Below are 115,343 nucleotides of genomic sequence, written 5' to 3'. Positions count from 1 at the left end.
GCGCGATCCCGTCATTGTGTTGATGTGGACGCCGCCAGTTGTAGTAATCCATCAGGGAATAACTGATATCCCGCTTTGCCTCCCGCACGCTCATGTATCCCATAGTCGGCACCCGCTCCGTTTTAAGACTTCTGAACAACCGCTCCATCGGGGAATTATCCCAAAAGCTACCACGCCTACTCATGCTCTGGATCATACGATTGCGCCACAGTCTACATTTGGTCGTGATTGTTCTAATAGGGAGATAATATGAATAATATGCTCCCATACTCTAGTTTGTGAGGAGAGAAAAACTTCTTATCATCGACTCATTCTGTGAGCCAATGATATTGTCCAATCGGCTCATTTCGTGAGCCGATCGAGAGCATTCATCGGCTCATCTGGTGAGGTGGTCTCAACGCTCACTACCACCTAGATTTAGGTTTTGGCTACATAGTTTCATAGCAGATTGGAGCTAGGCAACTAAGCAGATCCAAACGCGATTTCGCTCAAGTCTTTTTGAATAATGCTATTTCAATAATCGTCTTGGTGCCAAAAACAGTGGAGCTGATGCTGGGATTGAGAGATAATTTTCCTGATATAAAAATGTGATACATGAGGCTATCAATGAACGAATTTCTGAAAATCCTGCTGAATATCCGTAGCCTTCGTGCTGCATTGCGTGAGCTGTCATTTGAGCAGTTGGTCGAAGTCAGAGAAAAATTCGAAGAGATTTTTGCTGAGCGTGAGCAGCAAGAAAACAAAATCAAAGCCGAATCTGCCGAGCGCCTGCAAAAGCTGGCTGAGTTTACCGAGATGCTGAGAGACGCTGGCATCGATCCGAGTGAGCTTGTTGGCACAGCGGCTCCGGCGAAGGCTGACGGTTCAGCTAAAGTGAAACGTGCTCCTCGTCCTGCAAAATACAAGTACATTGAGGATGGTCAGGAGAAGACCTGGACTGGTCAAGGTCGCATGCCCAAGGCCATCGCAGAAGCGGTGGCTAATGGTCGAGCATTGGAAGAGTTTTTGATCTAGTGCTGAGAGCCTATGCCAGCTCGGCGTGGGCCTTTAATTCTGTTTTTAGTAGGAGCACCATATGGGAAGGACATTAGAGGATATCATCGCATCTGAATCACCTGAAGTAGTCCAGAGAGCAAAGGCGCTGGCCGAAGAGCAACTGGTACGTCTCAGTGTGACCAAATTACTTTCAAATCTCGGTTCAGGTGATGTTCCTGAAATTGATCCCGATGTTATCGATAGTTTGTTGTCGCTCAAAAGGTCTATTGAGAATCAGCACTGTCGGCTGAGTTTATTCGTCCATATGCCAGATGGTACGCATCATGGCGTAAAAATTTAATTTGTACGCTTTATTAGTTCGTCAATCCAAGCTTTAATCCACCAAATGAAATCAACTCTCCCAGGGAGAGTGCAGACAAGTTAACAGATATAGTCTTTTCAGACTCCCATCGTGAAGCCAATATCTCCCCAGCGGATCTGATAGCGTGTATTGCGTCCGCCACCAGGTAATTTCTCAATACATCCCTTTTCCACCAATTCAGCCAGATGGCGTATAGAAGTAGCCTTGCTGACTCCAGCAACTTTTTGATATTGACTCGCGTTAATGCCCTTTTCAAAACCCTGTTCTCCGCCATCCAATAAACGGTTAACCACCTTGGTTTGCTCTGGACCCAGACCGTCATTACAGTGCCGCTGCCAGAAGCATACCTTGGCAAGACTACGGGTAATAACCTGTAATGCCAGCTCTATGGAGTAATCCAGTGTGTCGAGGAACCAACAGATCCAGGAGGTAATATCTAGCGGCCCCCTCTGCGCTGACTCAAGCGCCCGATAGTAGTGATCCCGCCGTTCGAGAATAGCAACTGACATGGCATACAGCCGGATACAGTGGCTGTCAGCCTGTGACAGCGCGAGATCGGTCAATGCCCGCGTGAGCCGCCCATTACCATCATCAACGGGATGCAGGGTCACGAACCAGAAATGGATGATTGCCGCACGAAGAAGGGGATCCATCGTGGGGTCATGTCGAGTCTGGTTAAACCAGAGGATGAACTCGGCCAGTTGATCGTCCAGAGCAGCTCTGGGTGGAGCCTCAAAATGCACGGTGGGGCGATCAACACGCCCAGAGACAACCTGCATCGGCTCATCTCCTCGCAACTGTCCTACATTCACTGGCTGCACCGACCATTCGTTGGCAGGGAACAGCCAACGATGCCATTGGTAAAGCCTCTCAATCGTCAACTGTTGTTCATGGTTGTCGATGGCGTCCAGCATCATGGCCGCGAGTCCCTCTGAGCGCTCTGATACTGGATATGACTGAGTTTGTGAGCTCCCTAACCGCCTAGCCAGGGAAGAACGCACGGATTGGGCATTGAGACGCTCACCCTCAATAGCGGATGAGGAGATGATGTTAGCCAGTAACATATCCAACGTTTGGTCGGAGTTCCCCAACCTGGAATGACTACCTATTAGAATTCCCAGCCTGTGTTGAACATGGCGTAATCTGGGCAATATCTCGCTATCCTGCCAACGAAAATGGGGCCAGTCGGCTTGTTGCCAAATCCAAAATGGTTCCATTATTTCCTCATTCAACGTGCCAGGGTTTCAAAAATGAGCCCAACCCGCCCATCATTCAGCTCAATATTTGAGCCGAATATAGCACATGCTGCACACTATCAGAGCAAGTAATGAGGATGCAGCTCTAGCCCGCAGAGCTTCAACATAACTACATATCTGGAATGACGTGCAATACGCATTTCATAAGCTTTTCTAGCCTCATTCATCGCCGATATATGTTGGCCTGTGCCCGCTCATACTGCACGGTGAGTGGTTCTACCAAGGCAGGTGACCCGTGGAGAAAAGACCAAAGAGTAACAGTAACTTGGAGCAGGGTTAGCTGTTATCAGAACAGTTCATTTTGGCAACAGCGCCGTAGAGTAGCCGTTGCAGTGTTCTTTTTACGCTCCCCATTGAAGTGAGCACAGAATCCCCGCATATTATGTACGGTTCTAATGGAGGCTCCATGAACGACTCTAACAAGCAATTCAAAATCCTGTCTTTGAACGGTGGAGGGGTGCGTGGTCTCTTCTCAATTACCATTTTAGCGGAACTAGAACGGGTTCTGGCTGAGCGCAACAACAATCCTGATTTGGCCATCGGTAATTACTTCGACATGATCACCGGGGCTTCCATCGGCGGAATAATTGCCATTGCTTTGGCTGATGGCCAGAAAGCTAGAGACTTGCAGGGCAAGTTTCACAAAGCAGCTCCAGATATTTTCCCTCGCCAGAGTTGGGTGCCCAATTGTGTTCGAAACATATACCAGCTAGGTAAGCTGTTGCTGAGCCCCCTCTATAAGGCTAACAACCTGGAAAAAGCAGTGACTGAGATCGTGGGAACCGGCAAGACGGTCAGATCGCTAAAACGACGCCTGCTCATCCCAACGGTCAACCTGAGCACAGGTCGCCCTTTGTTCATCAAAACCTGTCATAACTCCCTGTTCACCCGAGATGATCAATTCACCTTGGTTGATGTAGCCATGGCTACATCTGCTGCCCCCACCTACTTCCTACCTCACTATATCGAGTGGCAGAGTGCGTATTTTGCCGATGGAGGCTTACTAGCAAACAATCCATCATTCGTCGCCTATCATGAAGCGCTGAATTATCTGGATGATGAGGAGTTTAAGGGTATAACAGCAAACGATATCAAAATTCTTAATATTGGAACCCTCTCCAACGATTTTTGTATCAATCCCAATAACATCTCTAGGTGGTTCCCTGGGTACTTTGGCCTTTGGGGCGGTGGAAAGGCACTCATTGAGACAGTCATGTCCTCCTCGCAGAAAATGCACGGGTTCATGGCCGGTAAGGCACTAAATCGAGAAGGCATGCCCCCTTGCTATTTCTCGCTTGATGAAACCGTGCCTGATCAACAGGCTCGAGTCATCTCGTTAGACAATGCGAGCGAAGAGTCACTGAAAGCACTTGTCGCGTGGGGCAAATCTGTAGCAACCACAGCTACTGGCAAAAAAGCACTTATCGAGACTTTCTTTAGCACGGAGGCTCCAGCCTTCATTCACCCCACCGACCGTAAGGAAGCGTCAGAATGAAATGGTCAGCACATCTATATCTTACCAATACCAATGACGGTCTCATGAAAAGACTGGAGCCTACCAGCACCGACAAGGCTTCTCTCGAGAAACTTAAGGACACGATCAGAATTCGGACAAAGGGTGTATTCACAGAAGCAAAAGATGTCGTCAAAATGCTGGCCAGCCGTTCTCGGAGCTCAACGAATATCCAACTCGTAGAAAGTGCAATTAGGAAAACCAACCTGCGCTATCTTGACAATGCAGATGTCCAGCGAGTTGTGAAACTGCTCTTGGATATGAGTGATGACGCACGCGGAGCCTTCTTGAATACAGAGCCAAGATTTTGGGTTCAAGGAAGTTACAAGTACAAAACACTGAACAAGCCATATCATAAACCTCCGCAGCAGATGGACATTGATGATGGTACATACATGCCTATGGATATGTTCAAAGAGCAACCGTTAGTCGGCCATGAGCTTCTTCTCCTACTTGTAGATGCATCGCTAGCATCTTTGGCAGAAGAAAACTACAACTGGAAAGCATTAAAGAAGCCTACTTGTGGACGTATTGTCATCGAAGATAGAAATGTGCATGTAGATGTGCCCATGTATGCAATCCCAAGAGATCAGTTTGAAACTCGAGAAGTGGCATTGAACTCTGTCGCAGGGATGGATTCACTGAATGAAAGTGTTCTCAGTAAGTCAGCCACTCGAAAGCTTGATGAAAATTGTGTTTACTTGGCTGTCAGAGGAAAGGATAAGTGGATTAAGTCAGATCCAGAAATCGTTGCGCGTTGGTTCAGGAGCGCAGTAGCGCGACATGGTGACCCTATGCGGCAGGTCTGTCGATACCTGAAGGCTTGGCGAGATGTGCAGTGGAAATCTCCTGAATTATCCTCCATAGCTCTTATGAAATGCGTCGTTGACACCTTTGATAATACACCTATGCCTGACACAAAAGATCATGGTGAACTTTTGTTAAAAGTAACAGAACAGTTGGCCACCAAGTTAAGGGATGGAGTGGAAAGTCCAGATGCCTCAGATGAAGGTCGCTTGTTGTTTCCCAAGGAAAAGATGGATGATAATACGGTTCAGAGCATTATCTCGAAAGCAGAGACTCTGCACGAAGAACTTAATCGAGCACTTAATAGGCTCTCAACAAAGAACGAAGTACTGAAAACTCTAAATGGACTTTTTGGTGACAGTGTTGTAAACGAAGAGCTTATCAAGCCTTGGGTTGCCATACCTGCATACCAACAACAACGACAACCTCAACGACAAAGCCAAATGACCGATTCAATGACGAGTGGTTGATAGTGACTATCCATAACTTGTTATTACATAGCGGCTTTCGATATGTCGAGAGTCGCAACATCACCGGCCTACCAATTTCTCTACCGAGAGAGTGTCCAGCCTATATAAAAGCCTACCAAACACAGGCAGGTGAATTCATTATTGCTGTAGTTAGGCCAAGAGAAGATCTTAGTCGCTTGCCGGAAACTTACGTTATCAGTCGCCCTGCCAACTTAATCGGTATGGCCTTACCTCACATAAGCAGTTTCCAAAGATTATGTTTGGTGAACCAGGACACTGCCGATTGGGATCCCCAACACCCACCTGCTGTAATTACCATGTTAAACAGCCTGATCCAGCAAGCATTGGACAATGCCGTAACAGCTGGCCATCAACGGCAAGAGGAATTTCAAACCGAGTTTGTGAACTACTGGAATGGGGTCGTGGATGCTTACATTTATGGTGATGCAGGCAAGCTTTCAGGTACAAAATTCTCATACAAGTCGCTGAAAGTGGCAACCTCAGCAGATGGACAAACAGACAAAGAATATGTTGTCTTCCACAACGCTGGACAAAGGGATGACTGGTTTAGGTTACGAGGAGAAAAACCGGCTGTGGGCATTGATGGCGACGTGACCGTTGTCAGAGTTAACAACACTGCGATAGCACCAAGTAAATGGCCGCCTCAATCACTCAGGGAAGTCTTTGATTGGTTAAAATCTGCTGACCTCCCTGCTCATGACTCACTGGCCAATGGAATACTCACCAGGCTCACCAAGGGCAGGCAAATGGTGTTGTTCGATATTTCGAACGAAGGCATCATTGGCTTTGAAGTCTGCTTCAGTAAAGCCACCCAGACGATCCTGAAACACCGTACAACGGAACGAGCTAAATCTAGGGGAGGTAAACACAAACTAAAGCTCGGCTCTACTCTTCCTATGCTCAGATCAAAATCCGCAACGACCGCATTCTCTCGCTTAAATGTGAGCTCGATAAGCGACCAAGAGCTTCAGCGGCGCAACAGACCTGTTTTCCTTGATCTTGAGAACAAGCAAATCTTGATAATTGGCTGCGGCACCATTGGTGGCTTTGCTGCTCAGCTGCTTGCCAAGGTAGGAGCAGGGCGTGGCAATACCGGTCGGCTAGTTCTCTGTGACAGTGACATTCTGTCTCCAGGCAATCTGAGTCGGCATGCTCTCCCAGCCACTTATATCGGTTGGAATAAAGCTGAGGCCCTAAGTAAGCTAATAAAGCGTGACTCTTTGGGCAATCCAAGAATAGATGTCAAACCTTATCGTTTTGAAATGAATGAAGATAATATTCGTGGCTATGATATTGTGATCGATGCTACTGGTCACGCCCCAACAGGTAAAATGCTCAGTTACTTGGCTCGAGCTTCTACCCAACGTCCTCCCTTCATCATCCACGGCTACAATGATGCTTATGGTCAAGCGTCTGTTGTTATGATCGACGATGGAAAAGCCTGTTATGAATGTGCCAAGCGTCTCGAGATCCTCAAGGAGGTCGATAGACCTGTAGCTCCTCATCGAGTTTCCTGCGGCAGCATTTTTACACCCTATGATGCTAGCGTCAGCACAATTACTGCCGCACTAATTCAAGAGGCCGTGCTGAATACTCTTCAGGATAAGCTTCCCTGGACCTATGCTCAACACTCGACAGGTAATGTAATTCATCATAAGCGTAGAAAGCTGAAAAAATTTGGAGAATGTAGTGTTTGTTCCTGACGTCAAGGCTGAGCTGACCTTGAGTAATAGAGCTGGTGGACTAATAATCGTTGAGACTGCGGTACTTCATATTTTAAATCGATATCGGCAGTTACATCACAGTCAACCTGAGCAAGGAGGTGTATTTATTGGAGAAATTCGGCCACCTCATATAATAATAACTCACGTTACAGAACCTAGTCCCTACGACCAAGCATCGCGTTTTGGTTTTGTACGTAAAAAACAACACCATCAAGTTATGGTTGATCAACTTTGGCACACATCAGGAGGCTATCTTACTTACATAGGTGAGTGGCATACCCATCCTGAATCGAATCCTTTGCCCTCTGCCACTGACGTATCTAGTTGGCGTAAAGGCTTACCTAAAAACAGCACATCCATAGTAGCGATCATTGGTCAAAAGACTGACTGGTGGGGCTACTGTGAGAATGGTCGCTGTGAAGCATTGAAGAATATACTAATTTGAAAGATACAGTGGTATCTGAAATTTTAATTTCCTAACTATTAAGATGCACTAGGGTAAGGTAATTTTAACCATTTCCCATATTTACCTTGCCATGCACAGCTCAAAAAATGTTGGAAGCAGCTATAGGGTAAATTCATATGGTAGTCATCGAGCAAGCTACAAGACACTCATAGTCTAAGATGCTATTTTTAAAGAAAAAATACAACGTTTTCTAGAGAGAATTGAAACACCTAGAGTTCGTTCCCGCAAGTATGCCTGCTGGAAAGGAACTGCGAGGTTAAAATAACAGGCCGGAGCTAATGAAAAACTGGATTTATTGCTGCTGGGTGGCGCTACAGCAAGCATTAGAAAATACTAGGTTGGGTATCAAAAAATATGTAGAGAAATTGGTGGTTTAGTTGAATCTCATTTCCATTTTGGTGGATTCTTTCAGTCTTGCAGCTTGCGCTGCATGGGGCCACCACAAAATTTCATTTTTTTTGCTCATTCATATGCATGACGCTACACATCATGCCGTGAATATACAGCATTATTTATTTTAGCAGAATAATTTAGTGATTTTACATATCAACCATTAGCAATGGCAAAAATCCTTATCACTAACCGGCATATTAATTACTGGATTTTAGGAACCCAAGTTTCAAATTTTTCAATAGCAGTACGCATTTCCTCACTCATAGGCTTCTCCTTTAAAACCTTTACCCTTTGATTGAGATATAGTTCATCAGAAATTATAAAATCAGTGCCATTCACCAAGTCTAACATTCTAATTAACTTTCCATCTTTATCGATACACTCGAAGTTGTTGACAAATTTATTGTAAGCCAGGAATGCTTCCTCGTTCTCCTGCTGATGGTGCATATCAAAACCGAAGTCGGAGATATACTTATTGTCAATAACAATACCATCGGTACTCATTCCACCAAACAACTCAACCTGAATATAGAAACAGCCAGTAACAGAATGCACCTTTATTGATTTTACTGTCTTATATATTATATCCCTTACCTCGTTCCTTATATCAGCCTGATTGTAGTCAATGTAGTTTGGTGGTATCAGCATATATATATCTGGGTTAATAGAAGCCTCCGCATGACTAATCTCAATGGTCAATTCTTCATTTAACTGTTTACGTTCCCTAGATAATTTATCTAGTCGTTCAGTCAACAGAATATGTATATCTCCCTCTGTGGTTGCTCCCACAGATTGAATCATGATTTCTATTTTTGAACTTATCGATTCTATTTTATTTTTAATCGAAGCAACTTTATTCTCATTTGTATTTTTTTTAGGCTGAAGTATCACGCTGCCAATCAGCAACATTAGTGCATACTCAAAATATCTATTATCAAATGTTGCAGCTGTGCAGCTTTTCACCGAAGTGTCTGACCTTCCGCTGCATTTATAACGGAGCTTTTCATCTTTTTTTCCGGCTTTACTACGGTAGACCTGTAGTGAACTGCCACAGTCCCCACAAGTGGCTATACGCATTCCAGTAACAATGCCCGCAGCGTTTTTCATCTTACTAGTAAACTGTTTTTTTTCACTACGCACTCGCTTAGCTTGTGCAAATTCAGCCTCAGTGCAAACAGCGGGATAATAATTTACCAACAGATGCTCGCGACCATCAATATGAATTATTTTTTCGCCTAAAACTGCACGATCACTTATAATCTTTTTAATAAGATTTATTCCCCACCCCTCTTTATTAGAATTTTGAGCTATTGTAGGGGGGGTATAGCTTTCATCTAAATGCTTTTTAATTGCTATATGCCCCCTCCCTTCTCGAATCATCATAATCATTTCTTTAACTATAGAGAAATAATATGAATGAGGGCGTACAAACCCAGTTGTCGTATCAACCCAAAATTTATTTTTACCGAAGCCATTAATTGCAGCTGGATAACCATCTGCATCGCACTCACCATTTTGATGACGCTTTAATGCAACACGAGCTGCACCAGTAACCCGAGCAGAAAGTTTATTTGTATAATCATTGCTGCTTTCAAGTTTAACTAGTGACAAAATCGCGGATGCAAGATTATCTTTTTGATATACTGCCCCATCAATCCATGTATAAACAACAATATTGGCTGCGAGAATACAGGTTAAGAACTCACTGGCTCTTGTTAACGCTAAGCGAGAGAAACGATCGATGTTTTCCATGGCCAATACAGAGCCGGGTGCAATATGACCTGAACGACTTAGTTCAATAAACCTCCCCAGACATCCATGTTCAATGTTTTCCCCCTTACTGGCTGACATTCCGTTATCTGACATATAGATAACGGGCATGTTACTATATTTTAACTTTGTTGCGTCAACCAAAGCCCCCTCAGTCTGACGTTGTACGCCAGTTTTATTACCGGCGGCCTGCTTATCCGTACTTACACGACTATACAGATATAGTGTTGGTGCAGACGACCTTAAATCCATAACATCTCCAAAAATTGATTCTATGACGAGGCTATATATGCTAGATACACAACTATACTTGTACGCTACCGGTACAGTTGAATTAAAGCAGACATGCCTAGACCAGATGCCCAGCTACGACACAATCACTTAGCGCCGTTCATTTTCTGAACACAAACACTATTGCCGACACACGGTATATAACCACTAGCAAACATTTAAATGGAAGGTTATATCCAAAAACACTAGATATCAACCCCCATCAAAAAATAATCACCTCATCAGAAATAAACTATCCATACTCTCTATTATTAATTTCCACTTATATATTTCAGGCTAGGAAGTAGCAAGGAGAAACGAGGGTTCGCAGTCATACTGCCGTAATAATACCACCACCATGGCGATGTCTTGTTCTTTCTCAAGATACGCTTGCTCAAGCGCGAAATGAAGGTTGCGCATATTCGGTGTAGATGACGATAGACTCCAATGATAAAAAGATACTTGACCAAAGTCCGTGATGGTGTGGCACCGAGAACATGATGGTCAGCCGATGAGTTTGGTCAAAATAAGCAGGAAGAACGTGACCACGTAAACATATTAATTATATTGAATGTCACTTCTTTGACCAACTGGCAAGTAAGGAAGATCGGCACATTTCTGCTTGCTGCTTGCTGCTTTCTGCTTGCTGCTTTCTGCTTTCTGCTTTCTGCTTTCTGCTTTCTGCTTTCTGCTTATCAGTGATAAGCGTACTTATTGCATGCCCCATGCATAATAAACTTTAATATACAAGAGAGACTTTCATATTTTCTCTTCAATAAAAAGCCTGCGAGGGGTAGTAAAACTGGTTTCTCTTCGCTGCGTAGCAGCGGAATGTTGAAACGCTAAAATTTTATTACCTCTCTTATTATTAGTAAATGGACAATTTTTAGAATTTTTCAAGTGGGGGGATGTGAAAAAAAGTTAAAAATCACCTCCCTTGACTAAATTACAACCAACAATGCTGGTTTTTACCTATCCCCCCCGTCGACTTATTACTTATTGACAAACCCCATGCTCAATACAGACTATCAGATCGACAATTACCTGTGCCCCTATCGGTGTAGTCAAGAGTTACTCTGCTTACGAGCAACTCCTGGTACTGGCAGCGAAGTTCGCGGCAACCAGCAGGATGATCAGCACCAGACTGCGATCCATGACGCAGGTTGCAATCAAATCGGCACTGCCTAACTGTTTAGTGTAGATCTCCCCCTCATGCTGTAGGCTGTAGACACTGGCATGAGGAATTCGAGTCAGAACTCGTGACCGAGGACACTGTTGTTGATGATCGCATCGTCATCACCTCTCAAGAAAAGACACAAAATATCGCGCATTGAAATCTAATATCACAGGTTAAAAAATGCACACATCACTTCTTCCTCTTTCCTGCTCATCAGGTATAATCCGCAATCTTTTTTTGCATTAGTGACCAGCGATCCTCTATGACCGTCAACCGTTTTGACCCTAGCTCAGACAGCCTGACACCTGCAACTACGCGGGTTCAGCCATCGGACGACCAACCTGTCCAACAAGCGACTTCCAGCATTATTAGGTCTCACCATCCAAGGATTGGTTTTGTGAGCTTGGGTTGCCCCAAAAACCTGGTCGATTCAGAACGCATCCTGACCCAGCTGCGTACCGAAGGGTACGATGTGGTGCCCAGCTATGACGATGCCGAGCTGGTCGTCGTCAACACCTGCGGCTTTATCGACAGCGCGGTGCAAGAGTCGCTGGAAGCGATCGGCGAAGCGCTGGCCGAGAACGGCAAGGTGATCGTCACCGGCTGCCTCGGCGCCAAAGAGAACCAGATCCGCGAGATCCACCCCAAGGTGCTCGAGATCACCGGCCCCCACGCCTATGAAGAGGTGCTGGGTCACGTCCACAAATATGTGGAGAAGCCGCAGCACAACCCCTTCACCAGTCTGGTTCCGGCCCACGGCGTCAAGCTGACCCCGCGCCACTACGCCTATCTGAAGATTTCCGAAGGCTGCAATCACCGCTGCACCTTCTGCATCATCCCCTCCATGCGCGGGGATTTGGTGAGCCGCCCCATCGGCGACGTGCTGGCCGAAGCCAAGCGTCTGAAAGAGGCCGGCGTGAAGGAGCTGCTGGTGATCTCCCAGGACACCTCCGCCTACGGCGTCGATGTGAAGCACCGCACCGGTTTCTACGACGGCATGCCGGTCAAGACCAGCATGGTCGCCCTGTGCGAAGAGCTGGCCAAGCTCGATATCTGGGTGCGACTGCACTACGTCTACCCCTACCCGCACGTGGATGACGTCATCCCGCTGATGCGTGATGGCAAGATCCTGCCCTACCTCGACATCCCGCTGCAGCACGCCAGCCCGCGCATCCTCAAACTGATGAAGCGCCCGGGTTCGGTCGAGCGCACCCTGGAGCGGATCCAGAAGTGGCGCGAGATCTGCCCGCAGATCACCCTGCGCTCCACCTTTATCGTCGGCTTCCCGGGCGAGACCGAGGAAGATTTCCAGATGCTGCTGGACTTTATCGACAAGGCGGAGCTGGATCGGGTCGGTTGCTTCAAATACAGCCCGGTCGAAGGGGCGCTGGCCAACAAGCTGCCGGATCCGGTACCGGAAGCGATTCAGGAAGAGCGCTTCCAGCGCTTTATGGAGCTGCAACAGCAGGTCTCCATCCGCAAGCTGGCCCGCAAAGTGGGTCAGGAGATGACCGTAATCATCGACGAAGTGGACGAAGAGGGTGCCACTGGCCGCTCCTTCGCCGATGCGCCGGAGATCGATGGTCTGGTCTACCTCAACGGCGAAACCGGCCTCAAGCCGGGCGATATGGTCAAGGTGCGGATCGACGAATCCGACGAATATGACCTGTGGGCCAGCCTGATTGGCTAACCCTTGCTGACCACCGCTCAATGAAAAAGCGCCTTCGGGCGCTTTTTCATGCTTCCAGATTGTACTTCTACACCAGTAAGCCCCACTTTGCGGTACAAAACTGGCATATCCGTATGCAAGGGTGTGTAATAGTCGTTTCTGTTTGGCGACGACTCGAAACCCCATGCAACTCAAACCCCTTCTCAAGGGGCGCTTTCAGCCCCACTGGCAGGCCAGCCATGATCTCATCGAACAGGTGGTCATCTCCTGCATCACGGAGCGGCATCTGATCCCCGAGGGGGAGCCCCTGATGCGTCAGGGGGAGCTATTGCGGGATCTGGTGCTGGTACCGGGCGGCCGCATCGCCATGGGCCACACCGCCATGAATGGCCGCCGCTTTCAGCTCGGCACCCTGGAGTGCGACAACCAGCTGTTTGGCGAGATGGAGTTCTTCACCGGCTACCGCTGCCAGCTCGACATCATCGCCGAGGAGCCGCTGGAAGTGGCCCGCATCGACGGCGAGCAGCTGGAGCAGGCGCTGGTCGCCCACCCCAAGGTGGCGCTCTTCTTTGCCACCGCCATTGCCATCGACTATCAGGACACGGTGGATATTTTCACCTGCCGCATGCTCTACCCCATCAGCTACAACATCGCCCTCGACCTCTATCACAGCCACTGCCACCACAACCCGGTGAGCGGCTTTCGCAAGGGGTATCAGGAGGCGGAACGCTTCGGCACGACCGACCGGGTCTACCGGCGGGCGGTGAAAGAGCTGATGGAGAAGGGACTGGTGGAGCGCGGCGAAGAGGGATTGCAGATCCGCGATCTGGCGGGGCTCAAGGCCTTTCTGGAGCAGCCATAAGTCGCAGGCCTCAGTTGCCGACTGAGCAGCAACAAGCGGAACAGCAACAAAAAAGAGGGGCGGTTTATACCGCCCCTCTTGCTGTTTACTCCCCCGCTCAGGCGAGACAGGGCTGAGGCCGGGCCATGCGCAGCGAGGCTACCAGCATGGCGAGGATCACGGCGTAGATAAGCGGGATGGCGTACATCACCGCCTGCAAGCCGATCACCTGCTCGAACATGGCGCTGATGGCCGGGCTGAACATGGCCCCCGCGCTGCCGCTGATGAGGATGTAGGAGACGTTCTTGCTCGACGCCTGGCGCACAAACGACACCCCGTAGGCGATAAAGGCGTTGTAGAGCGCCGCGCAGACAAAGCCGTAACCATAGGTGAGGTATGGCAACTGGCTCAGGTTATCGGTGGTGACGATGAGCGCCGTCATCCCCATCGCCAGGGTGATGATCACCAGCAGGAAGGTTCGGATCGCAATGCGGGTCACGATGGCGGTGGAGACCAGTGCGCCGAGCAGGGCAGCCGTCCAGTATTGGGTGATGATATTGCCCGCCTCCTCGAAGGGGATGCCGAACTTATTCTTCACGAACATGGGCGCCCAGGTGAGGAAGGTGTAGAGCGCCAGCATGCCGAGAAAGAGCCCCAACCCGCCGCTGATGATGCCGAGGTTCCACTCCGAGTGCTCGTTGCCTGCGCTTTCGCCACCCGCCTCGCAGCTGCGGAAGTTGGTCAGCACCGCCACCAGCATGGTCGCCAGCGCCACCACGCCCACCGCCAGATAGCTCCAGCTCCACGCCATGGCGTGAGTCAGGGTGTAGGTGGTGATAAGCGGGAAGACCACCCCGGCCACGTTGAAGGTGGCATCCTGCACCACCAGCATGGTGCTCTGCATCCGCGCCTGCCAGACGCTCACCACCAGCGTCCCTGCAATGCAGAGTCCCACCCCGCCACACAGGCCGATCACCGTCATGGCAGCCATCACCACATAGAGCGAGCCGGTCAGATGGAGCGAAGCCGCCGCCAGCGCGATCAGGCCGTAGCAGAGCAGGGTCATCCGCTTGAGCCCCACCTTCTCGATAAGGAAGAAGGCGGCAATGGTGCCCGCCAGCGCCCCGCCGTTGAGCAGGGAGAAGATGGAGGCCACATGATTGACGTCGGCGCCGAACTTGGCGGCGATGGGGTCGATCAGCATGCCGAACTGGGTCGCAAAACCGGCCATCACAAAGTTGGCCAGGAAGCTGATGGCAGTGAGGGAGAGCTTATTGTTCATATTGGATCTCTCTTGGGGTCAGGGGGCGTGCAGGGGTGGGCGGACTGCGGCGCTTACAGCGCGGTGTGCAGCGCCAGCTCGATCATCTGGTTGAAGGAGAGTTGCCGCTCTTCGGCAGTGGTCTCTTCACCGGTCAGGCAGTGGTCGGAGACAGTCAGGATGGCGAGCGCCTCTATCCCCTGCTGATGGGCCAGCCCGTAGAGACCGGCCACCTCCATGTCGATGCCAAGCACTCCAAACTTCTCCAGCGCCGGAATGAGGTTTTCGTCCGGATCGTAATAGAGGTCGCCGGTGAAGATATTGCCCACCTTGACCGGAATCGCCTTCTCCTGCGCCTTGGTAAACGCCTTGTGCAGCAGGGCGAAGTCGGCCGAGGTGGCCATCTGGTAACCGGCGCTGCGCTTGGCATTAGTCGGGGAGTCGGTGCCCGCCGCCTGCGCCAGAATGACGTCACGCATCTGCACGTGGCGCTGGGTCGCCCCCAGGCTGCCGATGCGGATGATCCGCTTGACCCCGAAGTCGTTCACCAGCTCGTGGGCGTAGAGCACCATGGAGGGGATCCCCATACCGTGGCCCATCACCGAGATGCGCTGGCCGTTGTAATAGCCGGTGTAGCCCAGCATATTGCGCACATTGGTCACCTCGCGCGCATCGGTCAGAAAAGTCTCGGCGATATAGCGGGCCCGCAGCGGGTCCCCCGGCATGATGACGGTCTCGGCGAAATCGCCCGGGTTGGCATTGATATGAGCGGTCATTATTGTTGTGCTCCAGTTTGACTCGTTTTATTGTTTTGATGTGGCCATCCTAGCCGCCACCCCAACTCCCCTTGCAGGACAAAAGTCCTGTTGTCCCGATCGAGATCCCAGTTCCGGTAACTTGTTGTCTGCTACATCGCATACCGCATGCTTTTCGACGTTGCTTGCCAAGGCTTGCCCATCACAGCCACCCGCCATTCCCGACCTACCGGTGTAAAAAAGCGGGAGGGCAACGCCCCTCCCGCTCGATAGACCCTGCGAATGACGCTACAGGCCGACGGCATTGTTCACTCTGCCGGTTGACACGCAATGCCAGCCATGGGCTGGCTAGCTCAAATCATGCAGTGCCTTGCCAAGGGGCGGCGTGAGGCGCAGATCCGAAAAACGCACCGCCAGTCCCTGCCGCTCCGGTGTGCAGCACATCACCCCGATAAAGCAACGTTCGCTTGGCGGAAACGGGGCTAGACGCAGCAACGGCCACACCTTGCCATCGGTGGAGTATTGCAGGCGCAGACAGTCCGCCAGCCGGGTCAGCCGCAGCCAGAAGCGGCGCGGATTGCCGGGGAAAATGCCGGTGGCCCAGTCAGAGCGCGGATTGGTCAGTACGCTGCCGATCATCGGCTGATCGTCGTTGTACTCGATCCCCGCCTTGAGCCAGTGCGCGTCGTCTTGCAGCAGCATCAGCCCCGCCTGATCGTAGAGGGTGGTGAACTCCCCCTCGACGCAGACCTGAAAGGTAAATTCCCCTGAAACATCACAACCATAGACATGGCCGCTGTGGCGCTCGAAGCCATACCAGGTGCTGCGCCAAAAATCGGTCTGCTTGTCCGTTACCACCAGCAAGCCGTCGCTTGTTTTGTGCCATTCGGCCGGTTCATTGAGCCAGAACCATTCAAGCCCTTCCCTCATCCTCTTTTGCTCCTGTTCTCGCCATGTTTCCCGTTGTCACCGGCCCATAACACTCGGGCGCGCTCATACTATCGCTGGCCATTCGGCCACGAGCCCCAGCTGCGAGCGGCCAACCAAAGGGACTCCATTGTGTCGCCATCATGACTGGCGAGCAAGCCGTTGGGGCCAACCTTGCAACCGATAGGCGATCGGGCAAGTAAAAGGGGGCCCCTATTGCACGACGATAAGACATCTCGATATGGGCTCGAGTCGACTAACAGGTGGTCGATAGAGGGGACGCTTCAAGCCCGCCAACATCAGATGGCATATCAGGCATCACACGAAACGAAAAAGCCCAAGCAATTTAATTGCTTGGGCTTGGTATGTGGCGGAGAGACAGGGATTCGAACCCTGGGTGGCATTGCTGCCACAATTGATTTCGAGTCAATCCCGTTCGGCCACTCCGGCATCTCTCCGTGGGATGAGATTTTTACCCAAGCTGGGCCGATGATGCAATAAAAATTTCTTAGATATCAAATGGCTGAATCAGCTATCTGGGAGCAGGCTCACAATGCTTCACGCACGGCCTGCGTTGCGAGGCCACTCTTGTATGGCTCTGTATCCACCCGCTCGCACACCCGGCCATTATCCACGTCGTGATATTCCCCCATTGCCATGAGGCGCCTCTTTTTCCTGCTTGGCACTCAAATTTATGGGTGATGCCGATTTTGGCTGGTTTCCTATGTATCCCCAAATCATTGCGGGTGCGCGGCAAGCTGGTAATCATGGGCTGATTGAGGAACAATCGCGCCATCCTGGCGGCTGTGTTGATGATGTTCCGCCCCGATTGAACTGATGGATCTCCTTATGCGATTGCCGAAACTCATGCCCCTCTCCATAACGCCCGCCCTTTCCCTGCTGCTGGCAGCGATCCTGCTCTGCGCCACGCCGGCAGAGGCCAAACGCTACCCGCTGCCACCTGCCGGGAGTCGCCTAATCGGTGAGCTGGAGGATTACATCATCCAGCAGAATGAACATCTGGAGCTGGTTGGCAAAAATACACAAATTGGATTTTTGGCGCTGCTTGAAGCAAATCCGGGTGTAGACCCCTATTTACCCAAGCCGGGCACCCGCTTGACGCTGCCCACCCAGATGCTGCTGCCTGATGTGCCTCGCGAGGGGATCGTCATCAATCTGCCCGAACTGCGCCTCTACTACTTCCCCAAAGGGAAGAGCGAGGTCATCGTGCTGCCCATCGGGATTGGCGATATCGGCCGCGAAACACCCGAGATGACCACCACCGTCATCGAGAAGAATCCCAACCCGACCTGGGTACCCGGCCCCATGGTGCGCAAATCCTGGCTGGAGCAAAAAGGGATCACCCTGCCCGCCGTGGTGCCCCCCGGCCCGGAGAATCCCCTCGGCAAGTTCGCCATGCGCCTTGGCTATGGCAAGCGCGACTACCTGATCCACGGCACCAACAAGGATTTTGGCGTCGGTCTGCGGGTAAGCGCAGGCTGCATCCGGCTGCGACCTGACGATATAGAGGCCCTGTTCAAGATTGTGCCGATTGGCACGCCGGTGCGGGTCATCAATCAACCGGTTAAGGTCGCCATCGAACCGGATGGTCGCCGCTGGCTGGAGGTACACTCCCCGCTCTCCCGCACCGAAGAGGAGCTTGAAAATGGCGCCCCGCTGGTGCTATCTCCGGCCATAGAGAGCTTTATCAGCGCACCTGACGTGATGCAGGATGAGGTGACGGCAGCGCTGGAGAGCAAAAACGGCCTGCCCCGCCCCATCAGCAGCCAGCTTGTCAGTGGTTAAGTCACCAGCGCCCGAGTCGCACCGGAGTCACCTTACCTCATGAAATTCCTTCCCCTCCTACTCCTGTTGGCCTGTCATTCCTTGTGGGCCAAGGACATCCTCTGGATGAGCAATGGCGACCGTCTGACCGGCAACATCGAGGAGGTGACCGAACAGTCGGTGCGCATCGCCCTGCCCTACAGCGGCGCAGTCACCGTCCAGCGGGAGGCCATCAAACGCTGGCGCATCGATAAAGAGGACAAACCCAAGGCAACGGCAAAGGGTGGGCTCAAGCTGTTCGAGGATGACCAGGATGAACGCAACGCCTGGCTCTGGACCGGCAGCGGCGATCTCAATGTCAAACTCAAACAGAATGACAAGCAGACCAACAACGTCAACCTCAAGTGGAAAAGCGAGCTGGCCAATCTGGACTGGCGTTACAGCTTCTCCGGTGAATATACCTATGAGACCGCTGACAACGTCACCGACAGCCATGATTATCAGCTCAACCCTACGCTGGACTACTTCTTCAACCAGCAGTGGTTCTTGCGTACCTCACTCGATGCCGAATATGACATGCTGGATAAAGATCGCTATCTCTACATGGACTATGGCTCGGGGCCTGGCTATCGCTTTTGGAACGACAAGCGCCGCCGACTGGAGCTGATGGCCCAAGGGGGGCTAAGTCGGCTCTACTTCCGTGAAGATAGCAAGATCACCGGCGTTTTTCTGGGTGAACGGGTCATAGACTACCCCTTCGCTGGCCTGAACTGGGATTATCGCCAACCTTTCTCCCTCTGGCAGGAGAAAATGGAACTGTTCAGCCAGGGGCGCTATCTGAAATATCTGGCACAACCCTCCCCCTATGTCACCCGTAATCAGGACCTGAAAGGCAGCATAGGGTTGCGCTACTACTTCAATGACCATCTGCGCCTCTCCTGGTCGAGTGAGCTGAATTGGGAAGATGCTGACATCCTTGTCGACACAGGCAGCCCGGAACCCCGCGAGAGCGAATTAAGACACCTGCTCAGCCTTGGCGTCAGTTTCTAGCCCCGGATCCCCAACACGCAAAGAGGAGCCAATTCGGCTCCTCTTTGCTTTAGGCAGACAGGCTCGCTAGATCAGCCCCCAGGCGGCAATCTGGTAGATCCATACCATCGCCAGCAGGGTGCCGACCAACCCCATGATGACGCCGATGCGCACCATCTGGTGACTCTCCACCAGACCGGTGGCGTGGGCCAGCGCATTGGGCGGGGTACTGATGGGCAGCGACATCCCGAGCGAAACCGAAATGGTGACCGCCAGGATCAAGGTGTGGCTGCCGCCCCACTCGGCCAGCTCCGGCATGCTGACCGCCAGTGCCGCCACCAGTGGCAGCAACAGATTGGCGGTTGCGGTGTTGGACATGAAGTTGGCCATCACCACTGCCAGCAGACAGGCACCAATCAGCACCGCCAGCGTGGAGTATTCGTGGAACGGAATGTGGGTGATGAGCCGCTCGGCCAACCCGGAGTCCTCCAGCGCCAGCCCCAGCGCGATACCACCCGAGACCAGCCAGAGCACATCGAGGGAGATCTTGTGCAGATCGTCCTTGGTGATGATGCCGGTGGTCAGGAACACTGCCACCGGGATCATGGCGACCACGTAGGAGCTCATGCCGTGCAGATCCCCCAGCAGCCAGAGTACTATGGTGGTGATAAAGGTGAGGTAGACCACCCAGGCGCGGGGGGTCTGCATAAAGCGCCCCTCAATCTTGAGATCCATCCGCTTGAGGGAACTCGGGAAGAAGCGCCCCAGCAGGAACCAGCCAAGCAGCAACAGCAACACCACAAAGGGCACCGCAAATCCCATCCACTGACCGAACGAGATGGCATGCTCGCCGGTCAGGTATTTGAGGGCCACTGCGTTGGGCGGAGTGCCGATGGGAGTGCCGATCCCGCCGAGGTTGGCCGCCAGCGGAATAGCCAGCACAAAGCCGATTTTGGCCGGGTCCTTGTCGGGAAATGCCGCCAGCACAGGGGTAAGGATGGCCAGCATCATGGCGGTGGTGGCGGTATTGCTCATAAACATGGAGAAGGTGGCGGTGATCAACATCAGCCCCAGCATGACGATCCGGGGATCCTGACCGAACGGGCGCAGCAACACCCGCGCCAGATTGACGTCCAGATGGTATTTGGTCGCCGCAATAGCGAGGAAAAAACCGCCGAGAAACAGCATGATGACCGGCGAGGCAAAGGTCGCCATCACCTCGGTGGACTTGAGCAGCTCACCAAACCCCGGTTCAGCCTTGTCAGCGGTCATGAACCAGAGCCCCTTGTCGGAGAGCAACAGCAGCTCCAGCACGATGATCAGCACCGAGGTGGCGAAGATGGGGATGGGCTCCAGGATCCAGCAGAGGGCAGCCAGCACGAAAATAGCCACGACCCGCTGCTCGATGACGGTGATCCCCTCCAGCGGGATCCAGTGGGTCGGGATCAGCAGGATGGTGAGGCTCAGCAGCAGTGGCAGAATAATCTTGTTATTGATGGGCACTATTGTCTCCAGGATCGGGAGTAAGAAGCCAATAGTGGCATAATATGCTATCGCCTCACGCGGCCAACTCGCCAAAATGAGAGCTGGCTAACTGCACGGCGCACCGTTTTGTGAGTCATATCAAGCTGGGGTCGGCGCGCGATGGCTGACGCCTCAGACCTTGCAACAAACAGGCAAAAAAACGGGCCCGCTGTTCGTTGCACACGACAGCGGGCCCGTTTCACCATTCATACCGATGAGGGGCTCAGAAGTAGATGCGGGTCACCGACTCGATGACGCAACCCGGGCGACGGATCCCTTCGATCTCCACCTTGATCTCTTTGAGCAGCTCCAGCCCACCCTTGATGGGGGTGACCCGGGCCAGCTTGGTGCGGGCGCGGATGTTGCTGTCCACCTTGATGGGGTACGGGAAACGTACCTGATCCAGCCCGAAGTTCACCACCATGCGGGCGGTCGGGAACTCGGGGGTGGCCTCATCGACCGAGCCGGTCAACTGCGGCAGCAGCGCCAGGGTCAGGAAGCCGTGGGCGATGGTGGTCTTGAAAGGCGACTCGGCGGCCGCGCGCTCCGGATCGGTGTGGATCCACTGATGATCCCCGGTCACGGCAGCAAACTGATCGATCATCTGCTGGCTGACGTGCAGCCACTCGCCCACATGGGTCTCTTCACCAATGCGAGCCTGCAGGGCGGCATAGAGCTCGGCAGCCTCGGCTCCCAGCTCCACAGCGGGTTCCTGAGCCACGGCAGGCTGACCGTTGGCCACCCGTGCCACGGTTGCTGCATCCTGTTGCTGCTCGCTCTGGGTCTCGGTTTGCAAGTCCAGTACACGACCCAGCAAAGGGTGAAGATGTGCCTTTTGCTGAAACTCACGCCAGTAGTCGCGGATCGCCGGTGAGAGCCAATCCTTGAGCTCAAAGGGGTGCTGCGCCAAAATTTCGCGCTTGCGCTTCAGAAAATCGACAACTTTCATGTTCCGATCCCTATGTGATTCATTGCCTGTAAAGAGGTCTAACCAGTCCTATTTTATTAAAGTTTCAGCTGTAAGTGCAAAAAAATCTCGGCGTACACCTGTACCAAGGCGGAAGTAACTACTTACACCATGTAAACCAGCACGATCTGCCAATGAGGAAATCGATTGCCAAAGATGCCGCCAGCAGGGGAAATTCGCGGGGCTCATCATGAAAAAAGGCCCTCATCGGGCCTTGTGGTGGGGACTCAGCGCGCGCTCGACCAGCCGCGACGCAATCCCTCTTCATCCAGAAAGGACCAGGCGAGGATCCGGCTCACCTTGTTGCCCTGCGCCATGTCGATCACCCGTACCTGACGCGCCCCCACCCGGCTCAACGCCTTTTTCGCCCCCGGCAGGTTCTCTTTTTTCGACACCAGCGAGCTGAACCAGAGGCACTGAGTGGCAAACTCCTTGCTCTGGGCAATCATGTTGGCCAGAAACGCCGCCTCGCCCCCTTCGCACCAGAGCTCGGCCTTCTGGCCACCAAAATTAAGCACAGGAGCGCCTGTCACTTCCTTGCCCAGATTGCGCAGCTTGCGCTCCGTCCCCTTGCTCGCCTCTTCCAGCGACGCGTGGAACGGCGGATTGCACAGCGTCAGGGCAAAGCGCTCCTTTGGCCCTATGATGCCGCGAAACACATGGTTGGGGTTGCCCTGCAGGCGACACTCAATCTGGTTGCCGAGTCCGTTGCTCTTGGCCAGCAGGGTGGCCGCCTTGACCGAGACCGGATCGATATCCGATCCCACAAAACGCCAGCCATATTCGCGGGCCCCCAGCAACGGATAGATGCAGTTTGCCCCCACCCCGATATCCAGCACCCTCACCCCCTTGCCGGTAGGGAGCTGGCCTGCGCTCTCGGCCAACAGGTCGGCCGCCCAGTGCAGGTAGTCCACCCGTCCCGGGATAGGCGGGCAGAGGTAACCGGCAGGCAAGTCCCAATGGGCAATCCCGTAGTGATGGGCCAGCAGGGCACGATTGAGAGTCTTCACTGCATCGGGATCGGCAAAATCGATGGTGCGGGTGCCGTAGTCATTGATAAAGACATGAGCGGCCAACTCGGGAGTTCGCAGGCAAAGCGCCTCAAAGTCGTAACCCGCCTGATGGCGATTACGGGAGTGAAGTCCGGATTTACGGTCGCCCGACTTGGGGCCACCGGCTGATGGGATGCGGGGTTTCATGCTGAGCCTGCCGAAGAAAACGGGCCCACACTATAGTGATTTGACTCGGGAAAGTCTAAACGAGGGCAATAGAAAACCGAGCTATCGAGCCCGGTTCAAGTGAGGTTGGAAAAACAGTCCGTACTGCGAGCCGTTTGTCCAGCCTGACTCAGATATCGATCCGGCGAGCTTGCCAGAACTTGCTGCGCCAGTATTGGCTGTCCAGCTTGGAGCGGGTCACACCGGCTCGAGTCGAGGCGTGAATGAATTCGCCATTGCCGACATAGATACCAACGTGGTTGAGACGACGATTGATTTTGAAGAAGACCAGATCACCTTCGACCAGATCCTGCTTGGAAACGCGCGTCCCTTCGTGAACTTGGGAGCGGGTATCGCGGGGAAGTTCAATACCGACCGCATTGCGAAACACTTCACGGGCGAAGGCGGAACAATCGATACCACGTTCGGTTGTACCACCGTAGCGGTAAGGGGTACCGCGCCACTCTTTGTATACTGTCAGGATTTCATTCACATCGGGTGTCTGGGAAGCTTCCGGTTCGATGACAGGTTCAACCATGGAAACTTCGATCTTGCTCGCGACCTCGGGTTGGGGTGCCGAGGCACAACCCACCATTCCGAGCGCGACCAGCAGTAGCATCAGGTGGCGCAATCCTTTATCCCCGCTAAATAGTAAATCTTGTTAAAATACGGCCCCAAAGGGCAATTTATAAGGCAACAGCACCCGACTATATCCAAGAATTCTATCGAGGCAAGTGAAAATCCCTATCAAGCTCACATTTTTGCAAGGAAATGCACGATTTTTCATAATTAATGTGATCATGCCCAAACAATATACAATCGCAAAAAGGACCTTTGGCCTCATAGATAACTGGCTTTTATCCCTGCTTCAGCACCTTTTTAAAGTGAAAAATCATGATCGAAATCGATCTTTTTTTGTTAAAACCGGCCAGGGTATGCCAGGCACTGCTTGCTCAATTGCCTGAATGGTTGTCAACCGATGAGCTGCATATCTGGCAAACCATGACCCATCCTGAACGGCGTCAGGAATATCTGGTGAGCCGCGCCCTGCTGCGCCAGCTGTTGTCCGAGAGGCTGCAACGCCCTGCCGCCAGCCTGCAATTTTGCAACGGCCCCCACGGCAAGCCCCGACTGCATGATGATGCTTGGCAGTTCAATCTGAGCCACAGTGGCAGCTGGCTGGTGTTGGCGCTCTGCCCGCAGGGGCAGCTTGGGGTGGATATCGAACTGGGCAAACGGCGGCATCACCCCCTCCCCCTGGCCCGCCGGTTTTATGCACAGAGTGAATATGAGTGGCTCTGCGCGCTGCCTGCTCCAGAGCAGGAGAGTGCCTTCTACCGGCTCTGGTCACGCAAGGAGGCGGTACTGAAAGCCCACGGTGGCGGCATAGCGGCGGGGCTGGAGAAGGTGCGGTTTCTCCCGGATGAAGGGTGGCGACTCGACAACCGGTTGGATGACACCCCTTATCAGGTACAGGATTGGCCCTTTGCCAGCGGCTGGCTCAGTCTCGCGGCGGCGGCAACCCCCGTGACCTTTTACCGGCTTGATGAGCGCTTGAATTACCAGTCACTCAACCCCATGTTACTCAACACCCTTTCTGAAGAGTCCAACTCATGATCGTCGACATTACTCCCCAGAATTTTCACGCTGAACTGATCGATGCCTCCATGAAGAAGCCGGTCGTAATCTATTTCCATGCTCCGCAGATGCCGGAGTGTCAGGGGATGACACCGCTGATCGAATCACTGGTTGGGCCCGCCAATGAGCAGGTCACCCTGGCCAAGGTGGATATGAACGATCCCCAGTTGCAACCGCTCGCCAGCCAGCTCGGCCTGCGCGCCCTACCCGCATTGGTGCTGTTCCATCAGGGTCGCCCTGACGAACAGGGGATCATCGAAGGGCCGCAGGATGAAGCCACCCTGCGCCAGTATTTCGCCGCCTTCACCCCCAAAGAAGAGGAAGAGTTGCTGGCCAAGGGGCAACAGGCACTGGCTGACGAGCAGCCCAGCATCGCCTATGCCCATCTGACCAAGGCACACCAGCTGGCCCCTGAACGTCACGACATCAGCCTGTGGCTCATTCAGGCCGCACTCGACCTCAACCTGCTGGATGAAGCGCAGGAGCGCCTCGGCACCATCCCGATGGTGGCACAGGAAAGTCACTTCCATACCCTGAGCTCACGACTGGCGCTGGCCCTGCAAGCGGCAGACAGCCCGGAACTGCGCGCGCTGGAAGCCCGTCATGCAGAACAGCCTGATGATTTTGGTCTGGCACAAGAACTTGCTGTGCAATACAACCAGGCCGGCCGTCAGGAAGAGGCATTGGAACTGCTGCTGGCGATCCTCAAACGGGACTTGGCATTCGGCGAAGCCAGAAAGACCTATCTCGATATTCTCGCCACTATGGGTAACACACCACAGGCGCAGAGCTACCGTCGCAAACTCTATAGTCTGCTCTACTGATCGGAATCGAACTGGCTGGTAATGATGGGGGAGTGCCGGGAGACCGGCATGACCTCATGGGTCAAGTACGAAGAAGGTACTGTGGGAATAAGGTGCTGTGGGAATAGTGGAGATACTGTGAATTTCAGGCAAAAAAAAATGGCGCAAAACTGCGCCATTTTTTTCGCATGGATTACTTCTTGTAGGAAGTAGCCATGTTGTCGATGCGCTGGTTAGCACGCATAGCTTCTTGCTTGGCTTCGGCAACATCAGCAGCGATTTTGGACTGATCAGCACGAACTGCGCTAACATCTTGAGCCAGTTGGTCAACTTTGTTAGACAGATTCTGAACGGAAGTTTCCAGTTCGCTGGTGTTTGCACAACCGCCCAGCAGAGCGGACAGACCAACAACACCTACCAACAACAATTTTTTCATTTTTAAAGCTCCCTTGAACTCGCCAGACGTTTAGCAAGCGGCGTGATTATGGCACAAAAAAATCCTACTTTGCATAGTCCCCACCACAGATAAATGCATTAAAACCCTCATTTTTTTTTGAATGAACAGTTTTTGTCCAGATTCGTCTAAAAAATGAGTGCCGTGTGGTGGGGGCACGGACAAAGGTTAACCAAATTTTTGCCTTATTACAATTTCGTATGAGGCTCAGGCTGTACGTTCTGACAACAATTGACGATATTGCACCAGATCCTCGATGGTCAGCACCGGCATCCGGTGCTTGCGACCGAACGCAACCAGGTCTGGCAGACGCGCCATCGAGCCATCTTCTTTGGTCAATTCACACAACACACCAAACGGTTTGAGGCCAGCCAGCTGCATCAGATCGACCGTGGCTTCGGTATGACCACGGCGGGTAAGCACCCCACCGGTTCGCGCCCGCAACGGGAAAACATGACCCGGGCGGTGCAGATCACCCGGTTTGGCGCCGTCTGCGATGGCTGCACGGATGGTGGTGATGCGATCAGCCGCCGAGACACCGGTCGTGACCCCCTGCGCCGCTTCGATGGTCACGGTAAAGGCGGTCTGGTAGTGGCTGGAGTTGGCCTCCACCATCATCGGCAGTTCGAGCTGGCGAACCCGCTCGTCGGGCAGGCAGAGGCAGACGATGCCGGAGCACTCGCGGATCATCAACGCCATCTGTTCATTGGTCATGGATTCGGCGGCGAAAATGAGGTCGCCCTCGTTCTCCCGATCTTCATCGTCGGCCACCAGCACGCCGCCTCCGGCACGTAAAGCCGTTAGGGCAGCTTCGACGCGGGCAATGGGATCACCGAATTCACTGAGTAGAGACTGATTCATGGTAAAACTCCTAAACAAGACAAGGACCAGAATCAGGGCATGGAAAGGCAGACAGAGATGAGCATGCAGCGCCCAGCCCACTAGGGCCAACGCGGCAATGTCTGTCTTATCCTCTTTCATCCGGACTATGACCGTCGGCTCCGGCATCTCACCGGATCTGCTGACCCCAACCCGGCAATCAGCCAAGTCGGGCGCTCGCGGGCTCCCCGAGTCAATCGGGATACCGCCGGTGGGGAATTGCACCCCGCCCTGAGAATAAGCGCAGACAGCCTAAAGAAAAACGGTTGCAGATACCAGCCAAAATCCCCCGCAGGCTGAAAAGCGTTTCAACATTGCGCCCGGGATCGCGCTCTGCGGCCTGCTCGCCAGCGTGCGAGGCCATGACTGGCGAATTTCTTTATGGCTCGGATCGGTTTATGGCATAGTTCCCGAAACAAAAACACAGGGCCCGAAAAGAGAGCCTGAACAACGCTGCCGGCGCAGACAGCAGCGCCAACACCACAAACGGAAAATGACAGAGATGGAAAAGAAAATACTGCTCACGGATTGCCCGGATGCCAAAGGGCTCATCGCCAAGATCACCAACATCTGCTACAAGCACCAGCTCAACATCATCAAGAACGATGAGTTTGTGGATCACGAGAATGGCCGCTTCTTCATGCGTACCGAGCTGGAGGGGCGCTTCAACGACGAGACCCTGCTTGCCGACCTCGATGACGCCCTGCCCACCGGCGCCCAGCGTCGTCTGGTCAAGGCGGGCAAGAAGCGTATCGTCATTCTGGTCACCAAAGAGACCCACTGCCTCGGCGATATTCTGATGAAGAACTACGCGGGCGCGCTGGATATGGATATCGTCGCGGTGATCGGCAACTACGATACCCTGGCCGAGCTCACCGGCAAGTTCAATATTCCGTTCCACACCGTCAGCCATGGCGAGCTGAGCCGTACCGAGCATGAGGAGCAGGTTCGCGCCATCATCGACAGCTATGAGCCTGACTATGTGATCCTGGCCAAGTACATGCGGGTGCTGACCCCGAGCTTCGTCGAGGCCTACCCGCGCAAGATCCTCAACATCCACCACTCCTTCCTACCCGCCTTCATCGGTGCCCGCCCCTACCGGCAGGCGTTTGATCGCGGCGTCAAGCTGATCGGCGCCACCGCCCACTTCGTGACCGACGATCTGGATGAAGGCCCCATCGTCGAACAGGACGTGATCCACGTCGGTCATGCCTTCAGTGCGGACGACATGGCCAAGGCGGGTCGGGATGTGGAGAAATCGGTGCTGAGCCGCGCGCTGGAGCTGGTACTGAACGAGCGGGTGTTCGTCTACGGCAACAAGACGGTGGTCTTCAAGTAATTCGCCCACACGGCCCATATGCAAACGCCAGAAACAACAACGGCTCCCGCGGGAGCCGTTGTTGTTTCTGCGCCGAGTGTCAGAGCGGCAGATCGTTTACCGTCACCGCGCCCTTCTCCAGCTTCAGCTCGGAGGTCAGCGCTTGCTTGTCGGCCTTCAGATAACCCATCAGGGTCAGCTGATCGAGCATGGGGGCCAGTTGCGGCACCGCCTTGCCCAGCTTGTCGCTGAGGCTGGCATGCAGCACGCCGGAGAGGGCCTGCATTCCCGCGTCGCTGTTGAACAGCTGCTCCAGCGAAGTGGAGGCCAGCTTCACGTCCCCCTTCATGGTCACCGCCTCACCGTTGAGCTTGGCGCTGAGATCGGCCAGTTCAAGGGTCGCGCCACGTTTGAGCATCTTGTCCAGCGCCTGCTGGATAGCGGCATCTTCAACTCCCTTGCCACCGGCGGCCTGCAGCCCCTGATACCCTTCCAGATCCAGACCGTTGAGGTTGAGCGCCAACTTGCTGTCGGTCACCGCCAGGGTGTCAGTCTCGTTCTCCAGATCCAGCTTGGCAATTTTCATCTGATAGCTGCTGGAGAGGGTCTGGGCATCATCACCGGTCAGCTGAGTCTCGGTAGTCATCCCCTGCAGGGCAACCTTGACGCTGTCAGGCAGTTGTACCGTGAGGGCCGAGAGGGTCATCTCGCTCTGGGGCGAGAGGAGCACACCGCTGATCTCGGCAATGTCGGCACTCCCTTTCAGATCGGCAAGCACCAAGTCCATCTTGCTCTGCTCTTCATGGACCGTCATCCCCTGCCAGGTCATGGTGAGGTGACCATTCCCCTCCAGATTGCCGTGGAACTCGCCGCTCAGGGGCAGGAAGCTGAACTCGTCCAGCCCCTGTTTTACCTTGAATTCATTGGCCCAGAAACGGCTGCTGTTACCCTGGGTCCAGAGACTGGTGACCGACTCCAGACCGAGTTCCCACTGCTCCATGCCCAGTGCGGTGAAAACCGGCGCTAGCGTGCCATTATGGGTATCGAGCAGGAGGTGGCTCTTGATGTAGAGCGGCAGGATCTGGCTCTTGACCACCAGTTGCAACTCGATGGACTGACTGCCCTCCAGCTCGCTGTCAATGGCAGCCAGCTCCTCCGGCGTCACCACGACCTTCAGGACCCCGTCACGGGTGAAGAGGCTGCTGCTACTCGGCTGCCACTGCATATCGATACCGGTCTCTTGCTCTACCTTGGCGATCTGCTCCGCCATGATGTTGTCGAAGCTGTTGCCCGTGTACCAACACGCAGCCAGACCACCACCTACCAGTGCCGCACCCACGGCGAGGGCCACTATCTTTTTCATATATCCATGTGTCTCCAGGGAGTTGTCACTGCACTCTACGGGGCGGACTCGGGGCTAGGCAAGTCCAATCAGATGGCGAGTCCACTTTCTTGCGGCTCGCCACAACATCACAGCAAGGGGCTGAAGAGATAGAAGATGTTCTCCATCGCCTTCTTGTACCAGCGGCGGGCCTGCCATTGGGCCAGGGTCATCGGGGTGGCTTCCGCCATATAGCCCTGTACCAGCCGGGTCATCTGGGCCACGAACGAGGGGTTATCCACCAGCAGGGTCACCTCGAAGTTGAGCCAGAGGCTGCGCCGATCCAGATTGACCGTCCCCACCAGCGCGAAGTCATCATCCACCAGCACGCTCTTGGTATGGAGCAGACCGGCATCGTAGCGGTAGATCTCCACCCCGGCCGCCAGCAGCTCCTCCATAAAGGCGTTGCAGGCGTAATTGGCCATGATGGAGTCGTTGCGTGCCGGCAACACCAGCTGCACCTGCACCCCGCGCGCCGCCGCCGAACTGAGTGCGGCCGCCAGCGGATCGTCGGGCACAAAGTAAGGGGTCGTCAGCACCAGATGGCTGCGCGCCTGATAGATGGCCAGCAGCAGGCTCTGCTGGATGCAGTCGCCGCCGACGAAGGGGCCGGACGGGATCAGCTGGGCGCGGTAGTTGGTCTGGGGCCAGGCTTCCGGCTCATGCTGCAGACTGTCGAGCAGCCGCTCGCCGGTCTCCATCTCCCAGTCCCAGACAAAGATCGACCACATCAGCGGCACCATGGGCCCCTGCACCCGGATCATGATGTCGACCCACTGGCCGACCCCGGCATCCTGCTTGAAAAAACGGGGATCCACCATGTTCATGGAGCCGGTATAGCCGACCTTGTCATCGATCACCACCAACTTGCGGTGCATTCGCAAATCCTGCCGCTGGAACGGAATGCGCCAGGCGCCGACCGGCAGCACCTCCACCAGCTTGACCCCCGCCTTGCGCAGCTTTTTCGGCCACCCGGAGCGGAAGAAGTGCTTGCTGCCCACCGAATCGAGCAACAAACGACAATCCACGCCGCGCAGCGCGACTTCCATCAGTGCTTCACACACCTCGTCGGCATCACCGCCGGGGTGCCAGATATAGAACTCCAGATAGCATGAGAGCGTCGAGCGGCGAATATCCTGAGCAATCTCATGCAGGATCTGGTCGGGTTGGCTGAGCAGAGTCATCCGGTTACCGGAGAGCATGGGCATGGCCAACCGCCCCTGGATCAGATCGTGCAATGGTTGGGCCTTTTCCCCCACCTCGCAGCAATGCTGGGGGAAAAGGCGGGCCAACTGACGAATCCAGATAGCGTAAGGGCGATACATGGCCTGTGCCCGCTCGGCGCGGCGGCGCCCCAACTTGATTTCACCAAACAGCAAGTAAAAGCCGACGCCGGCAAACGGAATGGCGTAGATCAGCGCCAGCCAGGCCAGCGACACCCCGATGGGGCGGCGTTTCATCACTACCCGAAACGACACACCCGCGACGATAACGGTATGAAAAAGCAGTAGCAGCCAGCCAAGAAAGCGGGAGAACAGCAGGTGGAGATCATGTTCCAGACCGTTTAGCAACGGTAACTCCTTTTCATCAACAAACAGTGGTCGGCAGATCCTGCCAGTCAGGAATGGTATGCTGTAAGGCAAATCCATTCTATCAGGTTGCCCCCATGATTCTGCAATCCATGCTGCTCAGCCTGGCCATGCTAGGTCAAGGCTCATATGACATCAATGAGCAGCAGATCAATCAGTACCTGCAATCCCAGGTGCAAGTCGACAAACAGCTGGAGCTGCCCGGCATCATAAAGGCCCATGTGAAGCTGGAGCAGAGCGATGTCCAGATTGGCCGTCAACAGCCAGACACCGCCCGAGTCTATGGCAAGGGCAAGCTCAAGATCGCCCTGCCCGACAATACCGAATATGACGCCCGCCTGCAGATGACCTATGAGGCAAGACCCCGCTATGACAAGAGCCAGAGCGCGCTGTTTCTCGACAACATGAAACTGGTGGAGTACAAGCTGGAACCGGAGGCGGCAGAGAGAAAGTTCGGCATGATGCTCGGTATGCTGCTGCAGAGCATGGAGAAGCGTCTTGAGAGCAAACCGGTTTACCGACTGGATGACAAGGATCCGCAACAAGCCTGGCTGAAAGAAAACCTGCTGGGGCTGGAGCTGTCACCAGGCAAAATCCACCTGCTGACCAGACCCCGCTAGCCCGCTCAATTCAGGAGGGGCTGGCTGGTATCCCGTACCAGCAGCTCCACCTGATAACCCTGCTGCTGCTGTTGCTCATAAAGGGAGAAGAGTGACCCGCTCAATTGGTTGAGGGAGATATCGGCAAAACCGGCCTTGAGATAGAAGGGTTTCTCGAAAGGCAGTACCTGACAGACTACCGGTTTGTCCTCCAGACCGTGACAGGCGTGCTGCAACAGCCGTGAACCCAATCCCAGCGACTGGTAGTGAGGCAACAGACGAAAGCCGCACAGATGATAAAACTCCTCCTCGTCCCGCAACCGAACCGCCCCCACCAGCCAGTGAGCATCACGTACGACAAAGACCCGCTCTGCCAGATCCGGCACATAGTGGGAAAAAGTCGTCTCGTAATAATCCTTGATGAGAGAGAGATCGGCGTCACAGTACTCCTCGAAGATGAGTTCCATCGCCAGCATTCCTGACACAAAAAATTCCTTTATAATCAGTAGATAAGATAGATTGAAACTAACTAGCCAGACCAGCTTACACCAGCAAGATAGCATGCCTTTTATTAACAAAAAAGCGAGCATGCTGGAGCACTTCCCTAAGACGTTTATGACCATTGGCTACCGGAAAATTCCACCTTTTGGCGCCTCTCCTGGCCATACTCCGGCATCCCCCCGTCCCTCGGTCAAATCCCCCCTCCACTTCACAACTCCCTGTTTGTACGCTTGTTCTGCACTCGCCATGGTGCTTTACTCAACATGATGATCCAGGGAAGGAGTGTGACGGTTGAAAGCATGGATGCTGGCAGGCCAGATGGTGTTGATCCCCTTGAATGGATGGAGCCAGACGCCCCCTCCCGCGGAGGTGGTCTTCCTGACCGCAGCCCCCTCTCCCTTGCGCCCGGTCAATCATGCTGCGCCCGCCCCACAACCCGAAACCGCTCAAACGGCGGCAACCGCCGCTGGCGGCAAGAAGCAGATCCAGGTCTATAAATCGGTGCAGCAAAACGGGGTAGTACGTTACTCCGATATGGCGCCCGAACAGGGCCATTACGAACTGCTGCTGTTCAACGACTGCTTCGCCTGCGACCCCAAATCCAGCGTCAACTGGCAGACCACAGGACTGTTTCTCTATGACTATGCCAGCACCATCAAGGCAGCAGCAAAGACCTATCAGGTTGAGCCTGCGCTGATCCGAGCGCTCATTCACGCCGAATCGGCTTTCAATCCACTGGCGGTCTCCCGCAAGGGGGCGATGGGGCTGACCCAGCTAATGCCTGCCACGGCGCGGGAGCTGGGGGTCGGCAATGCCCTGCTGGCGGAACAGAATATTTTCGGCGGGGTGAAATACCTAGCGGGACTGCTCAAGCAGTATGACGGCAACATTGCGCTGGCGACCGCGGCCTACAACGCCGGGGCGGGTGCCGTACAAAAACATGGCGGCATCCCACCCTATGCGGAAACGCGCGCTTATGTGGAGCGCGTCCAGTTGCTCCATCAGCGCTACAAAGAGATGCTGCAGGCCAAGGGACTCTGACGTTTGGCTTGGTGAGTTCTCTTATCTCACTCCTCCAGAAACAAAAAACACGCCCTCAGGCGTGTCGATACCACACTTTGTTTCGCAAATGATTACTTCTGCTCCGTCGCCACCAGGCGATAAGCCAGCGCACCCAGAATGGCACCGACAATCGGGGCAACCCAGAACAACCACAGCTGGCTGACCGCCCAGTCACCGACAAACAGCGCAACGCCGGTACTGCGGGCCGGGTTGACCGAGGTATTGGTCACCGGAATGCTCACCAGATGGATCAGGGTCAGGCACAGGCCGATGGCAACCGGAGCAAGCACAGCTGGCGCACGGCTGTCGGTAGCGCCCATGATGACGAACAGGAAGAAGCCGGTCATCACCACTTCACACACCAGTGCGGCAGTCAGACTGTAACTACCCGGAGAGTGCTCACCGTAGCCGTTGGAAGCAAAACCGGCAGAGAGATCAAACCCGGCCTGACCGCTGGCAATCACGTAAAGCACGGCAGCGGCGGCAATGCCACCCAGCACTTGCGCCACGATATAAGGCAGTACACCGGATGCCGGAAAACGACCACCCGCCCACAGACCGACGGTGACGGCCGGATTGAGGTGGCAACCGGAGATATGACCGATGGCAAATGCCATGGTCAGCACGGTCAGACCGAAGGCCAGCGATACGCCCAAGAGGCCGATCCCCACATGGGGGAAGGCTGCAGCCAGCACGGCACTGCCACAACCTCCCAATACCAGCCAGAAGGTTCCCAAAAACTCTGCTGCAACAGGTTTCACACTATGTCTCCCGATAAGATGAGATAAAAAGGCCCGCAAAGGGGCCATGCGTTAACACGCGCAGCATTATGGGAGCAGCAATAGCCGATGCGAACCCGGTTACCAGTCGCCAGAAAATGTGACTCAAGTCACAATTGGTTGATTAATAGAGATATTTGTCAGTAGCAAGCCACACAGAGGCTGTTGCCAACAAGGAGCCTCATGCGACAACTTGTGACTCCAAAGACCTGTTCTGTCTATTTGTTGAACAACAGTTCAGGGCCACACCAGCGGATCACTTGATCGGCGAAAATCGGCTAACCACCTGACCCTGATGCTCAATCCACTCCATAAACATGGCGACTGGACGGGCATAGACGGCGCCATCCTGTTCCGACTGATAGATCACCAGCTGCTCGCCTGTCTCGGTATGGCTGGCCAGGGTCAGCACCTGATAGTAACCTCCCTTGAAGTGACGATAGCGACCGGGTGTGAGTGCATGCATGGGATACCTCTGCAGATAGAACAGGACGGGAAAGGGGAAATATGCGCTGGCCAGTGCCAGTTGTATCAGCTTTTTCTCGTCGGAAATGACGATGAAGAGGCTTTTTTACACAAGCCAATCGTGCCAGAGAGCGTGAAGATTTCAACACAGTAGAGTAGCTTTGTTAATCACTCCCCCATCTTTCACTGGTGAACCTTGCCAAGCACAAACGATCGTGCTGAATTTAACCTTTTAATAACTCTGTTTTGGGGCTAAAAATCAGGAATTTCTACTAAAAAGAAGATTGTTCTAGCATTCAATTCTGTGAAGAATAGGGGAAAAGATATTTGATACTAAAAATCGCCTTTTTCGCCAACGCGTCCCTGTGGGGAAGGAATCACACTCACCATGTTCACAATCGACAAGTCGCACAAGCTCGACGATGTCTGCTATGACATCCGCGGCCCGGTGCATAAAGAGGCTCGCCGTCTCGAAGACGAAGGCCACCGCATTCTCAAGCTCAACATCGGCAACCCGGCCCCGTTCGGCTTTGATGCGCCGGAAGAGATCATCAAGGATGTGATCCTCAACATGCCCCAGAGCCAAGGCTACTGCGACTCCAAAGGGCTCTTCTCCGCCCGCAAGGCGGTGATGCAGTACTACCAGCAAAAAGGGATGCGCAAGGTCGATATCGATGACATCTATATCGGCAACGGCGCCAGCGAGCTGATCGTGATGGCGATGCAGGCGCTGCTCAACAACGGCGACGAGATGCTGGTGCCCTCCCCCGACTACCCGCTCTGGACTGCTGCCGTCACTCTCTCCGGTGGCCATGCGGTGCACTATCGCTGCGACGAAGGGGCTGACTGGTATCCGGACCTCGACGACATCCGCGCCCGCATCACCCCGCGCACCCGCGGCCTGGTGCTGATCAACCCCAACAACCCGACCGGTGCTGTCTACGGCAGCGAGTTCCTGCTGGAGGTGATCGAGATCGCCCGCCAGCACAACCTCATCATCTTCGCCGACGAGATCTACGACAAGATTCTCTACGACGATATCTCCCACACCAGCGTCTGCACCCTGTGCGACGATGTGATGGTGGTGACCTTCAACGGCCTCTCCAAGGCCTACCGTGCCTGCGGCTTCCGTCAGGGCTGGATGGTCATCACCGGTCCCAAGGGCCGTGCCCGCGGTTATATCGAAGGGCTGGAGATGCTGGCCTCCATGCGGCTGTGTGCCAACGTGCCGATGCAGCACGCCATCCAGACTGCACTCGGCGGCTATCAGAGCATCAACGAGCTGATCCTGCCGGGCGGCCGCCTGCGCAAGCAGCGGGACAAGGCGTGGGAGCTCTTGAACGAGATCCCCGGGGTCTCCTGCGTCAAACCCAAGGGGGCGCTCTACATGTTCCCGCGCCTTGATCCCAAGGTGTATGACATCCGCGACGATCAGAAGATGGTGTTCGACCTGCTGCAACAGGAGAAGCTGCTGCTGGTACAGGGCACCGGCTTCAACTGGCCCGCGCCGGATCACTTCCGGCTGGTGTTTCTGCCCCGCGAAGAGGAGCTGGAGGATGCCATCGGCCGCCTCGCCCGCTTCCTCAAGGGCTACAAGCAGTAAGCAAAGCTCATGAAAAAGGCTCCCGCGGGAGCCTTTTTGTTATCTGTGGCTTTATCCGTGCCATCAGCCGTGCAGCAGGGCGCCGGCCACCAGCACCGCCATGGTGATGAGGGCTACGCCGATGATAAAGGGCAGCACCCAGCGCACGAAACGATCGTAGGGGATCTTGGCGAGCGCCAGCCCCGCCACCAGATGGGCGGCGGTGGGGGCAAACAGATTGATCCAGCCGGAGGCAGACTGATAGGCCGTGATCACCAGATCCCGCGAGATGCCTGAGAAGTCAGCCAGCGGCCCCATCAGCGGCATGGAGACAGTCGCCAGCCCCGAGGTGGACGGGATGAAGAAGCTCAGAATGATGTGCACCAGATAGGCCATCAGGATGAATACCGACGACGACAGTCCACTTACCAGCCCCTCGGCCCAGTGCAAAATGGTGTCGATGATGACGCCCTGCTCCATCACCACATAGATGCCGCGCGCCACCGCCACCACCAGTGCCACCCCGATGAGATCCCGAGCGCCGCTCAGGAAAGTCGCCACATAGTTGGACTCCGGCATCCGGTTGATCAGCGCAATCAGGATAGAGGCACTGAAGAACAGGGTGGAGAGCTCGTCAAACCACCAGCCAAAGGTGGGCAGCACGTCGATCCCTAAATCCGACCAGGGAACCACCGCATAGATCATCAGCAGGAAGGTGCCGAAGAAGACCAGCATGGTGAGCTTCTGCTTTCCGGTAAAGGCGAGGTTGCCGCTCTTCATCTGGGAGAACTCGTCGTCATAGACAATATCGGCCAGCACGGAGCGGGACTTGTCCTGCTGCACCTGCTTGGCGTAACGCATCACGAACCAGGAGGCGAAGATCACCAGCAGCAGCCACTGCACAACCCTAAGGCCAATCCCCTCACCGATGGGGATACCGGCAAAGCCCGAGGCGATACCGGTGGCAAACGGGTTGACGGTGGAGGCGAGCACCCCGACCCCGGAGCCAAGCAGGATGATCCCTGACGCCACCATGCGATCGAAGCCCGCCGCCATCATCACCGGCACGATGAGTGCCCAGAAGGCCACCGTCTCCTCCGCCATGCCGAAGGTGGAGCCGCCGAGGGCAAAGAGAGCAATCAGCACCGGGATCAGCAGCCGCTCGCGACCGGCAAAACCGCGCACGATGGCCCCCACCCCGGCATCAAGCGCCCCGCTCTGCATGGTCACCGCGAGAAAACCGCCGATGATGAGCACGAACAGCGCCACATCAGCGGCCTTGTGAAAGCCCTGAATGGGGGCCTTGAGCACATCGAATATCCCCTGCGGATGAGAGGGCAGCTCGGTGTAGCTACCGGGCACCGGCAACAACCGCTCGTCGCCGCTGTAATCGGCCACGGCCGCTGCCGCCACCGGCTGCTGGGTCTTGGCGGTGACATAGTCATATTTGCCCGCTGGCAGCACCCAGGTCAGGGCGGCCATCAGCGCGATGATGATAAAAAGCAGGGTATAAACTGTGGGGAGTTGGCGCTTCTTGGGCGCCTCGTTTGGAGTGGTCATAGCTTCCGTACCTCGGCAATGCCGTCTGTGATCCGATCAGCGCAAGACTAGCGGGTTTGATATGGGAAAAAGGTGATCGCTGATAATAAAATTCCGCAAATTAGCGGAATGTTTGCCAAAAAAACAGGGCCCCGCGGGGCCCCGTTTTCACTTGAGTCAGACTCAGAGCTCGACCACGTCGAATTTCACATCCGGATTTACATCCGCATCGTAATCGACCTCATCCAGACCGAAACCGAACAGGCGCAGGAACTCCTGCTTGTAGCCGGTGTAGTCAGTCAGCTCGGAAAGATTCTCGCTGGTGATAGATGGCCACAGGTCGCGGCAGGTCTGCTGCACATCTTCACGCAGTTCCCAGTCATCCATGCGGATGCGAGCCTGATCGTCCAGCGCCATGTCGGACGCGTAGAGACGGGTGCGCATCATGCGATCTACCTGCTCCATGCAACCCTCGTGAATGCCCTTCTCCTTCATGATTTTGAAGGCCATGGAGATATAGAGCGGCATCACCGGAATGGCGGAAGAAGCCTGGGTCACCACGGATTTGAGCACGGCCACGTGAGCGGTGCCGCCCTTGGCAGCCAGATCGCCACGGATGGCGGCGGCGGCGCGATCCAGATCTTCCTTGGCGCGGCCCAGGGTGCCATGCCAGTAGATTGGCCAGGTCAGATCGGTACCGATGTAGGAGTAGGCCACGGACTTGGCGCCGTCAGCCAGCACGCCGGCATCACGCAGGGCAGCCATCCACAGCTCCCAATCCTGACCGCCCATCACTGTGATGGTGTTCTGGATCTCTTCCTCGTTCGCCGGCTCGACGGTAGCGGTGATGATCTGATCCTTGTTGGTATCAATGGCGGTGGTGGTGTAGACCTCGCCGATCGGTTTGAGGGCAGAGCGCACCACTTCGCCGGTTTCCGGCATCTTGCGCACCGGAGAGGCCAGGGAGTAGACAACCAGATCGATTTGACCCAGATCCTGCTTGATAAGCTCAATCACCTTGGCGCGGCACTCGTTGGAGAAGGCATCGCCGTTGACGCTCTTGGCGTAGAGGCCCGCCTCTTTGGCTGCCTTGTCGAAGGCGGCAGAGTTGTACCAGCCGGCGGTACCGGTCTTGGACTCGGTGCCCGCTTTTTCAAAGAAGACGCCGAGGGTGGCGGCGCCGCTACCGAAGGCAGCCGCAATCCGGGAGGCCAGGCCATAACCGGTGGAAGCGCCGATCACCAGCACCTTCTTGGGACCATTCTCGATGGTGCCCTTGGCCTTGGTATAAGCGATCTGGCGACGAACATTGGCTTCACAACCGACCGGATGAGTGGTGGTGCAGATAAAGCCGCGAACCTTGGGTTTGATGATCATATGGGGTCTCGGATCCGTTTAATGGATGAAATCGGGGCATAAGATACCTCATCTTGCCGCGATAAGGTGCTCTGATGTGTTGAACTGCGGCAAAAATGGGCATCCGAAGGTGGCAATCATGGTCCATGCCATGGTGCCACCTCACGGCAATTAGCAGGCAATGCGGGTGATGTGGCCATCCTGCAGCTTATATAAGGCATCTTGCGGCAATTCCTGTGACCAGGTCGCCTCATAGTCGAGATCGGCATAGACGCCGCGCAGCATGGCACCGAGCAGACCGTGGGAGATAACAATGGCCCGCTCGGCGATGGCGGGATCCTGCAACCACAGGTGTGCCCGGCGCTGAATGCTCTCGAAGCTCTCGGCCCCCGGTGCCTGCAGATACCAGTCCCCCTTGCCGGTATCGAGCTCGGGGTGGGCAAGACGCAGCGCCGGGATCTGGCAACTCTCCCACTCCCCCATCCCCAGCTCCATCAAGCGATCGTCCCAGACGATGCGATCTGCCGTCAGTCCCAACTGCTCGCACACCAGCAGCGCAGTCTGACGGGCACGCCCGAGCGGGCTGGCATAGACGATCCAGCGGGCGGGATCCGCCAGTTCGGCGGCAAGCCGCCGCCCCATGGCGATGGCTTGCGCCTCACCCTTGTCGGTCAGATCGGAGTTGCAACGCCCCTGCAGACGCTGCTCGGCATTGAAGCGGGTCTGGCCGTGGCGCAGCAGATAGATGAGTCGAGACATGATTTCTCCAGCACGTTCAGAGAGATAGAAAAATACAAGGGGGGATGATGATAGCAGATGAGCCCGAAGGATGGTCCAAATAGAGAGGCTAAAGCGGGCGTAAAAAACGGGTCAAGGCTGACCCGTTTGCTGCCAATTTGGCCAGAGTGTATCGGCTCAGCCCTTCTTGATCTCCCGCAGATAGCGGTAGATGGAGTGGACCGAGATCCCGAGCTGGCGCGCCGCAATCTGGGCACTGTCTTTTAACTCGAAGATCCCCATGTCGTGCAGCTGGTTGACGATAACCCGAGTCTTCTGGGACGGAGGCACCGCCTCGTTGCCACGCACCTCGGCACTGACGGTGTCGATAGTGCTGTTGAGCGCTTCGTCGATGTTGCGGGCGAACACCTCCGGGGTGGCATGGCTCTCATGGGGGTGCATGCACTCCGGCATCATGGTGCGCAACACGGATTGCAACGGGGCATCCATGTCGCTGTTGATGCAGAGCAACCCGATGGCCCTGTGCTCCCCGTTGCGGATCACGGTGGTGATGGAGCGCAGGGTCTTGCCGGTGGCGCACTTGGTCATGTAGGGGCTGGAGATATCCTGCCCGCTCTTGAGCTTCATCATCGCCAGGTTGGTGATGGGGGCGCCGACACTGCGGCCGGTGATATGGCCGTTGGCAATCTTGACGATCGAGGGATTGCGCGCATCCAGACTGTGGAGCAGCACCTCGGTGTGCTGGCCATACATGGCGGCGATGCCGTCCACTATGTTCTCCATCGACTTGAGGATCTCAAAATCGCTCGGACTCAACTCTTGCAGCTTCACAATGGGACCTTCTTGCAAGGGTTGCTGCCGGACAATGGGCGCCGGGCAGCAACCGACAGGGACATCAGGCGGACATGATATCAATAATGGTGCTGTCTGTGGCAGACATGCCCTCCTTCACCATCTGACCGACGTTGCGGATGGTCTGATCCACGTCACCGGCGACGATCCCCTGCCCCGACACCGAGTGGCTGTTGAGGGCCATCAGGAAGCCGCGCACCGCCGCACCGGAGGAGGTACTCACCTTCATGGCGCAGGAGGCTTTCGCCCCGTCGCACACCATGCCGGCACTGTCGCTCAGCACGTTCTGGATGGCGAAGCAGGATTGCTCGAAGCTGCCGCCCGCCAGATAGACCATGGCCATGGACGCGGCCGCGCTGGTCACGGTATTGCCACAGAAGGCCGACAGCGGCGGATAGTGGGACTTGATATAGATGGCGCCCAGATGGCTCATGATGAGGGCGCGAGCCAGCTGCTCTTCGCTGGCCGCAAAGCGCTCGGCAATCACCATCACCGGAATGGTGGCGGCAATGCCCTGGTTGCCGCTGCCAAAGTTGCTCATGGCTGGCAGGGTCGCGCCCCCCATGCGGGCATCGGAAGCGGCCGCCGTCATCATCACGATGCGGTTCATCACATCCTCGCCGATAAGACCGGCATCGATGTTCTGCTGCATGGTGCGGCCAATCTCGAGGCCATAGGGGTTGTTCATCCCCTCGGCAGAGAGCTTGCCGTTAAGCTCGGAGGCTTTGAGGATGAATCTGATCTGCTCGAACTCCACCTGAGTGGCGAACTCGTAGATGGCGGCGATGCTGATATCGACGCCATCGCAGATGGAACCGGTGGCGCCGCCCTGGCTCTGATCGGCGGTGAAGGTCACCTCGCCATCGCGGCGCTGCTCGACGATGCGGGTATGACCGCCGCACAGGGTCACTTCGGCACTGTGCTCTTCACCCTTTTCATCAGTGCCATAAACGGTCACGCGGCAGAAGATAAACTCGGGGGCGGCGGTGCGGCTCACCTGCACCTTGCCGGCATCGATCAGCTGCTGGGCACGATCCACCTGTTCTGGCTGGATCGCGGCCAGCACCTCCAGCCCGGCATCGGCGTTGCCACCGATGGCTCCGGCCGCAGCCGCAATAGCCAGACCGATCTTGCCGGTGCCCGGCACATAGACACCCATCGAGTTTTTATAGAGATTGTCTGACACCGCAACCTCGAGGCGACCGGGCTCACAGCCCAGTTGCCGGGTGGCGACCGCCGCGGCATAGGCGGCGGCTATTGGCTCGGTACAACCCAGCGCTGGTTTGACAACCTGTTGAATAATCTGCAGATACTGCTGCCACGCTTGTTTCATCACTTGAACCTTTTTATCAGCATTAACGAGCGATATGGGCGATCGCTTCCACTTCAACCTTGACGCCCATCGGCAGATCCTTCACTGCGAAGCAGCTGCGCGCCGGACAATCTTTCTGGAAATAGGCTTTATAGACCTCGTTGAACGCGGCAAAATCGCTGATCTCGGCGAGGTAGCAGGTGGTTTTGAGCACGGTATCCAGCGAGCCGCCAGCGGCTTCCAGCACGGATTTCAGGTTTTCCAGTGACTGGCGGGTCTGGGCGGCAATCCCCCCTTCCACCACACCCCCCTGTTGCTTGCAGACCGGCAACTGACCGGAGGTAAAGATAAGGTCGCCATAGGCAGTGCCGTGGCTGTAGGGACCGATAGCGTCAGGTGCCGCTGCTGCTGTGATGATGCGTTTCATATAGCCACTCCTGTTTGTGCAATTTTTTTTGCAATCATGAATCTCATTCCGTTCAACATTATTTGCTTTTTATTTTATCCATTCAACAAAAAGATACAAAAATGGCGTTTAAAGGCACCTTTCGGCCTCAATATAAACCGTGATCACCATCCTGATTTGAACAAAAGTACTCTTATGGGCATTGTTTATGACAGTTTCATTCAACTATATTTGCGCCGCTTTCCCACATCCCTACAAAAAAGAAGGTTTTAATGGACGCGCATAGCACTACACTCGCCAGCCCCGTGATGGGCACGCTGGAATGGAAAGAAGCGGTTCGCTTCGACAGCACCGACTGGGGCTGGATCATCATGAGCATCGGCATGGCCATCGGCGCAGGGATCGTCTTCCTGCCGGTACAGGTGGGTCTGATGGGCTTGTGGGTCTTTCTGCTCTCGGCGGTGATCGGCTACCCCGCCATGTACATGTTCCAGCGCCTCTTTATCAACACCCTGGCCACTTCGCCGGAGTGCAAGGATTACCCCAGCGTCATCACCGGCTACCTTGGCAAGAACTGGGGTGTGCTGCTCGGCGCCCTCTACTTCGTGATGCTGGTAATCTGGGTCTTCGTCTACTCCACCGCCATCACCAATGACAGCGCCTCCTTCCTGCAGAGCTTCGGTGTCACCGACGGCCTGCTCTCCGAAAACCCGCTCTACGGTCTGGTGCTGATATGCGGTCTGGTGGCTCTGGCCTCGCGCGGCGAGAACCTGCTGTTCAAGATCTCCACCTTTATGGTGCTGACCAAGATCAGCGTGGTCGCAGTGCTCGGCCTGATGATGGTGGACAAGTGGGATGCGGCCAACATCACCGCCATGCCCGCCGCCGGTGACTGGATGAAGGATGCCATCATCATGCTGCCCTTTACCCTCACCTCCATCCTCTTTATCCAGAGCCTGAGCCCCATGGTGATCTCCTACCGCTCGCGGGAAAAGTCGCTGGAAGTGGCCCGCTTCAAGGCGATGCGCGCCATGAATATCGCCTTCGGCATCCTGTTCGTGGTGGTGTTCTTCTACGCGGTCTCCTTCACTCTGGCCATGGGCCACGATCAGGCGGTTAAAGCCTCCGAGGAGAACATCTCCGCGCTGGCGATGGTAGCCCAGGGGATGCCCGGCCAGACCCTCAAGCTCCTGAGCCTCACCCTCAACATCTTTGCGGTAATGACCGCCTACTTCGGCGTCTATCTGGGCTTTCGTGAAGCCTGTCAGGGTCTGGCGATGAACCTGCTGCGCCGGGTGCTGCCGGAAAACCGCATCAACAAGGGATTGGTGGGTAAGGGCATCATGGTGTTTACCGTCATGCTCTCCTGGGGGGCCATCGTGCTCAACGCACCGGTACTGAGCTTCACCTCCATCTGCAGCCCCATCTTCGGCATGGTGGGTTGCCTCATCCCGGCTTATCTGGTCTATCAGGTACCGGCGCTGCACAAGTACAAGGGCACCTCCCTCTACATCATCATCGTCACTGGCCTACTGCTCTGTGTCTCGCCCTTCCTGGCGTTCAACTGATCGATTGCAAACGCCCTCCTTATCGACTTCGGGCCACCTTCGGGTGGCCCGTTTTCTATTGGCTCGGCTGACGGCGCCCCCGCCCGGAAGTAAAAAGCCAAGGGGATCACAACTTGCAACCGGCCATCACCCAAGGGAGGCCGCTCGGAGTACTATTCAGGCAACACGACTCACGCCCGCACTCAGGTATCGAGGCTTAACATGAGATGGATTTTCAACCCCGCCATCCGGCTGGGCAATCAGCTCTCCTTCAAATACAAATTCCTGCTCTGGTCCTGTCTGATGCTGCTGCCACTGGCCTACAGCATGACCAATCTGCTGGGGCGGCTGCAGGATGACAACGCGCAGGCCAACAGCGAGCTGGCGGGAGTGGTCAATCTCGCCCCCGTGCCCGCTATCGAGCAGGCGCTGCTGACCCATCGCAATCTGGTGACCCGTCACGCCCATGAGGTGGATCCGGTCGGTGATGATCAGGTCAATGCAGCCGCACAAGCCGTTGATCAGAGCCTGCAAGCCTTTGCCGACACCCGCCAGAACAACCCCTCCTTTGAGGTGATCCAGCAGGGCTGGGCCGCCCTGCAGAGTGAAGCGGGCAAGCTGGAAGTGGAGCAGAGCAACCTGCGCCACGACAAGCTGCTGACCGAGGTGCGCCACCTCTACAAGCACATTACTGCCAGTAGCAGCCTGATCCAGGATCCGGCGCTCGGTACCTACTACATGGTGATCCTCGCCAGCGAGCGGTTGCCGCAGCTGCGCGACCTGCTGGCTCAGGTGCGGGATCGCGCCGCCACCATCGCCGATTTCGGCCTGTTTCAGGCCGAGGGCTACAGCGGCCTGCGTTTTCGTCTAGACCTTATCAGCGCCACCCTGCAAGAGCTGGAGGCAGATCTGACCCTGCTCTACCAGATTGAACCGGCCTACCGCGCCGAGCTGGGTCAGCAGACCGATGCTCTGATACAGCTGGTGCGTCAGGGGGTCGAGACCATGGAAAACAAGATGATGAAGGATCAGCTGGTGCAGCTTTCCACCAAGGAGGTGCAGGCACTAGGGGATAAGATGGACGAGGCCATCACCGCACTGGCAGGCCAGGTACGCCAGCGGCTGGAGGCCGACTTGCATCAGCGGCTGGCCGCCAACCAACGCCACTTCTGGTGGGTCACAGCGCCGCTGACCGCCAGCTTGCTGCTCTACCTCTACCTGATGATCGGCGCCTATCTCTCCCTGCGCGACACCGTAGGGCGGGTGCGTGATATCGCTGCCCGGGTCAACGCCCAGGATCTCAGCCAGCATATCGAGATCGTCGGTCAGGACGAGCTGGCCGCCATCAGCCGGGATTACAACGTGACCCTGGAGACCCTGCGCCCCCTGATGTTGCGAGTGCGGGAAAATGGCGTCACAGTAGTGGAGAGCGCTACCGAGATCGAAGCGCGCACCTGCCGCTCGCAGGAGGTCATTGCCGATCAGCAAGGGGAGACCCATCAGGTCGCTACCGCCATCAAGGAGCTGGCTGCGACTTCACAAGACATGGCGGGCAACGCCCTGCAAGCCGCCCGCATGACCCAGGAGGCGCAAAACGTGGTCGGTCAGGGCGAGGATGTGGTGGAGCGCACCATCAAGGCCATCGATCATATCAACCGCGAGGTGCTGCGCACCGCCGACACCATAGGCCAGCTGGAGCAGCAGTGCAGTCAGATTGGTGGCGTCATCAGCGTGATCCGCGGCATCGCCGAACAGACCAACCTGCTCGCCCTCAACGCTGCCATCGAAGCGGCCCGGGCCGGTGAGCAGGGTCGCGGCTTTGCGGTGGTGGCCGACGAGGTGCGATCTCTTGCCAACCGCACCCAGGGGGCCACCGTCGAGATCCAGCAGATGATTGAACAGCTGCAATCCGGTGCCCGCGCCTCGGTCACCGCCATGTCGGCGGTCAGCCATGAAGCGCAGGAGGGGGTCGGGCTGGCGCAGGAGGCAAAACAGGCTTTTGGCGCCATCACCGAGAAGGTGGATCGGATGGTCGATACCAACGCCATCATCGCCAGCGCCATCGAGCAGCAGGGCGCCGTGGTCAACGAGATCGAACGCAACGTGGTGCGCATCTCCGATGGCAGCGACGAGGCGTTGCAAGTGGCCAACGCCGCCCGCGATGCCGCCCGCCAGATCCACCAGCTCACCGAACAGCTGCGCGCCATGGTACAGAGCTTCGTGCTGTAACAGAGCGCTGACAAGCCGGGCTCAACGTGAGCCCGGCATTATCCCGGTCTCGCCCCTGCCCACAACATCTCGGTTGCTCGGATCATCCAGAAAATCTCTGCGGCCCACTTGCCGGGCAAACGCCAACAAAGTAGTCTCGAACGAAAACAAAATGCGGCATTCCCGACACGCACGGTCTGCGATGTCGAGGGAAACCAAGCCGCCTGCGAGCCACAGATTAAAACCAGCGTCACGTCATCTATCACCCGCTTCAAGCGAGGGTTTACCCATGGCCAGATACCAGTTTTTTACCATTCCGGCGTCCAATCGGCAGCAATACACCTTTATCGACATGGCGTCTCCGACTTTTCTGAGTGAAAAGGCGGCACTGCTGACCCAAGGATTCGAGGTGGAGGAGGACTTTATTGACGCGACCACTCCACGGGAGGCCGTCGAGAAGTACCAATCCAATTTTCTCTATGTAGCGGATGAGATAGGCAAGTCCGATAGCAGCTACGCCGCGGCCGTCGCCATGCTGGAGATTGGCAAGGGGTTATTGGGCAATAAAACCCGCTGAGATAAGGCACCGCGGTGAAGAGTGGTGGCCATCGTGGCAACGCGCCCGATGGCCATATGGCAAGACATCAATTCGGTAAGTCAGAAGCGCCCCAGCTGCTGGAGCATCTCGATCAGCTCCTCTTCGCTGCTCGGCTCATAGGCCAGCTGAAGGCTCGGCGCAGCGCCCCCCATCAGCATATAGACGTTGGTGCTGCAGTGGTCGTAGTGATACCACTTACCGTCGATACAGACGTCGGTATAGCATCTCGGGTCCCTTTTCAGTTCCATATGCACATCCTTTTGTTACATCCCATCAACATCACTCCTGACCGTAAAATAACCACCGAGGTTCAAGCTTGATGCAGATCAAGGGAAGCAGCTGAAAGGGACTGATATCTGCCAGATCTGTGGCCTGCGGATGCCCCGAGCCACCATCGGTTATCCGAATGAAGACGGGCCGAGTGCCCCGTCAAATCGCCGGATGGCCCCCGGTAACAAAAACGGCGCCCGCAGGCGCCGTTTTTCATTTTCCCTCAAAAGCGAGGGGCAAACAGAAGGCTTATTCGTCTTCCAGATAGGCGTAGCCTTGCAAGCCCAGCTCCAGCTCGTCGAGCAGGGCTTTGCGAGTGGCATCGTCCAGCGCCGGGTGAGCGGCGATCCGCTGGTAGTTCTCGCGGATCACGGACGGGTCGATGTTGACGTAACGCAGCAGCTGGTCGACGGTGTCGCCACGCACCACGTTGCGAATGTCCATCTTGCCCTCTTCGTCCAGCCACACTTCCGCGCAGTGGGTGTCACCGAACAGGTTGTGCAGGTCGCCCAGGATCTCCTGATAGGCACCGACCAGGAAGAAGCCAACGTGGCACTCTTCGTTCTCGCCGTAGACCGGCATTGGCAGGGTGCTCTCGACCCCCAGACCGTCGACATAGTGCTCGACCTGACCGTCGGAGTCACAGGTGATATCCATCAGGATACCGCGACGGCTAAGCGGACGATCGAGACCGGCCAGCGGCATCACCGGGAATACCTGACCGATACCCCAGGCATCCGGCAGGGACTGGAACAGTGAGAAGTTGGCAAAGCACTTGTCCGCCAGCTTTTCACTCAGCTCGTCAGCCAGCGCACGGTGGTTGCGGTTGACCGGGTTGAGCATCTCTTTGAGTGCCAGACAGGTGTTCTGGTGCAGCATCTCGGCCCAGGCACGCTGTTCAAGGTTCAAGAGGCCCATGGTGTACTGGGTATTCACGTCACCCAAATCTGCCACCGAGTCATGGAAGATCTCCAGCAGGGAGGGATCTTCGCTGCGCAGATCCAGCCAGCCTTTCCACATGTTCTGCAGAATGGTCGGTGCATCTTCGTCCGGCGCGCTGATGTCGTTCATCTCCACCCCTTCGGCACCAATGATATTGGTGACCAGCACGGCGTGGTGGGCGGTCAGGGCACGGCCAGACTCGCTGATGATGGTCGGGTGCGGCAGATCGAACTCGCGGCAGACATCGCCGATGCCCCATACCACGTTGTTGGCGTACTCGGAGAGGCTGTAGTTGGCGGAGCAGTGGCTCTGGGAACGGGTTCCCTCGTAGTCCACCCCCAGGCCGCCACCGACGTCCACAACTTCGATGTTGGCACCGAGGCGACGCAGTTCAGCGTAGAAACGGCCGCACTCGCGTATGCCGCCCTGAATGTCGCGGATATTAGCGATCTGGGAGCCCAGATGGAAGTGCAGCAGTTGCAGGCAATCCAGCTTGCCCAGCCCGCGCAGACGTTCGATCAGCGCCAGGATCTGGGAGGCGGAGAGACCAAATTTGGACATGGAGCCACCGCTCGATTCCCACATGCCGGAGCCGGTGGAGGCGAGCTTGGCACGCACCCCGATGTTGGGCTTGATGTTGAGACGAGCTGACTCGTCCAGCACCATTTCCAGCTCGGAGGGCTTCTCCACCACGATGTAGACCTTGTGGCCCATCAGGTTGCCCAAGAGGGCGTGGCGGATATATTCGCGGTCTTTGTAACCGTTGCAGACGATCACCGAGCCTTGCTCATGGTGATGGGACAGCACGGCCAGCAGTTCCGGTTTGGAACCAGCTTCCAGGCCAAGCCGGGGCTTGTCGCTGTAGGACTGGCTGATGGTCTCGATGACACGACGCTGCTGGTTTACCTTGATCGGGTAAACGCAGAGGTAGTCCCCTTCATAGCCAGACTTCTCGATGGCCTGACCAAAGGCGTTGAACAGCGCATCGACCCGACTCTTGAGGATGTCAGGGAAGCGCAGCAACACGGGGGTGGTCAGCCCGGACTGACGCAACTGTTCGATGGCGTCAGAGAGCACGATATGCGCGTCAGGGCGTGATTTGTCGGGGGCGACGGTCACATGACCGGCGTCATTGATATTGAAAAAACCCGCACCCCAGTAGGGAACGTTGTAGACCTTCAAGGAGTCCTTGCTGGACCAGTTAGTCATGGGCTATGCCTCGCAAATGAGCGACCCAAAGTCGCCTTCGTTACCCTCAATCACATCCAGACCATCTAGTGCAGAGTACGGCGAGCGCTGCTATCACGAGACGCAGCCACCCAAACCAACCCTTTGCACATCGCGGCAAGCCAGAGGCTGCCTGGTGGATCTTGGGGAAGTAACGAGTCTTGATGTGGGGCTGGTGGCTTTACATCAAGCTCAACGGTATGCGGTGCCACTATGCCGTAGCGCCGCGGTACTTTGATGACAGACGACATCAGCCACGCCGTCAGTTCATCATTCGGCAGCGATCCCGACAGAAGGAGAGGGTTCCAAGGAAGAGAAGCGAAGGCGCCAGCACGCATGCGTGTTGATAGACGACAACAACCACAGCCCACCTCACCATCAGTGACCGCCCATGACAAGGGAAGATGATGAGCCGGTGGCCCACTCGGTCAAATGAAGGATGAGAGTCTGTTGTTCTCCCTGATACCGGAGCCTAACCGGTATTAAAGAAACCATTCCCCAGCAGTGTCTGTCGTTTCTGCGTGCCTCGCCCTATAGGCGTATGATCGGTCGGGTTTCTGGCGGCTCTGCCTGCTTCAGGGTTGCCCTTGGATCGGCGCGGAGTGTACACACTTACCGCGGGCAGTGACAATAAAAAATAGTGTTCAAAATCCCCTTTTAATAAGTCGATCAAATCTTGCTGGCGGGCAGGCGGGCTCTGGGATGGCGCAGGTTATGCGACAGCCCGGTTTCCCCTTGAAAAGTGTGTGAAAACGCCATGATTGGGCTGACGCCTTGCTGTGCGGTCGCTGAGGGGAATTTGGTCGCCACCGCCAGCGCCTAAATATCGCAATAAATGCCACATTTATGCGATCTCCCTCCCGGACGTTGCCCCGCGCGCCGCACATTCGCCGCTCTTCCCTTGCGTCAAAAAATGGGAAAAACCTGCGCTGACGCAATGAGTGCCCCGCACGGATTGGCCACAATGACCGCTCACAATCGGTTAGAGGCTGACTAATGGATACCCTGCTTGAGCGTTTTCTGCGTTACGTAACTTTTCATACCCGCTCCGATGAGACCAATCCAGCCTGCCCCAGCAGCGAAGGCCAACTGATCTTTGCCCGTGCCCTGCAAGAAGAGATGAAGGCGCTGGGGCTAACCCGGGTCACCCTGGATGAGCACGGCTACCTCACCGGCTGCCTGCCGGGCAACCAGCCGGACGCCCCCGCTATCGGCCTGATTGCCCACATGGACACCGCCGACTACGAGGCGGAGCACGTAGTACCGCAAATCATCGAAAACTATCAGGGCGGCGACATCTGCCTTGGCAAGGGTGACGAGGTGCTCGCCATTCGTGACTACCGCTTCCTGAAAAACTACCTGGGTCAGGATCTCATCACCACCGACGGCACCACCCTGCTTGGTGCCGACGACAAGGCGGGCATCGCCGAGATCCTCACTACCATCGACCACCTGCAGGTCCACCCCGAGATCCCCCGCGGCGATATTTGGGTCGGCTTTACTCCGGATGAGGAGATTGGCCGTGGCGCCAACCTGTTCCCGCTGGAGAGATTCCCGGTCAAGTGGGCCTATACCGTGGATGGCGGCGAACTGGGCGAGCTGGAGTATGAAAATTTCAACGCCGCCAGCGCCACGGTTCGTTTTATCGGCAATAACGTCCACCCCGGCACCGCCAAGGGGAGCATGATCAACAGCCAAACCCTGGCCGCCCGCTTCCACGCCGCCATGCCAGCCGACGAGACCCCGGAGTGCACCGACGGGTATGAGGGCTTCTTCCATCTGGCCCAGATGAGCGGCACCGTGGAGGAGAGCACCCTGCACTACATCATCCGTGACTTCGACGACGAGCACTTCGCCGCGCGCAAAGCCGAGATGCAGAACCGGGTGGCCGCCCTGCAGGCCGAGTATCCGAAGGCCCGCATCGAGCTGACCCTGACCGACAGCTACCGTAACATGCGCAGCCAGATCGAGCCGCACATGCATATCGTCGAGCTCGCCAAGGCCGCCATGGAGGCCGCCGACGTGGTGCCGAAGATCAAGCCCATTCGCGGCGGTACCGATGGCGCCCGTCTCTCCTTTATGGGTCTGCCCTGCCCCAACCTCTTCACCGGAGGCCACAACTTCCACGGCAAGCACGAGTTCATCCCGCTGCAATCCATGGAGAAATCGGTCGCCACCCTGGTGGAGCTGGTGCGCCTCACCGCGGCTTGGCGCGGCTAATCGAGTCGCTATCCTTACCACGACCACCGAGGGGGGGGAGCCGGTTAACCGGCTCCCCCCTTGCTATCTGGCCATCACCCATCAAGAAAGGGAAACCGGGGAGGGTCGCTCAGGAGCAACTGGCCGCCGCTGCCATCAAACTGTCATCCCGCTGACATGTCGCGGGAACAGTGTCACATCATGCTGGGAGCAACGGATCGCCGGAGCCCCCCAGATGTTCACTATCGATACCCTGCTGACCCAGCACTTCCCCCGCCTGCTTGGCTACCCCCTGCTCACCCCGCTGTTAAAGCGGCTGCTGGGCTGGCTGCTCAACGAACGTGCCTTTGCCGACTTTGCCACCCGCTACCCGCACCTGCGCGGCCTCGACTTTGTCGAGCAGGCGCTGACCCAACTCGATTTCGACTATCGGGTCAGCGAGGCGCAACTCGAGCATATTCCCGCCAGCGGCCGGGTCATTCTTGTCGCCAACCACCCCATCGGCTCGCTGGACGGACTGGCGCTGCTGCAACTGCTCGGCCGCATCCGACCCGATGTGAAGATCGTCGCCAACCAGCTGCTGGCCCAGCTCGCGCCGCTGCGCCCTCTGCTATTGCCGGTAGACAATATGGAGGGCAAGACCGATCGACAGGCCATCCTCGCTATGAATGAACACCTCGCCCATGAAGGGGCGCTGGTGATCTTCCCCGCAGGTGAAGTCTCGCGGCTTGGCCTCAAGGGGGTGAAAGATGGCCCCTGGCAGGCAGGCTTTATCAAACTGGCCCAGCGCACCCGCACCCCGCTGGTGCCCATCCATCTGGGGGGGCGCAACAGCCTCTGGTTCTATCTCGCCTCCTGGCTCAACAAGCCCGCCTCCGCCCTGTTGCTGGTACGCCAGCTGTTTCGCCAGCAGGGGCAAACCCTGCCGGTGACCATAGGGGCGCGCATTCCGCTCGGCAGTTATCAGGAGCTGCCCGCCAAGACGGCGGCGCGGCTGGTGCGCAACCACCTCTACCGGATTGGCCGTGGCAAGGCAGGGCGCCTGCAGACCGAGGCCCCCATCGCCCTGCCGGAGGATCGCCGCCAGCTCAAACAGGCCATCGAAAGCTGCGAACAGCTCGGCACCACCCCGGATGGTCAGGGGATCTACCTCTATCGCCGCCATGAACTGAGTCACTCGGTGATCCTGCGCGAGCTGGGGCGGCTGCGGGAGATCGCCTTTCGCGCTGTGGGGGAAGGGTCTGGCAAGCGGCGGGATCTCGATGGCTTTGACAACGACTATCACCACCTGATCCTCTGGGATCCGGCCCGGCTCGATATTATCGGTGCCTACCGGTTCGCCCCTGTGGCCGAGCTGCTGGCCAGCAAGGGGAAGGATGGCCTCTACAGCCACACCCTGTTCGGCTTTGAGGATAAGCTGCTGCCCCGGCTGGAGCAGGCCATCGAGCTTGGCCGCAGCTTTATCCAGCCCGCCTACTGGGGCAAGCGGGGGCTCGATTATCTCTGGTTCGGCATCGGTGCCTATCTGGCCCGCTATCCCCGCTACCGCTACCTGTTTGGCCCGGTGTCGCTCTCCGGCAGCCTGCCGCCGGCGGCCAAGAATCTGCTGGTTAGCTTCTACCGCCAGCACTTTGCCCCCGAGCTGGCGCTAGCCCCCTCCCGCCGTCCCTACCCCGAGACGCAGCCTCTGTTCGAAGGGGTGGATTACGGCGCCGATCTCAAAGCACTCAAGGCCCGTCTCGACAATCTGGGCTGCGCCATCCCTACCCTCTACAAGCAGTATTCCGAGCTGTGCGAGCCGGGCGGCGTCCAGTTTATGGATTTTGGCATCGACCCCGACTTCAACCACTGCATCGACGGGCTGGTGTGGGTCGATGTGAGTCGCATCAAGTCCCACAAGCGTGACCGCTATATCGGCAGCCATCTGGCCGAGCCGCGCTTATAACCCTACTGGCGCCAGGCAAACAGCCAAAGGTAAAAAAGGAGAGAGAGGCCATCGCCTCCCTCTCCTTTCGCTCTCATGCTCAGCACCTTTTCGAGGCGCTCGGCCCATCTGGCGTTACTCGGCCGCCTTGCGATCCGAGTGGCCGAGATCCCGCTCAGGGGCGATGACGTCACGCACCCGCTGCTTGATCTCCTTGGCCTCGGGGAAGCCGTCATCGGCCACCCGATCCCACACCTGCACCCCGTTCACCAGAATGCGGAACTCCCCCTTGCTGGCCGGCACCAGCGCCACCTCCCCAAGATCGCTGTCGAAGGTGGAGAGCAGCTCCTGCGCCAGCCAGGCGGCGCGCAGCATCCAGCGACAGAGGGTGCAGTAGCGGATTTCGATGCGGGGTTTGCTGATCAGGGTTTCAGACTCGGTCATGAGTGACTCCATAAAAAAAGCGGCCAATGGCAGGAAGTGGCGTACCGCCACCCAATGGCCGATCTCGATTCGGTCAAATCAGTGCTGATCAACCCCATGAAAATCGGCCAGCCAATGGCGGGCAATAGTACGCATCGCCGATTCTGGCAGCTCGAACAGGCCGGGTGCAAGAGGGCCTGCCGCCAGCATCCGGATCCCTTCCATGATCTCCGCCAGCACCAGATAGACATATTCACCAATCACGGCGCCATGGACGAAGTTGACCGCCTCGCCCCGGTTGAGCAGGTAGATCTGGGTACCATCCGGCCGGTTGAGGGCCAGCACATGGGGGCACACCTCTTCGCTCGGCCACGGCAACTGGGCCAGCGAGAAGGCGAACTCGTCGTCAGCCGAGGTGACCGAGGCCACCATGGTGCCGGGGCGCAGCGCCTGCAGATCCGCCAAGTCCAGCGAGCCGTTGCCGGTAGAGCAGATCACCAGCTCGGCACGGCTCAACGCCTCGGCCTTGGTGATCAGGCGAAAACCGTGAGAGAGCGCTTCGACCTGTCGCAGCACATCGGTCTCCACCAGCCCGAGATGGAGGTTGCGACAGCGCAGGTCGCGGGCGATGCTGCGCCCCACCTTGCCATAGCCAAACAGCACGGCTTCGCAGACGTTGAAAGTACGGTTGAGATTACGAGCCAGCGACTCCGCGGAGTAGACCACGCTCAAACCAATCTGGATATCCTCGGCCTGCTTGAGGGGGCTGCGTGCCACCGACACCACCGGGGTCGCCAGCACCTCCTGCTCATAGCGTTGATGGCCGTTCTCGGTCATCTCCACCACCCCGAGGAAACGGGGCCCGAAGTATTCACTCAAGATCACCTGGGTTTTGGCAAAGTAACCGCCAATATCGAGGATCAGCAACCGCTCGTGGGGGGCCACCAGCGGCGCAATCTGCTGGATTATGCTGTCGGGATCATTGGTCCAGTGCCGGTTGAGGGGCAGTACCGGATAGTGCCGGGATACCCACTCGAAGGTAGGTCCGTGTACCGATTTCGGTTTGGGTAAAATCGCGCCAATCCGCCCAATCTGACCGAGGGCATCGATAAAACGGGGGCGATCGGGAAGCAGGTGAGTGACCAGCAGAATGCAGAGACCGTCGATACGTCCCTGTCCGGTGAAATGGCGAAAAAACAGATGCTCAGATCCTTGACTGCGCAACTGTGGCCTCCTTATGTGCCGCAAAGCAGGCAAACAGAACCCGGCGCGGCCGGGTTCTGTGTGTGTCCAAATAAAATGAAAATCCTTTTTATCTGAAACACATAGGGGGCTCAATCATTATCTGCCAAGAGTATGAGCAGGTATGCAAAAATGGCGCCATTTGACCATTTTCCACACAAGTATCAGTACAAAGAAGCAGCAGGCCAGACCCACCATAGGCTGAGCCCGGTTCCCGCGGCAGCGAGCAGGATCAGCCCACTCCAACGCACTGGCCAGGGTTTGTCACGTAACGCCCACTCCAGCAGCGGCAGCAACCAGACCGGCAGCAACACCACCAGCGGCACCTCCACATATTGCCAGGCCAGCATCTGGACGAAGGCGAGGGCCAGCGCCAGACCGGCTGGGGCTACCTTGATGCCAACAAAGGTGGCAAGCAGGGCGCGAAAACCGGCGAAAGCGGCCAGCGCACCGGCCAACTGGGCAATCAGCAGGCTGCCATCGATGCCGATCACCAGCGCCAGCCAGATAAAGCCGAGGGCAAACCCGAGCCCTTCGCGGCTGTCACCGCGCAGACCGCACCAACCAAACCAGAGGATGGCGGGCAGTAGCGCCAGCCAGATCCCGGGTTCACTCGCCAGTACCGAGGCCAATCCCTGCCACCACACCAGCGCACTGAACACGGCAAAGAGCAGCAGCGAGCCGCGTTGATCGCTCACCTGAGCCGCGATGACGGGGACCAGCAGGGTCAGCGGCAGCCACTGCCACGCCTTGACCGGCAGACCATAGGCTCCGCCCAGCAAGGATCCCACCAGCCAGATCGCCAGTGCGCCCCAGAGATAGCCCAGCCGTGGCCAGCGCCACGACAGCAAAGCGGCTCCCAGAGGAGCCGCCAGGGTTTGCAGCAGAAGTGAAGCGCCCATTACTTGCGCACGCCTTCAACAAACAGATTGATGCTCATCTCGTCCGGAATGCCGGGCAGCATGTAGCTCACGCCAAAGTCACTGCGCTTGATGGTGGTGGATGCGTTGAAACCGCTGCGGTAGCCGCCCCAGGGATCCTTGCCCTCGCCGATCTTGACCAGTTCGAAAGCCACTTCCTTGGAAACTCCGTGCAGGGTCAAAGTCCCTTTCAGCACGCCTTTATCCTTGGTGCCCTCGTAAGAGGAGCTGACGAAGGTCATCTTGGGATACTGCTTCACGTCGAGGAAGTCAGGGCTGCGCAGGTGCTTGTCGCGGGCTTCGTGATTGGAGTCGACGCTGGCGGCATCCACTTCAAAGCTCGCCTTGGCGGCCGCCGGGTTGGCGTCATCCATGCTGAAGGTGCCGCTGAAGGTGTTGAAGCGACCCACCAGTTCGGAGAAGCCCAGGTGACCCACCTTGAACTGCACAGTGGTGTGCGCCGCATCCACATCGTAATCCGCCGCCATCAGAGGGGTAGCCATAAACAGGCAGGAGGCCAGCAGAGCCTTGGTCATTTTCATCCGTTCGTTCCTTCATCTTGGGGTTCACATCAGTGGTTAAAATGCTAACCTCGTTCTGAAGATGAATAATCAGTGATTTATTAAATTCATTATTTACTGAGGATGGAAAATGGACCAGATCGCCGCCATGCGTACCTTTATCAAGGTGGTGGAGTGCCAGAGCTTTACCAAGGCCGCCAACCAGCTCGGCATCTCGGTCGCCATGGCCTCCAAGCTGATGCAGCAGCTGGAGGAGTCCCTCGCCACCCGACTGCTGTCGCGCACCACCCGTCAGGTCAATCCCACCGAAGCGGGCCAGTTCTACTACCAGCGCTCCCTCGCCCTGCTGGCGGAGCTGGAAGAGACCCACAGCCAGCTGACCCACCACAACCAGCAGCCGAACGGCACCCTCAAGCTCTCGGTGCCGATGGATTTTGGCTATCTGCACCTCTCCCCCACCCTGCCGCTGTTTCGCCAGCGCTTTCCCGATCTCAAGCTCGATATCGAGTACAGCGACCGGCGGGTAGCGCTGGTGGAAGAGGGGTTCGATCTGGCGCTGCGGATCGGCCACCTCGGCGACTCCTCGCTGGTGGCGCGCCAGCTTGCCACCATTCGGGTCGAGCTTTGCGCCAGCCCCGCCTATCTTGCGCGCAAGGGCAGACCGGAAAAACCCGAGGATCTCAAGCAGCACGACTGTCTGATCTACACCCTGACCCAGCCGGAGTGGCACTTCAAACGGGGAAGCGAGCAGCAGAGCATCCGGCCACAGGGGCCACTGCGGGCCAACAACGGGGTGGCGCTGACCCGCGCCGCTTGTGATGATCAGGGCATCATATTGCAGCCCACCTTTATCGTGGGGGAGGCGCTACGGTCAGGGCAGCTGGTCAGCCTGCTGCCGGAGTGGGACAAGGGAGAGGTGGGACTTTATGCGGTCTATCCGCACCGCCGCTTCGTCTCGGCCAAGGTGCGCTGCTTTATCGAGTTCGTGCAGGAGCGCTATCTCGCCCCGCAGCAGTGGGATGCGCCGACCTGATTGCCAGAGCAGAGGGTACGGCCTGCTAGTCCGGCTTGAAACCTAACGCTGGCCGGATGCGGTGGTGGATGCGGCAACAGGGGTGAGCTTGGCTAGCAGACGCTCCTGCTCGGGGTGCAACTGCCAGCGTGGCAAACGGGTGCGGACAACCGACAACTGCTGCTCACTGAGGGCATAGGGGAGCGCCACTTCAATCTCGGGGCAGTCAAACATGGCGGCCAGCTGCAGGATCAAAATGAGGTTTGCCTCGTCGGTCTTGTGCTTGTTGACCCGTTTGCGGATCTCGTGGCGCAGCTGGGTTTCGGGGTCCTGGGTCATCGCCTGCCAGCCGAAACCGAACAACGGCACCAGCGCGCTGACAATCCCCAGCGCCGTCATCGGCTGCTTGGGGGGATGATAGAGTGCGTTGAGATCCAGCAGAACAGGATTCTGACGAACCTCACCATCACCAAATAAAATCGTTTTCGTCATTGGATTACCCGTTATATTCCACTAGACTGCGCCGCATATTTTACCCCGATATGCCAACGAGGTGCTGATGCTAAGCGATATCGAGATCTCCCGCCAGTCCCCCCGTCTCTCAATCCACGCGCTGGCCGAACGCCTCGCCATCCCCCAACACCTGCTCAGCCCTCATGGCCACTACAAAGGCAAACTCAGCATCGACCTGCTCACGTCTCAACCCACACAGCGCGGCAAGCTGGTACTGGTGAGCGCTATCACCCCGACCCCGCTCGGAGAAGGGAAAACGGTGACCACCCTTGGCCTCTCCATGGGGCTCAACCATATCGGCCAGCCCAGCATCGCCACTATCCGCCAGCCGAGCCTCGGGCCGGTATTCGGGGTCAAGGGGGGCGCTGCCGGTGGCGGCCACGCTCAGGTGGTGCCGATGGAGGAGATGAACCTCCACCTCACCGGCGATTTTCACGCTCTGACGGCGGCTCACAATCTGGCGGCAGCAGCCCTCGATGCCCGGCTGTTCCATGAGCGCAAACTCGGCGACCAGTTCACCGCCAAAACCGGCCTGCCGCGGCTCGATATCGATGCTGACAACATCCTCTGGCCGCGCACCCTCGACATGAATGACCGCGCCCTGCGCCACCTCACGATTGGACAGGGGGGCGCTGCCGATGGTGTGGAACGCAGCGATCGTTTCGTCATCACCGCCGCTTCCGAGCTGATGGCCATTCTGGCGCTGGCGAGCGATCTGAAAGACCTGCGTCAGCGCATCGGCCGCATCCAGCTGGCCCGCGATATCCACGGCAAGCCCATCACTGCCGAGCAGCTGGAAGTGGCGGGCGCCATGACGGTGCTGCTGAAAGACGCGCTGCAGCCGACCCTGATGCAAACCACCGAGCAGACGCCGGTGCTGGTGCACGCTGGTCCCTTTGCCAATATCGCCCACGGCAACTCCTCGGTGATCGCCGATCGCATCGCCCTTGGCCTGACCGACTATGTGGTGACCGAGGCGGGTTTTGGCTCCGACATGGGGCTGGAGAAGTTCTTCAACATCAAGAGCCGCCAATCCGGTATTACCCCCGCCTGCGTGGTGCTGGTGGCCACGGTGCGCGGCCTCAAAGCCAACAGCGGTCTGCTCGATATCCGACCGGGCCAGCCACTGCCAGCCAGCCTGCAGGGGGAAGATCTGCCAACCCTCAAGCAAGGCTGCGCCAACCTCGCCTGGCATATCCGGAACGCCCGCCGCTACGGGATGCCGGTGGTGGTCGCCATCAACCGCTTCCCCACCGACAGCGAGGCCGAACTGGCGCTGCTGGCCCATGAAGCCCAGCAAGCCGGTGCCTGTGGCGCGGCCATCTCCAACGCCTTCACCCAGGGTGGTGCCGGTGCCAGCGAGCTGGCCCGCGCCGTGGTCACCGCCTGCGAGCAACCAGGTAAGGTGAAACTGCTCTACCCCGACGAGGCGAGCCTCGACGCCAAGCTGGCGACCCTGGTGGAGTGCGGCTACGGCGGTCGCGGGGTGCAGATCTCCGATAAAGCCCGCCAGCAGCTGGCCCAACTCTCTGCCGAAGGGTGGGATCACTTGCCCATCTGCGTGGCCAAGACGCCGCTCTCCATCAGCCACGACCCCGCCCTCAAAGGGGTGCCGACCGATTTCGAGGTGCCCATCGACGAGGTGAAGCTCTGCGCCGGTGCAGGCTTCGTCTATGCGCTGGCGGGCCCCATCATGACCATGCCGGGGCTGGGCAGTTTGCCTGCCTATCGCCATATCGATATCGATGAGAACGGCGAGATAGTCGGACTGAGCTGAGCCCTTCCACAACGACAGAAACAACAAGGCCCCGCCAATTGGCGGGGCCTTCTGTTACCCATGCATCAACCCTTAGAGGGTGAAGCGCTGGGTCATATGGTGCAGGGTGTTGGCCAGCTTGCTCAGCTCGACGCAAGCCTGGGCGATCTGATGAGCGCCCTGGGCATTCTCGTCAGCGGCATTGTGAATGTTGACGATGCTGCGATTGAGCTCTTCGGTCACCGCGTTCTGCTCTTCGGTGGCGGTGGCGATCAGGGTGTTCATGTCGGTGATGCGCACCACGGCACCATTGATAGTCTCGATACTGGTGCCGGCGTCCCGCGCCAGACCGACGCTCTCCTGCATCTGGTGACGACTCAGCTGCATGGCGTTGCCCGCCTCGGCGGCGCGGCTCTGCAACAGCTCGATCATCTTGCTGATCTCGGCGGTGGAGTCCTGGGTACGCTGTGCCAAGGAGCGAACTTCATCGGCGACGACCGCAAAACCACGACCCTGCTCACCGGCACGGGCCGCTTCGATGGCCGCGTTAAGGGCCAGCAGGTTGGTCTGACCGGCAATATCGCGGATCACATCCAGCACCACGCTGATGTTGGCGCTGTCGGCCTCCAGTTGCTGTACCACTGTGCCTGCCTGTTCAATCTTGACCGACACCTCTTCGATGCTGGTAATCGAGCTGCGCACCACTTCGCTGCCAGCAGCGGAGGTGCGGGAGGCATCCTTGGCGGCGCTCATGGCATCCGTGGTGTTGCGGGCTACTTCGTTGACGGTGGACTGCATCTCATTCATGGCAGTCGCCACCTGGGAGACTTCGTTCTGCTGGATAGCCATGCCGCTGGCAGACTGGCTGGAGATGGCGCTCACCTCCTCCACTGCGCTGCTGAGTTGGCTCACGGAGCCGGCGATCTCGCTCACCAGATCGGAGAGGGAACCCTGCATCCGGTTGATGGCGGAGCCCAGCTGACCCAGTTCGTCGCGGTTGAAGCGGCTGTCACGGATCCACTGCTGCAGTTCGCCCTGACCCAGATCGCCATTGGCAATGCGCTGGGCCTGACGGGCCAGCATGATCAGCGGGTCGCGAATTTGGCGGGTCAGTACCACGGAGAGCACCACCACAAGGATCAGACCGAGCACCAGTGCGATGGTGACGCTCAGGTTGGCGGATTGGTAAGAGGCGACAATGTCACTGCGGGATTCAGACGCATAACCATGGTTAATCTGGATCAGGGAGGCCACTGACTTGCTCAGCGCGGTGTAAAGGGGAACCCCCTCCTCAAGGAAGATGCGTTGGGCTTCGGCAAGCTGATCGCTGTCTTGCAGCTGTTTGACTCGCTGGTGCAGGGCGACGTAACGATCCCAGTCAGATTTCACCGTATCGAAGGTACGGCGCTCCGCCACATCCTCAGGCCAGATCGTCTTGTCATGGGCAATCAGCTGCTGCGCGATCGAGTTAAGCTGCTGACTGGCAATATTCCGATATTCAGCCCTTTTCAGCGGCTCGGCGGCCACCACGAAATAACCCAGCTCATAACGACGCAACTCACCGAGAGAATCCCCGATCGCGCTGGTGCGATTGACCGCAGGCAAGATGCTGTCGGTAAACCGGATGGCAACATCATTCATGTTGCCAAACTGGACAAGGGAAAAACCGCCGATAAAGGCGACCATCAAACCGAGCACGGCAAAGCCGGCGGTGAGTTTTTTACCTATGGTCATGGAACTGGTATTCATGGGATATCCTGGTGGTCGTTAAATTCGTAGCACTCGTCCGGTTCACGCCCTCCTGACATGAACTATCTGGCCACCTGTTCAGTGGCGCACCATCCAACCTTGATGAATATCTCTGAATTCCATGAGCGGCAGCGAGAGCCGTGAGGGGGCGCTAGAGTAACCGGATTGTGACGGTTCGGAAAGAGTCTGCCCGGTTACTTTTTGTAAGGTGAAAACGAGGTTTTTTTCGTGTTCGATTAAATATACCGCTCAGATGAATAAATCGGAAAAATGCATAACGTTTGCATGAGGCAAGCCGCACGGGCCAAGCCGTTGCAGGCCACCACTCTCATCCAGAACCAATGAAAAACGCCAGCAATGGCTGCTGGCGTCTCGTTTATTCAGCAAGGCGGTTACAAAATAACCGCCATCTTATCCGCGCAGGCCGCCCAGAAATTCGGCCCGGGTATCGGGTTGGGTCTTGAACACCCCACCGAGGGAGGTGGTGGTGGTGTAAGAAGTCGAATCCATCACCCCGCGCGCCTTGACGCAGTAGTGGGTCGCCTTGATGCTGATGGCCACATCCTTGGTGCCGAGCAGGGTCTGCAGCGCCAGCAGGATCTGCTGGGTGAGCCGCTCCTGCACCTGGGGACGGCGGGCAAAGAACTGCACGATGCGGTTGATCTTCGACAGGCCAATCACCTTGCCTCGAGGGATATAGGCCACATGAGCCATGCCGTCGATGGTGACGAAGTGGTGCTCGCAGGTGCTGGTGAGGCTGATGTCCCGCACCATGATCATCTCGTCCACCTGCATCTTGTTCTCGATCACTGTCACCTTGGGGAAGGTGGAATAATCGAGGCCGGAGAAGATCTCATTGACGTACATCTTGGCGATGCGATGCGGCGTCTCGGCCAGACTGTCATCGGCCAGATCCAGCCCCAGCGTCTCCATGATGGAGCGCATATGGCCTTCGATCTTCTCCCGCTTCTGCTGGCTGTTAAGCTCGTTGGTGACCAGGGGGGTTTCCAGTCCCTGGGCTTCGAGGGCAGCCCTGACCAGCAAGGCTTCCGGACTTAAGGTTGTCATTATCTTCTCTCCCACGCTCAGGGACTGTGAGGGCAGCTCATCGAGCAACCCCTTATGTTATGGCGACGTACAGGGCCGACGGTATCGCTGTAATGGTCGCCACTCGGGATGTAACGGCCATCTGTTATGGCGGCATAGTAAACGGCCATTGCCGCCAAGATTCAAGTCAACTTGTGCGTCACCTCATACTTTATGGCCATCTAACCCCGTTTCAGCGCCGATTACCCCGAGAATCCTTGAGATAACCTGCCCATCCCCGGGGATTTTTGTGATAATCCCGCCTTCAATCATAGAAAGAGGTCATGACGATGGGATTTGATACCAGCGGACTACTCCCCTTAAGCGATGCCCTGCAAGGGATGCTGGAACAACTCGCCTGCTGCTGCGACAGCGAGCAGTTGCCCCTGCCAGAGGCCCTTGGCCGGGTTCTTGCCAGCGACATCGCCTCTCCCCTCGCCGTGCCCCCCTTCGACAACTCCGCCATGGACGGTTACGCCGTGCGCCTTGAGGATCTCGCCAGCGGCACCCCGCTCATCATGGCGGGCAAAGCGTTTGCCGGTCAGCCCTACCAGGGCGAATGGCCCGCTGGCCACTGCGTGCGGATCATGACAGGCGCCCCGGTACCCGCAGGCACCGATGCGGTGGTGATGCAGGAAGAAACGCAGGCCGACGGCGATCGGATCACTTTTCTGGCACAACCCGAACCGGGCCAGAATATCCGCCGCGCCGGCAGCGATATCGGCAAAGGCGCCTGCGTGCTGCCTGCCGGTACTCGCCTCACCCCAAGAGAGATGCCACTGCTGGCCTCCCTCGGCGTGGCTACCGTCGCGGTGCGCCGACCGCTGAAAGTGGCCATCTTCAGCACTGGCGATGAGCTCAAACCGGTCGGTACCCCGCTTGCCCACGGCGATATCTATGACTCCAACCGCTACGGCGTGCGGGCCATGCTGGCGCGCATGGGCTGCAACTGCCTCGACCTTGGCATCATCCCCGACGACCCGGCCCAGCTACGCGCTGCCTTTATCCGCGCCGACGAAGAGGCCGATGTACTCATCACCACCGGCGGCGTCTCGGTGGGGGAGGCGGACTTCACCAAACAACTGCTGGACGAGCTCGGCGAGATCGGCTTCTGGAAGCTGGCCATCAAGCCGGGCAAGCCGTTTGCTTTTGGCCGTCTGCCCCGCGCCTGGTTCTTCGGCCTGCCGGGCAACCCCGTCTCCGCCATGGTCACCTTCGATCAGCTGGTGCAACCGGCGCTGGCCAAGCTGGCAGGTCAGCACTTCGAGCGCCCGCTCCAGCTACAGGCCATTGCGGCCGAGCCACTCAAAAAGAGCCCGGGCCGACTCGACTTCCAGCGCGGCATCATGAGTCAGGGACCGAACGGCCTCGAGGTGCGCAGCACCGGCTCGCAGGACTCCGCCGTGTTCAGCTCCCTGTCGCAAGCCAACTGCTACATCGTTCTTGAACGGGAACGGGGCCGCGTCGCCGTGGGCGAGACAGTAACCGTGGAGCCATTCGGGGGATTGCTGCTGTGAGCGAGATCCTCAGCGACGCCGAACTGCTGCGCTACAACCGCCAGATCATCCTCAAATCCTTCGATTTCGAGGGGCAGGAGGCGCTCAAACAAGCCCGTGTGCTGGTGATCGGTGCCGGTGGCCTTGGCTGCGCCGCCAGCCAGTATCTGGCGGTGGCCGGGGTTGGCCGACTCACCCTGGTCGATTTCGACAAGGTGGAGCTCTCCAACCTGCAGCGTCAGGTGCTGCACAACGATGAGCGCATCGGTCACTACAAAGTAGACTCTGCCGCCCAGTCGCTGCGCGCGCTCAATCCCTGGCTCAACGTCGAGACCCACGCGGCCGTGGCCGACGAGGCGCTGCTCGATACCCTGTTGCCCCAACACCAGCTGGTATTGGATTGCACTGACAACCTGGCCATTCGCAACCTGCTCAACCAAAAGGCACGCCAGCATGGCGTGCCACTGGTCAGCGGCGCCGCCATCCGGCTGGAGGGTCAGCTCTGCAGCTTCACCTGGCAGGAAGATGAGCCCTGCTACGCCTGCCTCAGCGCCCTGTTTGGCGAGCAGGCACTCACCTGCGTCGAGGCGGGCGTGCTCGCCCCTGTGGTGGGTCTGGTGGGCAGCCTGCAGGCACTGGAAGCCATCAAGCTGCTGGCGGGCACAGGAAAAAACTACAGCGGCCGCCTGCTGATGATCGACGGCCTGAGCGGCACCTTCCGCGAGATGAAGCTGCCCAAGCGCCCCGACTGCCCCGTCTGTTCCCATCCTTGACACAAACGGGATCAAAAAAGCCGAACCCTGTGGTTCGGCTTTTTGGTATCTGCACCTAACAACCCCTTCTTTAATGGGTCGTGAGGATCCGTTGCAACAGGTGATTAAAGCCCGAGGGGTCTTCCGCGGGCCAGGCGTGGTGGCCGTTGGGGGTGTGGATGGTGGCGTTGGGCAGGGCGGCAAACTGCTCTACCCGTTTGGCCAGCGGCAGGTAGTCGTGACTGGTGGAGATGATGGCCACCGGCTGCCAGATGGAGCCGAGCCGGGCGCGTACCGACCAGCCGGGTAGTGCCTCCAGCAGCGCCTTGTAGGTTTTCTTTTTATTGCGCACGAAACGCAGTCGGAAGGTGTGGCGCACCTGTGCCAGATCCGGGCCCGGGAAGAGCTCGCGTCCCAGCCACCAGGCGAGCGGGCGCATGCCAAACCAGCGCAGCCACTTGAGGCGCTGGGCGTAACGCTCCTGCTCTTTGGGGGTTTCCAGCAGAAACTCGCTAAAACCGTTGACCAGCACCAGCCCCTGCACCTTGTGGGGCAGTTGCAGCGCCAGCTCCAGCGCGACCATGGCCCCCAGCGACAATCCCACGACCCAGGCGGGTTCAGGCTGTGCATCGAGCCAGTTCACCACATCGGCTGCCAGGGTCGCCACATCGAACGGCCCCTCCTGCATGCTCTGGCCGTGGCCGCGCAAGTCCAGCGCTACCACCCGGTACTGTTCGGAAAACCGTTCGATCTGCGCCTGCCAGTCGAGGCTGGAGGAGCCCAGCCCGTGCAGCAGCAACAGCAAGGGGCCCTCCCCCGCACTGCGCAGGGCAAGACCGTTGAATTTCATCACCTGATTGCGGCGCATCAGTGTATTGCCTCTCGACTCATCACCTGAACCATCTCTTGTTGTTATGTTGCCCGTGGCTATCCTGCCACGTTATCAGCACGGCGCCCAATCAGCCTTCGCTGACCAGACTCACCGCCTTGATATAAGCGTAGATCTGCTGCTCCGGCGCCAGCGCCAGCCGTCTGGCGGAGCGGCTGGTGATCCGGGCCAGCAGTATCTGCTCACCCAGCACCAACTGCAACAGGGTCTGGCCGGGGCGCACCTCGCGCACCGCCAGCAGACGGGTGACGAGACAGTTGGAGAGACTGGAGTGCTCGATGGGGGCGGTGGCAATCACCACATCCCGCCCCGCCACCTTGATTTGCAAGGGGCCGATCTCATCCGGCACATGGGTCATGGTGACCCGCAACTGCTGCTCACCAAGCTGCAGGGTCGCCATCTGCTCCTCTTCATCGTAGTGAGAGAGGGTCGCATCCAGCATCACCCCTGCATCGTCACGGCTGGCCAGCGAGAGATCGGTTCGGGCGAAGATCTCGCTCGGCCTGCCTTGCGCCTCGACCCTGCCACTTTCCAGCAACACCAGCTGATCGCAGAGCAGGCTCACCTCCTCCATGGCGTGACTGACGAAGATCATCGGGATGCCGCTCTCCTGCTGCAAGCCCTTGAGCACATGGGCCTGATGGATGCGGCTGCGCCGATCGAGCGCAGAAAAAGGCTCATCGAGCAGCAGCAAATCAGGCTCGGCCAGCAGCGCCCGCCCCAGCGCTACCCGCTGGCGTTGGCCGCCAGAGAGGGCATGGGCAGGCTGCCCCAGCAGATCGACAAAACCGAGCCGAGCCGCCAGCGCTTCGGGCTGCCAGCGCCCTCGCCCCTTGCGGGCCGCCAGTTGCAGATTGCCGAGCACCGTCAGATGGGGGAAGAGGCGCGAGTCCTGAAACACCAGTCCGATCCGGCGCGCTTCGGGCAGCAGAGGAGCATACTCCCGATCGCGCCACCGCAAGCGATCCCCGCTTCGGCGATCGAGCCCGGCGATGATGCGCAGCAGTGTGCTCTTGCCACAGCCCGAGGGGCCGAACAGGCCGAGGATCCCACCCAGTTCGAGGGTCAGTACGCAATCGAGGGTAAAGGAGCCAAACTCGCGCCGGGCATGGAGGTTCAAGGCATGGCGGTGCGGCACGTTCACAGGCGGCATAGTGGCGGGCTGTTTCATCCAAACACTCTCCGCTGTCGGCGCTGCAACACACCGTAGACCAGTACCAGCATCACCAGCGAGAAGGCCATCAGGCCGCCAGCCAGATAGTGGGCTTGTCGGTAATCCATCGCCTCCACATGATCAAACAGGGCGATGGAGAGCACCTGGGTTTCGCCGGGGATATTGCCGCCAATCATCAGCACCACGCCAAACTCCCCCAGGGTGTGGGCAAAGCCGAGGGCTGCCGCCATCACAAAGCTGGGCAGAGTCATCGGCAAGATGATGTGGAAGAAGCGCTCCAGCGGGCCGAGCCCCAAGGTAGCGGCAGCCTCCAGCTCCTTGTTACCCATGTTGACGAAGGCGGAGGTGAGCGGCTGCACTACGAACGGCAGCGAATAGAGGATGGAGGCGAACAGCAGGCCGAGAAAGCTGAAGGCAAGCGGGGCGCCAAAGGTGTCGCGCCACCAGGCGCCGAAACCATATTCGGGGGAGAAGGCGAGCAGCAGATAAAAACCCAGCACTGTGGGGGGCAGCACCAGCGGCAGCGCCACCAGCGCCTCCACCAGCGGCCGCAGCCGATTCTGACTGCGCGACAGCCACCAGGCCAGCGGCGGAGCCAGCAACAGCAAAATCGCTGTGGTACTGGCCGCAAGCTTCAGGGTGAGCCAGACCGCCAGCAGATCCCCTTCACTCATTGCCGACCTCCCGGTTGATAAATGCCTCCAACGGCATGGTATCCATCCTCATTGCAAAGAGTGGCCGACCCGAAGGCCGACCACTCAGGGTATTGCGTCAACCCCATCCCCTTATTGGGGCAAGGCATAGCCCACAGCCTTGATCTGCGCCTGACCTGGCCCCTTGAGCCAGGCGACCAGCGCCTCGACCGCGGCGCCTTTCTTCAATACCAGCCCCTGCTGTTCGATGGGCGGATAGAAGTCGGCAGGCACTGCCCAGGCTTCGGCGGTCTTGCCCGCTTCCACCAGATTGGCCCAGGCGACAAAGCCCAGTTCGGCATTGCCGGTGTCGACAAATTGCCAGGTCTGGCCGATGTTGGCACCGGTCAGCAGCCGGTACTGCTTGGGATCGATCTTGAGATGGGTGAGGGTCGCCATGGCGGCTGCACCATAGGGAGCTGTGCGGGCATTGGCGATGGCGAGGTTGCCTTTCCAGCTACGCAGGGTCGCCTCGTCAGGGGCCGGCCCCCCCTTCTTCCACAGCCCCAGCTGGCCGATGGCGTAGGTGAAGCGATCGCTCCCCTTGCCCTCTTTTTCCAGCTTCTCGGGGGTCGCCACATCGGCGGAGAGGAAGAGATCGAACGGTGCGCCGTGACTGATCTGGGTGTAGAGCACTCCGGTGGCGGCAGACGAGATGGCCAGGGTGTGGCCGGTCTTGGCGGTAAACTCCTTGCCAATACGATCTATGGCTCCCTTGAAGTTGGCAGCCACAGCCACTTTCACTTCATCGGCCTGCACGGCACCGGTATGCAAGGTGGCGGCGCAGACGCCTGCGATGACAACAGATAATAACGGTTTCATTCCCTTTCTCCTGATGGGGCCCGCACATCCGCGCCCCTTGGCGGGGCCGTGGTTCCCGTTGAACCTGCGCCCCTCGTGATGAACAGGTCAGGCTTGCCAGCGGGCGGCGGCGGCGTTGTCGCGATCAAGCGCCTCGACCCAGCGTTGCACACCCTCGGCGGTCAGCTCTTTTTTCCAGAACGGCGCCCGGGTTTTCAAGAAATCCATGATGAAGTGACAGGCGTCAAAGGCGGCGTCGCGGTGGGCACTGCTCACCGCCACCAGCACGATCTGATCGCCAAGCCACAACTCGCCGATACGATGAATGAGGGTACACTCCTGCAGCGGCCAGCGGCGACGGGCCTCCTGCACGATATCGGCCAGCGCCTTCTCGGTCATGCCGGGGTAGTGCTCGAGGGCCAACCCCTTCACCTCCTCCCCCTGATTGAAGTCGCGCACCTTGCCAACGAAAGTGACGATAGCGCCACTGTCTGGGCGGGTGGCTAGGCGGGCATATTCGTCCGCCAGCGAGAAATCCTCCCGCTGGACCAGAATGCGATCGGTCATGGTTGCCTCGCTCATCCTTAACCTCCGGTCACCGGCGGGAAGAAGGCCACCTCATCGCCATCATTGATGGGGGTATCGAGGGGCACCAGGGTCTGGTTGACCGCCACCAGCAGCTTGCCAGCTTCCAGCGCCAGCGCCCACTTGTCGCCGCGTTCACAGAGCGCCGCGCGCAGCGCTTCGGCGGTGGCATAGTCGCACGGCAGGCTCAGCTCATCGCAGGCCACCAGCTCTCTTACTTGCGCAAAAAACAGTACCTTGATCATGCTTGCTCCCCGCTATTTGACCCCAGCTGAAAATGGCCGGACTTGCCGCCCTTTTTCTCTACCAGCCGCACCTGTTCGATCACCATGTCCTTTTGTACCGCCTTGCACATGTCGTAGATGGTCAGCGCCGCTACCGACGCGGCGGTCAGCGCCTCCATCTCGACACCAGTCTTGCCGGAGAGCTTGCAGAGAGTACGGATATGTACCCGATTCTGCTCGGGCAGCGACACTATCTCCACCTCGACTTTGGTCAAGGCCAGCGGATGGCAGAGGGGGATGAGATCGGAGGTCTTCTTGGCGGCCATGATGCCGGCGATGCGGGCGGTGGCGAACACGTCCCCCTTGTGGTGCTGGCCGCTCAGGATCAGCGCCAGCGTCTCGGGGGCCATGGCAACAAACGCCTCGGCGCGGGCTTCGCGCTCGGTCACCAGCTTGTCGGTCACATCCACCATATGGGCTTCGCCGCTCTGGTTCAGATGCGTCAGGTTGGGCTGGGTCTGCTTGGGATCGGTCTGGTTCATCGTTTGCTCTCAGAGGTGGGAGACAAAGTTGCACGGCTTGGTGCGGGCATCGAGCTGATCGCGGATCAGTTGCTCCCAGCCCAGCTGGCAAGCGCCGGTGGAGCCGGGCAGACAGCAGATCAGGGTGCGATTGGCGAGTCCCGCCAGCGCACGGCTCTGCATGGCGGCGCCTTTAATCTCGGCAAAAGAGAGTTGACGGAACATCTCGCCAAAACCCTGTACGGTGCGTTCGAACAGCACACCGACCGCTTCCGGTACCCGGTTCTGTTCATTGAAGCCGGTACCGCCGTTAATCAGTACCACCTGCACCCCCTCATCGGCGATCCACTCGCTCACCCGCGCGCGGATGCGAAACAGGTTGTCCGGGCAGAGCGCCCGATCGGCCAGCTGATGGCCCGCGTCGGTAAGGGCCGAGACCAGATAGTCGCCCGAGCTGTCATCGGCGGCGGTGCGGCTGTCGGAGACCGTCAGCACGGCGATCTTGAGGGGAATAAATGCGTTGTGTTTCTGTCCCATCGGGCAGCTCCTTGTGGCTATGGGCCGTCAACGAGGCAGGAAGAGAAGGGGTATGAGAGGCCAGCTGTCAGGGCGCAAAAACTGACGCAGACTGGGGTGACCAACTTGCTCAAGCGTGTGACGGCGGGCTGATTCTATCAAAGGTTTCACGAGATATGGGATTTAAAAGACACACAAATCTGATGCTTGTCCCATATATGAACAAAACGCAGGCCGGGTAAACCCGGCCTGTCGTCGCAGGATCAGAACCCTTTCACCCCGGTCATGTCGGGCAGCTGGTGAGCTATCCCCTTGTGACAGTCGATGCAGGTACTTTCACCACTGGCCAGATTGGTAGAGTGCATCTTGGCGGCACGCTGCCCCTGCAGAGAGAAGTCCATGTACTCGAAGTTGTGGCAGTTGCGGCACTCGCGCGAATCGGTCTCTTTCATCCGCTGCCACTCCCGCTCCGCCATCTCGCGCCGGTGCAACTCGAACTTCTCGCGGGTATCCACCTTGCCGGTGATCATGCCCCACAGCTCCTTGGAAGCCTGCACCTTGCGGATGATCTTGTAGGTCCACTCGTGCGGTACGTGGCAATCCGGGCAGCTGGCCCGCACGCCGGAGCGGTTGGCGTAGTGGATGGTGTCACGGTACTCCTCGAACACGTTGTCCTTCATCTCGTGACAGCTGGTGCAGAAGGCCTCGGTGTTGGATGCTTCCATGGCGGTGTTGAAACCACCCCAGAAAATCACGCCACCGAAGAAGCCCATCAGCAGGATGACCCAGAGAGCCGCCTTCGATGGTGACTTGAAGGTGGTCCACAGACGCTGGATAAAGCCGGGTAATTTCATCTATGGATTCCTCAGTTCAGCGCTTCAACCGGTTTAAAGGTATTTTCCACCAGCGGCTTGGCATCTGCTTGCGGTACATGGCACTGCAGGCAGAAGTAGCGACGCGGCGACACTTCACCCAGGGTCAGGCCGTCGCGGGTCTCGAAGTGAGTCGGACTGATCTTGGGGGCCTTCATGGCGCTGGCATTCTTGAAGCTGTGGCAAGCCAGGCACTTGTTGACCTTGGTATCCACCTCGTAGTTGCGAATGTCGTGGGGGATCAGCGGCGGCTGATGCATGTACTGGCGATCGTAGGGCGCGCCATCCTTGCGGAAGTTTTTCAGGGGCGCGGCAGTGGCATCGGTCACCAGATCGGTGGCGCCACGCTCGGACTTGAGGCCACCGGTACTGTTGGTGATCTCGGGGGCCGCTGCCATCAAGGATCCCGCCATCAGGCAGGCCAGCATTGCTCCAATCAGCTTTTTCATTATTTGTTCTCCGACGTTTTTTCTGCCTTGACGGCAAAACCTACAGTGATTTCAAAAACTTGTTCCGCGCAGACATCGATGCAGCGGCCACAGTTGGTACACTCCTGAGCCGCAATCAAGGGCCCGTGACCGCGCTTGGCACCATGAACAGGCCCGCGCAGGATGGGACGCTCCGGGCAAACCGCATAACAATCCATGCAGTTGTTGCACCGCTCGCGCCCCTTGGCAGAAATCTTGATAAACCCGACCCGGTTGACAAGGGCATAGAAGGCACCCACCGGACAGAGATGACCGCACCAACCCCGCTCAACCACGAAGAGATCGAACAGGAATAGCGCTGCCAGCAGGGCCCAGCCAGCCCCCATGCCAAACAGCAGGCCGCGCATGGCGAGTGACACAGGATTGACCAATTCCCACGCCATCACCCCGACCACAGCAGGCACCACCAGCACCATGACCAGCAGCCAGTAGCGGGTCGCACGGCTGAACTGGCCGTTGCCTTTTAGTCCAAGTCGCCCCCTGAGCCAAGCCGCAGCGTCAGTGATAAGGTTGACCGGACAGACCCAGGAGCAGAACACCCGCCCCCCCACCAGCCAGTAACCGGCCAGCACAATGGCAGCCCCCAGCCAGAGAGTGGTGATGGGCCAGTGGCCCGCCGCCAGCGACTGCAACAGCGTAAGGGGATCGGTCAGCGGCACCGTCTCCAGCAACAGCGAGCTGGAGAGGTTGCCCTTGAGGATCCAGACACCCGCCAGCGGCCCCAGCAAAAACAGCCCGAGCACACTGAACTGACTCAGCCGACGCAACAGTAGGAAGCGGTGGGAACGCCACCACCCCAGCTTGATGCGAGCCTCTTCCCCCGGATAACGACTCATAACCCCTCCGGTTTGCGGGTGGGCAGGGTGAGTCTGTCGCCGATGAGCGACTTGTTCCCCGCCTTGGCCTTCTCTTCCCAGCCGAGCCGGTAGTGATGACCCAGCTCACCTTTGGCAAGCTGGCGTGGCACCACCTTGATGGCCGCTTCCTCCAGCACGCAGGCATGCTCGCACTTGCCACAGCCGGTACAGACATCGCTGTGTACCGTGGGCAGGAACATGGCATGCTTGCCGGTGCGCTGGTTATGCTGCAGCTCAAGAGTGATCGCCTTGTCAATCAGCGGGCAGACCCGATAACAGACATCGCAGCGCAGACCCAGATAGTTGAGACAGGTCTCGTGATCGATGAGCACTGCCACCCCCATCCGGGCCTGATCGATGTCGGTCATCTGCTGATCCAGCGCCCCGCTCGGACAGGCCACCACACAAGGGATGTCATCACACATCTCGCAGGGCACGGCACGCGCCTTGAAATAAGGGGTACCGGTGGTCACAGGGTCAAACAGCCGGGCGAGCTTGAGAGTGTCGTAGGGGCACGCCTCGACGCAGAGCCCGCAACGCACGCAGGCGCCGAGAAACTCTGCTTCATCGAGGGCGGCGGGCGGACGCAGCGCCTGGGCAGGCACGGCTTGTGCCTGCTGGCGGGCCACGCCACCGAGCCCCACGCCAAGCAGGCCCACACCGCAGGCCCCCTTGGCCATGTCGGCCAGAAACTGGCGACGACTACGACTCATCTCGCACTCCCCCGCCTTAGGCCTTCATCACCTTGACGGCGCACTTCTTGTAATCGGTCTCTTTCGAGAGCGGATCGGTGGCGTCCAGGGTCAGCTTGTTGACCAACTGGCTCGCATCAAAGAAGGGCATGAAGACCAGTCCTTTCGGCGGACGGTTGCGACCACGGGTCTCGACACGGGTCTTCACCTCGCCACGGCGGGAAGAGACGATCACCTCTTCACCACGGCGCACGCCGCGAGCCTTGGCATCATCCGGGTGCATAAACAGCACCGCATCCGGGAAGGCGCGATAGAGCTCGGGTACCCGACGGGTCATGGTACCGGTGTGCCAGTGTTCCAGCACGCGACCGGTGGAGAGCCACAGATCGTACTCTTTATCCGGCGACTCGGCGGCGGGCTCGAACGGCAGCGCGAAGATGACCGCCTTGCCATCGGGTTTGCCATAAAAACGCACCCCCTCGCCCGCTTTCACGTACGGGTCAAACCCTTCGCGATAGCGCCACAGTGTCTCTTTACCATCGACTACCGGCCAGCGCAGACCGCGCGCTTCGTGGTACTGATCGAACGGCGCCAGATCGTGGCCGTGACCGCGACCAAAGGTGGCGTACTCCTCAAACAGACCCTTCTGGACGTAGAAACCGAAGTGCTCGGCTTCGTCGTTCAGCAGCCCTTTGCTCTGCTCTTTCGGGAACTGGTTGACCTGACCGTTGGCATAGAGCACGTCGAACAGGGTTTTGCCCTTCACTTCCGGCATCTTGGCAATCAGCTCAGCTGGCCACACTTCCTCGACCTTGAAGCGCTTGGAGAACTCCATCAGCTGCCACAGGTCGGACTTGGCCCCTTCCGGCGCTTTCACCTGCTGGTGCCAGAACTGGGTACGGCGCTCGGCGTTGCCGTAGGCTCCCTCTTTCTCCACCCACATGGCGGTGGGCAGGATGAGGTCAGCGGCCTGGGCAGTGACGGTCGGGTACGGGTCGGAGACCACGATGAAGTTGCGCGGATCGCGATAGCCAGGCAGGCGATCGGTATTCATGTTGGGGCCGGCCTGCATGTTGTTGTTACACATCACCCAGTAGGCATTGAGCTTGCCGTCCTTGAGCATTCGGTCTTGCAGCACGGCGTGGAAACCCACCTTGTCGGGAATGGTCCCCTCCGGCAGTTTCCAGATCTGCTCGGCAATGGCGCGGTGCTTGGGCTCGGTCACCACCATGTCGGCAGGCAGACGGTGAGCAAAGGTACCCACTTCACGGGCGGTGCCACAGGCAGAGGGCTGACCGGTCAGTGAGAAAGGACCATTACCCGGCTCGGAGATCTTGCCGGTCAGCAGGTGGATGTTGTAGCAGAGGTTGTTGGCCCAGACGCCACGGGTATGCTGGTTGAAACCCATGGTCCAGTAGGAGACCACCTTCTTGCTTGGATCGGCATAAAGCTGTGCCAGCTTCTCGAGCTTGTCCTTGGGTACGCCAGAGAGCTTGGAGACGGACTCCAGATCGTAATCCGCCACGAACTTGGCGAATTCCTCGAAGGTCATCGGAGTGGCATCGCCGCTGTCCGGGTTCTTCGCTTTCTGCTGCAGCGGATCGGTCGGACGCAGACCGTAACCGATGTCGGTGACACCTTTCTTGAACACGGTGTGCTTGTTGACGAAGTCCCAGTTCACCTTGTCGTTCTGGATGATGTAGTTGGCGACATAGTTGAGGATCGCCAGATCGGTCTGCGGGGTAAACACCATGCCGTTGTCCGCCAGCTCGAAGCTGCGGTGCTCGAAGGTCGAGAGCACATGCACCTGCACATCCGGGTTGGAGAGGCGGCGATCAGACATCCGCGACCAGAGGATGGGGTGCATCTCGGCCATGTTGGAGCCCCACAGCACGAACGCATCGGCCTGCTCGATATCGTCATAGCAGCCCATCGGCTCATCCATACCGAAAGTACGCATAAAGCCGACGACCGCAGAGGCCATGCAGTGGCGGGCATTAGGGTCGATGTTGTTGGAGCGGAAACCGGCCTTCATCAGCTTGGCGGCAGCGTAACCTTCCCAGACAGTCCACTGGCCGGAGCCGAACATGCCGACGGCGGTCGGCCCCTTCTCTTTCAGAGTTGCCTTGAACTTCTCGGCCATGATGTCGAACGCCTGATCCCAGCTGATGGGGGCAAAGTCGCCATCCTTGTCGAACTGGCCGTTCTTCATCCGCAGCATCGGCTGGGTCAGGCGATCCTGGCCGTACATGATCTTGGAGAGGAAGTAACCCTTGATGCAGTTGAGGCCACGGTTGACCGGTGCATCGGGGTCACCCTGAGTCGCCACGACCCGACCATCCTGAGAGCCCACCAGCACGGAGCAGCCGGTACCGCAGAAGCGGCAGGGAGCCTTATCCCAATGGATGGCCGTCTTGTCGGTACTGGTGATGAGATTGGCTGCCAGCGTGGGGGCACTGACACCGGCCACGGCAGCGGCAGCTGCCACCGCGTTGGCCTTCATAAAGTCGCGTCGACTCAGCTTCATGGCATATCCTCACATTGCTTATCGCGTAATAGTTGTCGAATCTGTCGAACGGGAGCCAGCCATCAGCGGTAGAGGGCACGCCCGGCATCCCATCACTCTTTTCAGTGACCGCCCAGTTCATCGAACTGGTGGTAAATCAGGGCGGCAGAGAGCACACCCGGCATCGCCTGTATCGCATCAATGGCCGCCATGATCGGCCGCTGGCTCGGACCTTCCAGGGTCACGACCAGCTTGCCCTCGTCACTGACGGCATGGATCTCGGCCCCTTCAAGGGCGCCAATCTGCTCGGCGAGCTGATGGCGCAATGGGGGCTGGGTCAGCACCACCAGACTCGATACATGGAACTCCTGATCCATAGTGGCTTCTGTGTCACACGGCTTCTGACTCATTCTGACTCCTGCTTGAGGGAGGGCTGGCTCGTACCACCGGATGGGGCGGCTCGCCCGTCGACCTTGATGCTGCCAACCGGACAATCCTGCACACAGGCGCCGCAGCCATTACAGCGATCCGGCTCGACCGTCGGGGTGGGCACACGCCCCAGCACCGGAATAAAACGAATGGCATTGGGCTCGCAGCTGTCCTGACAGCGCTGGCAAAACACCTGACCATTGGCCAGACAGTTGGCCTCGATATGGGCCTTGTAGTGCCAGGGAGACTCGCTGGTCGGGCGAAACAGCGGCACCTTGCAGACAGTGACGCACTCGGTACAGAAGGTGCACTCGCCACGCTGGAAATCGACCACCGGAAAACCGCCCTCGCCATTCACCAGGATCTGCTCCGGACAGGCAGCCAGACACTCCCCGCAGCGGGTACAGTCGGCGACAAATGCCGACCAGTTGACTGACCAGGGCAACTGCACCGGCGGTTCGGCAGTTCTCAGCCGCCCCCGGAACAGGCCGCGGCGGGCAAGATCGATCTCATCCGGCATGTTGACTCCTGTTCTGGTGAAAAAGGGGACAGTGCGAGTCCATGATTGGCATTCTTGATACCAATTATAAGAGTGGGTGTATATTGCGGCCCTGACAAGGTAAGGGATATACCACCAGGGAGATAAACAGGGGGGATTCTTGCGCCAGATCAAAGCCTTGCAGCGCAATAAAAAAGGAGGTATCGGTTAAAATACCTCCATGTGAGGATTGCTATTTAATCGTTGGCGATTTTTTGCGGTTATCCGCCGATCGAGGCGAGATGAGGGGTGATGCCGGCATTGCCCTCATGGAGACGATGGGTAGCACTCTTGCCCGCCAGTGCCGCGCGAATGCGCTGTTGCAGCTCATCGGATTGTGCATCTGCGCCGAGCAGATCCCGCAAGTCGATGCCGTTGTCGCCAAACAGGCACAGATGCAGCTTCCCCAGCGAGGAGACCCGCAGCCGGTTGCAACCGGCACAGAAATCCTTGCTGTAGGGCATGATGAGCCCCACCCCGCCCTGCGAATCGGGGTGCATAAAGACCTGCGCCGGACCGTCATCCGTGCCCCGCAACTGCTGCACCCAGCCACTCTCCAGCAAGCGCTGTTTGATCTGCTCCCCGCTGACATGGTGGTCACGAAACAGGGTATCCATCTCGCCGGTCTGCATCAGCTCGATAAAGCGCAGCTCGATGGGCTTGTGCCTGATCCAGCCCAGAAAGGCATCGAGCTGGTAGTCGTTGAGCCCCTTGAGCAGCACAGCATTGATCTTCACCGATTTGAAACCGGCGGCCAGTGCTGCTTCGATCCCCTCCATCACCTCGGCCAGCTTGTTCTCACCGGTGATCTGGTGAAACTGGCGCGGGTCGAGACTGTCGACACTGACATTCAGCGCGTTGAGTCCGGCATCAAACCACTCCTGAGCCCGCTCCTTGAGGCGATAGCCGTTGGTAGTCATGGCGACCTTCTCGATACCCGGGGTGGTGGCAATCACCTTGACGATCTCGGTGAAATCGCGGCGCAGGGAGGGCTCGCCCCCCGTGATGCGCACCTTGCGAGTACCCATGGCGGCAAAACCGCTGACCACGCGGCGGATCTCGTCAATCGAGAGAAAGGGTTGACGCCCCGCTTTGTGACCTTCGGGGGGACGATAACCGTCAGGCAGGCAATAGGTGCAACGGAAATTGCACACATCGGTCACTGACAGACGCAAATAGTAAAAACGACGGGAAAAACCATCTTCAAGTGGCAACATAAACACCTTTCCAAATACGGGAGGCCAGGGCATTTCTTTCCTGACCCTTACAGCTCGAACGTCGGCTGACGGCTGGTTTTCCCCTATCGCTAGGACTTAGGCAAAACCGCTCGGAGTTCATCTAGTTTTTCGATGCTAACACAAGTTGGAGTACACTCCCACGCATCTTGCGGGGTCCTTATCACTATTCAGAGGTGCGCATCAGTATGGGAAAACGGTTCAGGGTCCATTCGGTCAGCAGTGCCATTGGCCGCGCCATGGTGTTGATCCTCTTCATGGCCAGCCTGATCGCGCTGGTCGCCATGGTCACCCTCTTCTACTCGGTACCCGATGCCAAGGCGATCAACCTCTCCGGTTCGCTGCGGATGCAGGCCTACCGGATGGCCTACGAAATCGAGCGGGGCGACAGCGTGCTGGGGCGCCTCTCCCAGTTTGAAGAGACCCTGCACGCCGAAGAGCTGCAGGAGACCCAGCGCTGGATCACTCCTGCCTCCCTGCGTCGCACCTATGGCGAGGTGCTCGGCCAGTGGCAGGTGATGCGCCAGCACATCGAGGATCGTACCCCCAGACGGTACACCGATAACACCGAGCAGTTTGTGGCGGCCATCGACAATTTCGTCAATCAGATGCAGTACCACGTGGAATTCAAGGTGCGGATGCTGGCGCTTGCGGAGGGGCTCGGCCTGCTGGCCATCATCACCATCGCCTGGTTCACGGTGCGCTTCACCCGTCAGCAGGTGGTCGCCCCCCTCAACCAGCTGGTCTACTGTGCCCGCCAGATCCAGCGGCAGGATTTCGATCTTAAGCTGCCCGCCCACGGCGAAAACGAACTGGGGGAGCTATCGCGCGCCTTCGTCACCATGGCCGATGAGCTGGGCAAACTCTATCGGGAGCTGGAAAACAAGGTGGAAGAGAAAACCGCCAAGCTGCAACAGGCCAACGACACCCTCTCGTTTCTCTACTCGACCGCCCAGAAGCTGCACGCCGCCCCGCTCAGTACCCGTACCCTTATCAAACTGCTGGACCGCGCCGCCGCCCACCAGCATATCGACCATATCCGGCTGACCCGCTTCGAACACAACGCCATGCCGGTCTACATCTCGGGACGCACCGGCTGGCCCGGCGATCTCGATGCGGTCGCCAGCTTTTATCTGCAGATGGATGAGCAGGAGTTCGGCCGCCTCGACATCATCAGCCAGCACCCCATCGATGAGCGGTTGATTAAAAACTTCACCATGCTGCTGGCTCAGGTGCTGCACAAAGACCAGACCCTGCTGCAACAGCAGCGACTGCTGCTGATGGAGGAGCGGGCGGTGATCGCCCGCGAGCTGCACGACTCGCTGGCGCAAGCCCTCTCCTATCTCAAGATCCAGTCCACCCTGCTCAAGCGCTCTTACGCCAAGGGGCAGCATGACAAGGCGCAGGAGGCGATGCAGCAGATCGACGAGGGGCTTAGCAATGCCTATACCCAGTTGCGCGAACTGCTCGGTACCTTCCGTCTCACCATTGGCGATGCCAATCTGGGGGAAGCGATCCGCGTCATGCTTGATCAACTGCAGCCTCAGACCCAGGCCGAAATCCGGTTCCATTACGGACTGGCCGACAACGACTTGGAGGCGGGCCAGCATATCCACATTTTGCAGTTGATCCGTGAGGCAGTGCTCAATGCCATCAAACATGCCAACGCGCAAGTGATTGATGTTAGCTGTGAGACCCTCGCCAGTGGTAACATTGAGGTTCAGATTTCAGATGACGGTGTCGGGATCGGACTCGCCAGCTCGGCGATCAACCATTACGGGTTGAGCATCATGAACGAGCGCGCCAGCAAACTGCACGGTCTGCTGACCATCAACGAGCAGCAACCACAAGGCACCTGCGTGCATCTGACCTTTCCCACCAGTCTAACGAGAGACGCCTGATGGACGAGATGAAATACACAGTTCTGGTCGTAGATGACCATCCCCTCATGCGCAAAGGGATTGTGCAGCTGCTGGCTCTGGAAGAGAACATGGAGGTGACCGGTGAAGCCTCCAACGGCACAGATGCCGTGGCGCTGGCCAAAGAGTCCGAGCCGGATCTGATCCTGCTCGATCTCAACATGAAGGGGCTCTCCGGCCTCGATACCCTCAAGGCGCTGCGCGCCGAGGAGATCACCTCCCGGGTAGTGATCCTCACCGTCTCCGATGCCCGTCAGGATGTGGTGGCTTTGCTCAAGGCCGGTGCCGACGGCTACCTGCTCAAGGATACCGAGCCTGATCTGCTGCTGGCCCAGCTGGCCGACGTGATGACCGGCAAGCAGATCCTGAGCGAACCGCTGCGCCCCTATCTCGAAAACATCTACGAGCTGGATCACCTGCAGCAGAAGCTGGAAAGCTTAACGCGTCGCGAAATGCAAATCCTGCGCGAAATTGCAAAAGGCCTCTCCAACAAACAGGTCGCCTCGGTACTCCATATCTCCGAGGGAACGGTCAAGGTTCACGTGAAGAGCCTGCTGAAGAAACTCGAGGCGCAAAGCCGCGTGGAAGCGGCTGTCATGTATCTGGAGCAGCGCAACTAAGCGCCCTCAACCGCCCGAAAAGCCACCCTCCGGTGGCTTTTTTCATTCTCTGGCACAGTCGCTGCATTGTCATATTCAGCAACTACTCAATGGAGGATGGAACATGAAACTACAACCTTTGGCACTGTTCCCCTTGCCTTCCCACATACTGCCGGGCGGCAAGCTTCCTCTGCGTCTGTTCGAGCCACGCCACCTGCAGATGCTCAAGGAGTCATTCATCAACGATCAGGGCTTTGGCATCGTGATGGAAGAGTCGACCACCTCGGGACAATCCGGCCGCATTCTGCCGGTGGGCACCCGGGTCAGGGTGACTGACTTCTACAGCCTTAATGATGGCCTGCTGGGAGTGACGGTGCTGGGACTGGAGCGCTTCTGCATCCACGAGATGGAAACAGACGAGATGGGCCTGCGCCGGGCCAAGGTGGAGATGCTGCCCAACTGGCCGAGCACCCACTCAGATTTCAACGACAAGCTGCTGGTCAATCGCCTGCGGGAAGTGTTCGAGCAGTATCCGGAGCTTGATGAGCTCTATCCGGACAAGCGCTTTGAAGATGCCGCCTGGCTCTGCCAGCGCTGGCTCGAGATATTGCCGATGCCGATTTATGAAAAGCAGATGCTGATTGCCAAACAAAACAGCGAAGCGGCCCGTAAATTTCTGCATCGCCTGATTTCACAATGACAAAAACAGCGTTGCAAAATGCAATTATTCCAACAATGAAAATGTGAAATTCGCATTTTGCGAGTAAGTAGGAACGCAAAACGCCATAACAAGAGAGAGCCGCTGCGCTAAACGGCCAAAATTGAACACAAAAGAGTCCTGAAAAAGTTGGCACAGATTTTTCATATAGATTGATACAACCCGATTTATCCCGTGCTCTCTTCAGTATTTGCTGAAGAACTGGTCAACCCACAAAGTTGACCATTTTTTTTATCCGCGCGTCGGCAACCGCTGACCAAAGTGACGCTGCAAACACTCTCTCAACCGTGACAAGGTGATAGGCTTGGCGAGAAAGTCATCCATCCCCTGCGCCAGACAGCACGCCTTGTCCTCCGCCATCGCATTGGCCGTCAGGGCGACGATAGGCATGGTGCATCCCAACTCACGCAAGCGTCGGGTCGCTTCCAGTCCGTCCATCAGGGGCATCCGCATATCCATCAGGATCAGATCCGGGAGCTGCTCATCCACCTGCGCCAGCGCTTCCAGACCATTGGCAGCCAGCCGAACCTTGCCCACCAGTTTTTGCAGCATCAGCGACACCACCAGCTGATTCACCGGGCTGTCCTCCACCACCAGCACATCCAGTGGCAACAGTGCCGAAGCCCCCTCCTCCCGCTGCGGCTGGCTATGGCAGGGTAGCGCCATGCCGGGCAGTTCGAACCAGAAACAGCTTCCCTTGCCCGGCTCGCTCTTCAGGTGGATCTCTCCCCCCATAAGCGTCACCAGACGCTTGCTGATGGCAAGACCGAGGCCGGTACCGGAAAAACGCCGGGTGGCCGAGTTGTCGACCTGGGAGAAGGGTTCAAACAGCAGCGCCTGATCCGCATCAGCGATCCCGATCCCGGTGTCGGAGACCGAGATCAGCAGCTTCTCATCCTGCCAACCCAGATGGAGAGTGACCTCTCCCTGTTCGGTAAATTTGAGGGCGTTGTCCAGCAGATTGCCCATCACCTGGGTAAGACGCACCGGATCTCCCTGCAGCTCGGCAGGGACAGCTTCATCTACCCGATAGCTCAGTGTTATGCCCTTGCCGTCGGCACGGTTCTGCAACGGTTCGATCACGGATTGACACAACTGGATCGGTTGCAAGGTCTCGCAATGGAACACCAGGGTCTGGGACTCGATTTTAGAGAAATCGAGCACATCGTCGATGATGGTCTGCAGCAATCTGGCAGAGTGGGTGGCATGACGTAGCAACTGCTTCTGCTCGGGTGCCAGCTCGGCGTGTAGCACCAGGTCGAGCATCCCCAGCACCGCATTCATGGGGGAGCGGATCTCGTGGGTCATCATGGCAAGAAACTGGGATTTGGCACGGTTGGCCGCCTCCGCATCGTCCCGTGCCCGCGCCAGCTCCTCTTCACGATGGATCTGGTGGCTGATATCGCGTGCGGTACCGCGATATCCCGTAAAAGCCCCCCCATGATCAAAACAGGGTTCGGCACTCACCTCCATCCAGCGGGGGCCGTCGAGCATCGCAACCTGCATGCGTACAGCCCGAACCGGTTTACGCTGCTCCAATAGGTCGAGATATGCCTGTGACTCGGTACTCTGCTTGTTGCAGACATAGTCATAGAGGGTCGGCCGGGTTGCCAGCGGGGTCATCTCGTCAAGGTAACCGGGCTCGGAAGCATAGCTGAGCCGGTGTTCGGCATCGGTCTCCCAGAACCAGTCGGAGGCCATGGCGGCAAAACTGCGAAAACGGCGTTCACTGGCCTGCAGGGCCTGAGTTTTTAAATCGACCTGCTCCTGCAAGCGGGCCCGATAGGCAATGTTGACCAGCGCTTGTGAAATCAACGGACGGCAGCGCTGCATGGCCGCCTTGCTGGTCAGATCGAAGGAGCCGGCCAGCGAGTGCCGACAGAGGATAACGGCGGTAAAGCCGGGGGCCTGCAGCCCGGTCAGCATCAGGCTGGCCCAGCCCGGCTCGCTCGCCAGCGGTGCCAGCTCAGGCAACTGGAACGGGTCATAGATCACCAACGTCTCTCCGGCAATGGCACGAGCAAAGGCCGGGGTCATCAACCAGCTGCGACCGCACTGTTCCGGCTCGGTACTGAGGTGGGTGATGCCCTGTTCCCCACTCCAGGCCACCACATCCGCATGTTCAAATCCAATAAAGGGCTTGAGCACTTGAATGAGGCTCTCCAGCACCTGCTCCAGCGTTTTGGCATCAGCCAGTGTGGCCACCCCTTTCAGCAGGGTATGGGATTCATGACGATACTTGGCCTCGCGCTCACGACAGCGCATAAGATCGACCAGGGTCGCCTGCAGTTTGTCGCCAAGGGCTTCCAATTCACTGTTGCCAATCATCTTGTATCCTGCTCTGCTCAAGCGGTCAGAAAGATCACACTCGATACCATCAGGTTGCCGTGGGCCAGCTCGCCATTGGGCAGCCGCCCCTGCTCGCCGAAGGTAAAGGGGGTGATAAAAGGGATCTTGCCGAGGCGAGCCTGGCTCTGCTCGACAAATTGGCACAACATATCACCTAGCGCCAAACGACAACCAGCACAAAAGATGATGAGAGCGCCGATAGGCTGCAATTCCACGTCGACCCCATACCCTGGCTCGATACGCATGGCATTGAGGCTGCGCTGCAACAACCCTTCCTGACTGCTGTACATCAACAGCAGACGCTCCCCTTGCACCACATCGGTAAAGAGCCGCAGCCCGCCCTGTTCGGTCACAGCTTCGGGGTGGGAGAGTTTGTAGTAAGGAATGCCATCCAGCGCTCCCACCTGACGGGCCAGCGGGGTGAGCGTGGTCTCCCGCAAAATCGCCCCCACCGGCCAGGGCTGCTCGCGACCGCACCAGCGGGCATAGACCTCGGCAGCAGGCTGGTGATCGATGGTGAGTACCTCCCGCCCGTTGCAGGCGGTGATCTCACCACTGAATTCGGCAGGCACATAACCGGAGTGAAACTGAAAAGCCAGCTGGCAATCGGGATAGAGCACCGCCAGACCGATGCCATCCTGAGCCACCGCCTCATCCCAGCAGAGCTGCCAGTCACCGCTGACGCTGCTATCAGCCGCGGATCCACCGACCACCGGCACCGAGGCACCGAGTTCTGCCTCGATTCCGGCCAGCAGCCCCTCCTCCTTGCCGGGACTGGCATGAAACAGGATCAGCTGGGGCAGCTCGCCCGGTCGACCACAGTCGCTCATGGCTCGGCGCAGCAACTGCCGCACATCCACCCCGTCACCGCTGGCACCGGCTACCCCGAATGCCCCTTTCTCATCGTACAGAGCAGCAACGGCCAGCCCATATCCGTCTCGGGCGTGGTGTCCCATATCGGTCATGACACCACCGCAAGAGCTGCACCCAAGCAGGCGGGTCGTCGGGAACTGGCATTTGAGCGCGTCGCGCAGTATCGCCCCCTCATGGGCTTGGGTAAAATAGAGCAACAGCAGGGAGGGGGCCTGATCGGCATGGTGGCGCAGCTGCGCGCAGATATCTTGGGCCGCCAGCGGTGAATTCTGGGCGAGGGAGTGAACGGTCAGAAATTTCAACACCATCTCCTTGTTTTATCGAATGGCAGCCTCAAGCAAAAATCATACCTTTATCAAACAATTATCTCGCTTCGCTTGCTAACATAGCGGTCAACTGAGACCAATGACAGGACGCCCATATGTGGCAAAAAAACATCAATGACTTCGATCGGGTCGTTGCCATCGGTGGTGGCCATGGCATGGGACGAGTGCTTTCGTCCCTCTCGTTTCTCGGTCAACGGCTCACCGGCATCGTCACCACCACAGATGATGGCGGCTCGACCGGACGCCTGCGCAAGAGTCAGGAGTGCATCGCCTGGGGCGATCTGCGCAACTGCCTGAACCAGCTGGTCACCGATCCCAGCATCGGCAGCCTGTTGTTCGAATACCGCTTCGCCGGCAAAGGCGAGCTGGCGGGCCACAACCTTGGCAACCTGATGCTGCTGGCGCTCGATAATCTCTGTGTCCGTCCTCTTGATGCTATCAAGCTGATCAGTGACATGCTCAAAATCGAGTCACAATTGCTACCCATGTCTGAATTTCCCACCGATCTCTGCGCCCATATGGAGTGTGGCACCCAGATCCTGGGAGAGGTATCCATCGATCAACTGGCAACACCGCCCCTCTCCCTCGGCCTGATGCCGGAGGTGCAAGCGACCCGGGAAGCGGTGCTGGCATTGCAGCAGGCGGACATGATCATTCTGGGGCCGGGCAGTTTCCTCACCTCCATCATGCCGCCACTGCTGCTGGCCGAGATCGCACAGGCCATCAACGAGAGCAGCGCCATGCTGGTTTTCGTCTGCAATCTGGTGGCGGAAAACGGCCCAGCCAGCCAGCTGGATCTGATGAGTCAGTGTCGCTGGCTGGAGTGCCGGGTCGGTCAGGGTCGGCTGGATGCCATTCTGGCCCCACAAGGCGCGGGTGATGCGGGGGATTGGCAAGGGCGTGTGATCGAAGCCGAGCTGGGCGAGCTTGAGTTGCCCCATCGGCATGATAGGTTGAAGCTGAAACTGGCGCTGGACCGGATCATCCAGCAACTGCTCAACCAGCGTTAGGCAACGGTCACGGCGCCCCGGCATCCCTGCATGGCGCCGTTACTGATAATCGGCAAGAAACGCGAGCACTTGGGGCAAGGAGGCCTCCAGCAGTTGCAATTGGCGCTCTGCCTCGGCCACATCGGCCTGCTTGCTGGCCATCTCCAGCGCCATCACCTGCTGATAGCTCGGCATGGCGCCGTAGCTGCCACAGGATGATTTCATGCTGTGCGCCACCCGAGCCAGCGCCTCCCACTCTCCCTGTTCATAGAGGGGTCTGAGCTGACTCAGCTGCTCGCCCACCTCTTCAATAAAGACTGCGATGACCACGGGCAGCATATCCGGACCGATATCCTCTGCCAGCTGCTGCAACACCTTGCGATCCACCCACTCCATTCGAGGCTCCTCCAGAACGGTATTCAAACAGACCATACTATAGATAGTTTTCGATGTCGTGGCTCACGACCAGGCAGTGATGAAGCACCCGATTGGATGACTCAGGGAATAAAGTGGCAAAAAATGTGATCCGTATCGAAATAGCGATGCTCAAACGCCCGTCAAGACAACAACTTGATTGCCACAAATTAACAATTGATCAACACTCAATGCCGTCAGAGTGATGATGCTCAGCAACACCTCTCATCCCTTTTGCCTTTTATGGCTGCTGCGAAGAACCAGGGTAGGTATCTACCCTGGTATTTTTTTATCTTGCCCAAGCGCAACCCGATTGGTCGCCACCCGCTCCCCAAGCCGGAACAGATTGAATTCGCCGGGGGCCATCTTGATCCAGTTCTCATTGCCGGTCAGCGGCCGCGTCGTGACCAGCGTCACCACATCGTTGGGTGTGGTCTCGCTCTGGAAATCGATCACCACCTCTTCATCCAGCAAACTCGCCTCGCCAAAAGGCGCGCAGCGAGTCAGCCAGTGCAGGTTATTGCTGCAGTAGGTCATCACATACTCCCCGTCCGAGAGCAGCATGTTGAATACCCCAAGCCCCCTGAGCTCATCACACAAGGTGGCCATATAGCGAAACATGGCGGGAAAGTTTGCAGGACGCTTGGGGTACTTCTGCTCCAACCGGTCGAGCAGCCAGCAGAAGGCGTGTTCGCTGTCGGTATCCCCTACCGGACGGTGGCGACCGGTTGGCAGCTTCTTGTAACCGGTCAGCTGACCGTTGTGGGCGAAGGTCCAGTAACGGCCCCACAGCTCACGGGTAAAGGGGTGGGTATTTTCCAGTGACACGCAGCCACGGTTGGCCTGCCGAATGTGGCTGACCACGGCGCAGCTCTTGATGGGCAGCGCCTGTACCAGTCTGGCGATGGGAGATTGGGCGCTGGGCTCGGGATCCTTGAAGGTGCGAAAGCCCTTCCCTTCGTAAAAGGTGATCCCCCAGCCATCCTTGTGGGGCCCGGTCTTGCCGCCGCGCAGCATCAACCCGGTAAAGCTGAAGCAGATATCGGTCGGCACATTGGCACTCATGCCGAGCAGTTCGCACATATCCGGCAGACTCCTTTCATGATTTGGCTTGTGTCATGTTCGACCAGCACGCTGGTTCGACAGACAGCAGGGGAAGGCGCAATCCCTTCCCCTGTGACTGGCAACAACCGGCCGATGGCGAACCATGCTACCGGCGTTGCCCTTGTCTGGTAGTGACAGCCTGATTACTTGGCCATCTCTTTTTCGACCAGCTGGATCAGGATGTGGATCACCTTGATGTGCACTTCCTGAATACGGTCGGCATAGCCAAAGTGCGGAACCCGGATCTCGACATCCGCCAGACCTGCCATCTTGCCGCCATCCTTGCCGGTCAGGGCGATCACTTTCATCCCCTTGGCGCGAGCAGCCTCGATGGCTTTCAGGATATTGCCGGAGTTGCCGCTGGTGGAGATACCAAGCAGCACGTCGCCACGGCGGCCGACCGCTTCTACGTAACGGGAGAAGACATAGTCATAGCCAAAGTCGTTGGAGACGCAGGAGAGGTGGCTCGGATCGGAGATGGCGATACCGGCGTAACCCGGGCGGTTCTCGCGATAGCGACCGGTCAGCTCTTCGGCAAAGTGCATGGCGTCACAGTGGGAACCACCGTTGCCACAAGAGAGCACCTTGCCCTCTTCCTTGAAAGAGTCAGCCAGCAGTTTGGCGGCCGCTTCGATGTTTTTCAGGTTCTGCTCATCAGCCAGGAAGGCCTGCAGCACGCTGGCAGCTTCGGTCAGTTCATTGCGGATCAATTCTTGGTACATGATGTCTCTTCCACTGTTTTTAGTGTGCTTGTAGATCGCGGCTATTCTCGCACAAGCGAATCGCACAGTCGCCCCCCTGCGAGCCACAGCGCTGGCGGCGCGTGAGCGTTATGGGGATCACAGAGAGAAGGTAATGAAGATGTAAACAGCTTGATAACTTTGTGCGTATGAATTACAACAGGGGCCATATCCAACAGGTCAGACCTCTGGATGAGTTACACCAAGTTGGCACATTTATACACGCAAGGAGCAAGCAATGACGACGACCCTCACTCTGCTCGGGGTGATCCTGGTTATCGGAGCCCTGGCCTATCGCCGGGCATCCCTGTTCATCTCCACCCTGGTCACCGGCGCCGCCCTGGCGCTTGGCGCCATCTATGGTCATGTGCCCTTGCTGGTATGGGCGCTGTTCGCGGTGATCGCCATCCCGCTCAATCTGGTGGAGTTTCGCCGCAATCAAATAACCAAGCCGCTGTTCAAGATCTACAAATCGATCATGCCGGAGATGTCCCGCACCGAAAAAGAGGCGATTGAAGCGGGCACCACCTGGTGGGAAGCCGATCTGTTCGCGGGCAACCCGGACTGGAAAAAGCTGCACGCCATTCCGGTCAGCGCCCTCTCTGCCGAAGAGCAGGCCTTTATGGATGGCCCAGTCGAGGAAGTGTGCCGCATGGTGAGCGACTGGGAAGTGACCCACGAGCGCGCGGATCTCTCCCCCGAGGTGTGGCAATACCTGAAGGACAACAAGTTCTTCGCCATGATCATCAAGAAGAAATATGGCGGTCTGGAGTTCTCGGCCTACGCCCAGTCCTGCGTCCTGCAAAAGCTGTGCGGCGCAAGCGCCGTGCTCGCCTCCACCGTTGGCGTACCCAACTCGCTGGGCCCGGGCGAACTGCTGCAACACTATGGCACCGACGAGCAGAAGGATTACTACCTGCCCCGCCTGGCGGTAGGTAAAGAGATCCCCTGCTTCGCCCTGACCAGCCCGGAAGCGGGTTCTGATGCCGGTTCCATCCCCGACTTCGGTGTCGTCTGCAAGGGCGAGTGGGAAGGAAAAGAGGTGCTCGGTATGCGCCTCACCTGGAACAAGCGCTACATCACGCTCGCCCCCATTGCTACCGTGCTGGGTCTGGCCTTCAAACTGCGTGACCCCGAGCACCTGCTGGGCGAAGAGGAAGAGCTCGGCATCACCTGCGCGCTGATCCCGACTCACATCAAGGGTGTCGGCATTGGCCGTCGCCACTTTCCGCTCAACGTGCCGTTCCAGAACGGCCCGACCCAGGGTAAGGATGTATTCGTCCCGCTCGATTTCATCATCGGCGGCCCGGCCATGGCCGGTCAGGGCTGGCGCATGCTGGTCGAGTGTCTGTCGGTCGGTCGCGGCATCACCTTGCCCTCCAACAGCACCGGCGGCGTCAAGATGCTGGCCCTGGCAAGCGGTGCCTACAGCCGCATCCGTCGCCAGTTCAAGCTGCCCATCGGCAAGATGGAAGGGATTGAAGAGCCGCTGGCCCGCATCGGCGGCAACGCCTACATCATGGGCGCCGCAGCCAACCTGACCGTGACCGGTATCGACCTTGGCGAGAAGCCCTCTGTCATCTCCGCCATCGTCAAATACCACCTCACCGACCGTGCCCAGAAGTGCATCATCGATGCCATGGACATCCACGGCGGCAAGGCCATCTGTATGGGCCCCAACAACTATCTGGCCCGTGGCTATCAGGGTGCCCCCATCGCCGTTACGGTGGAAGGGGCCAACATCCTAACCCGCAGCATGATCATCTATGGTCAGGGCGCTATCCGCTGCCACCCGTATGTACTGCCGGAGATGCTGGCTGCCAGCCATCCCGACAAGGAGCAGGCGCTGAAAGATTTCGACAAGGCGGTGTTCAGCCACGTCGGCTTTGCCATCAGCAACCTGGTACGCAGCTTCTGGCTCGGTATCACCGGCGCCCGCTTTGCCGCGGCACCTTATGGCGACCAGACCAAGGGCTACTACCAGCAGCTCACCCGCCTTTCGGCCAACCTGGCGTTCCTGTCAGACATGGCGATGGGCACCCTGGGTGGCGAGCTCAAGCGCAAGGAGCGGGTCTCCGCCCGCCTTGGCGACGTATTGAGCCAGCTTTATCTGGCCTCCAGCGCCCTCAAGCGCTATCAGGACGAGGGACGCCAGCAGGCTGACCTGCCGCTGCTGCACTGGGCACTGCAAGATGCCATGTTCAAGGCGCAAGAGGCGATCGACGAGCTGCTGCGCAACTTCCCGAACCGCTGGATTGGGCTTGCCCTGCGCGCCGTGGTATTGCCGCTGGGTCGTGACCTGAACCGTCCGTGCGACAAGCTGGACCAACAGGTTGCCCGTCTGCTGCAAACCCCGAGCGAGACCCGCAGCCGCCTGGCCAAGGGGCAATACCTGACTCGCGAAGAGGGCAACCCCTTCGGTCTGCTGGAGCAGGCGCTCGATGACGTACTGGCCGCCGAGCCGCTGTTCGAGAAAGTCTGCAAGAGCGATGGCATCAAGCGCCCCTTCATGGCACTGGACAAGGTGGCCGACATGGGTCTGGCCGCTGGCGTACTGACCCAGAGCGAAGCCGAGCTGCTGCGCCGCGCCGAAGTAAGTCGCCTGCGCACCATCAACGTCGATGATTTTGACCCCATCGATCTGGTGGCCAACAAGAAGCTGTTTGAAGCCTCCGCTTACCATCACGCGGCCTGATAACCAGCTATCGACAACGCCTCCCTTGTGGAGGCGTTTTTTATGGGCGCTCACCACTATTCACGGCCCGAACAGTCACCACTCGCACGCACAGCTCCCCCGACCAGCTGCTGGCCCCGTGTGGTCAGCCGGGAAAAAAGGCACAATAGCCGATAAATCGAATCACCAAGGAAGCCAAGATGACCCTTGAGCACCTGATCCTGTGGCGCCGCGACCTGCACCGCCTGCCGGAAGCCGCCTGGAAAGAGTTTCGCACCACCAGCCTGATTGCCCACCACCTGAGCGAGCTCGGTTATCGCATTGTGCTTGGCGACAAACTGCTGGCCAGCAATCTGATGATGGGCCGTGATGTGGATGTGGCGGCCGAGAAGGCCCGTGCCCGCCGTCAGGGAGCCCATCCCGACTGGCTGGAGCGGATCGGCGATGTCACTGGCCTGATGGGAGAGCTGGATACCGGCCGTCCCGGTCCGACCCTGGCCTTTCGCTTCGATATCGACGCGGTGGAGGTGGAAGAGTCCGATGCTGAACAACACCAACCGCAGCAGGAGGGTTTTGCCTCCCACAACAAGGGGTGGATGCACGCCTGCGCTCACGATGGCCACACCGCCATCGGCATGGGGCTGGCCAGCCAGTTGATGGCGATGAAAGAGCAGCTGTGTGGTCGCATCAAGCTCTTCTTCCAGCCGGCCGAAGAGGGGTGCCGCGGTGGCAAGGCGCTGGCGGCCGGTGGTGCACTCGATGACGTGGATGCCCTGCTTTCGCTCCATATCGGCATTCACGCTGGTAGCGGCGAGCTGGTGATCAACCCCACCGAGTTTCTCTGCTCCACCAAGTTCGACGTCCACTTTATGGGCACCGCCGCCCATGCAGGGCTCGAACCCAATGCCGGCAGCAATGCGCTGGCCGCCGCCTGCATGGCCACCACCGCCATGCTCGGCATTCCCCGCCACCGCGACGGCATGACCCGCATCAACGTCGGCCAGCTTCACGCTGGCAGCGGCCGCAACGTCATCCCCGATCATGCCGAGCTGCGCGGTGAAACCCGCGGCGCCGATAGCACGCTCAACGACTACATGTTCAGTCAGGTACAGCGCATCGTCGAAGGGACTGCCCTCGCCCACGGAGTCACCTATCGCATCATCAAGCAGGGTGAGGCCATTGCCCTCGACAACAGCCCGGCACTGCAGGCCGAGCTGGCGGCGCTGGCCCGCAAGCAGGGGCTCGCTACCATCCAGACTCGCCGCTTTGGTGCCAGCGAAGATGCCGGTTTTCTGATGGAGCGGGTGCAAAAGCAGGGAGGCGAAGCGGCTTACCTCATCCTGGGGGCCGATCTGGCGGCGCCGCACCATCACAACGAATTCGATTTCGATGAGCGGGTGATGCAAAGCGGGGTAGAGCTACTGGTCGCCTGGGCCCGTGCCCGACTGGGTTTGGTAGAAGCAGCCCTCTCTTGATATCCCCTCGGCCAGCTCACCGGTTAACGGGATCAAAAAAAGGCGCCTCGGCGCCTTTTTCTGCAAGAAAAACCTGACCGCTACTCGCGGAGCTTGCGATGCACATCGGGGCGGCCACCGGTCACGCTATCGGCTCTCCCCTCCTCTTTGGCCTTCTCGGCCCGCTTTTTGCGCATCTCGCGGGGATCGGCGATGAGCGGGCGGTAGATCTCGATACGATCGCCGTCGTGCAGCGGCTCGCTCCCTTTCACTGGGCGGCTGTAGATGCCGAACTTGTTGACCGACAAGTCAATCTCGGGGTGCTTTTGCACGATGCCGGACTGCTCGATGGCCGCCAGCACGCAGGTCTCGGGCGCCACCCGCAGGGCAATCACCGTCTGCTGCTGCGGCAAGGCATAGACAACCTCGATGTTGAGCTGGTCAGACACCGTATACCTCCTTCGCCCGGTTGGAGAAGGCGGAGACCATGGAGCTCACCAGATCGCGGAATACCTGACCAAAGGCCACCTCGATGAGCTTGGAGGTAAACTCGAAATCGAGATCAAACTCCACCTTGCAGGCATCCACATCGAGCGGGGTAAAGGTCCACCAGCCCGCCAACTTGCGGAACGGGCCATCCACCAGCTCCATCCTGATCTGACGGTTCACATCCAGCTGATTGCGGGTGGTAAAGGTCTTGGCAATCCCCGCCTTGGCCACATCGACCGACGCCATCATGTAGTCATCGCCAGCCTCGTGGACACGGCTGCCGACACAGCCGGGCAAAAACTGCGGATAGGCATCCACATCGTTAACCAACTTGAACATCTGTTCTGCACTGAACATCACCAGGGCACTGCGCGTAATTCGGGGCATGGCTTTTCCTCATCCAATCGGCGCGATTTTATCACCATGTTTGGGGTTGTGGAGGTAAAACCTCAGCCAAACCGCTCAGAAAGCCACCACTTGACCTGCTGCGCGTTTTACAGCCGCCCCTGCCTACGTATAATACGAGCCTCCTAGTCATTGCCGGAAATCGCCCGTCATGAGCAAAAAAAACAGTAAAAACAAAGCCGGGTCCAGCACCATTGCACTCAACAGAACCGCGCGCCACGAATACTTCATCGAAGAGAAGATCGAAGCGGGTCTGTCCCTGCAAGGGTGGGAAGTCAAATCCCTGCGGGCGGGCAAGGCCAACATCAGCGAAGCCTATGTCATCTTCCGCGATGGCGAGGCCTATCTGTTCGGCTCCAGCTTCCTGCCACTGCAAGCGGCCTCCAGCCACGTGGTATGTGACCCGACCCGCACCCGCAAACTGCTGCTGAGCCGTCGTGAACTCGACAAGCTCGAAAGCCTGATCGCCCGTCAGGGCTACACCATAGTTCCCCTCGCCCTCTACTGGAAACAGTGCTGGGTCAAAGTCGAGATCGGCCTGGTGAAGGGCAAGAAAGAGCACGACAAGCGCGAAGATACCAAGGCCCGCGAGTGGGATCGGGAAAAAGCCCGCATCATGAAGAACAAGCATCGCGGCTAACCCGCTACTGGCAGGATCTGGACGCCAGTTCACCTTCCCCCGGCGCAGCTGGCTCTTCAGGCTCAGCTGCGTACAATAAATCGGCAAACAGACTTGCTGCCAGAGGGAATGGGTATCAACGCCTTGCTATGACAGCATTTTTGCGTACAATCGCAATTAACAACTTGGGGCTGATTCTGGATTCGACAAGATTCACGAAACCCAAGGTGCATGCCGAGGTGCGGTAGGCCTCGTTAATAAACCGCAAAAAAATAGTCGCAAACGACGAAAACTACGCACTAGCAGCTTAATAACCTGCATAGAGCCCTTCTACCCTAGCTTGCCTGTGTCCTAGGGAATCGGAAGGTCATCCTTCACAGGATCGTGTGGAAGTCCTGCTCGGGGCGGAAGCATTAAAACCAATCGAGCTAGTCAATTCGTAGCGTGTCTCTCCGCAGCGGGTTGGCGAATGTAAAGAGTGACTAAGCATGTAGTGCCAAGGATGTAGTAATTTTGGACGGGGGTTCAAATCCCCCCAGCTCCACCAAATAATGTTCCGGCCGGGAACGAAGAAGTACAGAAACCCGCAGAGCGTAAGGCTTTGCGGGTTTTTTGTTGTCCGGAGAAGTTCGGGGGAGTTCGACGAAATCCGTATAGGTAGGTACCATTGATGGTACCAATGAGCATTAGGTGCCATTTTTCCATTGGTACCAGACCTGTACTTGTATCAAGGAGGATACAATGACTAAAGATCGGTTGAGCGACACCAAGATCAAAGCAGCCAAACCCAAAGAGAAAGAGTACACCTTAGCTGACGGTGAAGGGCTGCAGCTTCGGGTCACCCGGCAAGGTTCTAAACTTTGGGTATTCAAGTACTACCGTCCTGTTAGCAAAGCTCGGACCAATATCGGACTGGGAACCTATCCAGAGATCACCCTCGCCAAAGCTAGAGAGTTGCGACATGAAGCTCGCTCTCTCCTTGCTCAAGGCATAGACCCGAAAACTCACCGAGAGGAACGAGCCCGAGCCGCAGCAGCACAACTTGCTGCCGAGATGGCCACCTTTGAGCACATGGCGGCAAAGTGGTTGGAGCTCAAGCGGCATTCGGTTACCCCGGCCTACGCGACTGATACATGGCGGTCTCTGCAACTTTATGTACTCCCCTATATCGGCCGAGTCCCAATCGAGCAGATCAAAGCACCGCAAGTCATCGAGACGCTGCGACCTTTAGAAGCTGATGGTAAGCATGAAACTGTGCGTCGTTTGTGCCAGAGAATTAACGAAATTCTCGACTACTGCGTTAACCATGGCTTGCTTACAGCTAACCCTTGCTCAGCGATTCGCAAAGTCTTCAAGCAGCCAAGCAAAAAGCACATGCCAACAATCCAACCATCCGAGCTCCCACTGCTCATGGCCGATATCTACGATGGCAGGCTCGCTCATGAGACCCGCCGCCAAATCGAATGGAGCCTTCATACACTGGTACGGCCGAGTGAATCGGCCGGTACTCGCTGGGATGAGATCGATTTCGACACCAAGGTATGGACCATCTCGGCTGAACGGATGAAGATGTCGAGGCCACATAGGGTGCCGTTAACCGAGCAGGCCCTTGCAATACTTGAGTGCATGAAGCCCATCAGTGGCCATCGCCCATTCGTGTTTCCTGGTTATCGAAAGCCTCTTGGACACATCAACCCACAGACGGCAAATGCGGCGCTTAGGCGACTTGGCTATGGGGGACGCTTGGTTGCTCATGGTATGCGCTCCCTCGGGAGTACCATACTGAACGAGCAGGGTTTCAACCCAGATGCCATTGAAGCCGCCTTGTCACATGCCGATGAAAACGAGATACGCCGCGCCTATAACCGCTCAGATTACCTCGAACAGAGGATCCCGATGATGAAGTGGTGGAGCGAACATATTGAGCAAGCAAAGCTCGGTCCTTTCCGTATCTAGCCACCAGAGTGCCGTGAATCTTGTAGGGAGCGAACCAGCACCAGTTCCCCCTACCTTCCAATGCCAGTCATCAGCTTGACTGGCATTTTTTATTCCTCCCTTTATGACTGAGCATCTTGCTGGATGCCTTCTTGTTGGCTTCGTCAATGCATTCCAAAAACAAATAAAACACTACCATTCGATGAAAATAATTCATATAAAAGTGGTGTTCTAGTAGGACGATAGCATTTGCGGGTCGGTGGTTTACTGAGCGCACTGTACGGCCCCGGACCATGCCGTACCTTGACGAACCGCTACGCAAGGAGCTCAGTATGAAAACTAAAAGCACTCGTTCGACTCATATCAAAGAGGCCGAGCACCTCCACGCAGCCCCACATGCCAAGCCGCTCTCATCCACTGAACCCTCCTTTCGCTTCTTGGATATCAAAGAAGTGCTGGCTTTAATCCCTGTCAGCAAGACAACGTGGTATGACGGTATTCGGAAGGGAATCTACCCGAAAAAGTGCAGCCTCGGTGGTCGCCGCGTCGCTTGGCGCAGCTGTGATATCGAGGACTTGATGCAGAAGTTGGTCGGGGGGATGTAACCATGACCACCGCCCTCTCCTTGGAGGACTCAATGATTGCCATGGGCGTGAAGCCATCACGCTCATTGAGCCCTACACCTGGTCAGGTCCTCCGCTTTCATATTCAAGGGGACCGCCCAGGTACACGCAATGGTTGGTTGATCACCGACGAGTTGGGTAATCACGCCGCTTTTGGCTCGTGGAAGACGGGAATAAAGTGCGTATGGCGGCCAATCGGACCCGCAATACCAAGCTATATACGTGCCCAACTCACTCAGCAGGCAAAAGCTGCTGAGGCAAATCGGCTTGCCGAGGTCCAAGCAAAGGCGCTCAAGGAAGCCAAAGAGATCTGGGGGGCAGCCGAGCCCCCATACCAACACGCTTACCTTGCACGCAAACAAATCTCAGGGGTCGGTTCTCGTCAGTTTGGTAACCGGTTGATAGTACCGGTCTTCAATGCACGCTCCCAGTTGTTGAGCTTGCAAGACATTGATGAAAGCGGGAATAAGCGCTTCCATCGGGGTTTGTCACTCAAGGGCGGGTTCTTACTCCTTGGCCCTTCACCCAAGTCCGACGCCCCCGTATTGCTTTGTGAAGGCTATGCAACCGGGGCCACGCTGTTTGAGAACCTCGGCATACCGGTCGCCATTGCATTTTCTGCCGGTAACCTGCTCGAGGTCGGCCGTATCATTCGCACGCTCTATAGCAGCAGCAAGCTGTGGGTGTGTGCAGACAACGATCATGCCACTGCTGGCAACCCCGGACTAACCAAAGCGCGTACAGCAGCATATCAACTGCACGGCCGCTTGATTGTGCCACCGACCATCCCCGGTATAACCGACTTCAATGACCTCTTCTGCCTTAACGGCAAAGCCGCACTGCTCGCGAGTGTTGAGGCCGCTCCTCCAGCCCATTAAATCCGGTGTCACGGCGTCACTGTGTCACAAACACCAACGAGACCGGATCGTTCAACCAACTTTATACAAAGGAATATCTCATGAATACAAGGCGTTACGAGCTGAAGGTTGAGCCCTTCCAGTTAGGTCCCATTGAGTTTCAAGATGGACTCTACTGTGTCACCACTGACAAAGGTCAAGACGATGTGTGGAGCAGGATCGGTGCTCCACTCTGGGTAATCGCCAGCGGGAGCGACACTGCGGGTCTAGGCTGGGGCATACAGGTCAACTGGTATAGCCCGGATGGCCGGCCGCAGGAGGCGTTTATTCGAGATGTTCACCTGCTATCTGACGGACGCGAAGCGTTGATGAAGCTGATGGACGGAGGCTATCGCTTCAACTTGGGTATGAAGAGACAGCTGATTGACTATCTCAACTCGAAGCCCACTGACAACACGCGTATTCGGCATGACCGGCTAGGCTGGATCCCGGATACCCACATCTTCATGTTTGGAGATGGGGCTGTGGGATATGCCAATGCGGTCAAGTATATCTATACCGGTCATACCCCAATACAATCCGACGTGGCAGGCACCTTGGACGAATGGCGTGATGAAGTTGCGGCGCTGTGCCTTGGCAACAGCCGCTTGCTATTAAGTACCTCGCTTGCTTTCGCTGGCCCCTTGCTGCGCTTGACCAATCAGAGCAGCTTTGGCGTCCATCTGGTGGGGCCATCCTCAATCGGCAAGAGCACCGCCATGCTGGTTGCAGCCAGCGTGCTCGGCAAGCCTGCCAACAAGATCCAGACATGGAATGCCACCAAGGTGGGATTGGAAACCACCGCAGACTTGTGCAACGACAGCACCCTCTTTCTGGACGAGATCGGGCAGGCAGACCCTCATGTTCTGGGCGACACCATCTACATGCTGGCCAACGGTGAAGGACGAGCTCGTGCCAATGCCGATCTGTCGCGCCGTGCCAAACTGCAATGGCGAACAACCTTCCTCAGCAACGGGGAAGTTGACTTGGAGCACAGCCTTGCCTCGGTCGGTAAGCGTCACAAAGCTGGCCATGATGTCCGCATGATCAATATTGAGGCCGATACCGACCGCCATGGCATCTTCGAAGAGTTGCATGGCCATCCGAGTGGAGCCTCCCTCTCCAAGACCCTCGCAGAACGTACTACCCGGTATCATGGCGTTGCCTTCCGCTCTTTTGTTGAAGAGCTGACCTTGGACATCGATGGTGCTCAGGCATTCGTTGACGAGCATCGCGCAGACATGATGCGACGGCTTGGAGCCAAAGAGTGTGATGGCCAAGTGCAAAGGGTGGCCGATGCATTCGGATTGATATCGGCTGCAGGTGAGTTGGCCAACCGCTTCGGGATCACAGGTTGGCCTGCGGGTAGTGTAGCAGCCGTTGTCGAGCAACTATTCCGTAAGTGGCTCGCAAGGCGTGGTACAAGCGGATCCCTTGAAGAAGCAAACATTATCGAGCAGTTGGTCGAGCTACTCGAACGCCGCAGAGGGCAGTTCCTTGCCGATGGGCCGAATGTCACGAAGCTGGGAGAGACTTACGGCTACACGACCTCTCTCGAACTGCACCTCTATGTGGATGGGTTTAAACAAACCTTCATCGGTTTTAACGCCAACTATGTCCATAAGGTGTTGCGTAAACACGGCATCCTCACACATGGCACCGGCCGCGACCTGCCCCGACACAAGAAATCCAGGGTGTATCAATTGTCGTTGGACAAGATAGCGGACGCCCACGACAGGCTGTTGTCGGAACAAGGAGGATAATAAACAACAGGGGCCGCAGGACGCGGCCCCTTTTCTTGTTTGTGGTTAGTGCAGAGGGGATTGTGGTTCGTCAGCCCCCTCCTCTTCAAGCCAATGCTGCCGCTTGTGTGTCAGTTGAGCGACCAGCTCCTCCTGCGACCATACCCTCTCCCGCAGGTCGGTCTCGACTCGCCCTCGCAGTTGCTCAAAGAAATGTTCATCCGCGATGGCCATCAGATAGGCCAGCTCCAACACCTCATCACCGTTGAGCGAGACACGACGAGCCTTTCGCTTGGCACTCACGCTCACCTTCTCTTCCCGCTGGCTGTGACTAACATGGAGCCCAAGGAGAGACGGGTTCAGACCGGAGATGATGCGCTCGCTCAATCCCCACTTGATGCTATCCATCAACGGCTTGCCCAGAATGCCCCCTGTTGCCACCGTCAGTGACGCGACAAACAGGCTGAAGTCCAACATCTCCTCCTTGGTCAGCTGACCGTTATCCAGCATCCGCTGGATCGACCGACCCGACTTGCCAAAGAGTCGCTCTATGAGATCGAGATTCACTTTCATGATGATGTCCTTTGGTTTTGGCACTATTGCCGCCCCAAGATTTAAGTCCCCCTTTAGGGGGACAAATGGCCACCAAATGCAATTGATATTTATTCCCATTAAGTTGGGTGTAACTTCATAAGTTCATGAGAGATATTGGGCCACAGGTCGATTGATGCGGCCCTGCTCGACGGGATCTCGAATGCACTGCCCCTCCTCTAGGTCATGCCAAAGATGGGGTTCGTTTCCTATTATAGGAAACGAACATTCTAGCAATTTCAATTGGTTACCATACCTAGCAGCGGTCATAACAGCACACTCACCCGCAAAGGATGAGTCGAGGGTGAGTGTGGCTATCGGTTGCACAAGGGAGAAAAACCGGTACCGACGGGGTGGTGGGGATGAGTCAAATCAAGATGGGGGGGCGGGAGGTGACCCCGCCGCCGCGCATGTGGAATGTGTCACCGAGACCCGTCTACATTCGCAGCACTTTTCCAAAACGTCCTACTACAGCCAAGTAGCAGGTTCCTTGTGCCTTGGTTACCTCGCCACCGGCAGGTCCTCCCAGCGGGTGGTGTAGCAGGGGCTCAGGTGCTCTTGTCGCATCATCCACTCAGGCGACCCCGTGCCTTGGCTGGCAAAGCCTACTCGCCCCAATCCCTTGGCTTTGATCTGGTCCATCACGGCCATCAGCGCGTCCGATTGAGCGGAGGACGGGGCAAACAGGTCAGCCTGTTGCTGCCCCTTGGGGGTAAACTCACTCAGCATGACCCCACCCTTCTGATAGCGGTAACCGTCGCGCCAAATCTGCGGTAGCAGCACGTTCACTTGCTGCAGCAGCAACCGGGTATCATCGCTAGGGCAGACCAGCCGAACGCCAGCCTGCTCACTGTAGTAAGGGGCTCGTTCATCAAAGGGGCTGGTTCGCACGAACAGGTGCACCCGCTGGCAACACATCCCCTCGGCCCGCAGCTTCTCGGCTGCGCGAGCCATAAAGCCTGACAACGCTTGGGCCATTTCTCCACGGTCAGTCACGCGCTCACCAAAGGAACGGCTCGAGAGGATCTGCAGCTTCGCCGCCGGTTCAACGGTCAGCTCTGCGCAAGGCAGGCCACGCAGCTCCTGTACGATCCGCTCGACCACCACGCCGTATTGGGCGCGTAACCCTTTGGCATCGCTAGCCACCAGGTCAGCCACGGTGTTGATGCCTTGTGCCACCAACTTGGCTCCCAAGCGCCGTCCTATGCCCCACACCTCGTCCACCGGGGTGATAGCCATCAGCCGGGCACGGCGCAGCTCGTCACGCAAGTCCACGACGCCGCCAGTGGCAGGCCACTTCTTGGCTGCATAGTTGGCCAGCTTGGCGAGGGTCTTGGTGGGGCCAATCCCGACCCCTACCGTTAGGCCGGTCCACTGCCACACTCGCTGCCGGATCTGTTGTCCATAGGCTGTCAGGTCCCCGGCAAACGACTCCGACAACGCCATGAACGCTTCATCGATGGAGTAGACCTCAAGCTCGGGGGCCATGGTCTCCAACGTGCTCATCACCCTGCCAGACATATCGCCGTAGAGCGCGTAGTTGGAGCTGAATGCCACACCGCCATGCGCCTCGAACTGCTCGCGGATCTTGAAGTAGGGCCCGGCCATCTTGATACCCAGCGCCTTGGCTTCGGGGCTGCGCGACACCACGCATCCATCGTTGTTGGAGAGCACCACGATCGGGCGGCCACGCAGCTCAGGGCGAAACAGCCGCTCACAGCTGGCGTAGAAGTTGTTTACATCAACGAGCGCTATAGCCATCACGCTGCCTCAGATTGCCAATCACATGGGTGACCACTCCGAACAACTCCAAAGAGAGGCTCATACAAGGGTCGATAGGCGCGAACGCCGGATTGGCTGGCAACAGCCGCAACCTCGGCTTGAGCTGCAAGGTCTTTACCGTGAAGCCGCCATCGAGTAGTGCAATCACCACATCACCATGGCGCGGGGTGAGGCTCTTATCGACCACCAGCAAGTCACCGGGAAAGATGCCCACCCCGGTCATGCTCTCCCCCTCGGCACGCAGATAGAAGGTTGCTGCAGGGTGCGCCACGCAGTGGGTGTTGAGGTCCAACTTCCCTTCCAGATAGTCGCTGGCTGGGCTGGGAAAGCCGCAAGAGGCGCGGTGCAAGAACAGCGGGATGGTCACCTCGGCAGGTGATGGGTCTGGGGTTAACAGCTTCATGGCAAAACACCTGTATTTATATACAGGCATTATAGCGCACCACCTTTGAACCAGCGCAAGTCCCGCATGCCAGTGATGGCGTACCATGGCGCCAACAAATAACAAAGAGGTCAGTATGAGTCACAATCTGTGTGCCCTACCGAAAGAGCAGCAAGAACGGGTCGAGGTCGAGAAGGCCGCCGCATATGCGGTATGGAAGGAGCGCAACGGTCACTTGGCCAGCGCAGAAAGCGAAGCGAACCAACATCAAGGTGAACTGGGTCGCTACTTCCTTGAAAAGGTCGCCTACTTCAAGTCTCGCTGACCCTATCAACACGTTCATCGGTGGCTATGCAGGTCACTAGCAACAAACCGCATTCCAAACAACTTAACGAGGTACGTATTGTGACGGCATTGGTAGTCAACTTGGTAGAGACCTACTCCAGCCGAGGTGCTTACAAGGGCGCCATTAGCGCTTGGCGGGTTTCAAGTGATATGGCCAACAAAATCTCCACCGTCATTGGGGTTTACAAGTCTCAAGTCGTGGTTGTCATCGAAGGCTGCCAGCTGAAACTCTCGACACCTGATGTCAATGAACTACACGATGACGGGTGTGATGGTCGTTACTTCGTGGTCGGTGGAGACGTTTACGAAGACACCAAAGCTTGGCTAAAGCCGCATCCGTGGCTATTCAAGTCACTGGCCAGCGTACAAGGCCCACGCTACCTGAGCCTCGAAGAGGCCAACCAGATACCTTCAGGCAGCGTCATACTGAAGTAAGCCATATCTACACATCTTGATAGATAAGGTGAGGGAGGCTCGCGCCTCCCCCACTCAACACCACACCTCACACAAACTCTCAGCCTGTGCCAGCACCAGCTGGGCAGCCTCTTCCTGCTGGTCTGGCGGGTACTTGTACTTGCGCAGGATACGCTTGACCAACAGACGTAACCGGGCCCTGACGCTCTCTCGGCTACTCCAGTCAACGGTCACGCTACGGCGCAGACTGGCAGTCAGCTCGTGGGCTATCTTGGCCAGTATCTCGTCACCCAGCTCACGCACAGACGCCTCATTGTTGGCAAGAGCATCATAGAAGGCGAGCTCGTCATCGTTGAGGCCCAAGGCCTGCCCCCGCTTGCTCACAGCAGCAAACTTCTTGGCCATGTCGATCAGCTCCTCGATGACCTGCGCGGTCTCGATGGAGCGGTTCTGATAGCGCTGGATGACCTTGGTCAGCATCTCCGAGAACTTCTTCTCTTGGGATAAGTTTGTCGCGAACTTCGCCTTGATCTCCCCCTCTAGCAACCGTTCCAGCAGCTCCACGGCAAGATTGCGCTCCGGCAGGTTGCGTACCTCGGCCAGAAACTCATCATCGAGCAGACCGATGTTGGGCTTGTCGAGGCCGACCGCTTCAAACACATCGACCACATCGCCCGATACCACGGCATTGCCGATGATCTGGCGAATAGCCAGGTCGCGCTCTTCGTCCGTTTTCTTCTTCCGGGTGACCTCTTTCTTGGTCAGCATCACCTTGACCGCTTGCAAGAAGGCCACTTCCTCTCGTACCGCCTTGGCCTCATCAAGGGTACAGCAGAGGGTGAATGCCTTGCTCATCGCCAGCGCGTTGTCGGCAAAGCGCTTCTTGCCATCTTCAAGACCAAGGATGAAGTCAGCAGCCCTTGCCAGCAGCTTGTGTCCACCCGTGAGGTAGTCGCTGTAATCGAAGCCATGCAACATGGAGCGCAGTACATCCAGCTTCTCCTCCAACACCGCGTAGGCCTCACGGGCATCGACCGTAGGGCGACCACGACCACGGCTGGCGGTGTACTCCTTGATAGCGCTCTTGAGCTCGTTGGCGATACCAATGTAATCGACCACCAACCCACCTTGTTTGTCCTTGAACACCCGGTTTACCCGCGCAATGGCCTGCATCAGGTTGTGGCCCTTCATCGGCTTGTCCACATAAAGGGTATGTACGCAGGGCGCGTCGAAGCCGGTAAGCCACATGTCTCGCACGATGACCAACTTGAGCGGGTCACTCGGGTCTTTGAACCGCTTCTCCAGCCGTTTCTTCACTTGGGTGGCATGGATGTGGGGCCGCAGCAATGCCTTGTCAGAAGCGCTACCGGTCATCACGATCTTGATGGCCCCCTTGTCGGGGTCCGGGTCATGCCAGTCGGGGCGCAGGGCCACGATGGCATCATACAAGTGCACGCAAATCTCGCGGCTCATGGCGACCACCATGGCCTTGCCATGCTGCGCCTGATTGCGCTCTTCGAAGTGGGCCACCAGATCGGCGGCAACCCGCTCAATTCTTGGCTTGCTGCCAACCACCTTCTCCAAGGCTGCCCACCGTGACTTAAGCTTGGCCTGCTCGCTCTCTTCCTCATCCTCGGCCAGCTCATCCACTTCGTCGTCGATGTGGGGAAGTTCTTCGTTATTAAGTGACAACTTGGCCAAGCGTGACTCGTAGTAGATGGCAACCGTGGCACCATCGTCCTTGGCCTGCTGCATGTCGTAGACGTGGATGTAGTCGCCAAAGACAGCGCGAGTGTCGCGGTCTTCCGCTGATACGGGCGTACCGGTAAAGGCCACGAACGTCGCGTTGGGCAGCGCGTCGCGCAAGTGCTGGGCATACCCGACCTGATAGCGCGCAGCTCCTTCTGCAACCTTGCCTGGCGCTTTGAGCGAGGCGCTGAAACCGTACTGGGTTCGATGTGCTTCATCCGCGATGACCACGATGTTGGCGCGGTCGCTGAGCACAGGGAACGTGTCCTCATCCTCGCCGGGCATGAACTTCTGGATGGTCGTGAACACGATGCCGCCGGAGGGCCTGTTGCCAAGCTTGTCACGCAGGTCACCTCGCGTACTCACTTGCACCGGCTGCTCGCGCAGCAGATCTTGCGAGAGTGAGAAGACCCCGAAGAGCTGGCCATCAAGGTCATTGCGGTCAGTGATGACGACGATGGTCGGGTTCTCCATCGCGGCGTCTCGCATCACTCGCGCCGCAAAGCAGGTCATGGTGATGCTCTTGCCACTACCCTGGGTATGCCACACCACCCCGCCCTTGTGGCTGCCGTCTGGACGCGATGCGAGCACCACCTGCTCGATGGCCGCCCTGACCGCATGGAACTGATGGTAACCGGCGATCTTCTTGACCAACCGGCCGTCGTCTTCAAACAGCACGAAGAAGCGCAGGTAATCGAGCAACATGGCCGGGGTCAGAATGCCGCGCACCATGGTCTCCAGCTCGCCAAACTCACCGTAGGGGTCGAGGTTGACCCCATCCACCGTGCGCCACTGCATAAAGCGTTCGGCATCCGCAGACAGCGATCCCATCCGCGCCTCGCTACCATCGGAGGCAATCATGATCTCGTTGTACTGGAACAGGTCGGGGATCTGCTCCTTGTAGGTCTGCAATTGGTCGAATGCCTTCCAGATGTCTGCATTCACATCGGCCGGGTTCTTGAGCTCCAGCACCACCAGCGGCAACCCGTTAACGAAAAGAATGATGTCTGGGCGTCGGGTGTGTTTGGGCCCCTTGATGGTGAACTGATTGATGGCCAGCCACTCGTTGGCGGTAGGATCCTCGAAGTCAACGAGGCGGACAAAGTCCCCCACCGTCTCGCCATCCCGCTGGTACTGGACTGGCACCCCATTCACCAGCAGGCGGTGAAACGCCCGGTTGGCCGACAGTTGCGCCGGGGTATCGAGATTGACCACCTGCGCCAGCGCGTCTTCACGCGCTACCATCGGCACAGACGGATTAAGGCGTGCTATAGCGCCTCTCAACTGGTCGAGCAACAGCACCTGATTGAAGTTCGCACGCCACGGATTATCAGAATCGGGGGCCACATCGTAGCCACACACCACGCGATAGCCCACCTCGGCCAACCACCCCAGCACCTCTTGTTCCAACTGATCTTCGGTCATGCACCATCACTCATCAACAGGGAGAAACGCCCGTCAGGCGGGCTCGGCGGGTCTCAGTGGCAAGCGCAGTTCGCACGCAGAATCCGCCCCCGGCTGGTATGGCAATATCAGCCGGTGGGACGAACTGGCAGCCAAGTCAAACGGCAAGACCCACAACGTCAGGCGGGCATCATAACAAAAAGGTTCGAGTGGAACTTTGAGCTGGCTCCATGATGGATAAATCAATACCAGATGACCATCATCCTGCTCGGTCAGGTACTTGTGGCCATAGGCAAACAGTTGGTAGAGGTCACCCTGGCTAATGCCGTACTTGCCGTCATGGTCACTGCTATCGAGCCGCTTCCACTTCACATCCATCACCCAACGCTTGTTGCCGTGCTGCAACAAGAGGTCCGGCTGTAACCGGAACATCTGCTTGCCTTGCTGGGTGCAAAGGTACTGACTGGCCACCTGGGCCTTGAGGTTGGCATCGGGCAACAGCTGTTCACGCAGGCACGACTCTACATAGCGCTCGAACAGCTTCTCCATGGGGAACAGCAAGCTGATGCCGCGCCACTCACCATTCAGGGCACTTGGCATGGCACGATAGAGGATGAGCTCACACCACGGCCGAACACCTTGATAGTGAGCCATCAAGCGGTCATGTCGCCACAGTCTGAAGTCCCCTTCCACATCGCGGCTGGCAGGCACATCCACCAGCAAGTGGCGCAGCTCCTGTGCCAACCGCCAATTGTCCGGGTGCTGAGTCGCATTGGCGACGGTCTCCAGCGCCCGCTTGAGCAGCCGGTTCTCGGCCCGGTCGGGCAAGAAGAGGTCGTAACGTAACGCAAAGTGGTGGCCCCGGCCCGGTGGCTGGCGCATCTGCCGGGCGACATCCAGCTGACCACGCAAGAACGGCTCGGTCGCCTCAAGACGCTGATAGTCACTGCGTACGCCACGTTTGACCAGCTGATCGAGCTCGGCCAGAAAGCGCGCGATAACCCACTCGTTGAGCGGCATATCAAAGCGATCCAGCGACGCCTCCGCCGTTTCACGGGGTGGCAGATCCAGGGCTCGCTCCAGCATCCGGCGGATCAACTCGCGGCCATCCACGAGTGGGTCATCCTCATTGGCGGTCTTGGGCAGGATCTCGATCACCTGCCCGGTGGGGGTCTCTATCACCCCCACGTAGTTGTCCAGTTGTAAGGTCCTGCTATCTTCCACCTGCGCAAGAGCGGGTGCATGGCTTACCTTGTAGCGCTGGCTCAACTGACATAGCCAATCGAAATCAACCGGGTCTATATGGGCAAGCGTCAGCGTATTAACAGCGTTATCTCTAACGGTTAGCCGACCATACTCACGAACCGTGATGGGAGCCTTCACTGCGCCCCCTTGTCACCCTCGATGGTCAAGACATAGGCCTCAATACGCCTAAACGCCTTCTCATTGATACTCCAACGTTGGCGTTGTCCCCCAACCGCTATATCACCAAGCAGGGTCTTGAGTTCGAGCTTGGGCGCCTCGAGGAACATCGCCTCAGCCTTGATCTTGCGATGATCATTGAGCACCCAGGCGATGCGCTGCCAGTCCTCAAAGAAGTACTCCTGTAACAACGGCAGGATCTGATGCTGGAAGATGTCCCCCAACTGCGCCAAGGTTGGCTTTGAAGCCGCTTTGAGCGGCATAAAGTAGGCATGACCAAGGCAATGGTCGCGGTCCAGCAGCACCTCGATGCGCTGGTTCAGCGTGTGCAGCAAGCGGCCTACGTCTACCTTGTGCCCCTCTTCCTCGATGACCACGCCGTCAAGTAAATCGGCCCTGGGCGGCATCTCTTCAAACACAAAGCGGCGACGCAGTGCAATATCGAGCCCGGCCAAGGAGCGGTCAGCGGTGTTCATGGTGCCGATAAGGTAGAGGTTGTCTGGTACGCTAAATGGGCGCTTGGAGTAAGGCAACGTGGTGGTCAGTGCCTCGTCAGCACCAGCCCGCTTGCTTGGTTCTATCAGGGTGATCAGCTCACCGAAGATGCGCGAAACGTTGCCCCGGTTGATCTCGTCGATGATCAATACACGTTTGTTCGATAGCGTGACGCCAGGTTCACTCTGCGACCCAGCTTGTGATGCTGTGGCATTGACCAGAGCAAGCAGCTTCTCCGGGATCAAGGTCGGAGCCTTCAATTCATAGAGCGTCATCTGGCTGAAGCGACCGTTGATCAGCTCACCGCATGGGAGCGAGGGGCTGAACTGGCATAGCCACTTGACCGACCTGACCTGTGCGTAGCTGTCATCCCCCTCGTAGTGCACGTCACAGCGATAATCACCGGTAATCTCACCAATCGCGCGGAACTTGAAGTTACCATCGGTGACCACCACAAGGTCGCCAATCTTCATCCGATTGACCAGCGTCATCACGCTGGTAACGGCATAATCATTTGGGTTATTGATCTTGCCTACCGATTGTTCCAACACACTCTGTACGTCGCTGCGGGTCCGACACTTGCTATAGTCGTGGGAACTGCCGTAGCCCAACCGAATAACGCCCTGCTCTATGCAGTCGTCAAACACATGGGCATCCTCCCCCAGGGTATTGCCAAGCGACATCTTCCAGACCCGGCGCCCCTCCAGCGTCATCGCCTCATGGCTGTCGCTGCGCGTGACTTTGGCGGCCACCGCGTCACACATGCGCTTGAAGACGCCATCAACCACGTCATAGGTCAGTTGACCACTGTCTCCGTCACTCTCGGCACGGATCCCCTCCACAAAGTCTTCATAACTGAAGCTCTGGTGGAAGGTCACAAAGTCGATACGCCCCTCCTTGACCAGCTCATCAAAGCGCGCTTTAAGCGCCTTGCGGGCCTCTGGTCTCACATCATCGTCGTGTTGTGCCAGACACTCGGGGTCGAGAATAGCCAGCGCCTTGTTGATGGTGTGATAGGTCTTGCCGGTGCCGGGTGGGCCGAAGAGAATCTGGTTCAACGGCGAGTTGGTCTTGGGCATCACCAGGTTGTCGTTTGCTTCGCTCATGATGTCATCCTCATCATCACTCCCGCTATCGTCCTTGTCTGCCTTTGGCGGTGCCAGTCCCAACGACTCGTCATACAGGCCCAACATAAAGCCATATGGGGTCAATTCAGGTAACGACTCGCGGGCCAGGTCGTAATAACGCATCAGGCGCTGCATACGCCCCATGGGTTGGTTTTCAGGAGGAATATCGTCTGACGGCCACCCCAACACGTTAAGAAAGTGACCAAGATGGCCAGGGGAAGATATTGGCAACATACGCGATGGCTGATAGCAGGTGACCAACCTCAATTTTCGGCCATTACTCATGGTCACTCGTGCATCAACCCCGGCTCGCCGATAGATCTCTTGGTCATCATCTATCCAGCTCAGGTCACCATCAGGGTCGGCTGCCGCCACGCAGTGTTGCACCTTGAGTGTGTAACGCAGCGCCTCTTCATCACTCAAGTCCGCTAACCGTTTGTTCTTGTAGACCGACCCATCCCCCAAAAAGTAGATAAGGTGCCCCTTGGAAGTACCGGGCATATAGCGGGCTAGTACGCGCTGTAGACCACGCTCGATCCACCAGCAGAACGAGTTGCCATCCCCCTTGCCCACGCAGTACTGCTCAAGGGTCAGATTAGGCAACGAGTCGAGCGGGAACTGCTCGATAAACTGGAGATAGAGTTCGCTCTGTTCGCTATCGAAGCGAGCTCTGTCGCCCATCGTCTTGAGCTGAGCCAACAGGCGCGGGAAGTGTTCATTGGTAAAGGCAGTGGCGTTTACAACAGCGGCCGTCATACAGCGAGGTCCTTCAGTTGTTGTTCGGTATCCGGCAAGCGCAGTTGACCGGAGATCAGGCGGGGTAGCAGGGTATCGCGCAAGTTGGCGAGGGTTTGGGCTTGCTCTACGTTCGCCAACATTCGAGCAATCATCGGCTCAATCAGAATGTAAAACTGCTCTGCAACTTCACTAGGAGGAATGGCGACTTCGTAAGCAGCCAAGTCTTTCCAATTGATTCTCGGCATCTTCGCACCGTTTGAAAGTCGATCTGCATAGGCGATGAGTTCATCGCTAAAAAGATGCATGGCCACGTAATGGTGATAAGCCGTCTGTTTTGCTTTACACACCAAAATATCGGTAGAGCAAACACCTTCAAATGGTGCAATGACCACTTTGTGGAAATATGGCCGTAGCTTACCGAAAAGAATGTCATTTCGCTCAAATGCAGATTTTGCGCTCGCTAGTTCTCCTGCCGTTCCCCACGAGTCCAAGCCAAGTTGTTTGCGTGGAATATGCTCCAGACCAACATACAAAGTTTCAGCTGACAACTGCTCAGGTTTAATTTGTTTTCGCGATGTTTCAGCAACATCACCGAGTACACCGACATCCCACCCCTTCGGTATCATGCCAAGCGCGGACTCTTCGAAGCTGTCGGGGAACAGGGCTGCGACCTCGGGGGGCAGACCTGCTGGTTGCTCGCCACGAGCGCGGGCATGGACCGGGTCAAAGTCAACAAACCACGACTTGAACAGCGCCTGCGCGATGGCCTCCAACGTGGCGTTGGTCTCGCGCAGTAGGGCGATGCGGTCATCAAGGGCAGAGAATAAGTGGGCAATTCTTTTCTGGGTTGATATATCAGGACAATAGATATCTAGTTCCATTAAGTCGGATCCAGTAATACCGGAAACTGCGACTTGACGAAGAATTGTCCCCATTAACTCTCGTCCAACTGGCGACGAAAAAAAATAGTAGAGGTAGTCACTGGAAACGATTTTGGAGTTCGGCCTTGCCCGAATGATTGAACTCTCAAAAGTTGTTGGCTCGCAAATATTCTTAACAATGGAGCATTTCCCTGCACCAGAGGCGGTCAATGAGCGTCGAGCGAATAACAAATCGCCTGATTGTAAAAGTGACTTCTCCATTTCCTTTGAGGTCAGCTCGACTCGTTTCATTGGCACATCACCCAACCTAGAAAATGCGAATAGCTCCCCCATATTGACTATTTTGCAGCCACGACCATGAAATTCCTTTTGCTTGTAAATGCCATTTCGCACAGGCTCAATAAGCAACTCTCTAAATTTGTATCTCTGGGTTTCTTTAGAACTCATACCCAAGCGCCCCCAGCTTCTGGCGGATCAGCTGATCCAGCTCGGCACCCTTGCTGATCTGCTCGCCTAGCTTCTCGGTAAGCGTCTGCATCTTGTCGGCAAAGGCCTCATCGTCCTCCTCCACCTCTTCGGCCCCTACATAGCGGCCAGGGGTCAACACATGGCCGTGTTCGGCGATCTCAGCCAAAGTCACGCTGCGGCAGAAGCCCGCTACATCCTCGTAAGACTGCTCGTACTCCCCATCCCCTTTCCACGCGTGGAAGGTATCGGCGATACGGGCAATCGCGCACTCATCGAGTTCGCACTGCACCCGGCTGATCATGGTGCCCAGCTTGCGGGCATCGATAAACAGCACCTCGCCCCGACGGCTGGTCTTGTGCTTGGCGAGGAACCAGAGGCAAGCCGGGATCTGGGTGTTGGTGAAGAGCTGACCCGGCAGGGCCACCATGCACTCCACCACGTCCGCCTCCACCATGGCACGGCGAATGTCGCCCTCGCTGTTCTGGCTGGAATTCATTGAGCCATTGGCCAGCACGATACCGGCACGACCTGTTGGCTTGAGGTGGTAGAGCATATGCTGCAGCCACGCATAGTTGGCGTTGCCCGCAGGCGGCGTACCGTAGACCCAGCGCGGATCCCCTTCGAGACTGCCATGCCACCAATCGCTGATATTGAACGGCGGGTTGGCCAGCACGAAGTCGGCACGCAAGTCAGGGTGCTGATTGCGGGTAAAGGTATCCCCGTTCTCGCGCCCGAGGTTGTAGTCCATCCCCTGGATGGCGAGGTTCATCGCCGCCAGCCGCCATGTGGTCGGGTTCGACTCCTGACCGTAGATGGAGACATCACCCAGCTTGCCGCCATGGGCTTCGATAAACTTCTCCGACTGCACGAACATGCCGCCTGAACCGCAGCAGGGGTCGTAGACCTGACCATGATGGGGAGCAAGTACCGCCACTAGCGTCTTGACGATACTGGCAGGGGTATAGAACTGGCCCCCCTTCTTGCCCTCTGCACTGGCAAACTCGCCAAGGAAGTACTCGTAGACCTGCCCCAGGATGTCGCGTGCTTCACTGACATCACTGCCAAAGCCAATCTTGGAAACCAGATCCACCAGCTCGCCGAGCTTGCCATCGGGCAACTGGGCACGGGCGTAGCGCTTGTCGAGGATGCCCTTGAGCCGTGGGTTCTCCTGCTCGATCAGGGTCAGCGCATCGTCAATGCGCTTGCCGATATCGGCCTGCTTGGCATGGGCACGCAGCCCCTCCCAACGGGCCCCTTCCGGTACCCAGAAGGCGTTCACCTCACGGTAGTAATCACGGTCTTCCAGCTCCTCGGCCAGCAGCTCATCGTCACAGTCGTAGAGGAAGTACTCGTCGCTCTCATCGGCAAAGCGACGGGTCAGCTCGGCGCGACGGGCGGCGAAGGAGTCGGAGATGTACTTGAGGAAGATAAGGCCCAACACGATGTGCTTGTACTCGGCGGCGTCCATGTCGGCACGCAGCTTGTCTGCGGCAGCCCACAGGGTCTTCTTCAGCCCCTCGATGCCGGTAGCTTGCGGCTCATCCTTGGCCTGCTTAGCCCTGCCACTGACCTTCGCTTTGCGTGGTGCAGCGACGGCGGCTTCGCCATCCAACACCCGGAGCACTGCACCGCCCCGCCCGCGCCCCTTGCGCAGTACGCCCTGTTCCAGCAGGGCCTCGCGTGCGGCGGTAAAGTCCTCATCGGTCAGGTCGCTGAATTGGGCTTTCAAGGTGTCCATCAGGGCTTGGTTGCCGATACTGCTGCCATCTTCAGGAACAGCGGCCAGCAGCGCCAGGCTGAGCTCGTTGGGGTCGGTCATGGGCTTCTCCGGTTAATGCGTGTTGCCGTCACAGCTCACCTGTGCGAAAGCCAAGGTGAGGATGCGGGCCAAGTTGTCAGACTGACGGGGCGGCACATGCCGAGCCTTGAGGGCACAGCAGGGACCTATCCAGGGTGGTGGGTCAACAGAAGGCGATGCAGCCAAGGTGATGCATCGGCGAGAAAAAGTCCGGCCCGTCAGTCGTCTATCCGTTATCTGGCGGGCAGTTTATACAAATGAACCCCGCTGCACTATGCGTAATGTCACGCTGGATGCGTTCATCACAGGAGAGGTAGCTCAAGTGGTCAGAAGGCGAGCAGATCAGCCAGACACAATAAAAAAAGGGCCTGATAACAGGCCCGACTAACGCACGAACATCTCACGGAGGAACGAAAGCAATGGGATCGTCACTACCAAACTCACACGGACTCTCACCCGAAACAGCATAGACAAATGATAATTAAATCAATACCGAGATAACCATACAAACGTCGTTATTGTTAAGTGGATCAACAATGCGGGATTTTGTTTCAACGTCACTTGCCCAAGACTGCGCAGTTAGCTACCGTGCTTGGGTGCGGCCCGCACGACTTGCACACGAGTCAAACCGGCATTGAATACCCCATACCCTTAATGATCTGATACCCAGCATCCACCTTCCGGTTGCTTAAACGTGTGCGCCTGACCCGAAGCGTGGACTCGGAGATTGGATCATGACCATCAAGCAATTCGTGCACGGCACGCGCCAGCAACTCGCTGACTCAAGCGCACTGTCACTCAAGACCAGCCACCTCTACGAACTGATCGCCGCCGCTTTCGGCTACCGCAGCTACGCTGCGCTTCAAGCCGAGGCTATCGTTCTGCACCAGACTCCTTGGCCCTGTCAGCCTGACCTAGCCCTACTCGAGCAGCGAGGACGTGAGCTCGCGTTACCCCAACCCCAAATCCTGTCGCTTCTGATTGGCCAGCATCTACAGCGTGCTGGCGTGGTGAGCATCCAAGTCGAGGCTCTCGGCCTGACTAGAGAAGACGATTGGGATGACACATGGGAAGATGGCTGGCTCGATGATGAGGTCGAGGATGACGACGCGAACCTCCAACCCAGCACATCCAGCACATCCAGCACATCCAGCACGACTTCACTCGATGCGGCGCAGGCACTACTAGCGCAACTTGATGCCTACCATCAGCCCCCCATCGCCCTACAGGCACTGCAGCAACTGGAGGCCTTCGCAGAACGAGGTCATCCACAGGTGCACTGGTGGCTGGCACAGCGATTGGGTGATGCAGAGACTTATATTGATAACTCCGACGTGCCAAGCGGCTACTGGTACAGAAAGCAACAGGAAGGGATGGTGTTGAGCGGTCCAGAACTGGAGTTTGCCAACGGCTTCGCTGCAATGTTGGAAGAACAACAACGCTGGCTTCATCACACCCTCAAAGCCGCCCAAGGCGGCATCGTCGAGGCACGCTTTGCACTGGCCGAAGCAAGGTTGGATAGCGGCATCTTTGACATTGACCCAGCCACGGTGAGCGACCCGGCAGCCATCGCATGGCTCGCAATGGAACACGACAACCAACAAGCTGCTCACCACTGGTTGACGCAAGCAGCGCAGAGAGGTGATACACAGGCCATGCTCGCCCTCATTGAAGAGTACGACCGGGACAACCTCTACCAGTCTTGGGTATGGTTGCGTTTAGCCCAGTTGCTTGGCAACGACTTCACTCAAGACGACTTAAGAGCCATCCACGAGGATGGCAGCCTATACGATGATGATGTGGGTGGACCACTCTATGTGACCGGACGGGAAGGCATCGAACTGCCCCCACTCGCCCCCGAGCTTGCGAGCAAGGCAGAAGAGGAAGCACAGCGCTTGTTCGCCCAGAGCGCCTCAGAGGCTCTATAGCGCAATCAAAGAACAAGGGGGCGACTGCCCCCTTATCACTTGGCCAACAGCGTTCAGGAGGTCTGAGCTGCGCCAGAGCAGGGGGGAAGAGATGGCATGCAACAAGGACCACTTGTCACCACATGACACTCTGACTGCCTCTCATTCAGGACCTGTGTCACTCGCATCACGACCCCAAACTCCAGCAGCTCAACCACTAAAAAGCACTACCCTTGATAATCAACAACTTAACCAGTAATGCGCAACGTGGCCTACACTTCGACGACGATTTACTGGAAGGCTGTGACAGAATGACACCGTGACACAAACATAAACGGTCTGATACTTGCCCCGTCCAGTATTGGGATGCCATTTTCGATAACTGGCGTCCAAAAAACACATCCCAAATCGGTACCAACCACCGTACCAAGTTAAAATTTAACAATTAAAAACACCCTATATAATCAATGAATTGCAAATCCAATTCAGATATCCCCAGCCCCAAACGTTTGGAAAGGGCCATCTCGCAAGAGGTGGCCCTTTTTTATCGAGTTTATCTAGCGTGAAAGCCTCAACGTCTCACAGAAAGCGCAGGGGAATATTCACACTGGGGGCTGTGACGTCAACAAACTGGTCAATACCACGCCACAACCTAGCATGCTCACGGAGTGCTTGCTGATAGGCCCAAGTGGCGATGGCGGTAGAACGCACGGCGTCGACGCTCACCAGAGGGGCCAGCTCGTCAGTGAGGTACGCCCCGTGAGTCAGGATATTCTGCTCGTACCAGGCATCCCTGTGCTCGGGAGCGGCGAGAAAATCCCGTTTGCTCCGGTTACAGTTGGCGTGTGCCAGTACGAAGTTGTGGCCCAAATCGATTGGATAACGACGCCAGGGGATGAAATGGTCTACCTCGCCATTCCCGTGTATCGCCTTGTTACAGTAAAAACAGGTTCCCGCCTGCAAGTCCCTCAAAACCTCCCCCACTCGCCCCAGCGCCTGACGGCTTGAACCAAATAGAAAATTCTCCAGCCCTACACTTGGGCCAATCAGTGGCTGATTCCCCTTGATGTCGCAGATAAGCTGCAACCAATGCTGTCGGGAGAGGGAGACCACCAG

102 protein-coding genes, 1 tRNA gene, 1 other RNA gene, 2 pseudogenes and 2 riboswitches (1 of these 108 cut by a window edge) are annotated in these 115,343 nt (G+C 57.6%); of the genes and pseudogenes, 40 read left to right on the top strand and 66 right to left on the bottom strand.

Annotation, left to right across the window (positions count from 1 at the left end):
• A pseudogene (locus G5221_RS06650) lies at positions 1–214 on the bottom strand (integrase core domain-containing protein); its annotated part reaches 92 nt to the left of the window's first position; the annotation flags it as partial.
• Between the two features lie 392 nt (positions 215–606).
• Between G5221_RS06650 and G5221_RS06645 the strand changes: the two are divergent.
• A complete protein-coding gene (locus G5221_RS06645) occupies positions 607–1,014 on the top strand; it encodes an H-NS family nucleoid-associated regulatory protein (protein ID WP_421262992.1) in 408 nt (135 codons plus the stop codon).
• A 61-nt stretch (positions 1,015–1,075) separates the two neighbouring features.
• Complete coding sequence (locus tag G5221_RS06640) at positions 1,076–1,336, top strand: hypothetical protein (RefSeq protein ID WP_421262991.1); 261 nt, start codon at positions 1,076–1,078, stop codon at positions 1,334–1,336.
• A 98-nt stretch (positions 1,337–1,434) separates the two neighbouring features.
• Here the strand turns inward: G5221_RS06640 and G5221_RS06635 are convergent, their stop codons facing one another.
• Both G5221_RS06635 and G5221_RS06630 read right to left on the bottom strand, forming a co-directional pair.
• Positions 1,435–2,274 carry a Fic family protein gene (locus G5221_RS06635; RefSeq protein ID WP_421263013.1) on the bottom strand — a complete coding sequence of 280 codons (840 nt, stop codon included), beginning with the start codon at positions 2,272–2,274 and terminating at the stop codon, positions 1,435–1,437.
• A gap of 66 nt (positions 2,275–2,340) precedes the next feature.
• Positions 2,341–2,574 (bottom strand): annotated as a pseudogene (locus tag G5221_RS06630) (DUF4172 domain-containing protein); the annotation flags it as partial.
• A gap of 445 nt (positions 2,575–3,019) precedes the next feature.
• Between G5221_RS06630 and G5221_RS06625 the strand changes: the two are divergent.
• From G5221_RS06625 to G5221_RS06610, 4 genes are read left to right on the top strand one after another with little or no spacing between them, the layout of a single operon-like run.
• Entirely contained in the window at positions 3,020–4,108 is a 1,089-nt protein-coding gene (locus G5221_RS06625; RefSeq protein WP_042024858.1) for a CBASS cGAMP-activated phospholipase, read from the top strand.
• Positions 4,105–5,403 (top strand): CBASS cGAMP synthase, encoded by a 1,299-nt coding sequence (locus tag G5221_RS06620; protein ID WP_042024857.1) that lies wholly within the window; start codon positions 4,105–4,107, stop codon positions 5,401–5,403. The genes G5221_RS06625 and G5221_RS06620 overlap by 4 nt, the downstream gene beginning before the upstream one ends.
• A 2-nt stretch (positions 5,404–5,405) precedes the next feature.
• Positions 5,406–7,127 carry a ThiF family adenylyltransferase gene (locus G5221_RS06615; protein WP_162516529.1) on the top strand — a complete coding sequence of 574 codons (1,722 nt, stop codon included), beginning with the start codon at positions 5,406–5,408 and terminating at the stop codon, positions 7,125–7,127.
• Complete coding sequence (locus G5221_RS06610; protein ID WP_162517109.1) at positions 7,114–7,593, top strand: Mov34/MPN/PAD-1 family protein; 480 nt, start codon at positions 7,114–7,116, stop codon at positions 7,591–7,593. Before G5221_RS06615 ends, G5221_RS06610 begins: the two co-directional genes overlap by 14 nt.
• A 615-nt stretch (positions 7,594–8,208) precedes the next feature.
• Here the strand turns inward: G5221_RS06610 and G5221_RS06605 are convergent.
• The gene (locus tag G5221_RS06605) at positions 8,209–10,029 is read right to left on the bottom strand and encodes a recombinase family protein (RefSeq protein ID WP_421262990.1); all 1,821 of its coding nucleotides are present in this window, start codon (positions 10,027–10,029) and stop codon (positions 8,209–8,211) included.
• Between the two features lie 1,457 nt (positions 10,030–11,486).
• Between G5221_RS06605 and rimO the strand changes: the two genes are divergently transcribed.
• Positions 11,487–12,914 carry a 30S ribosomal protein S12 methylthiotransferase RimO gene (gene rimO / locus G5221_RS06600; RefSeq protein ID WP_227340953.1) on the top strand — a complete coding sequence of 476 codons (1,428 nt, stop codon included), beginning with the start codon at positions 11,487–11,489 and terminating at the stop codon, positions 12,912–12,914.
• Positions 12,915–13,077: 163 nt separating this feature from the next.
• Positions 13,078–13,755: a Crp/Fnr family transcriptional regulator gene (locus G5221_RS06595; RefSeq protein ID WP_227340954.1), complete on the top strand. Its 678-nt coding sequence runs from the start codon at positions 13,078–13,080 to the stop codon at positions 13,753–13,755.
• Positions 13,756–13,852: 97 nt separating this feature from the next.
• On the opposite strand, the gene tsgA is transcribed toward G5221_RS06595, so the two are convergent.
• The 4 genes from tsgA to G5221_RS06575 all read right to left on the bottom strand — a co-directional run bounded on the left by tsgA (position 13,853) and on the right by G5221_RS06575 (position 17,135).
• Positions 13,853–15,016 carry an MFS transporter TsgA gene (gene tsgA, locus G5221_RS06590; RefSeq protein WP_227340955.1) on the bottom strand — a complete coding sequence of 388 codons (1,164 nt, stop codon included), beginning with the start codon at positions 15,014–15,016 and terminating at the stop codon, positions 13,853–13,855.
• Between the two features lie 53 nt (positions 15,017–15,069).
• The gene (gene deoD / locus G5221_RS06585) at positions 15,070–15,771 is read right to left on the bottom strand and encodes a purine-nucleoside phosphorylase (protein ID WP_005303072.1); all 702 of its coding nucleotides are present in this window, start codon (positions 15,769–15,771) and stop codon (positions 15,070–15,072) included.
• Between the two features lie 327 nt (positions 15,772–16,098).
• The gene (locus G5221_RS06580; protein ID WP_227340956.1) at positions 16,099–16,680 is read right to left on the bottom strand and encodes a DUF1349 domain-containing protein; all 582 of its coding nucleotides are present in this window, start codon (positions 16,678–16,680) and stop codon (positions 16,099–16,101) included.
• 365 nt (positions 16,681–17,045) lie between these two features.
• Positions 17,046–17,135: transfer RNA gene (locus G5221_RS06575), tRNA-Ser, on the bottom strand.
• A 391-nt stretch (positions 17,136–17,526) separates the two neighbouring features.
• Here G5221_RS06575 and G5221_RS06570 point away from each other — a divergent pair.
• Both G5221_RS06570 and G5221_RS06565 read left to right on the top strand, forming a co-directional pair.
• Positions 17,527–18,483 (top strand): L,D-transpeptidase family protein, encoded by a 957-nt coding sequence (locus G5221_RS06570; protein ID WP_227340957.1) that lies wholly within the window; start codon positions 17,527–17,529, stop codon positions 18,481–18,483.
• A gap of 39 nt (positions 18,484–18,522) precedes the next feature.
• Positions 18,523–19,512, top strand: a complete 990-nt coding sequence (locus G5221_RS06565) for a DUF481 domain-containing protein (RefSeq protein WP_227340958.1) — start codon at positions 18,523–18,525, stop codon at positions 19,510–19,512.
• A 66-nt stretch (positions 19,513–19,578) separates the two neighbouring features.
• On the opposite strand, the gene G5221_RS06560 is transcribed toward G5221_RS06565, so the two are convergent.
• The 4 genes from G5221_RS06560 to G5221_RS06545 form a co-directional block, all read right to left on the bottom strand.
• Positions 19,579–20,994 (bottom strand): SLC13 family permease, encoded by a 1,416-nt coding sequence (locus G5221_RS06560; protein WP_204481267.1) that lies wholly within the window; start codon positions 20,992–20,994, stop codon positions 19,579–19,581.
• 244 nt (positions 20,995–21,238) lie between these two features.
• Positions 21,239–21,964 (bottom strand): MaoC family dehydratase, encoded by a 726-nt coding sequence (locus G5221_RS06555; RefSeq protein ID WP_204483864.1) that lies wholly within the window; start codon positions 21,962–21,964, stop codon positions 21,239–21,241.
• Positions 21,965–22,209: 245 nt separating this feature from the next.
• The gene (gene rlmF / locus G5221_RS06550; protein ID WP_127005749.1) at positions 22,210–23,181 is read right to left on the bottom strand and encodes a 23S rRNA (adenine(1618)-N(6))-methyltransferase RlmF; all 972 of its coding nucleotides are present in this window, start codon (positions 23,179–23,181) and stop codon (positions 22,210–22,212) included.
• A gap of 148 nt (positions 23,182–23,329) precedes the next feature.
• Positions 23,330–23,818 carry a C40 family peptidase gene (locus tag G5221_RS06545; RefSeq protein WP_227340959.1) on the bottom strand — a complete coding sequence of 163 codons (489 nt, stop codon included), beginning with the start codon at positions 23,816–23,818 and terminating at the stop codon, positions 23,330–23,332.
• 275 nt (positions 23,819–24,093) lie between these two features.
• Here G5221_RS06545 and G5221_RS06540 point away from each other — a divergent pair, with 275 nt between their 5' ends.
• Positions 24,094–24,816, top strand: a complete 723-nt coding sequence (locus G5221_RS06540) for a 4'-phosphopantetheinyl transferase family protein (RefSeq protein WP_227340960.1) — start codon at positions 24,094–24,096, stop codon at positions 24,814–24,816.
• Positions 24,813–25,661, top strand: a complete 849-nt coding sequence (locus G5221_RS06535) for a tetratricopeptide repeat protein (protein ID WP_227340961.1) — start codon at positions 24,813–24,815, stop codon at positions 25,659–25,661. The genes G5221_RS06540 and G5221_RS06535 overlap by 4 nt, the downstream gene beginning before the upstream one ends.
• 172 nt (positions 25,662–25,833) lie before the next feature.
• On the opposite strand, the gene G5221_RS06530 is transcribed toward G5221_RS06535, so the two are convergent.
• Both G5221_RS06530 and ribB read right to left on the bottom strand, forming a co-directional pair.
• A complete protein-coding gene (locus tag G5221_RS06530; RefSeq protein ID WP_005334342.1) occupies positions 25,834–26,076 on the bottom strand; it encodes an Lpp/OprI family alanine-zipper lipoprotein in 243 nt (80 codons plus the stop codon).
• A 225-nt stretch (positions 26,077–26,301) separates the two neighbouring features.
• Positions 26,302–26,955 carry a 3,4-dihydroxy-2-butanone-4-phosphate synthase gene (ribB, locus tag G5221_RS06525; protein WP_227340962.1) on the bottom strand — a complete coding sequence of 218 codons (654 nt, stop codon included), beginning with the start codon at positions 26,953–26,955 and terminating at the stop codon, positions 26,302–26,304.
• Positions 26,956–27,059: 104 nt separating this feature from the next.
• A riboswitch (FMN riboswitch) is annotated at positions 27,060–27,216 on the bottom strand.
• A 259-nt stretch (positions 27,217–27,475) separates the two neighbouring features.
• Between ribB and purU the strand changes: the two genes are divergently transcribed.
• Positions 27,476–28,312, top strand: coding sequence for a formyltetrahydrofolate deformylase (gene purU / locus G5221_RS06520; protein WP_245095283.1), 837 nt, complete (start codon positions 27,476–27,478; stop codon positions 28,310–28,312).
• A 79-nt stretch (positions 28,313–28,391) separates the two neighbouring features.
• On the opposite strand, the gene G5221_RS06515 is transcribed toward purU, so the two are convergent.
• Together G5221_RS06515 and cls are read right to left on the bottom strand one after the other, a co-directional pair.
• Positions 28,392–29,654, bottom strand: coding sequence for a DUF945 family protein (locus tag G5221_RS06515; protein WP_421262989.1), 1,263 nt, complete (start codon positions 29,652–29,654; stop codon positions 28,392–28,394).
• Positions 29,655–29,761: 107 nt separating this feature from the next.
• Positions 29,762–31,243 (bottom strand): cardiolipin synthase, encoded by a 1,482-nt coding sequence (gene cls, locus G5221_RS06510; RefSeq protein ID WP_421262988.1) that lies wholly within the window; start codon positions 31,241–31,243, stop codon positions 29,762–29,764.
• Positions 31,244–31,338: 95 nt separating this feature from the next.
• On the opposite strand from cls, the gene G5221_RS06505 reads away from it, so the two are divergent.
• Positions 31,339–31,881, top strand: coding sequence for a DUF1439 domain-containing protein (locus tag G5221_RS06505; RefSeq protein ID WP_005344183.1), 543 nt, complete (start codon positions 31,339–31,341; stop codon positions 31,879–31,881).
• 5 nt (positions 31,882–31,886) lie between these two features.
• Here the strand turns inward: G5221_RS06505 and G5221_RS06500 are convergent, their stop codons facing one another.
• Positions 31,887–32,327: a GNAT family N-acetyltransferase gene (locus tag G5221_RS06500; RefSeq protein WP_266134531.1), complete on the bottom strand. Its 441-nt coding sequence runs from the start codon at positions 32,325–32,327 to the stop codon at positions 31,887–31,889.
• 325 nt (positions 32,328–32,652) lie between these two features.
• On the opposite strand from G5221_RS06500, the gene G5221_RS06495 reads away from it, so the two are divergent.
• The gene (locus tag G5221_RS06495; protein ID WP_408082954.1) at positions 32,653–33,402 is read left to right on the top strand and encodes a lytic transglycosylase domain-containing protein; all 750 of its coding nucleotides are present in this window, start codon (positions 32,653–32,655) and stop codon (positions 33,400–33,402) included.
• 92 nt (positions 33,403–33,494) lie between these two features.
• Here the strand turns inward: G5221_RS06495 and aqpZ are convergent, their stop codons facing one another.
• Together aqpZ and G5221_RS06485 are read right to left on the bottom strand one after the other, a co-directional pair.
• On the bottom strand, positions 33,495–34,184 hold the full coding sequence (gene aqpZ / locus G5221_RS06490; protein WP_421262987.1) for an aquaporin Z: 690 nt from the start codon (positions 34,182–34,184) through the stop codon (positions 33,495–33,497).
• Positions 34,185–34,458: 274 nt separating this feature from the next.
• Positions 34,459–34,668, bottom strand: a complete 210-nt coding sequence (locus G5221_RS06485; protein ID WP_227340967.1) for a DUF1653 domain-containing protein — start codon at positions 34,666–34,668, stop codon at positions 34,459–34,461.
• 387 nt (positions 34,669–35,055) lie between these two features.
• Between G5221_RS06485 and G5221_RS06480 the strand changes: the two genes are divergently transcribed.
• Positions 35,056–36,270 (top strand): pyridoxal phosphate-dependent aminotransferase, encoded by a 1,215-nt coding sequence (locus G5221_RS06480; protein WP_043851260.1) that lies wholly within the window; start codon positions 35,056–35,058, stop codon positions 36,268–36,270.
• A 63-nt stretch (positions 36,271–36,333) separates the two neighbouring features.
• Here the strand turns inward: G5221_RS06480 and G5221_RS06475 are convergent, their stop codons facing one another.
• The 6 genes from G5221_RS06475 to G5221_RS06450 form a co-directional block, all read right to left on the bottom strand.
• On the bottom strand, positions 36,334–37,809 hold the full coding sequence (locus G5221_RS06475) for a YfcC family protein (protein WP_421262986.1): 1,476 nt from the start codon (positions 37,807–37,809) through the stop codon (positions 36,334–36,336).
• 162 nt (positions 37,810–37,971) lie between these two features.
• Positions 37,972–39,165 carry an enoyl-ACP reductase FabV gene (gene fabV / locus G5221_RS06470; protein WP_005361765.1) on the bottom strand — a complete coding sequence of 398 codons (1,194 nt, stop codon included), beginning with the start codon at positions 39,163–39,165 and terminating at the stop codon, positions 37,972–37,974.
• Between the two features lie 150 nt (positions 39,166–39,315).
• Positions 39,316–39,903 (bottom strand): histidine phosphatase family protein, encoded by a 588-nt coding sequence (locus G5221_RS06465; protein WP_227340969.1) that lies wholly within the window; start codon positions 39,901–39,903, stop codon positions 39,316–39,318.
• A 156-nt stretch (positions 39,904–40,059) separates the two neighbouring features.
• A complete protein-coding gene (locus G5221_RS06460; protein ID WP_005334376.1) occupies positions 40,060–40,713 on the bottom strand; it encodes a helix-turn-helix transcriptional regulator in 654 nt (217 codons plus the stop codon).
• A gap of 64 nt (positions 40,714–40,777) precedes the next feature.
• Positions 40,778–42,067, bottom strand: a complete 1,290-nt coding sequence (locus tag G5221_RS06455; protein WP_421262985.1) for a serine dehydratase subunit alpha family protein — start codon at positions 42,065–42,067, stop codon at positions 40,778–40,780.
• Between the two features lie 22 nt (positions 42,068–42,089).
• Positions 42,090–42,473, bottom strand: a complete 384-nt coding sequence (locus G5221_RS06450) for a Rid family detoxifying hydrolase (protein ID WP_005344164.1) — start codon at positions 42,471–42,473, stop codon at positions 42,090–42,092.
• A 251-nt stretch (positions 42,474–42,724) separates the two neighbouring features.
• Here G5221_RS06450 and G5221_RS06445 point away from each other — a divergent pair, with 251 nt between their 5' ends.
• From G5221_RS06445 to G5221_RS06435, 3 genes are all read left to right on the top strand, one after another.
• Complete coding sequence (locus G5221_RS06445; RefSeq protein WP_021229327.1) at positions 42,725–44,020, top strand: amino acid permease; 1,296 nt, start codon at positions 42,725–42,727, stop codon at positions 44,018–44,020.
• Positions 44,021–44,221: 201 nt separating this feature from the next.
• Complete coding sequence (locus G5221_RS06440) at positions 44,222–46,228, top strand: methyl-accepting chemotaxis protein (RefSeq protein WP_227340972.1); 2,007 nt, start codon at positions 44,222–44,224, stop codon at positions 46,226–46,228.
• Positions 46,229–46,496: 268 nt separating this feature from the next.
• Positions 46,497–46,784, top strand: coding sequence for a hypothetical protein (locus tag G5221_RS06435; RefSeq protein ID WP_005361772.1), 288 nt, complete (start codon positions 46,497–46,499; stop codon positions 46,782–46,784).
• Positions 46,785–46,864: 80 nt separating this feature from the next.
• Here G5221_RS06435 and G5221_RS06430 read toward each other — a convergent pair whose 3' ends face one another.
• Positions 46,865–47,053: a hypothetical protein gene (locus tag G5221_RS06430; RefSeq protein WP_005334402.1), complete on the bottom strand. Its 189-nt coding sequence runs from the start codon at positions 47,051–47,053 to the stop codon at positions 46,865–46,867.
• 271 nt (positions 47,054–47,324) lie between these two features.
• Positions 47,325–49,226: a biosynthetic arginine decarboxylase gene (gene speA / locus G5221_RS06425; protein ID WP_005344160.1), complete on the bottom strand. Its 1,902-nt coding sequence runs from the start codon at positions 49,224–49,226 to the stop codon at positions 47,325–47,327.
• A 1,014-nt stretch (positions 49,227–50,240) separates the two neighbouring features.
• Between speA and pepT the strand changes: the two genes are divergently transcribed.
• Positions 50,241–51,464, top strand: a complete 1,224-nt coding sequence (gene pepT, locus G5221_RS06420; protein WP_421262984.1) for a peptidase T — start codon at positions 50,241–50,243, stop codon at positions 51,462–51,464.
• 214 nt (positions 51,465–51,678) lie between these two features.
• Complete coding sequence (locus tag G5221_RS06415) at positions 51,679–53,388, top strand: lysophospholipid acyltransferase family protein (protein ID WP_421262983.1); 1,710 nt, start codon at positions 51,679–51,681, stop codon at positions 53,386–53,388.
• Between the two features lie 114 nt (positions 53,389–53,502).
• On the opposite strand, the gene G5221_RS06410 is transcribed toward G5221_RS06415, so the two are convergent.
• The 4 genes from G5221_RS06410 to G5221_RS06395 form a co-directional block, all read right to left on the bottom strand.
• On the bottom strand, positions 53,503–53,811 hold the full coding sequence (locus tag G5221_RS06410; protein ID WP_219264173.1) for a SelT/SelW/SelH family protein: 309 nt from the start codon (positions 53,809–53,811) through the stop codon (positions 53,503–53,505).
• Positions 53,812–53,889: 78 nt separating this feature from the next.
• On the bottom strand, positions 53,890–55,014 hold the full coding sequence (locus tag G5221_RS06405) for an adenosylhomocysteinase (protein ID WP_227340975.1): 1,125 nt from the start codon (positions 55,012–55,014) through the stop codon (positions 53,890–53,892).
• 182 nt (positions 55,015–55,196) lie between these two features.
• Positions 55,197–55,934, bottom strand: a complete 738-nt coding sequence (locus G5221_RS06400; protein ID WP_227340976.1) for a hypothetical protein — start codon at positions 55,932–55,934, stop codon at positions 55,197–55,199.
• Positions 55,934–56,494, bottom strand: a complete 561-nt coding sequence (locus G5221_RS06395) for a YceI family protein (RefSeq protein WP_227340977.1) — start codon at positions 56,492–56,494, stop codon at positions 55,934–55,936. The genes G5221_RS06400 and G5221_RS06395 overlap by 1 nt, the downstream gene beginning before the upstream one ends.
• A 109-nt stretch (positions 56,495–56,603) precedes the next feature.
• On the opposite strand from G5221_RS06395, the gene G5221_RS06390 reads away from it, so the two are divergent.
• A complete protein-coding gene (locus G5221_RS06390) occupies positions 56,604–57,506 on the top strand; it encodes a LysR family transcriptional regulator (RefSeq protein WP_227340978.1) in 903 nt (300 codons plus the stop codon).
• 42 nt (positions 57,507–57,548) lie between these two features.
• Here G5221_RS06390 and G5221_RS06385 read toward each other — a convergent pair whose 3' ends face one another.
• The gene (locus G5221_RS06385) at positions 57,549–57,977 is read right to left on the bottom strand and encodes a hypothetical protein (RefSeq protein ID WP_216951727.1); all 429 of its coding nucleotides are present in this window, start codon (positions 57,975–57,977) and stop codon (positions 57,549–57,551) included.
• Positions 57,978–58,044: 67 nt separating this feature from the next.
• Between G5221_RS06385 and G5221_RS06380 the strand changes: the two genes are divergently transcribed.
• Positions 58,045–59,775, top strand: a complete 1,731-nt coding sequence (locus G5221_RS06380; RefSeq protein ID WP_227340979.1) for a formate--tetrahydrofolate ligase — start codon at positions 58,045–58,047, stop codon at positions 59,773–59,775.
• 72 nt (positions 59,776–59,847) lie between these two features.
• Here G5221_RS06380 and G5221_RS06375 read toward each other — a convergent pair whose 3' ends face one another.
• Positions 59,848–61,503 carry a methyl-accepting chemotaxis protein gene (locus G5221_RS06375; protein ID WP_227340980.1) on the bottom strand — a complete coding sequence of 552 codons (1,656 nt, stop codon included), beginning with the start codon at positions 61,501–61,503 and terminating at the stop codon, positions 59,848–59,850.
• Between the two features lie 411 nt (positions 61,504–61,914).
• The gene (gene folE, locus G5221_RS06370) at positions 61,915–62,571 is read right to left on the bottom strand and encodes a GTP cyclohydrolase I FolE (RefSeq protein WP_042054628.1); all 657 of its coding nucleotides are present in this window, start codon (positions 62,569–62,571) and stop codon (positions 61,915–61,917) included.
• Positions 62,572–62,879: 308 nt separating this feature from the next.
• Here folE and moeA point away from each other — a divergent pair, with 308 nt between their 5' ends.
• Positions 62,880–64,106 carry a molybdopterin molybdotransferase MoeA gene (gene moeA / locus G5221_RS06365; RefSeq protein ID WP_421262982.1) on the top strand — a complete coding sequence of 409 codons (1,227 nt, stop codon included), beginning with the start codon at positions 62,880–62,882 and terminating at the stop codon, positions 64,104–64,106.
• Entirely contained in the window at positions 64,103–64,858 is a 756-nt protein-coding gene (gene moeB / locus G5221_RS06360) for a molybdopterin-synthase adenylyltransferase MoeB (RefSeq protein ID WP_139407105.1), read from the top strand. The genes moeA and moeB overlap by 4 nt, the downstream gene beginning before the upstream one ends.
• Before the next feature lie 70 nt (positions 64,859–64,928).
• Here the strand turns inward: moeB and G5221_RS06355 are convergent, their stop codons facing one another.
• The 16 genes from G5221_RS06355 to moaA all read right to left on the bottom strand — a co-directional run bounded on the left by G5221_RS06355 (position 64,929) and on the right by moaA (position 77,838).
• The gene (locus G5221_RS06355; protein ID WP_270817778.1) at positions 64,929–65,705 is read right to left on the bottom strand and encodes an alpha/beta fold hydrolase; all 777 of its coding nucleotides are present in this window, start codon (positions 65,703–65,705) and stop codon (positions 64,929–64,931) included.
• Positions 65,706–65,796: 91 nt separating this feature from the next.
• Positions 65,797–66,897, bottom strand: coding sequence for a molybdenum ABC transporter ATP-binding protein (gene modC, locus G5221_RS06350; RefSeq protein ID WP_421262981.1), 1,101 nt, complete (start codon positions 66,895–66,897; stop codon positions 65,797–65,799).
• Positions 66,894–67,574 (bottom strand): molybdate ABC transporter permease subunit, encoded by a 681-nt coding sequence (gene modB / locus G5221_RS06345; RefSeq protein WP_076495516.1) that lies wholly within the window; start codon positions 67,572–67,574, stop codon positions 66,894–66,896. Before modB ends, modC begins: the two co-directional genes overlap by 4 nt.
• Before the next feature lie 111 nt (positions 67,575–67,685).
• Positions 67,686–68,414 (bottom strand): molybdate ABC transporter substrate-binding protein, encoded by a 729-nt coding sequence (modA, locus tag G5221_RS06340; RefSeq protein ID WP_421262980.1) that lies wholly within the window; start codon positions 68,412–68,414, stop codon positions 67,686–67,688.
• An 87-nt stretch (positions 68,415–68,501) separates the two neighbouring features.
• Positions 68,502–68,975, bottom strand: coding sequence for a molybdopterin synthase catalytic subunit MoaE (gene moaE, locus G5221_RS06335; protein ID WP_110302478.1), 474 nt, complete (start codon positions 68,973–68,975; stop codon positions 68,502–68,504).
• A gap of 2 nt (positions 68,976–68,977) precedes the next feature.
• Complete coding sequence (gene moaD, locus G5221_RS06330) at positions 68,978–69,223, bottom strand: molybdopterin synthase sulfur carrier subunit (RefSeq protein ID WP_059168580.1); 246 nt, start codon at positions 69,221–69,223, stop codon at positions 68,978–68,980.
• Positions 69,220–69,744 carry a cyclic pyranopterin monophosphate synthase MoaC gene (moaC, locus tag G5221_RS06325; RefSeq protein ID WP_421262979.1) on the bottom strand — a complete coding sequence of 175 codons (525 nt, stop codon included), beginning with the start codon at positions 69,742–69,744 and terminating at the stop codon, positions 69,220–69,222. Before moaC ends, moaD begins: the two co-directional genes overlap by 4 nt.
• Positions 69,745–69,753: 9 nt before the next feature.
• Positions 69,754–70,260 (bottom strand): molybdenum cofactor biosynthesis protein B, encoded by a 507-nt coding sequence (gene moaB, locus G5221_RS06320; RefSeq protein WP_421262978.1) that lies wholly within the window; start codon positions 70,258–70,260, stop codon positions 69,754–69,756.
• Positions 70,261–70,502: 242 nt separating this feature from the next.
• A complete protein-coding gene (locus G5221_RS06315) occupies positions 70,503–71,093 on the bottom strand; it encodes a cytochrome c3 family protein (protein ID WP_421258130.1) in 591 nt (196 codons plus the stop codon).
• 11 nt (positions 71,094–71,104) lie between these two features.
• Complete coding sequence (locus G5221_RS06310; protein ID WP_005334452.1) at positions 71,105–71,560, bottom strand: nitrate reductase cytochrome c-type subunit; 456 nt, start codon at positions 71,558–71,560, stop codon at positions 71,105–71,107.
• The gene (napH, locus tag G5221_RS06305; protein WP_421262977.1) at positions 71,560–72,435 is read right to left on the bottom strand and encodes a quinol dehydrogenase ferredoxin subunit NapH; all 876 of its coding nucleotides are present in this window, start codon (positions 72,433–72,435) and stop codon (positions 71,560–71,562) included. The genes G5221_RS06310 and napH overlap by 1 nt, the downstream gene beginning before the upstream one ends.
• Positions 72,432–73,169, bottom strand: a complete 738-nt coding sequence (napG, locus tag G5221_RS06300) for a ferredoxin-type protein NapG (RefSeq protein ID WP_257696114.1) — start codon at positions 73,167–73,169, stop codon at positions 72,432–72,434. The genes napH and napG overlap by 4 nt, the downstream gene beginning before the upstream one ends.
• 16 nt (positions 73,170–73,185) lie before the next feature.
• Positions 73,186–75,675, bottom strand: coding sequence for a nitrate reductase catalytic subunit NapA (gene napA / locus G5221_RS06295; protein WP_319920401.1), 2,490 nt, complete (start codon positions 75,673–75,675; stop codon positions 73,186–73,188).
• A gap of 101 nt (positions 75,676–75,776) precedes the next feature.
• Positions 75,777–76,031 carry a chaperone NapD gene (locus G5221_RS06290; protein ID WP_031227438.1) on the bottom strand — a complete coding sequence of 85 codons (255 nt, stop codon included), beginning with the start codon at positions 76,029–76,031 and terminating at the stop codon, positions 75,777–75,779.
• Positions 76,032–76,060: 29 nt separating this feature from the next.
• On the bottom strand, positions 76,061–76,603 hold the full coding sequence (gene napF, locus G5221_RS06285) for a ferredoxin-type protein NapF (RefSeq protein ID WP_227340985.1): 543 nt from the start codon (positions 76,601–76,603) through the stop codon (positions 76,061–76,063).
• Positions 76,604–76,842: 239 nt separating this feature from the next.
• Positions 76,843–77,838 (bottom strand): GTP 3',8-cyclase MoaA, encoded by a 996-nt coding sequence (gene moaA / locus G5221_RS06280; protein ID WP_041202018.1) that lies wholly within the window; start codon positions 77,836–77,838, stop codon positions 76,843–76,845.
• A riboswitch (molybdenum cofactor riboswitch) is annotated at positions 77,826–77,966 on the bottom strand. It overlaps the preceding gene by 13 nt.
• A gap of 78 nt (positions 77,967–78,044) precedes the next feature.
• On the opposite strand from moaA, the gene narQ reads away from it, so the two are divergent.
• The 3 genes from narQ (at position 78,045) to G5221_RS06265 (ending at position 81,074) form a co-directional block, all read left to right on the top strand.
• Positions 78,045–79,757, top strand: a complete 1,713-nt coding sequence (gene narQ / locus G5221_RS06275) for a nitrate/nitrite two-component system sensor histidine kinase NarQ (protein ID WP_201937096.1) — start codon at positions 78,045–78,047, stop codon at positions 79,755–79,757.
• A complete protein-coding gene (gene narL / locus G5221_RS06270; RefSeq protein ID WP_005334471.1) occupies positions 79,757–80,395 on the top strand; it encodes a two-component system response regulator NarL in 639 nt (212 codons plus the stop codon). Before narQ ends, narL begins: the two co-directional genes overlap by 1 nt.
• A 103-nt stretch (positions 80,396–80,498) precedes the next feature.
• Positions 80,499–81,074, top strand: coding sequence for an LON peptidase substrate-binding domain-containing protein (locus G5221_RS06265; RefSeq protein WP_227340987.1), 576 nt, complete (start codon positions 80,499–80,501; stop codon positions 81,072–81,074).
• Positions 81,075–81,323: 249 nt separating this feature from the next.
• Here G5221_RS06265 and G5221_RS06260 read toward each other — a convergent pair whose 3' ends face one another.
• A complete protein-coding gene (locus G5221_RS06260; RefSeq protein WP_201937093.1) occupies positions 81,324–83,420 on the bottom strand; it encodes an ATP-binding protein in 2,097 nt (698 codons plus the stop codon).
• Between the two features lie 17 nt (positions 83,421–83,437).
• Positions 83,438–84,622 carry an FIST signal transduction protein gene (locus tag G5221_RS06255; protein ID WP_421262976.1) on the bottom strand — a complete coding sequence of 395 codons (1,185 nt, stop codon included), beginning with the start codon at positions 84,620–84,622 and terminating at the stop codon, positions 83,438–83,440.
• A gap of 113 nt (positions 84,623–84,735) precedes the next feature.
• Here G5221_RS06255 and G5221_RS06250 point away from each other — a divergent pair, with 113 nt between their 5' ends.
• Complete coding sequence (locus G5221_RS06250) at positions 84,736–85,650, top strand: gluconeogenesis factor YvcK family protein (protein ID WP_227340990.1); 915 nt, start codon at positions 84,736–84,738, stop codon at positions 85,648–85,650.
• A gap of 39 nt (positions 85,651–85,689) precedes the next feature.
• On the opposite strand, the gene G5221_RS06245 is transcribed toward G5221_RS06250, so the two are convergent.
• The 3 genes from G5221_RS06245 to lpcA form a co-directional block, all read right to left on the bottom strand.
• On the bottom strand, positions 85,690–86,025 hold the full coding sequence (locus tag G5221_RS06245) for an Hpt domain-containing protein (protein ID WP_005353511.1): 336 nt from the start codon (positions 86,023–86,025) through the stop codon (positions 85,690–85,692).
• A gap of 291 nt (positions 86,026–86,316) precedes the next feature.
• The gene (locus G5221_RS06240) at positions 86,317–87,126 is read right to left on the bottom strand and encodes a class II glutamine amidotransferase (protein WP_227340991.1); all 810 of its coding nucleotides are present in this window, start codon (positions 87,124–87,126) and stop codon (positions 86,317–86,319) included.
• Positions 87,127–87,290: 164 nt separating this feature from the next.
• Positions 87,291–87,869, bottom strand: a complete 579-nt coding sequence (gene lpcA / locus G5221_RS06235; protein WP_005334485.1) for a D-sedoheptulose 7-phosphate isomerase — start codon at positions 87,867–87,869, stop codon at positions 87,291–87,293.
• Positions 87,870–88,125: 256 nt separating this feature from the next.
• Here lpcA and fadE point away from each other — a divergent pair, with 256 nt between their 5' ends.
• On the top strand, positions 88,126–90,582 hold the full coding sequence (fadE, locus tag G5221_RS06230) for an acyl-CoA dehydrogenase FadE (protein ID WP_421252484.1): 2,457 nt from the start codon (positions 88,126–88,128) through the stop codon (positions 90,580–90,582).
• Between the two features lie 179 nt (positions 90,583–90,761).
• A complete protein-coding gene (locus tag G5221_RS06225; RefSeq protein WP_227340993.1) occupies positions 90,762–92,036 on the top strand; it encodes an amidohydrolase in 1,275 nt (424 codons plus the stop codon).
• Between the two features lie 80 nt (positions 92,037–92,116).
• Here the strand turns inward: G5221_RS06225 and G5221_RS06220 are convergent, their stop codons facing one another.
• Both G5221_RS06220 and G5221_RS06215 read right to left on the bottom strand, forming a co-directional pair.
• On the bottom strand, positions 92,117–92,464 hold the full coding sequence (locus tag G5221_RS06220; RefSeq protein ID WP_058059898.1) for an RnfH family protein: 348 nt from the start codon (positions 92,462–92,464) through the stop codon (positions 92,117–92,119).
• Positions 92,457–92,891 (bottom strand): SRPBCC family protein, encoded by a 435-nt coding sequence (locus G5221_RS06215; protein WP_005334496.1) that lies wholly within the window; start codon positions 92,889–92,891, stop codon positions 92,457–92,459. The genes G5221_RS06220 and G5221_RS06215 overlap by 8 nt, the downstream gene beginning before the upstream one ends.
• A gap of 169 nt (positions 92,892–93,060) precedes the next feature.
• Between G5221_RS06215 and smpB the strand changes: the two genes are divergently transcribed.
• The 6 genes from smpB to G5221_RS06185 all read left to right on the top strand — a co-directional run bounded on the left by smpB (position 93,061) and on the right by G5221_RS06185 (position 98,745).
• Positions 93,061–93,549 carry an SsrA-binding protein SmpB gene (smpB, locus tag G5221_RS06210; RefSeq protein ID WP_005334498.1) on the top strand — a complete coding sequence of 163 codons (489 nt, stop codon included), beginning with the start codon at positions 93,061–93,063 and terminating at the stop codon, positions 93,547–93,549.
• Between the two features lie 166 nt (positions 93,550–93,715).
• Positions 93,716–94,075, top strand: a transfer-messenger RNA (tmRNA) gene (ssrA, locus tag G5221_RS06205).
• Between the two features lie 194 nt (positions 94,076–94,269).
• On the top strand, positions 94,270–95,484 hold the full coding sequence (locus tag G5221_RS06200; protein WP_187268279.1) for an integrase domain-containing protein: 1,215 nt from the start codon (positions 94,270–94,272) through the stop codon (positions 95,482–95,484).
• A gap of 311 nt (positions 95,485–95,795) precedes the next feature.
• Positions 95,796–96,068, top strand: coding sequence for a helix-turn-helix transcriptional regulator (locus tag G5221_RS06195; protein ID WP_139460606.1), 273 nt, complete (start codon positions 95,796–95,798; stop codon positions 96,066–96,068).
• Between the two features lie 2 nt (positions 96,069–96,070).
• The gene (locus G5221_RS06190; protein WP_421262975.1) at positions 96,071–96,964 is read left to right on the top strand and encodes a toprim domain-containing protein; all 894 of its coding nucleotides are present in this window, start codon (positions 96,071–96,073) and stop codon (positions 96,962–96,964) included.
• Between the two features lie 80 nt (positions 96,965–97,044).
• Positions 97,045–98,745, top strand: coding sequence for a DUF927 domain-containing protein (locus G5221_RS06185; RefSeq protein ID WP_151287302.1), 1,701 nt, complete (start codon positions 97,045–97,047; stop codon positions 98,743–98,745).
• 45 nt (positions 98,746–98,790) lie between these two features.
• Here the strand turns inward: G5221_RS06185 and G5221_RS06180 are convergent, their stop codons facing one another.
• The 3 genes from G5221_RS06180 to umuD all read right to left on the bottom strand — a co-directional run bounded on the left by G5221_RS06180 (position 98,791) and on the right by umuD (position 101,500).
• Entirely contained in the window at positions 98,791–99,297 is a 507-nt protein-coding gene (locus G5221_RS06180; RefSeq protein WP_421172037.1) for a hypothetical protein, read from the bottom strand.
• Between the two features lie 519 nt (positions 99,298–99,816).
• The gene (gene umuC / locus G5221_RS06175; protein WP_421262974.1) at positions 99,817–101,076 is read right to left on the bottom strand and encodes a translesion error-prone DNA polymerase V subunit UmuC; all 1,260 of its coding nucleotides are present in this window, start codon (positions 101,074–101,076) and stop codon (positions 99,817–99,819) included.
• Positions 101,057–101,500 carry a translesion error-prone DNA polymerase V autoproteolytic subunit gene (umuD, locus tag G5221_RS06170; RefSeq protein ID WP_025327594.1) on the bottom strand — a complete coding sequence of 148 codons (444 nt, stop codon included), beginning with the start codon at positions 101,498–101,500 and terminating at the stop codon, positions 101,057–101,059. The genes umuC and umuD overlap by 20 nt, the downstream gene beginning before the upstream one ends.
• Positions 101,501–101,615: 115 nt before the next feature.
• Here umuD and G5221_RS06165 point away from each other — a divergent pair, with 115 nt between their 5' ends.
• Together G5221_RS06165 and G5221_RS06160 are read left to right on the top strand one after the other, a co-directional pair.
• On the top strand, positions 101,616–101,804 hold the full coding sequence (locus G5221_RS06165) for a DUF3283 family protein (protein ID WP_029303587.1): 189 nt from the start codon (positions 101,616–101,618) through the stop codon (positions 101,802–101,804).
• A gap of 20 nt (positions 101,805–101,824) precedes the next feature.
• Positions 101,825–102,259, top strand: a complete 435-nt coding sequence (locus tag G5221_RS06160) for a hypothetical protein (protein WP_421262973.1) — start codon at positions 101,825–101,827, stop codon at positions 102,257–102,259.
• A 54-nt stretch (positions 102,260–102,313) separates the two neighbouring features.
• On the opposite strand, the gene G5221_RS06155 is transcribed toward G5221_RS06160, so the two are convergent.
• From G5221_RS06155 to G5221_RS06135, 5 genes are read right to left on the bottom strand one after another with little or no spacing between them, the layout of a single operon-like run.
• Positions 102,314–105,412, bottom strand: a complete 3,099-nt coding sequence (locus G5221_RS06155) for a type I restriction endonuclease subunit R (RefSeq protein WP_421262972.1) — start codon at positions 105,410–105,412, stop codon at positions 102,314–102,316.
• Between the two features lie 33 nt (positions 105,413–105,445).
• Positions 105,446–106,774 (bottom strand): McrC family protein, encoded by a 1,329-nt coding sequence (locus tag G5221_RS06150; RefSeq protein ID WP_421262971.1) that lies wholly within the window; start codon positions 106,772–106,774, stop codon positions 105,446–105,448.
• Positions 106,771–109,191, bottom strand: a complete 2,421-nt coding sequence (locus tag G5221_RS06145; protein WP_421262970.1) for an AAA family ATPase — start codon at positions 109,189–109,191, stop codon at positions 106,771–106,773. Before G5221_RS06145 ends, G5221_RS06150 begins: the two co-directional genes overlap by 4 nt.
• Entirely contained in the window at positions 109,188–110,501 is a 1,314-nt protein-coding gene (locus tag G5221_RS06140) for a restriction endonuclease subunit S (protein ID WP_421262969.1), read from the bottom strand. Before G5221_RS06140 ends, G5221_RS06145 begins: the two co-directional genes overlap by 4 nt.
• Positions 110,491–112,341, bottom strand: a complete 1,851-nt coding sequence (locus tag G5221_RS06135; protein WP_421262968.1) for a type I restriction-modification system subunit M — start codon at positions 112,339–112,341, stop codon at positions 110,491–110,493. Before G5221_RS06135 ends, G5221_RS06140 begins: the two co-directional genes overlap by 11 nt.
• A gap of 713 nt (positions 112,342–113,054) precedes the next feature.
• Between G5221_RS06135 and G5221_RS06130 the strand changes: the two genes are divergently transcribed.
• Positions 113,055–114,248: a hypothetical protein gene (locus tag G5221_RS06130; protein ID WP_421262967.1), complete on the top strand. Its 1,194-nt coding sequence runs from the start codon at positions 113,055–113,057 to the stop codon at positions 114,246–114,248.
• Between the two features lie 558 nt (positions 114,249–114,806).
• Here the strand turns inward: G5221_RS06130 and G5221_RS06125 are convergent.
• Complete coding sequence (locus G5221_RS06125) at positions 114,807–115,313, bottom strand: HNH endonuclease (protein ID WP_421230724.1); 507 nt, start codon at positions 115,311–115,313, stop codon at positions 114,807–114,809.
• Positions 115,314–115,343: the final 30 nt, after the last annotated feature.

Source organism: Aeromonas sp. 602200, assembly GCF_049173895.1.
Classification (GTDB): Bacteria; Pseudomonadota; Gammaproteobacteria; order Enterobacterales; family Aeromonadaceae; genus Aeromonas; species Aeromonas veronii_A.
Note: the sequence above shows the minus strand (reverse complement) of the source record. Positions and strands in the feature narration are given on the sequence as shown.

Bases quoted from the DNA above. Each gene is read 5' to 3' on its own strand.
- G5221_RS06645 (WP_421262992.1), top strand. From the start codon at position 607: ATGAACGAATTTCTGAAAATCCTGCTGAATATCCGTAGCCTTCGTGCT.
- G5221_RS06640 (WP_421262991.1), top strand. From the start codon at position 1,076: ATGGGAAGGACATTAGAGGATATCATCGCATCTGAATCACCTGAAGTA.
- G5221_RS06635 (WP_421263013.1), bottom strand. From the start codon at position 2,274: ATGATGCTGGACGCCATCGACAACCATGAACAACAGTTGACGATTGAG.
- G5221_RS06625 (WP_042024858.1), top strand. From the start codon at position 3,020: ATGAACGACTCTAACAAGCAATTCAAAATCCTGTCTTTGAACGGTGGA.
- G5221_RS06620 (WP_042024857.1), top strand. From the start codon at position 4,105: ATGAAATGGTCAGCACATCTATATCTTACCAATACCAATGACGGTCTC.
- G5221_RS06605 (WP_421262990.1), bottom strand. From the start codon at position 10,029: ATGGATTTAAGGTCGTCTGCACCAACACTATATCTGTATAGTCGTGTA.
- rimO (WP_227340953.1), top strand. From the start codon at position 11,487: ATGACCGTCAACCGTTTTGACCCTAGCTCAGACAGCCTGACACCTGCA.
- G5221_RS06595 (WP_227340954.1), top strand. From the start codon at position 13,078: ATGCAACTCAAACCCCTTCTCAAGGGGCGCTTTCAGCCCCACTGGCAG.
- tsgA (WP_227340955.1), bottom strand. From the start codon at position 15,016: ATGAACAATAAGCTCTCCCTCACTGCCATCAGCTTCCTGGCCAACTTT.
- deoD (WP_005303072.1), bottom strand. From the start codon at position 15,771: ATGACCGCTCATATCAATGCCAACCCGGGCGATTTCGCCGAGACCGTC.
- G5221_RS06580 (WP_227340956.1), bottom strand. From the start codon at position 16,680: ATGAGGGAAGGGCTTGAATGGTTCTGGCTCAATGAACCGGCCGAATGG.
- G5221_RS06570 (WP_227340957.1), top strand. From the start codon at position 17,527: ATGCGATTGCCGAAACTCATGCCCCTCTCCATAACGCCCGCCCTTTCC.
- G5221_RS06565 (WP_227340958.1), top strand. From the start codon at position 18,523: ATGAAATTCCTTCCCCTCCTACTCCTGTTGGCCTGTCATTCCTTGTGG.
- G5221_RS06555 (WP_204483864.1), bottom strand. From the start codon at position 21,964: ATGAAAGTTGTCGATTTTCTGAAGCGCAAGCGCGAAATTTTGGCGCAG.
- rlmF (WP_127005749.1), bottom strand. From the start codon at position 23,181: ATGAAACCCCGCATCCCATCAGCCGGTGGCCCCAAGTCGGGCGACCGT.
- G5221_RS06545 (WP_227340959.1), bottom strand. From the start codon at position 23,818: ATGCTACTGCTGGTCGCGCTCGGAATGGTGGGTTGTGCCTCGGCACCC.
- G5221_RS06540 (WP_227340960.1), top strand. From the start codon at position 24,094: ATGATCGAAATCGATCTTTTTTTGTTAAAACCGGCCAGGGTATGCCAG.
- G5221_RS06535 (WP_227340961.1), top strand. From the start codon at position 24,813: ATGATCGTCGACATTACTCCCCAGAATTTTCACGCTGAACTGATCGAT.
- G5221_RS06530 (WP_005334342.1), bottom strand. From the start codon at position 26,076: ATGAAAAAATTGTTGTTGGTAGGTGTTGTTGGTCTGTCCGCTCTGCTG.
- ribB (WP_227340962.1), bottom strand. From the start codon at position 26,955: ATGAATCAGTCTCTACTCAGTGAATTCGGTGATCCCATTGCCCGCGTC.
- purU (WP_245095283.1), top strand. From the start codon at position 27,476: ATGGAAAAGAAAATACTGCTCACGGATTGCCCGGATGCCAAAGGGCTC.
- G5221_RS06515 (WP_421262989.1), bottom strand. From the start codon at position 29,654: ATGAAAAAGATAGTGGCCCTCGCCGTGGGTGCGGCACTGGTAGGTGGT.
- G5221_RS06505 (WP_005344183.1), top strand. From the start codon at position 31,339: ATGATTCTGCAATCCATGCTGCTCAGCCTGGCCATGCTAGGTCAAGGC.
- G5221_RS06500 (WP_266134531.1), bottom strand. From the start codon at position 32,327: ATGGAACTCATCTTCGAGGAGTACTGTGACGCCGATCTCTCTCTCATC.
- G5221_RS06485 (WP_227340967.1), bottom strand. From the start codon at position 34,668: ATGCATGCACTCACACCCGGTCGCTATCGTCACTTCAAGGGAGGTTAC.
- G5221_RS06480 (WP_043851260.1), top strand. From the start codon at position 35,056: ATGTTCACAATCGACAAGTCGCACAAGCTCGACGATGTCTGCTATGAC.
- G5221_RS06475 (WP_421262986.1), bottom strand. From the start codon at position 37,809: ATGACCACTCCAAACGAGGCGCCCAAGAAGCGCCAACTCCCCACAGTT.
- fabV (WP_005361765.1), bottom strand. From the start codon at position 39,165: ATGATCATCAAACCCAAGGTTCGCGGCTTTATCTGCACCACCACTCAT.
- G5221_RS06465 (WP_227340969.1), bottom strand. From the start codon at position 39,903: ATGTCTCGACTCATCTATCTGCTGCGCCACGGCCAGACCCGCTTCAAT.
- G5221_RS06455 (WP_421262985.1), bottom strand. From the start codon at position 42,067: ATGAAACAAGCGTGGCAGCAGTATCTGCAGATTATTCAACAGGTTGTC.
- G5221_RS06450 (WP_005344164.1), bottom strand. From the start codon at position 42,473: ATGAAACGCATCATCACAGCAGCAGCGGCACCTGACGCTATCGGTCCC.
- G5221_RS06445 (WP_021229327.1), top strand. From the start codon at position 42,725: ATGGACGCGCATAGCACTACACTCGCCAGCCCCGTGATGGGCACGCTG.
- G5221_RS06440 (WP_227340972.1), top strand. From the start codon at position 44,222: ATGAGATGGATTTTCAACCCCGCCATCCGGCTGGGCAATCAGCTCTCC.
- G5221_RS06435 (WP_005361772.1), top strand. From the start codon at position 46,497: ATGGCCAGATACCAGTTTTTTACCATTCCGGCGTCCAATCGGCAGCAA.
- G5221_RS06430 (WP_005334402.1), bottom strand. From the start codon at position 47,053: ATGGAACTGAAAAGGGACCCGAGATGCTATACCGACGTCTGTATCGAC.
- speA (WP_005344160.1), bottom strand. From the start codon at position 49,226: ATGACTAACTGGTCCAGCAAGGACTCCTTGAAGGTCTACAACGTTCCC.
- pepT (WP_421262984.1), top strand. From the start codon at position 50,241: ATGGATACCCTGCTTGAGCGTTTTCTGCGTTACGTAACTTTTCATACC.
- G5221_RS06415 (WP_421262983.1), top strand. From the start codon at position 51,679: ATGTTCACTATCGATACCCTGCTGACCCAGCACTTCCCCCGCCTGCTT.
- G5221_RS06410 (WP_219264173.1), bottom strand. From the start codon at position 53,811: ATGACCGAGTCTGAAACCCTGATCAGCAAACCCCGCATCGAAATCCGC.
- G5221_RS06400 (WP_227340976.1), bottom strand. From the start codon at position 55,934: ATGGGCGCTTCACTTCTGCTGCAAACCCTGGCGGCTCCTCTGGGAGCC.
- G5221_RS06395 (WP_227340977.1), bottom strand. From the start codon at position 56,494: ATGAAAATGACCAAGGCTCTGCTGGCCTCCTGCCTGTTTATGGCTACC.
- G5221_RS06390 (WP_227340978.1), top strand. From the start codon at position 56,604: ATGGACCAGATCGCCGCCATGCGTACCTTTATCAAGGTGGTGGAGTGC.
- G5221_RS06385 (WP_216951727.1), bottom strand. From the start codon at position 57,977: ATGACGAAAACGATTTTATTTGGTGATGGTGAGGTTCGTCAGAATCCT.
- G5221_RS06380 (WP_227340979.1), top strand. From the start codon at position 58,045: ATGCTAAGCGATATCGAGATCTCCCGCCAGTCCCCCCGTCTCTCAATC.
- G5221_RS06375 (WP_227340980.1), bottom strand. From the start codon at position 61,503: ATGAATACCAGTTCCATGACCATAGGTAAAAAACTCACCGCCGGCTTT.
- folE (WP_042054628.1), bottom strand. From the start codon at position 62,571: ATGACAACCTTAAGTCCGGAAGCCTTGCTGGTCAGGGCTGCCCTCGAA.
- moeA (WP_421262982.1), top strand. From the start codon at position 62,880: ATGGGATTTGATACCAGCGGACTACTCCCCTTAAGCGATGCCCTGCAA.
- G5221_RS06355 (WP_270817778.1), bottom strand. From the start codon at position 65,705: ATGCGCCGCAATCAGGTGATGAAATTCAACGGTCTTGCCCTGCGCAGT.
- modC (WP_421262981.1), bottom strand. From the start codon at position 66,897: ATGAAACAGCCCGCCACTATGCCGCCTGTGAACGTGCCGCACCGCCAT.
- modB (WP_076495516.1), bottom strand. From the start codon at position 67,574: ATGAGTGAAGGGGATCTGCTGGCGGTCTGGCTCACCCTGAAGCTTGCG.
- modA (WP_421262980.1), bottom strand. From the start codon at position 68,414: ATGAAACCGTTATTATCTGTTGTCATCGCAGGCGTCTGCGCCGCCACC.
- moaE (WP_110302478.1), bottom strand. From the start codon at position 68,975: ATGAGCGAGGCAACCATGACCGATCGCATTCTGGTCCAGCGGGAGGAT.
- moaD (WP_059168580.1), bottom strand. From the start codon at position 69,223: ATGATCAAGGTACTGTTTTTTGCGCAAGTAAGAGAGCTGGTGGCCTGC.
- moaC (WP_421262979.1), bottom strand. From the start codon at position 69,744: ATGAACCAGACCGATCCCAAGCAGACCCAGCCCAACCTGACGCATCTG.
- moaB (WP_421262978.1), bottom strand. From the start codon at position 70,260: ATGGGACAGAAACACAACGCATTTATTCCCCTCAAGATCGCCGTGCTG.
- G5221_RS06315 (WP_421258130.1), bottom strand. From the start codon at position 71,093: ATGAAATTACCCGGCTTTATCCAGCGTCTGTGGACCACCTTCAAGTCA.
- G5221_RS06310 (WP_005334452.1), bottom strand. From the start codon at position 71,560: ATGAAAAAGCTGATTGGAGCAATGCTGGCCTGCCTGATGGCGGGATCC.
- napH (WP_421262977.1), bottom strand. From the start codon at position 72,435: ATGAGTCGTTATCCGGGGGAAGAGGCTCGCATCAAGCTGGGGTGGTGG.
- napG (WP_257696114.1), bottom strand. From the start codon at position 73,169: ATGAGTCGTAGTCGTCGCCAGTTTCTGGCCGACATGGCCAAGGGGGCC.
- napA (WP_319920401.1), bottom strand. From the start codon at position 75,675: ATGAAGCTGAGTCGACGCGACTTTATGAAGGCCAACGCGGTGGCAGCT.
- G5221_RS06290 (WP_031227438.1), bottom strand. From the start codon at position 76,031: ATGGATCAGGAGTTCCATGTATCGAGTCTGGTGGTGCTGACCCAGCCC.
- napF (WP_227340985.1), bottom strand. From the start codon at position 76,603: ATGCCGGATGAGATCGATCTTGCCCGCCGCGGCCTGTTCCGGGGGCGG.
- moaA (WP_041202018.1), bottom strand. From the start codon at position 77,838: ATGTTGCCACTTGAAGATGGTTTTTCCCGTCGTTTTTACTATTTGCGT.
- narQ (WP_201937096.1), top strand. From the start codon at position 78,045: ATGGGAAAACGGTTCAGGGTCCATTCGGTCAGCAGTGCCATTGGCCGC.
- narL (WP_005334471.1), top strand. From the start codon at position 79,757: ATGGACGAGATGAAATACACAGTTCTGGTCGTAGATGACCATCCCCTC.
- G5221_RS06265 (WP_227340987.1), top strand. From the start codon at position 80,499: ATGAAACTACAACCTTTGGCACTGTTCCCCTTGCCTTCCCACATACTG.
- G5221_RS06260 (WP_201937093.1), bottom strand. From the start codon at position 83,420: ATGATTGGCAACAGTGAATTGGAAGCCCTTGGCGACAAACTGCAGGCG.
- G5221_RS06255 (WP_421262976.1), bottom strand. From the start codon at position 84,622: ATGGTGTTGAAATTTCTGACCGTTCACTCCCTCGCCCAGAATTCACCG.
- G5221_RS06250 (WP_227340990.1), top strand. From the start codon at position 84,736: ATGTGGCAAAAAAACATCAATGACTTCGATCGGGTCGTTGCCATCGGT.
- G5221_RS06245 (WP_005353511.1), bottom strand. From the start codon at position 86,025: ATGGAGTGGGTGGATCGCAAGGTGTTGCAGCAGCTGGCAGAGGATATC.
- G5221_RS06240 (WP_227340991.1), bottom strand. From the start codon at position 87,126: ATGTGCGAACTGCTCGGCATGAGTGCCAATGTGCCGACCGATATCTGC.
- lpcA (WP_005334485.1), bottom strand. From the start codon at position 87,869: ATGTACCAAGAATTGATCCGCAATGAACTGACCGAAGCTGCCAGCGTG.
- fadE (WP_421252484.1), top strand. From the start codon at position 88,126: ATGACGACGACCCTCACTCTGCTCGGGGTGATCCTGGTTATCGGAGCC.
- G5221_RS06225 (WP_227340993.1), top strand. From the start codon at position 90,762: ATGACCCTTGAGCACCTGATCCTGTGGCGCCGCGACCTGCACCGCCTG.
- G5221_RS06215 (WP_005334496.1), bottom strand. From the start codon at position 92,891: ATGCCCCGAATTACGCGCAGTGCCCTGGTGATGTTCAGTGCAGAACAG.
- smpB (WP_005334498.1), top strand. From the start codon at position 93,061: ATGAGCAAAAAAAACAGTAAAAACAAAGCCGGGTCCAGCACCATTGCA.
- G5221_RS06200 (WP_187268279.1), top strand. From the start codon at position 94,270: ATGACTAAAGATCGGTTGAGCGACACCAAGATCAAAGCAGCCAAACCC.
- G5221_RS06195 (WP_139460606.1), top strand. From the start codon at position 95,796: ATGAAAACTAAAAGCACTCGTTCGACTCATATCAAAGAGGCCGAGCAC.
- G5221_RS06190 (WP_421262975.1), top strand. From the start codon at position 96,071: ATGACCACCGCCCTCTCCTTGGAGGACTCAATGATTGCCATGGGCGTG.
- G5221_RS06185 (WP_151287302.1), top strand. From the start codon at position 97,045: ATGAATACAAGGCGTTACGAGCTGAAGGTTGAGCCCTTCCAGTTAGGT.
- G5221_RS06180 (WP_421172037.1), bottom strand. From the start codon at position 99,297: ATGAAAGTGAATCTCGATCTCATAGAGCGACTCTTTGGCAAGTCGGGT.
- umuC (WP_421262974.1), bottom strand. From the start codon at position 101,076: ATGGCTATAGCGCTCGTTGATGTAAACAACTTCTACGCCAGCTGTGAG.
- umuD (WP_025327594.1), bottom strand. From the start codon at position 101,500: ATGAAGCTGTTAACCCCAGACCCATCACCTGCCGAGGTGACCATCCCG.
- G5221_RS06165 (WP_029303587.1), top strand. From the start codon at position 101,616: ATGAGTCACAATCTGTGTGCCCTACCGAAAGAGCAGCAAGAACGGGTC.
- G5221_RS06155 (WP_421262972.1), bottom strand. From the start codon at position 105,412: ATGACCGAAGATCAGTTGGAACAAGAGGTGCTGGGGTGGTTGGCCGAG.
- G5221_RS06145 (WP_421262970.1), bottom strand. From the start codon at position 109,191: ATGACGGCCGCTGTTGTAAACGCCACTGCCTTTACCAATGAACACTTC.
- G5221_RS06140 (WP_421262969.1), bottom strand. From the start codon at position 110,501: ATGAGTTCTAAAGAAACCCAGAGATACAAATTTAGAGAGTTGCTTATT.
- G5221_RS06135 (WP_421262968.1), bottom strand. From the start codon at position 112,341: ATGACCGACCCCAACGAGCTCAGCCTGGCGCTGCTGGCCGCTGTTCCT.
- G5221_RS06130 (WP_421262967.1), top strand. From the start codon at position 113,055: ATGACCATCAAGCAATTCGTGCACGGCACGCGCCAGCAACTCGCTGAC.